This is a genomic window from Flagellimonas chongwuensis (assembly GCF_013376415.1).
GTDB lineage: Bacteria > Bacteroidota > Bacteroidia > Flavobacteriales > Flavobacteriaceae > Flagellimonas > Flagellimonas chongwuensis.
The window spans coordinates 1-115343 of the sequence record NZ_WYET01000005.1 but is presented as its reverse complement, the minus strand read 5'-3'; the positions used below and the strand labels follow the sequence as shown (position 1 = coordinate 115343).

Sequence of the window (115343 nt, the reverse complement as noted above, 5' to 3'; positions counted from 1 at the left end):
CCATCAGTAAGACCCATCCATCCATCCGATTTGATTTTAACGCAGTGGCCAAAGGTTATGCAATAGATAGGCTAGGGGCCATGTTGGATGCCAAAAGTATCGAGAATTACCTCGTTGAAGTAGGGGGCGAAGTGCTGGCCAAGGGTACCAATCTGGATTCAGGGAAACAATGGACGGTCGGTATTGATGACCCTCAGGTAGAAACAGGCCGTGAATTGAAACAAATTGTTTCCTTGGAGGATATGGCGATGGCATCATCCGGTAACTATAGAAAGTTTAGGGTAGACCCCGATACTGGTGAGAAATACGTACATACCATTAATCCAAAAACAGGGTACACGAAAAACTCCAATGTTTTGGCAACAAGTGTGGTGGCCAAGACCTGTGCCGTTGCGGATGCTTATGCAACAACTTTTATGGCGATGGATTTGGAGGAGTCCAAAAAAGTGCTTGATAATCATGATGAGCTGGAGGCATACATCATCTATTTGGATGAAAACGGCGAGACTAAGGAATTTTTTACTTCTGGTTTTGAAGCTCTGGTCAAAAAATGATCATTTCCGAACCAAGGGGATAATTTCGCCTTTCGCCAATCGATATTTTTCAACATCTTCCTTTGGAAGGGTGTTGGTGTAATCCACTTCTTCCACTGTGAAACCTATGCTGCGAAGCTTATCAAAATAGTCCCTGCCATAAATGCGGACATGATCGTATTGACCAAAAATACGGGCACGCTCTTTTTTATCGATAATGGTGTCATCTTCAAAGGTCTTTTCCCTTTTCAGGTCTTGTGGAATTTGAAAGATGCCCCATCCGCCCGGTTTCAGTACACGGTAGAGTTCTTGCATGGCCTTAGTGTCATTCGGGATATGTTCCAGAACATGGTTGCATAAGATGACATCAAAGGAATTATCGGAAAAGGGTAGGTTGCAGATATCCGCCTTTACATCCGCCAAAGGTGAATTGAGGTCGGTAGTGGTGTAATCTAGATTGTCCAACTTTTTGAATCGGTTGTAAAACGCCTGTTCAGGCGCGAAGTGGAGCAATTTTATAGGTTTGCTGAAGAACTCGGTTTCATTCTTTAAATACAGCCACAATAAGCGGTGCCGCTCCAAGGATAGGGTAGAAGGAGAGAGTACGTTCTCCCTGGGACTTTCATATCCGTAGGGAAGAAAACTTTTAAAGCTCTTACCGTCAATCGGGTCGGTGAATTTATTTCCCTTTAGGAAAAAGGCAATCAATGGACGTACCCAATAGCTTAATCGGATAAGTAAAGGCCTAGGAATTAGATTGAGGAAGTATTTAAAAATTTTTGACACGAATCACACGGATTTTCACCAATTGGATTTATAGTATTACTCTTTTGTAGGATAAGCTATCCTCACCAAAATTTACAATTAGCCCCAACTTCAATTTAGAAGCTGCTAGATAGTTTAAGGTCTGTTTTACATGGGCACTGTTGATCTTTTCCACTGCTTTGAGCTCCAATATTATTTTGTCGTCTACTAAAAAGTCAGCGAAATAGTGGTGTTTCAAGATGTTGCTTTTATAGGTGATATTGAATTTAGCTTCTTTTTGATATGGAACACCGCTGGACTTCAGTTCCAATTCCAATGCTTCTCCATAGACTGCTTCACTGAATCCTTTACCAAGTTCGTTATGGATGTCCATGCATAGGCCAATGATGAAGTAGGACTCATTTTTATAAATGATTTGGGACATTTATTTGAATAATTGGTGAAATTCGTGTCAATATAAAAAATACTTACACTAAAGCACCAACTTTTTGCTTCGGAACTCATCCTCTTCATCGCTGGTAATGCCCAAGGCCTCGTAAATATATTGAAACGTGGATAGTAGTTCAGGTTTCCCGTCTACAAGGGCCACATCGTGCTCAAAATGGGCGCTCGGCTTTCCATCCGCAGTAAGTATGGTCCAACCGTCCTTGAGTTGCTTTATTCGCCTGGTGCCCATGTTGATCATGGGTTCTATGGCCACAACGGTTCCATTTACAAATTTTTTGCCACGCCCTCTTTTCCCATAATTGGGCATTTGTGGGTCTTCATGTAGTTCACGGCCCAAACCGTGCCCTACCAATTCGCGCACAACTCCGTAGCCATGGTCCTCGGTATACTTTTGGATAGCATAGGCCACATCGCCCACACGATTGCCCAATGTAAACTCTCGAATTCCCAAGTAAAGTGATTCTTTGGTGACCTTGAGCAATTTTTTGGTTTCTTCGGCTACCTCGCCAACTTCAAAGGTGTACGCATGGTCGCCATGAAAGCCATTTTTAACGGCTCCACAATCCACGGAAACAATATCCCCGTCTTTCAATTCTTCATTGCCGGGTATTCCGTGCACGACTTGCGCATTTGGGCTCCAGTTTAGTGTGTTCGGAAAATCGTACATGCCCAAAAAGCCGGGTACGGCTCCTTGCTCACGGATAAATTCCTCTGCCATTTTATCCAACTTTAATGGATTGGCCCCAGGCTTGATTTCTTTGGCCAACATGCCCAATGTTCTGGATACCACCAAAGCGCTTTCGCGCATCAACTCAATTTCCTCTGCTGTCTTTACTTGAATCATAGCCGCAAAGATAAATTGATTCTATGGATTTTAAAGAATGTTTGCTTAAACCAGTGGTTTTTGTGTCATCAATTCGGGTTGTGGTACACCGATCATTTTAAGTATGGTAGGCGCAATATCTCCCAAAACACCACTCTTCACCTCTTTGATGTCGTTGTCCACCAAAATAAGTGGCACTGGGTTGGTGGTGTGTGCCGTGTTCGGGCTACCATCGGGATTGATCATGGTATCGCAGTTTCCGTGATCGGCAATTACGATGGTGGAATAGCCGTTCTCCAAACCGGCCGTAATCACGTCCTTCGCACATTGGTCAACGGTTTCGCATGCTTTAACAGCTGCTTCCATGACACCGGTGTGACCGACCATATCCGGATTGGCAAAATTGAGGCAGACAAAATCGGCATCCCCTTTTTTAAGTTCAGGGATAATGGCATCACGGATGTCGTAGGCACTCATTTCCGGTTGAAGGTCGTAGGTTGCCACTTTCGGGGAAGGACAAAGGATTCGTTCTTCACCATCAAACGGTTCCTCGCGCCCTCCGTTGAAAAAGAAGGTTACGTGCGGATATTTTTCCGTCTCGGCGATGCGTATTTGCCTTTTTCCATTTTTGGCAAGGGTCTCACCAAGGGTTTCCCTTATGTTTTCTTTGTTGAATATGATTTTGATTCCGTTGAAGGATTCATCATAGTTCGTCATGGTCACATAATACAGGTTCAGTTTGTGCATGTTCTGCTCATGGAAATCCTGTTGGCTCAACGCTTGGGTAAGCTCACGGCCACGGTCTGTCCTAAAATTGAAAAAGATGATTACATCATCATCCTGAATCTTGGCAATCGGAGCGTTGGCAGCATCCGTCATTACCAAAGGTTTGATGAACTCGTCGGTAACGCCTTCATCATAACTTTTTTGCATGGCTTCACCTATATGCTGTGTTTTCTCTCCATCGGAATTTACCAGAACGTCGTAGGCCATTTTAACGCGCTCCCAACGTTTGTCGCGGTCCATGGCATAATATCTTCCGATTACGGTAGCCAACTTGGTCTTTTTGTCAGCGCAATAATTGTCAAGGTCTACCAAAAAGCCTTTTCCACTTTTGGGGTCCACATCACGGCCATCGGTAAATGCATGGACGTAAGAATTTTGCACACCGCTTTCGTCAGCAGCTTTTATGAGTGCTTTTAGGTGGTCTATATGGCTATGTACGCCACCATCGCTCACCAAGCCCAAAAAGTGGACCGGCTTGTTATTGGCCTTGGCGTAGTCAAAGGCGTCTTTGAGTACTGTTTCGTTTTTTAAGGTATCTTCTTTTACGGCTTTGTTGATTTTGGCCAAATCTTGGTAAACGATTCTTCCAGCACCAAGGTTCATGTGTCCTACCTCGCTATTTCCCATTTGTCCTTCAGGCAGACCAACGTTCATTCCGTCGGTGTGAAGGTCGGCATCAGGATATTTGGTGTAAAGTGAATCAATGAATGGTGTATGGGCCTTTTCAATGGCCGAAACTTTTGGGTCTGGGGATTTTCCCCAGCCGTCCAAAATCATAAGAATAACCTTTTTGTTCATAGTAAAATATTGTACCACAAAAATAAAATGTTCTCCTTGGATGCCCTAGCTTTTTGTTAAAATTCTAATTATGAAGTTGTTAATTATTTTATGTTAAAATTGAAGAGTTGTTAAAAATAAGTTATTTAACTGTTAATCGTGTAACATCCTCTGTTCTGGGAAGTCTATTTTTATAACAAGTAAATTCATTAATCAAAAACAATCATCATGAAAAAAACAATTTTCACAGTGGCTGCATTTTCCATGTTGGCCCTAAGCGGCGTTTCTGCCAACGAACTCAAAACAACTGATTTTGGAACAAATTATGAAATGGTAAGCCCCGATGAGCTCAGCACTTTTTGCAAGGCGGTAATGCAGGGCGATGTGGAAGCCGTTAAAAAATTCATTGAACTGGGGGAGGATGTCAACCAAAAATCTTTGGGGAAAGCTCCTATCCATTATGCGGCCCGTTACAATAAGGCCGAGGTCTTAAAAGTGCTCATTGAAAATGGGGCCGACCTAAAAAAGCGCTGTGATGGTGGCATGACTGCCATGAAGTATGCGGAATTGTCCAACGCAACAGAGGCACAAGCCGTGTTGGAAGCTGCTATGAAAAAATAGAAAAGGAGTTTATTCGTCCAATGAAAAAGGCCTCACCAAAATGGATGAGGCCTTTTTTTCATTTCACAAATTTTAGTGTCCTTGCAAAAGAGTGTGTCTCGCGGCTTAGAACTCAAAGCCAGTAAAAGCTCTGTATAAAAATGCATATACAGCCAATAAAAACATGGCGGCACAGAATATTGAGTATCCCTTTAAAAAGAATACAACAAAGCTAGGTTTGCAATCGTCAAATGCCTCTAAATAGAGATCTTTAAAGTGTAATAGTGTTCCCATATGTTCTCTCTTTTTATAGCATAAAAGATCAAGAGAACGTAGGTAGGATTCGGGTTCATTCAAAGATACGGAAATAAGGACAAAGCACTTTTTTAATCGATGAACCGCCGATTCTATCGACCTGAATATTTATCGATGGATTCCTTGATTTTTTCAATCCTGTTCTCGGGGTCGGGGTGGGTGCTCTGGAATTCGGGAACCCGGTTGGGCCCGGCAGCAGCTTTCAGTATTTTCATGACCTCTATCATCTCGTTGGGATCGTAACCGGATTCGATCATGAACAATACGCCAAGATCATCACTCTCCAGTTCGTCGCCCCTGCCATTGGTCAAAAGGGTGTTCTGGCCAATTCCTGCAACTACACTGCCCATGTCGCCGCCTACGGACGCCCCTGTGGCCAAAGTTTGCCAAAAACTGCTTTCGGCAATACGTTCCGCAGAGTGCCTTCCGATTACATGACCTATTTCGTGGCCCAGTACGCCCGCAAGTTGTGCCTCGTTGAGCTGGGAGAACAGCGCATAGGTGATAAATATCTGCCCGCCCGGCAAGGCAAAGGCATTTATGGTGCGGTCGTCCGCCAAAAGATGGAACTCATAGCGATAAGGGGTCTCGCTGGCCACACTGTTCTGGACCAGTTTGTTGCCGACCTTGTCCACTAAATTTTGAAGACGTTCATCGGGGTATAGGCCGCCGTGCTGTTGTGCCATTTCGGGGGCACTTTGTAGCCCAATGGCAATTTCCTGCTCCGCGGTCATGTCGATGTTCTGGGTTCGCCCGGTATAGGGATTTTCTTCTTGGTTGCTGCATCGGCGTATAAAAGCAAATGCCACAATGGCCAAACCGATAAGGATACGTATCCTCCAACTTCCTCTTCTCATGGTGTAGTGTTCTTGTTAGTTGAAGATACGAAAAAACGGTTATAGCAATACTGGGTTGATGTCCAAAATATTATCCTGAAGATAGGTCTTGATAAACCCAGCGGTAAAGTGTTCGCTGCCCATAAATCTTTCTTCTTCCAACAACTTGAGGATATTGAGTTTTCTATAGGCCGTTAGCATGGGAATGGAAATGGGCGCATAGCTGTAGTGCCAAGGTTCGTACTTAAAGCCCCTTCTTCTGGGGTTGTTGGTATAGACAAGATAGAACCCATATTTGGTCGAGTTTTCGTCCAACCAAAGTTTGAAGCCTTCGTAAGGGCCGCCCGCTTCAAATTTTTCGGGGACCAGTACATCGCCCGAAGATTTTGGGAAGCCATCGATAATATCAATGTCGGTTCCCCAATGGTGTCTGCTCGTCCCAGGAATGGTTGAATATTCAATTATTTTTTCAATGGCATCAAAAGGGGACAGGCCCAAATCCTCTGTATAGTTCAGGTATTTGCGTTCCCAAATGCGCTGTTGATGATAGTAATCGCGAAAGCTGGACACCATTTTAATATCAAAACCGGCGGAATAGGCCGCTTTTTTCATTTCCAAAAAGGAGTTGTAGGCTTCTTCCCGTAAATTAATGCCTTCACCAAAAAGTTTTATGTCCGCTTTGCCCATCAGCTCTTCGGTCGAGTATTTGGGGTCGGCGAAATAGGGAAACACGGGTGAAAGGGCACAGGCCATGCCGGATGCCGCGGTATTTTTTAAAAAGCTCCTTCTTTTCATGAAACAAATTTTGCCCCAAGTTAAGAAGTATTTTTAATTACTGCTTTTGAAAAATTCTGGAGGGAAAGACTGATTTTTTACTTATCTAAAAATAGGAAGCCGTTATATTCCAGTCCAAGGTCGTCCAAGGTCACCAGATAAAAATAAACGCCTTCCGGAAGGCCGTTGGCTGGATTGGGAACCATGCTGCCCGTGTTGGCCACGCCCCTGAACTCGTTGGTGTAGTTTATCTTTTCAAAAACCTTTTGTCCGTAGCGGTTAAAAATACGCAAACTGTTGTTCGGCGATTCCTCCATGCCATCGATGACCAAAAAATCGTTGGTGCCGTCTCCGTTCGGGCTCAAAAAATAATTGCCCAAAGTGGGATTGTTCACGGCAAAAGTATCTGTCGGAAGCGGAACCGTACCAAAGGTAATGGCTGCATAATCGTTGGGCACAAAGGTTTCCGAGGTTACAAAACCATTGGTGATATCGCCACTATAAGCGGTGTTCCCGATAACCACCCATTGGTTGGACGATTTGTTCCAGCCCACTACGATAATGGACTCCACCGTGGCATTCGGAATGGTGATCAGGCTGCTTCGGGTGTTCCACGAAATGGTGACCTGAACGGGAGTGTTGCCCTGTAGTATCCAGAATTCCCTATCGGTCACCGTGCCAATGTTGTTTACTTTTTCTTCCACATCAAAAGTTTGGGAAATGGAGGTGGGGGCGGAAGGATTTTCAAAAAAATAGGCACAAATGGCTTGTGGCACCGTACCCTGGGCATTGAACGTCAACGGGCGGAGCTGTTCCGCATCGCCTACCGGGAAGGAGAACACGTTGCGGTTGTTCACCTCGGCAAAGCCGGTTACTTTGGAATCGTCGCTCTCTCCGCCAAAAAAGCCGTCTTCCATAAAGTTTAGGTTGACCGTTGGCGTGTTGGTGGGCGTTAAAAAATCGCCGAGTATAAAATTAACGTTGTTCCGCACCATCAGCGGGATGTCCAAAAACACATTGTTGTCCATCAAGATCTCCGTATCCCAAAAAGTGGGGGGTATGCTCCCTGTGACCGTAATGGGGCGATTGCCATAAAAACCGACCAGCCCAGTGGTTTGGTCAAAGTTGGCATCGTTGATCAAATTGGTATGCAGGCCCACTTGGGCATCGTTGTGCACGGTAAAATTGCCACTGTTGTACAGCCCTTCTTGGGCAAAGGCAACGCTGACCGAAAACAAAAACGCTATGTGGAGGAAGGGTTTCAAGGAATTATAAGTTTGTTACTGTAAAATACCAACTAGAATCTACAGGGGAATAAAGTATATTGTCAACCACCACTGAGTGTGTGTGAGGGTCTACGGTTGTTGGGGTCGTTGGGTCTTGTGTTTCATAGAAATCTGGCATTGGAAAAGGGGCATAGATAGTTACATCAAACCCGTTAATTGTTGGGTTTGATACTTCTATCGTTGTTCCTGGCTGTGGTTGGTTTAAAACAGTTAGTTGAACAATATAATTTACATCACCCGCAGGTCTAGGAGTAGCAAATTGTACAGAATAATTACCAGTACTGGTTCTTGTTACACCCGAACCAGCTGCTGGCAGTGCGACTCCAGATGCATTCACAATTGTTGCGTTATTATTTACTCTGCCGAGAGCTACCACGGGATTTGTAACAGCGACATTAAAATCTTGTCCGGAGGGAGTAACAGTAATTCCATCTCCTTCGGAAACAGTAGGTGTATCTATTAGAATCCAGTTCGTTCCGTCCCATTGCATGAGCTGTCCGTTGGTTGTACCATCCTCAAGTTTTGCACGAGTAACGTTTGCATCTAGAATTTTGTTTGTAGTGACCGCTCCGTCCGCAAGTTCGTCGGTATCTATCCCCCCGTCAAGCACGTCCAAAGTCAAAGGGTCTGCTTGTGTTCCGGTTCCGTTCAGTGCAAGGGACCCGTTTAATGTTGCGTCAGTTACTTCGTTCCCTATAATGCCATCATCTTCGGTGATATCCAGGGATGTTTCATCGACGAGTACCCAGTCGGTTCCATCCCACTGCATGAGCTGTCCGTTGGTTGTTCCGTCCTCAAGTTTTGCACGAGTAACGTTTGCATCTAGAATTTTGTTTGTAGTGACCGCTCCGTCCGCAAGTTCGTCGGTATCTATCCCCCCGTCAAGCACGTCCAAAGTCAAAGGGTCTGCCTGTGTTCCGGTTCCGTTCAGTGCAAGGGACCCGTTTAATGTTGCGTCGGTTACTTCGTTCCCTACAATACCATCCGTTTCTGTGATGTTCAATGCCGATTCATCGATAAGGACCCAGTCGGTTCCGTCCCATTGCATAAGCTGTCCTGTGGTTGTACCATCCTCAAATTTTGCACGAGTAACATTTGCATCTAGTATTTTATTTGTAGTGACCGCACCGTCCGCAAGTTCGTCGGTATCTATTCCCCCGTCAAGCACATCCAAAGTCAAAGGGTCTGCCTGTGTTCCGGTTCCGTTCAGTGCAAGGGACCCGTTTAATGTTGCGTCGGTTACTTCGTTCCCTACAATACCATCTGTTTCTGTGATGTTTAGTAATGTTTCGTCAACAAGAACCCAGTCGGTCCCGTTCCATCGCATGAGCTGTCCGGAAGTTGTTCCGTTGGCTATTTTGTCGAGGGTAACAGCATCATTCGCTATATCCTCTTCAAGTATAGTACCATTCAATATTTTAGTTGAGGTAACCGCATTATTGGCAAGTTCGTTTTCTGTGATTCCAAGTGGAGAAACCCCAAGCGTATATGGGTCACCGGCATCTCCATTTCCAGAACGTGTCAAGGTTCCATCGGTGACATCCACCACTTCATTACCTATAACGCCATCGGCTTCAGAAATCTGTAGGTCGGATTCAAGTGTGTATACCCAATCCGTACCATTCCATATAATAATTTGTCTCGTGTTACTGGCAAGACCATTGAAATGCTCCTCAGGGTTGATTGAGTTGTTCGCATAGTGTTGAGAGTCGATTACTCCTGGTGCTATATCTGATCCTTCAATTGAATTTCTAGGAATATTACTGCTGTCAATTAATCCTACACTAAAGTCATAGTTGTCGCCGTCTTGGGTAATTATAATAGTGCCATCTTCGGTGGAGGTTGTAAAAGAGTCATCCAGCGCCTCACAGATATTGATCCATTCCGTGCCATCGTAGTAGTGCAGGCAGTTTTGGTCCGTATTGTACACCAAGGCACCGCGCAACGGGCTTATGGCGCTCATTTGGGCATCGGTTACTCGGGAGATTACCAAGGCACGCGAGGTACTCTCCAATTCCAGTAGCGAGGCGGGGTTCAAATTCTGGGGGTTATCACCGATTTTTACCTGTGCGGTCAGCGAGTTGATCGCCAATAGGCCTATGATGGTGTAGATTAGTGCAGTTTTCACAGTGTTTGTTTATTTGAGGATTTTCCAAACGTAAAAACAAAACTATACTTATGTTTTAATATCTTTAATAAATACCGTCCAAACACGAAATTCACGGGTGAATGGAACCACCTTTGGTATATTTGTAGGGCACAGAATTAACAAAAGTTTAGAACGGCTTAATTTTTTTTATGCCGTTCATGGACTTTCTTTAACTGATACTAAATACATTCCAATGAAAAATATATACTTGATCGTGTTCTCTTTACTGTTGTCCGGCTATTGCATGGCTCAGGACTCCCGTCAAATGTTGCGGGGAAAGGTGCTTTATAGGAGCTCCAACGTCCCCAACGAGAACGTTATCAATTCCACCAGTGGCCATGCTACTATAACCAACGACAATGGTGAGTTTATGATCGAGGTGATGGAAGGCGACCAATTGGTCTTTACCGCAATTAATTACCAGTTGGAGGTAGTGAAGATCACACCGGAAATATTGGCCAACAACCGTTTGGTGGTAGAGGTGGATGAAAAAGTACAGGAGCTGGACGAAGTAGTGGTGAGCCCGGAAAACCAAGAACGCTTTCTTGAGGTGAAAAACGAGGATTTTAAACAGTTCGATTACGAAATAGATCGTAGCACCGAGGTGGAGAATATCGCCAATTCCCAGATTACACGTGGCATGAAGGATGGACTCAACTTTGTGAACATTTTTAAGGCTCTATTTAAGTCTCAAGATGCCAATGGACAGGAGCGGATTCCGCTAAAAGTGAGCGAAGTGCTCCGACATGTGTACGATGACGAGTTTTTTGTGGTGGATCTAAGGTTGCCACAGGACAAGATAGATGCATTTCTGTTGTATTGTGATGACAAAATACCTTCCCAGACCCTACTCAAAAAAGAAAATGAGTTTCAGTTGATCGATTTTTTGGTGACCCAAAGCAAGGAATTTAGGGCAACGTTAAACGAGGAATGAAAAAGTGCTTACTAGCCTTGCTGATTTTTGCCGCCCAATGGGCTTTTGCCCAAGAAGGTGATGCTAAAATATTGCAGGGAAAAGTTATCAGTGCCGACAAGGATGTTGTGGGGGTTGTAGTTCAAAATGTGACCACTGCCGATGCGGTAATCACCGATTTGGAGGGCAATTTTTCCATTCGGGTAAGGGTAAACGATACCTTGATGTTCTCCGCTGTACATTTTTTAAGAAAATCCCTTCCCGTTACCGAAGCATTGTACCGCTCCAACTTTGTTGAAGTGCCCATGCAGGAATTTGTGAACGAGCTCAAGGAGGTGGTGGTGACCCCCTATAACTTGACAGGAGATCTTACCAAGGACATAGACCGTGTAACCTTGGAAAAGGATGTAAGCGCAGAGGCGTTGAACCTGCCCAATGCCCATAGGCGTATTCCTACCCAGAGCGAGCGTAAATTGCAGGAAGCATCTTCCATGAGCATGACCGCTGGCGGTGGTTTGGGAGGTGCAGGTGGCGGTATGAGCCTCAATCCCATCATCAATGCGATAACAGGGCGCACCAAAATGCTCAAGAATAGGGTGAAGATTGATAAAACCTATGCCCAAACACAGCAGGTGCAAGGGTTTTATGCTGACTCGCTTTTTGTGGCGACCCTAAAGATTCCCATGGAGAAAATAGATGACTTTATGTATTTCTGCGAGGTGGACGAAGCTTTTCAAACAGCCGTGGAACTGGGTGACAAACTTCAAATCTTAGATATTATGATTCAAAAGAGCAGGGCATACCGGGAGAGCAATAATTTGGATTGATTTCTTTTAGGAAACAGGAAACAGGAAACAGGAAACAGGAGACAGGAGACAGGAGACAGGAGACAGGAGACATTTTGTCAAATCTTATATCTAGTTTCTCGCATCTCATATCTTACAAAATAGTTTGGCAGGTAAATTGCAGAAAGATTTCTAAAACTGTAACATTGCTGTGCAATTAAAGCCCAATACCACATGATGACACTAAAAAAAGGAAGGATGGCATTTTTACCTTTGGTAATGTTGTTGTTGCTATCCTTTTCATCCGCCCATAAATATTATGTAAGTGTTACCAATATCGCCTATTCCAAAGATGATAGCGCGTTCCAGATTACCAGTAGGGTCTTTATAGACGACCTCGATAAGTTGCTGAAGGAACGGTATGACATTGAGGCCAAATTGGCCACGCCAAAGGAATCCAAGTTGGCGGACGAGTACATTGAAAAATATTTTAGGACAAAGTTTGCGATAGAACTGGATGGTAAGCCCGTTCAATATAATTTTTTGGGAAAACGCTACGATAACGATATGGTAATCTGTTATCTGGAAATTCCCAAGGTAAAGTTATCGGAAACAAAAAGCATGACCATACAGAACGAAGTGCTTATGGATCTCTTTGATGATCAGCAGAATATAGTGCATGTAAAATGGAACGGAAACAAAAAAAGTTTTATGCTGATCCGTCAGAACAATAAAGGAATGTTAAACTTATGACGTATTCTTAACAATTGGTTAAAATATGTTATTTTTCACCGCTATTAAATCAGATAAAAAAATGAACAGATTCAAGTATTGCTTAGCTTCTGTCTTGTTCCTTTTTGGAGCCGTGGTTATGGCTCAAGAAGAAGGGGACGTAAAAGAAAAGCGGGAGCCCGGTCATTACAACCAAAGTAGATTCAAACAATTGTACGAGGAGTTTTCCACTCCCAACACTTACCGTTCGGCCTCAGGTGCCCCAGGCCCTGATTATTATCAACAGCAGGCGGATTACGTAATGGACATCCAGTTGGATGACAAGAACGCGAAGATCAGTGGGGAAGAAACGATTACGTACCATAACAATTCGCCGGACGATTTGGAATTTCTTTGGGTGCAATTAGATCAAAACGTGCGGGCCAAAGATTCAAAGTCTCCTTTGCGGGACGGAAATGGTGTAAATATCGCCTATACGGCGGACAACTTTGCCCAGACCTATATAAGTGAGCCGTTCGATGGTGGTTTCAATATACAATCGGTTACCGATGCCAGCGGAAAGCCATTGTCGTACACCATCAACCAGACCATGATGAGGATCAATATCCCCGAACCGTTAAAAAGCGGGGAGAAAGTTTCATTCTCTATCAAATGGTGGTACAATATTCCAGACCATACCGTGAATAGAGCACGTTCCGGTTACGAGTATTTTCCAAAAGACGGTAACCGTGCTTATGTAATCGCACAGTTTTTTCCAAGAATGGCCGTTTACAGCGATGTGGAGGGATGGCAGAACCACCAGTTCTGGGGAAGCGGAGAGTTCGCGTTGCCATTTGGTAACTACGAAGTAAACATCACTGTACCTGCAGACCACGTATTGGATGCAACAGGAGAGCTTCAAAACAGAGATGAAGTGTTCTCCAAAGAGATGTTAAAGCGTTACAAGCAGGCCAAAAAATCATACGATAAGCCTGTGATCATTGTAACCCAAGAAGAGGCCGAAGCAGCGGAAAAAGGGTTTTCTACCGACACCAAGACATGGAAGTTCAAAGCAACCAATGTTAGGGATTACGCATTTGCATCGTCCAGAAAATTTGTTTGGGACATGCAGGCCGTTAAAATAGGCAACAAAGATGTAATGGCAGTTTCCCTTTACCCAAAAGAAGGAAACCCACTTTGGGAGGAACTATCCACCAAAGCCGTGGTGCAGACCTTGCAGACCTATTCAAAGCATACTTTTGATTACCCTTACCACAAAGCCATTTCCGTTCACGCAAAGAACCAGGGAATGGAATATCCGATGATTTGCTGGAACTACGGACGTCCGAATGAGGATGGTACATATTCCGACAGGGTAAAATATGGAATGATCAGTGTAATCATCCATGAGGTAGGACACAACTTCTTCCCTATGATCGTTAATTCCGATGAGCGTCAGTGGGGATGGATGGACGAAGGAATCAACACATTTGTCGAATATCTTGCGGAGCAGGAATTTGGTAAAAATTATCCTGAGGTAATAGTGCCCAACAGCGAATACCCATCACGAAGAGGAAAGCCTGCTGACATTGTTCCATACATGGCGGGAGACCAAAGTTTTATTTCTCCTATCATGTCCAACCCGGAAAACGTGTATCAATTGGGTCCTAACGCCTACGGTAAACCGGCAACGGCACTTAATATTTTAAGGGAGACAGTAATGGGAGAGGAATTGTTCGATCATGCTTTCCAAACCTATGCCCAACGCTGGATGTTCAAGCATCCGACCCCAGAGGACTTCTTCCGCACCATGGAAGATGCTTCCGCAGTGGATTTGGATTGGTTCTGGAGAAGCTGGTTCTACACTACCGATTATGTAGATATCGGTGTATCCGGTGTTAAAAAATACTATGTGTCCAACAAGCCTACCAAGGAAATGGAAAAATATATGGCCGATAGGAACCTTACCGAAGCCGACCTACCACCATTGGTATATTTGGCCGAGGAAGATAGTGAGGACTTTGCTCCGGAGCTAAAAGGAAAATCCCCGACCGAGACTTCCAAGAACCTTAAGGAATTTATGATGGACAACATGACCGAAGCCGAAAGGGCCCAGGTAAAGGAGCCAAAGTATTTTTATGAAATCACTTTTGATAAGCCAGGAGGAATACCAATGCCATTGATCGTAGAATACACCTACGCAGATGGAACTACCGAGAACATCACGTATCCGCCAGAAATCTGGAGAAAGAACGATGCCGAGGTAAAACGGGTAATGGCCACCCAAAAGGAATTGGTGGGGATTGTAGTAGATCCAAAATTGGAAACTGCGGATATCGACACCACCAACAACGCTTGGCCTAAGAAAGACGAGAAGTCTGACTTTGATAAATTCAAGGAAAATATCAAAGGAGACAGGTAACATAAAAAACTATGTTAAGAGCCCCGTGATTTCACGGGGCTTTTTTTATTTTGGAATGAAGATCTGATTATATTTGTGCCATGCAATTTCTATTTATCAGTGGAGCCGAGATTTTTTTCATCCTATTTATAGTGGTGATGGTGTTTGGTGCGGACAAGATTCCCGGTATCGCCAAGGGACTAGGGAAAGGAATGCGTCAACTTAAGGACGCAACGGACGATATTAAACGGGAAATACAGAAAAGTGCGGATGATGTGGATACCGATTTCACAAAGAACATCCGTAAGGAAATCGACGATGTAAAGAAGAATGTGAACGAAGTTTCCGGTTCCATCAAAAGAGACCTCAACAAGTAGATTCCTATGTTGGAAAAATTGCTCAAATGGGATAGGGACACTTTTGTTTATCTCAACGCACTGGGCATAGAGGATTACGACGTTTTCTGGTCTACCGTTACCAATATTTCCACTTGGATACCATTATTTATCCTTTTTCTCCTTCTTTTTTACCTGAAGTTTTCCAAAACCGAAGCTTTGTACAAGTTTCTCACCGTGCTGGGCTTGGTGGTTTTTATCACGGCTATTACCCATATCACCAAGGTGTCGGTGGCTAGGCTAAGGCCCAATAATACAGAAGAGATCAACACCCTGATTCGTATTTTGAAAAGTCCAACGGATTATAGCTTTTTCTCTGGCCATGCGTCCAGTTCCTTTTCCATAACCACTTTAGTGTTTCTTTTTTTACGCCATAAGGTAAAGTGGGCAATACTCTTTTTTATCTGGCCCATATTGTTTGCCATGAGCCGTATTTACGTAGGCGTGCATTTCCCCATTGATATTATCGTTGGAATGATAGTCGGGATTTTGTCCGGATTACTTTTCTTCTGGATTTACCAACGATTTATAGCACCCTACTCAACGTCAGTCCGTCTCTAATGGGCAACAATACGGTTTCCACTCTAGGATCTTCCTTTAATTTTTGATTGTATTCGAGCAATACAGCAGTGGCCCTGTCCGATTTCTGTAACGGTTCTACCACTTTTCCGGACCATAGCACATTGTCAGAAAGAATAACACTGCCAGGTCTCGTTTTTTGGATGACAGCTTCAAAGTAGGCATCGTAGTTTACCTTTTGCGCATCAATAAAAATAAGGTCAAAAGTTAGGTCGAGCTCGGGAACAATATCAAGTGCATCCCCGATATGTTGTTTGATTTGAGGGCCAAACCCGCTTCTGTCAAAATACCTGCGCTGCATTTCATGGAGTTCCTCGTTCACCTCAATGGTATGCAGTTCCCCATCTTTTTGAAGCCCTTCCGCCAAACACAAGGCCGAATAGCCCGTGTAGGTGCCAATTTCCAAAATATATTTGGGGTTGATGATCTTGGACAACATACTTAACACCCTTCCTTGAAAATGCCCGGTGATCATTCGGGGCTGCACCACCTTTAAGTGTGTCTCACGGGTGAGTTCCTGCAATAATTTGGGCTCGTCCTCCGAACTGTTGGCAATATAACTCTCCAAAATGGGCGATAGGAAATGCATGATATATTTTTCGCAAAAATATAGAAAAGAACTACATTGACTGCTTGATAAAACAAAAGAACCTCATGACGTTACCAAAGGTAAGCATACGAAAAGCAACATTGGAAGACTTGCCCAAGCTCCTCAACTTTGAACAGGAAATCATAAAGGCAGAGCGCCCTTTTGATGTTACCATAAAAGAAGGACCTATCAGTTATTACGATATTGGAGAAATAATTCAGGATACAAAAGCATGTGTTTTGGTCGCAGAAATAGATGATAGGGTCGTAGCTTCGGGCTACGGTATTCCCAAAAGAGCACGGCATTATCTGGACCATGAGTTTTACGCATACTTAGGTTTTATGTATACCGATGAAAATTTTCGGGGGATGGGAATCAATGCCAAGATTGTAGGCGAGCTTAAACAATGGTCTCAGAACCAAGGTTACAAGGAAATCCGATTGACGGTCTACAATGAAAACTTACCGGCAATCAAGGCTTATGAAAAAGTAGGTTTTAAAAAGCACATCATTGAAATGCGTTTGGAGTAATTTTCTTTTGATTACATTACTGCTACAAATTGTATTTTTGATGAAAACCAGAATAGAATGACATTCGAGAATACGCTTGAATTTGCCAAAAAGTTGGATGCTTCCGATGCTTTGGCTTCCTATAGAAATGAATTCCACTATCCACAAGTCAACGGAAAGGATGTAATCTATTTTACGGGCAACTCACTTGGGCTTCAACCCAAACGTACCCAAAAGTTTGTCGATGAAGTTATGAAGGACTGGCGAGAGCTGGCGGTCGAGGGGCACTTTTATGCTGATAAGCCTTGGTGGGATTATCACGAAAGACTAGCCGAAGGTTTGGGCAAGGTCGTAGGGGCAAAACCCAAGGAAGTTTCGGTGATGAACACACTTACCGTAAACCTTCATTTGTTGATGGTGTCCTTTTATCGGCCCACCGAAAAACGATTCAAGATAATCTGCGAAGAGAAGGCGTTTCCGTCCGACCAATATATGTTGCAAAGTCAGGTAAGGTATCACGGACTGAATCCCGAGGATGCCATAGTAGAAGTGAAAAAACGAGATGGGGAACATGCATGGCGCACTGAGGATATCATCCAAAAAATAAATGAGGTGGGCGATGAGTTGGCTTTGGTGTTGATGGGTGGTGTCAATTATTATAATGGACAAGTATTGGACATGGGAGCGATTACCAAAGCAGGAAAGGGCGTAGGCGCCTATGTTGGCTGGGATTTGGCCCATGGTGTTGGAAACATCAAATTGAACCTACACGATTGGGATGCTGATTTTGCCGCTTGGTGCAGCTATAAATACATGAACAGTGGCCCGGGGAACGCATCGGGAGTCTTTGTGCACGAAAAACACTTGGGCAAGGAGGACATCCCTCGTTTTGAAGGCTGGTGGGGAACCAAAAAAGAGACCCGCTTTTTAATGAAGCCGGAGTTCGACCCTATCGAAACCGCCGATGCATGGCAACTGAGCAATCCCCCTATTTTATCCATAGCACCCTATTTGGCCTCTCTGGAACTATTTAATGAAGTAGGCATGGATGCACTGATCGAAAAACAAAAGACCATTGTGGCCTATCTGGAGTATGTGCTCCACGAGATAGATAAGGAAGTAGAGAGCACATTTGAAATTATTACCCCTGCGGACAGAGGGTGTCAACTCTCCGTGTTTTTGCACGGCGAAGGGAAATCCATTTTTGACTATTTAATGAAAAAAGGTGTGATTACCGATTGGAGGGAGCCGAATGTTATCCGACTGGCACCTGCTCCATTGTACTGTTCGTATGAGGATATGTATCGTTTTGGACAAATCTTAAAAGAGGGTATACAGAGCAAATAAGAACCAATGCACTAAATGAACCGACTAAACACCACCATTAGATGAAATCCCTATGGCTTATTCTGTCCAATCCAAGATATTTTGGAGTGGCATGGGTATTTACCAGTATCAATATTTGGTTTGGAACATGGGCCATTTATATTCCCACCGTAAAGGAAAAACTGGATATAAATAAAGCAGATTTGGGCATAGCCCTGTTCTGCTTGTCGCTGGGGGTTTTCACCATTTTCCCCGTAGCTTCCAAGGTGATCAATAAACTTGGGGTAGGAAGGTCGTCATGGTACGGGGTAATATTTGCCTCCATAACGGCAATGTTGCCGCTAATGGCTCCCAATTATTATATGCTGATGGCAGCTTTGTACCTTTTTGGGGCGAGCAATGGATTTATAGATATCGCCATAAACACTTTGGTCACGGAGATTGAAAAAGAGGATAAACAGAACTTTATGTCCGCGGCCCATGGCTTTTTTAGTCTGGGCGGTATTTTGGTAGGCTTGGGCAGCTTCCTGATTCCTGTGATTGAAAACCCTGTGCTGCACATGGGCATTACCGTTGTGTTGGTTTTTGTCATCAATTTTTTTCTAAAGAAACATTATATCCATGTTGTGGCTGCCCCTGTGGAGAAGGAGCCCTTCAGCATAAAATTGTTCAAGCCGTTGCTTTTGCTGGGCATTATTGGGTTTGTGTCCTTTGGCAGTGAAGGCGCCATTATAGATTGGAGTTCCCTTTACCTAAAGGAAATGACCAAGGCCCCGGAATTGCTTATCGGAGCTGGATTTTTGGCATTTTCCACAACGATGACCTTAGGTCGGTTTCTGGGTGATGGTATCAGCGCAAAAATTGGGCCCATACGAATAGTAGGAGTGGGTGCGCTTATTGCCGCAGTAGGTTTTGTGTTGGTCTTAACGCAAAATACCACATGGTCTATCATCGGCTTTGCTCTTAACGGTCTTGGTTTCTCGGTCATTGTTCCCGAATTGTTTCGTATCGGTGGGAATGTCAAGGGAGTGGATTCTTCCCAAGGTGTTGCTTTTATAGCCGGGTTCGGGTATATCGGATTTTTGTTGGGGCCTGTTATTCTAGGATTTATTGCTGAAAGTGCCTCCCTGAATTATAGTTTTATCTTGCTCCTGTGTATGGCCATCTTGGTTTTTGGGATTACGTTTTTTCTGCGAAGGAGAGGGAAATAGTGTCAATTGTATATGCTCATATTGGAATTGATTAATGTTCTATGGTCATAAGGTATTATTTGGCCGATGGCAGGTCATATGATTTTCTAAGTTATCAGTTTCCGGCTATACCAACTTCTCACATATAGGTGATAGTTATTTTTCCTTTATCAGGGCCTTTAACTTTTCAAGTTGTGTGTCCGATTGCCAAAGTACTTGGCTCATGTCCCTTTCTATTTTTATATCAGGTGTTGTTCCGTAGCCGTCCAAAACCTTTCCATCTTTCTGAAAGGAGACCATTGTACTGATTTTTCCGAACAATTTTGAATTGGGAAGGTCCACCCAATCGCTATTGCCACTAGAACCATCCGTCGTCACTCCAACAATTTTTATATTCGGAATTCCTTTGAAAGCAGAGACGAAAACAGATGCCGCACTGAATGTTTTTTCATTGGCCAAAATATAGACAGGCTTGTTGTAGTAAAGTCCTTGAGCGGATAGTTTATTTCCATTCAACAATCCAAAATAATATTCGCTGTATTTTTCTTTATCCAATTCATAGATGGGCTTGAAATTATTTAAAAACTCCGTTGCCTTTTTCTGTTCCCTGTCATCCAATTCCGAAAAAGAATATAAAAATCGGCTGTGTAGGCTTTCTTTATAATCTTTTGGTAAGGGGAGTGGCCCTCTTTGCTTGACTACATTTACAACATGAATGGAGTCAGGGTGAATCAAATATTTTGCAAATTTATATAGCAAATCCCGTGTTCCTCCACCATTGGCCCTGACATCGATAATTAGGGCTTCACTGTTATTTTGAATGGATTTCATAAATGAATTGACTTTCTCAAAAAGTAGGGGAGCTTCATCCTTACTTACCATTTCCGGTAGTTTGATGTATGCGATGTTGTCGTCCAAACTAAATAGCCCAGCAATATTTTCGGGTTGGTTAAAGTCCTCGTCCTTTATAAAAAGATAGTCCCTTTCAAATTTTTCATCCCATGGTCTTTGCCTTTCTGATTTATCAATTATGGGAAATTCCAGAACAGTGTCTTTTTGAAATGTAGCGTCCGAAAGTGTTACTTCGACTTCTCTCTTAAGTGGTTTGTCCAGTAATATGTAGTTCTTTTGGATATCCCTGATGTCGCGAACCGCTAGTGTAAAATAGGTCTCTTCGGGCGCTTTGACGTCTTCTGGCCGCGTTTTTTGCAAGAATTCATTTATGTCCAGACCATCAATCTTTTTGAGGTACGGAAAATGAGGATTTAGGATTTTCAAGGTTTTATCCTGATCATAATTCAAAACAACAACTTTATAGTTTACAGGTGCGTAAACAAACGGTAAGAATAAGGATTCGTTTAGGCTGTAGCCTCTAATGCCATTTAAAGCGGAATGTCTATCCCCGATTTTGGCCAAAGTGTTGGTGACAAACAAACCAAAATTTTCAAGTCTTGTGGAATCTTTTAACGATGTAAGATAATTTTCAAAATCCTTGTTGAAATCAAAACCGTTCAGATAAGCATAGGAAGACTTTTCATTTAATGTTTTGATCAAAAATTCAACATCTTCCGTTACTTGTTTTTTGGTAAGCCAATTATCCTGTGCTTGTGCATGTACGATAACCAAACAAAATAATGGGATGATTAGGTGTTTAAGTTTCATTTATAGTTTTTGTTTCAAAAATTTCTTTACCCGAAATAGGAAATTAAACGATGGAAAACATCATTTTTAAGCGCTAGGGAGAATTTTGAAAATGCTTTTTGTGAACAAATTATGCCACAAAATCAAAGAAAGCTATTATTCCTTGCTTACCGAAAGCCCAGTGAAATATAAGTTGGTACCACCTTTGGGACGATTGTGCTGCTTCGCTAACTGCAACCCCTGCATCTCTACATAATCTTCCCAAGTAGAGACCAAGTTGGGCTCTTCTTGGTTGGATTTGCGATAGGCCCACTCGCGAATAATATAATCGTCCTTAAAATAGAAATCATATGCATCACCGGGAGTGTAACCACCTTCGTTGGCATACACTATAGTGAGTTTTTGCATAGGTTCTTCGCTAATTGGAGCGGTGGCTTTAGCTGTATGTTCGTAGGTATAATTGCCGGAGTCCCACATTAAATTAAAAGGGGCCATCAACCAATATCTGTCATTGATAAAACCACTATTTGTTTTTAGGGCAATGCTGTCCATGGAATTTCGGTTGTATGTAAGGGTGTCGGGTCCCGAAATGGCCGTTACTGTGTTTTTCTTGGGTTTCCAGTCCCAACTGCGCTCAAAATGCATGGAATCCCTATCTACATTAAAGGTAAATGTGATTTCCTTTACAGCTCCCCAGTTTTCAAAACCATGGGCTTCGGCAATAAGTTCCGGAACCGATTTGTCGGTTTCGGCCGTTTCTTGGGTCTCCTCTTTTTGTTTTGGCTCCGTTTTACAGGATGCGAAAAATAAAATGGCGAACAATCCAACGATGTAATAGGTCTTCATATCTGGTTTTTAACCAAATATAGTGTGAAAATCCGTTATTTTGCGCCCCATTTTAAAAAGCCTGACCAATAAACCTGTTTTTGAAGTGACTTTTTTAAAAAACTTGTTTCTCATACTTATAAGTAACCCCGACAAAGCGTTTTTGGAAAAGGAAGACTTATACGTACATCTTTCTGATGAGGAATTAGTAAAACAGATTGTAGCGGACAATGACCCTATGCTCTTTGGGAAGTTGTATGACCGCTATGTGAAAATGGTCTATAACAAATGTTACGGATTTGCGAAATCAGCGGACGAGGCGGAAGACTTGACCCAGGATGTCTTCCTTCAATTATTTATCAAACTTCGAACCTTTAAGGGAAAATCGAAGTTTTCTACATGGCTATATTCTTTTACCTATAATTTTTGTGTGAACTATGTAAACCGGAACAAGCAACTTAAAATACGGGACAAATCCGTACAGGTAGAAAGTTCGGAATACAAACTTACCGAAGAGGTGCCCGATGAGAGCTTGTTTGAGATGAAAGCCGATAAACTCAAGAAATGCTTGGAAATCATCTCCGCTGAAGAGCGGTCCATTTTATTGTTAAAGTATCAGGATGGAGCCAGTATAAAGGAACTGGTAAACTTATTGGATATAGGGGAGAGCGCAGTGAAAATGCGGCTTAAAAGAGCCAAAGAAAGACTATTGGAAATCTATAATACCCTCGAATAGATGGCAAAGAAACACAAAAACCCATTCAAAGAGCTGGAGGCTTCCTTGCACGAGGCCCCACCGGAAATGAAGCAAAAAGTAATGAACGACATTGCTGCGGCAAAGTTGATCATGGACATGGCTTCATTGTTCTCGATTAATTTGGGCAGTGCTTTGCGTAAGCTTTTCCGAACTATGGGCGACAACTAATCAACTAACAGAACACTATAAATAAACAACAACTATGGAGACTATTAATGAATGGAAAAATGTGACCCTGGAGTCCCTGTCTGGCATGGGCAAAGAAATGGCGCAGGCCTTCCCAAAGATATTGGGCGCTATCATTATTTTAATTTTAGGTTGGATCGTTATCAAAATTGTACTCTTCCTTCTGAAGAAAATCCTTAAACTGGCCAAAGTGGATATGCTCAATGACAAAATCAATGGCATGGACGTCACCGGCAAAGGAGACATCAATGTAGATATCATAAAAATTATTTTGGGGTTTGTTCGGTGGTTCCTGATTTTGGTGTTTTTGATCGTAGCTGCCGATATTTTGGATTGGAAAATCATTTCACAGGAAATAGGTAACCTTTTACATTATCTGCCTAAATTCTTTAGTGCATTGGCACTATTGATGCTCGGTTTCTACATCGGAAACTTTGTGAAGAAGACGGTCAAGCGATTGTTCGATTCACTGGAATTTGGAGGTTCCAATATCGTAAGCAACCTGTTTTTCTATGTAATCGTCATCTTTATGTCCATCACCGCATTGAACCAAGCAGGTGTCGATACCACTATCATCACCAATAATATCACGTTGATTCTGGGTTCTTTCCTATTGGCATTTGCTTTGGGCGTAGGATTGGGGTCCCGAGAAATTGTTGCCGATATCCTTAGGGCATTTTACACCCGAAAAACATATGTGGTAGGTGATAGAATAGTAATAGGGGATGATGAGGGAGTAATTAAATCCATAGAAAACAATAGTTTGACTCTGGAGACAAGGAGTGGGAAGTACGTTATCCCGATCAAGGATGTGGTATCGCAAAAGGTACAGATAAAATCATAATACGGCCATTGTGAAAAACAAGTGCGGTAACTTCCTTGGAATTTGATTATTTTTGAAGTCTTACAACACGTAAAAAATGAGTTCAAAAAAAGGAAAAGTTCAGGAATTGATTCAAGAAAAACTGTTAGACGACCGCAAAGTGTTTTTGTGGGGCCAAGTAGATGATGATTCTGCGAAGCATGTAATCGACCGGTTGCTCTATTTGGATATGTTGAACAATAAAGAGATTCAATTGATCATCAATAGCCCGGGAGGATATGTAACCTCTGGTTTTGCTATTTACGATACTATTAAACAGATTAAAAGTCCCGTATCTACCGTTTGTTCTGGTTTGGCAGCTTCTATGGGCTCCATACTTTTGTCAGTAGGCGAAAAGGGTAGAAGGTTTATCCAACCGCACGCCCGTGTCATGATTCACCAACCAAGTGGTGGTGCAAGGGGTCAGGCTTCCAATATCGAGATTCAGGCAAGGGAAATCATCAAGACCAAGGAACTGGGCGCTAAAATTCTATCGGAGAATTGTGGACAGCCCTATGACAAGGTGATGAAGGACTTTGATCGAGATTATTGGATGAGCGCCGAAGAATCGGTGGAATATGGTATTGTGGATGGCATTTTGTAGATAAGGCCATAACTCTTAAAAGTGAAAAGTCCTTCGCAACTTATTGTGAAGGACTTTTTATATATAGGCGCCGTAGCGGAATATTTTATTTGTTAGATATACGATGAGGTAGCTGCCGACAGATTTTAAAGAATTGTTAAAATCAAAAATCGTTGGGATTTTGTATGATTTTTTCCGCTCGTTTCTTTAATTCAGAAAGTTCCTGCTGACTTTTCTTTTCCAACAAGCTCAACATCATCGACATGCGTTGATTACCTTTAAAATGTGATTTCTTCTCTTCCAAAAAGTTCCAGTACAGTGAATTGAACGGACAGGATTTTTCTCCCGACTTAACTGTATGACTATAGGAACATTCTTTACAATAATTTCCCATCTTATTGATGTAGTTGGCGCTGCTCACATATGGTTTGGTGGCTACAAGGCCCCCATCCGCAAATTGACTCATCCCTCTGGTATTGGTAATTTCTACCCATTCTATGGCGTCGATGTAAACCCCTAAATACCATGCATCAACTTCGTCTGGGTTTACCTGTGTCAGCAAAGCATAGTTTCCAATGATCATCAAACGTTGAATATGGTGGGCGTAGGCATTGTCCAAACTCTGGGCAATGGCATTGTGCAGACAGTTCATTTTTGTTTTTCCCGTCCAGAAGAAGTCGGGTAGGGGATTGTGGTTCTCCAGTTTGTTCAACTTAGCATAGCCGGGCATTTCTTTCCAATATATGCCACGCATATATTCGCGCCAGCCCAATATCTGACGAACAAACCCCTCCACTTGGGAAATATGAATGTCATCTCTATGTTCGTAATAATAATCTACAACTGTGTCAATTACCTCTTTTGGAGAAATCATTTTAGTGTTCATGGCAAAGGACAATCGGGAATGGAACAAATACTTTTCCTGGGTATGCAAAGCATCCTGATAGTCCCCAAAATAGGTCAGCAGTTTCGAGCAGAAAAAATCCAAAAGCGCTGAACATTCCTTGTAAGAAGTAGGCCAAGGAAAGTTTTGGGCATCAATGTTGCCAAAGGTATTTACTTCCGCATTTTTGATTTCTTCCAGCAGCTCGGTTACATCAGTATCAAATGAAAGTTCCTTGGGAATGCTGGGTGATCCATCCCATTTTTTGCGATTGCTCTGGTCAAAATTCCATTTTCCGCCTTCAGGTTGGTCGTTTACCATCAAAATATTATGTTTCTTTCGCATCATCCGATAGAAACTTTCCATTAACAATTGTTTTTTGCCCTTAAAATGATTTTTTAGCTCATCCCGACTGGTATAAAAGTGTTCCGTATCAAAAGCTTCTGATGGAACGGAAATGGCTTCGCAAATTTCTTTTAACTGTTTGTCCAATCGGTATTCGTCTGGCAGTTGATATTCGAATTTTTCGATGTTATGTTTCGAAATGATTTCCTTGATAAGTTTGGACAGTTCTTGGGGATTGTTGTGGTCACCAATTTTAAAGTATTTTACATGGTGTCCTTTATCTTGTAGGGCATTTGAGAAATTCCGCATGGAACGAAAAAACCCAACTACTTTTTGAATGTGATGTTTTACATAATCAGTTTCTTGTCGCATTTCGGCCATAATATATATGTGATCATCATCAACTTGATCTAACCAACTATGGGATAGATTAAGCTGGTCACCGAGTATAAGTCTGAGTGTTTTCATGAATCAAAATAAGGTGGGTTGGAGCCAAAGACTCTGGAATTTTTTGTTTGGGTCGTAGTGTTCTGCTTGTCTTTTGGTATTGAAAGTTCTGTTCCGTGGGTCGTTGCCAACACCACTGTTGTACATCCAATTGCCCCAATTGCTGTGTACATCGTAGTCAATAAGCATAGCTTCAAAATAAGAAGCCCCGATGCGCCAATCCTGTAGCAGGTGTTTGGACCAATAACTTGCCACGTTCTGTCGCCCACGGTTGCTCATCCAACCTGTGTTCTTTAGCTCTATCATATTGGCATTTACAAAATCATCGTCCGTTTCTCCATTGATCCAGTCACTTTTAGCAGCTTCATTGGAGTGCCAGTCATACTCCTTTTGAAGGATACCATCAATTTTAAAAATCTGATTGCCATGTTTTAGGGAAACATATTTGAAGTAATCACGCCATATTAGTTCAAAAATCAACCAGTAGGTATCCTGATTTTTCTGAACCTCAGTTTCAAAGCGCTTTACTTCCCAATAAATCGTACGGGCGGAAATACTGCCATTTGCCAACCATGGTGAAAATTTGGAACTGTAATCCGTGCCTACGAGTCCGTTTCTGGTTTTTTTGTAGTAAGCCAGTTTTTTGGTATCCCAGAAGTAATGTTGCATTCGATGTAGCGCATCGTTTTCACCACCAATAAAAGGGAAGGCCGATCTATGGTCTGTATCAAAAGGAGAAAATCCCAGATCATGTAAACTAGGGAGATTTTTAGGGAGACCTATCCGATTTTCCTTTGGAAATACTTTCGGTTTCTCAAAACAAGGCCTTACCTGAACGTGTTTCTCGCACTTTTTGCGGAAAACCGTAAAAACCTGCGGAATCTGTGAGTAAGAATCAAAAGGAATGTCCTCGGGATGAAAAAGGAACTGGTCGAATGTTTTGCGGAGTGATACGGTCTTAGGTAAACGGTCTTGAACGTTTTGAATCACTTGGTTCTCCTCCGAAGTCCACTCATGCTGAAGAAAAATATGATTGATATTGAACTGCTTCACCAACTCGGGAATTTTGTCTTCAGGTTTTTCATGGAAAACTAGCAAGGTGATGTTGAGTTTTTCTAGATTTTTTTGAAGTTGATGAACAGACTCCAATAAAAACTTAGCCCTGAAACATTCTGTCTTCTTAAAGCCAAATGGGCCTATTTGGTAATTTCTAGGATCAAAAAAGTATACTGCTATCAATCGGTCGGTCTGCGCCGATAGGAGCAAGGCTTCATTATCTTGTACTCTAAGGTTATTTCCAAACCAGATTAGGTTAGTCTTCATACGTGTTTTTATTTTTTCTGCATCGTTCACTGCAATAGATGACATGCTCACAATGCCTGGCCCATTTTTTTCGCCAAGCAAACGGACGTTGGCAGACAGGACAAATTTTTACCGGCAAAAGTGGCTTCTTATGACTCAAGGAAATATGTTGTTTAATAAAAGTAATAAAAAATTAAACAAAATAAAGCTTGTCTCAAGCGAAACCTAGGAATCAGGATAGTTTAACCGTCAAAATGCTTATTTTTACTCTTTTAATCAGAATTCAGCCCATTGGGCATCTATGGCACAGACTCCAAAAAATATAGCCATCATCGGTTCCGGATTGGTGGGTTCCCTTTTAGCAATTTATCTTAGAAAAAATGGACATACGGTTACCGTTTTTGATAGGAGACCGGATATAAGGACTATCAAGTTTTCAGGAAGGTCGATTAACTTGGCAATGAGCAATCGCGGGTGGCGTTCACTCGATGAGGTGGGCATTGGTACAAAAATCAAAGAAATTGCCATTCCATTGGATAAAAGGGCGATACACGTGAACGACAAACCCATGTATTTCCAAAAGTATGGAAAGGATGGAGAAGCTATTTGGTCTATTTCAAGAGGAATACTTAACAAACGAATGATAGATCTTGCGGAAGAAGAAGGTGCAGTTTTCCGATTTAATGAAAAAGTTTGGGACGTTGATTTACCAAGTGCCAAAATTTTTACTGGAGAAACGGAAAAGAGTGAATGGAAGGAATATCAATATGATGTGATTTTTGGTTGTGATGGGGCATTTTCACGCGTTCGTCATAAAATGCAACGTAGGAGCAGGTTCAATTATTCCCAGAATTTCATCGATGTCGGTTACAAGGAGCTTACCATACCAGCAAATGAGGACGGAACTCATAAGTTGGATAAAAATTCATTTCATATTTGGCCCCGCGGTGAGTTTATGCTCATAGCCATGCCCAATGTAGATGGAAGTTTTACTTGTACGCTCTTTTTGCCTTTTGAAGGTGAAGTTTCATTTGAGAGTATCAAGACCGAAGATGATGCCAGAGAATTTTTTAAGACATATTTTCCCAATGTACGCAAGGATATAGAAGACCTTACCAAAGACTTTTTTAATCATCCCACAAGTGCTATGGTGACCATGAAGTGCTATCCTTGGACCTATTGGGATAAGGTGGCCTTGGTAGGTGACTCCGCACATGCCATTGTTCCTTTTTACGGACAAGGGATGAATGCTGGCTTTGAGGATATCTATGTGCTCAACAAATTGATGGAAAAACATGGGGACGATTGGGATACCATTTTTTCTGAGTATCAAGAAGCAAGGAAGCCAAATGCGGACGCCATTGCAGAGCTCAGCTACAGAAACTTTGTGGAGATGAGTAGTAAAACAGCAGACCCAAAGTTCTTGTTGCAGAAAAAAATTGAAAAGCATTTTGCCGCCAAGCATCCGGAAAAATGGGTGCCGGTTTATAGTCGTGTTACTTTTTCCGATAGACCATATGCCGAGGCCTTGGCCATTGGGGATATGCAAGAAGAGGTTATGCAACAGGTGATGCAAATGCCCAACATTGAGGAAAAGTGGGACTCCAAACAAGTGGAGGAAAAAATATTAGTACTTTTAAAAGAGAGTTAAAAGTATTTATACTTATTTATTTCAAAAGAAAAAGCCACCCAAAAAGGTGGCTTTTTTATTGGTTTATTTTAGATAAGCTTAAAGCTTGGCAAAAAGTTTTTCCATTCTTTCTTGCTCTTCTTCAGCTAAAAGTGGGTCTACCAAAATCCTTCCACTGTGCTCATCGGTAATTATTTTTTTGCGGGAAGCAATCTCAACCTGTACCTGAGGTGGAATGGTAAAGAAAGAACCTCCGGAAGCACCACGCTCAACAGGAACCACAGCCAAACCGTTTTTCACATTGTGTCGGATTCTTTTGTAGGCTTTTACTAAACGGTCTTCGATTTTTTCTTCGTACTCCTCTGATTTTTTCAAAAGGGCCTTTTCTTCTTTTTCAGTTTCTGCAAGAATGGCGTCCAATTCACCCTTTTTGTGTTTAAGGTGACCTTCGCGCTCGGACAATTTTTCCTTGGTCTGTGCGATGACCTCTTTTTTCTGCTCAATCTGTGCCTTGAACTCTTTTATGTTCTTTTCGGCCAACTGAATCTCCAACTCTTGGAACTCTACCTCCTTGGTCAATGAATTGAACTCACGGCTGTTCCTAACATTCTTCTGCTGCTCGCTATATTTTTTGATAAGCGCCTTGGACTCGTCGATAAGGTTTTTCTTTGCTGTAATCTCAAAATTAACGGTTTCAACATCCGTTTTTAATTTGTCCAGTCTTGTCTTAAGACCAAGAACTTCGTCTTCCAAGTCCTGTACTTCCAAAGGCAGTTCGCCTCTTAAGTTGCGGATTTCATCCACTCTGGAGTCGATAAGCTGTAAATCGTACAGCGCCCTTAATTTGTCCTCTACAGTGCTTTCTTTCTTATTCGCCATATATTTTATAAATACTTGATGGGATTCGTTATACTCTCCGATAAAGAGACTGCAAAATTAGGAATTTTTTTCGTAAGATAATCAACCAATAAATCTTTTGTAAACTGCTCAGTTTCAAAGTGCCCCAGATCGGCAACTACCAGTTGATCTTCGGCTTGGTAAAAATCGTGATATTTAAGGTCTGCGGTAACATAAATATCGGCACCGGCCTTCTTTGCGGCTCCAATGGCAAACGCCCCACTTCCCCCTAAAACAGCGACTTTTTTGACCTTATTGCCCAATAGTTTAGAATGCCTCACAACAGACGCGTTCATTTGGTCTTTTGCTAAAAGCAGAAACTGTTTTTCGTCCATATCGGTATCAAGTTCGCCTATCATTCCCATGCCTAAATCCTTGTTGGTATTCTCCAAGGTCAATACTTCGTAGGCCACTTCTTCGTAAGGGTGGGCATTAAAAAGTGCTTTTAAAATGTCTTTTTCTTTTTCAAAAGAGAATACCACATTGATTTGTGTTTCTTTTTCGGAGTGTATTTGACCAACTTTTCCAACGGCTGGGTTGGCTCCGTTCTCCGCTTTAAAACTTCCTATTCCATCTAAACTATAGCTACAATTACTATACTTCCCAAGGTTGCCGGCGCCAGCTTTGAACAAAGCTAGTTTTATATTTTCAGCATCAGCGATGGGCGCATATGTGGTCAATTTTTTTATACTCTTGGCTTTTGGAATCAAAATTTCTGGGTTTTTAAGTCCCAAAACTTCACATATTTTGGCATTTACCCCCATTTTACTGTTATCCAATGCAGTGTGCATACTATATATGGCAATATTGTTGGAAACAGCTTTGAGCACCACACGTTCCACGTAGTTGCTGCCTGTCAATTTTTTTAATCCTTTAAAAATAATAGGGTGAAAGCTTACGATAAGGTTACACTTTTTTTCGATGGCCTCGTCGACCACGTTTTCCAAAGTGTCCAGGGTTACCAGAACTCCCTCCACTTTCATGTTGGGGTCGCCCACCAATAAACCTACATTGTCAAAGTCTTCGGCGTGTGCCAAAGGGGCCAGTTCCTCGAGCACTTTTGCTATTTCGTTAACGGTCATTTTAAAAATGTTAATTGGGCTAAAGATAAAATATTATATTTTCGTTCAATGCTTCAATTGCTTCGGAAAATAGCGTTCCCCATTTCATTGATCTACGCCTTGGTGGTGCATGTTCGAAACTTCTTGTTCGATGCAGGTATTTTTTCATCCAAATCGTATGAAACCCCGACTATTTGCGTTGGTAATTTGAGTGTTGGGGGGACTGGAAAAACGCCGATGACGGAATATTTGCTGCGTATTTTGAATAACCGAAAAACTGCGGTGCTGAGTCGCGGATATAAGCGTAAGTCCAAAGGGTTCTATTTGGCAAATGATGCGACTACTGTAATGGAATTTGGTGATGAACCTTATCAGATGCAAAAAAAATTTCCAGAAGTGGCCGTTGCAGTGGACGCGGATAGGCGGAATGGCATCGAGAAATTAGAAAAATTGGTAAACCCAGAAGTTATTGTTTTGGACGATGCATTTCAGCACAGAAAGGTGAAACCAACTTTTTCCATTTTATTGACCACGCATCAAAACTTATATGTAGATGACTGGTATTTGCCCACGGGCAGTCTCCGTGATGCAAAAAAGGAGGCCAAGCGTGCAGATTTGATAATCGTTACAAAATGCCCACAGGATATTGATGACATAGAGAGGAATGCTGTCGAGGAGAAATTAGGTCCTTTAAAACATCAACAGGTGCTATTTGCCAATTTAGCTTACCACGGTTATGTAAGTGATGGCGGAGAAGAGAAAATACCATTGAACGAATTGAAGAGCGGGCAAGTGGCGTTGGTAACAGGAATAGCTTCTCCCGCACCTTTGGTCAGCTATCTTGATGGTGCAGGGATTGATTGTAAACATTTTGAATTTGGTGATCATCATCATTTTAGTGAGAGTGACATTGCGCAATTCAAAGATTACGAACTGATTCTTACTACGGAAAAGGATTTTGTTCGATTAAAGGGTAGGGTGGATAGGCTCTACTTTTTGGAAATTGCCCATAGCTTTTCCGAAAAAGATGAATCTGTACTAAAAAATGCTATTGAGAATTTGTTCTAAATGGAACCTTCCATTTTGCTTCTAAAAATGTTTTCCCCAATTTTTTGATAGAACACTTCAGGTTTAAAAGGTTTGGTGACCACATCGTTACAGCCAGCGTCATAGAAACTGTCCAGACTGTCGTCCAAAGAAATAGCCGTTAGTGCTATAATTGGGATAACCGTATCAAACTTACGGATTTGGCGAGTTGCCTCTTCTCCGCTTATACCGGGCATGTGGATGTCCATTAGAATGGCATCGTAGGTATTATTTTTTGCCATATCAATGGCTTCGTTACCATTGTTGGCAATGTCGCAGGTAATTTCTTTTTTGGTGAGCATTTTTTTTGTGATCACCTGGTTTATTTTGTTGTCCTCTACTATGAGTACATGCAGTCCTTTGAACTGAAATTCATCAAGGTTGAGCTCGAATGCAATTTCATCCCCTTCTTTACTCTCATAATCCAAGTCCATCTCAAAGTAGAAGGAACTACCGTGGTCCAGTTCACTTTCCAGATGAATGGTGCTTCCAAATAGTCCCAAGAGACTTTTTACAATTGTTAGGCCAAGGCCCGTTCCACCGTATTCCCTATTGATTTGAATGGATCCCTGCTCAAAACTTTCGAATATATTTTTTTGTTGGTCTTCCGAAATACCGATTCCGTTATCCCTCACTTCAAAATAAATCTTTACTTGGTCCTCTTCTTTTTTAAGCATTTTGGCTATGACCTCGACCCTACCGTTTTTGGTGAATTTAAGGGCGTTGCCAACCAAATTCATGAAGATTTGTGAAAGTTTGATGGGGTCTCCCATCAACTTTTTCGGAATTGTTGGATCGTAGTCAAGAATAAGTTCCGTTTTTTTCTCGTGGGCATTTTGTTGTAAGGATTCTACAACATCATCCAGCACTTTATGTAGCTTGAACTCGATGTTCAGAGGTTCCAGCTTTTCTGCATCAATTTTATTTATCTGTAGGATATCGTTGATGAAATTGAGCAGGTATTCCCCAGAAAACTTTAAAGATTTTAAGTGCTCTTTTTGGTGTTCGGATGGATTCTCCTCCAATAATAGGTGGGTGAGCCCGGTTACCGCGTACAATGGCGTTCGCAGTTCGTGCGTTACTGTGGACAAGAAGTTGGTTTTCGCCTCCATGGCCGATACTGCTGCATCACGCGCCAATTCCAGCTCTTTGTTCTTTGTGTAGAGCAGGTCATTGGTCTTTAATTTTATTTGGTTGTTTCGGAACAAGGAAACTGCCAATAAAGAGATTATGGTCAAAAAAGCAGAGGTCAGGATGGCAGTGATCTCTGAACGGTTTTTGGATTCGCTCAACTCTTCGTTTTTTGCCTGTAGCTTGTTGAGCTCGTTCATTTGATGTTCAAATCGTACTTTATCTGCCGTATTTGCATCAAGCTTTGCTTTTTCCACATTGAATATGGAATCTTTCATTTTGGAAAGTCCCTTTGCGTACAATAATGACTCTGAGTAGTTACCGTTTGCTTCGTAGATATTGGACAATTGCTCGTAAGCATTTTTGATTTCTTTGGAAAAGCCATGTTTTTCCGCTAGCTCCAGCGCAGCTTTGGAATGGACGATTCCTTCTTCCAAGTCGTTAAGGGTAACGCTTATTTTTGCCAATTGGAGATTGGCCCTGGTTGCCAGATAGGCCCGTTCCTTGTCATCAGAATTGACGATAAGTGCATGAAGGTTCTTTATGGCATCGTTGTATTTTTCTATATTGGTGTAGATATAGGCTTCTTGCAACAGAATATTGTTGGTAAGGTTTCTGTTGTTGCTTAGCTTTCTTGATTCTTCCAGCTGCTTGAGGGCCTGGAAATTGTTTCCTTCGGAATATCTAAGGGATGCATCCAGATATAGGTGAAAGGCTTGCCCAAACGAATAAGAGGTGTCCTTTAATAGTATGCTGGCACGGTCCCAATAAAAAATCGCCGTTTCATAGTCGCCTTCTTCCAAAAAGAGTCTGGCGTATTGGTGATATGTATCCAACAATAGTTTGGAGTCTTCATTCCTTTCTGCAATATTGGCTGCTTGGCTCAGCGTTTCAAGGGCTTTGTCCACATTGTTTTCGTGGCGGTACCTCATAAAATCATTAAAGATTTCCTTGACATTGGATGCTGAATTGCCGTCGTTTTGGGCAATAGTCGTTTGTATGCACAATATTAAGCATAGTAGAAACGGCCATTTAAGACCTGCTCTTTTGTTCAATAAGATTGCGATCAAACGTAATTTTTCTTTATCAGCAAAGCTATTAAATCAATAATTCTGGAACAATATCCAGTTTCATTATCGTACCATCCGATAATCTTTACCATTTTCCCGATTACGGAGGTCATCAATGAATCAAACGTACAAGAGTAACAACTATTGTTTATGTCGATAGAAACAATAGGGTCTTCGGTGTAATTAAGAATTCCTTTAAGGTTGTTTTCCGCTTGCCTTCTAAAGGTAGCATTTATTTTTTCAATCGAGGTTTCTTGTATGACGTTGAAAGTAATATCGGTCAATGACCCGTTTGGCACGGGGACTCGTATACCACATCCACCAATGACATTTGAGAGTCCTGGAAAAATACTGGTCAATGCCTTTGCTGCCCCGGTTGTGGTAGGGATTATGGATTGCCCGGCAGCTCTGGACCTACGAAGGTCTCTGTGGGGACTATCGTGAAGGCTTTGGTCAGAGGTATAGGAATGTACCGTTGTGATGTACGCTTGTTCTATGCCGCACAGTTCGTTGATAACTTTAATCATGGGTGCAGCATTGTTGGTAGTGCAGGACGCGTTGGAGATAATTTGGTCGTCCTTGTCCAGGATTTTCTCGTTTACGCCCAATACCACCATTTTTATAGAGTCGTCCAACGGCGGAACGGAAAGTATTACTTTTTTGGCCCCATTTTTTATGTGTAGGCCCAAATCCGCTCTTGTCTTAAATTTTCCAGTGGATTCGACCACGATATCCACCCCATGGGATTTCCAATCTATTTCTTTTGGATGATTGTGATTGAGTACCGGTATTTTGTTGCCATCAACAAGAATATGTCCATTTTGGTGCGATACATCAAAGGGCAATACACCATGGATACTGTCATATTTTAGCAGATGGGCCAAGGTTTCGGCATTGGCCAAATCGTTTATGGCTACCACATTGATGTTCGGATGGTTGAGCAAAAGTCTAAAAAGGGTTCTACCTATACGACCGAAGCCATTTATACCAACAGTGATGTTTTTCATGATGATGGGGTACCGTACTAGTGTATGTGCTTATGTGCTTTGTAGGATGAACGGACCAAAGCTCCGCTTTCTACATGTCTAAAGCCCATTTCCAGTCCTAATTCCTCGTATTTTTTAAATTGTTCCGGGAGGATAAATTGTTTTACCGGGAGGTGTTTTTTTGAAGGCTGGAGGTACTGCCCAATAGTGATTACATCCACATTCGCTTTTCGTAGGTCTTCCATAGTGGAGATAACTTCGCTCTCTTCTTCGCCCAAACCAAGCATAATGCCCGATTTGGTCCTGTTTGCTCCGTTTTTCTTCAAATAGTCCAATACTTCCAGACTTCTTTCGTATTTGGCTTGTATTCTAACCTCTCGTGTTAGCCTTTTTACGGTTTCCATGTTATGGGAAATCACTTCAGGGGCTACTTTCAATATTCTGTCCAAATGGTTGGAGATGCCCTGAAAATCGGGAATCAAAGTTTCCATTGTTGTTTCTGGATTCATGCGCCTTACGGCTTTTACCGTTTCTGCCCAGATAATGGACCCCATATCTTTTAGGTCATCTCGATCCACAGAGGTAAGCACTGCATGCTTAATGTTCATGATTTTTATGGAGCGAGCCACTTTTTCCGGCTCCGCCCAATCCACAGTTTCCGGGCGTCCTGTTTTTACACCACAGAATCCACAGGAACGGGTACAGATATTTCCTAAAATCATAAATGTAGCGGTACCTTCGCCCCAACATTCACCCATGTTTGGGCAGCTACCGGAGGTGCAAATGGTGTGTAGGTCGTACTTGTCCACAAGCCCCCTGAGCTGGGTATATTTTTTGCCCGTTGGAAGCTTAACCCTTAGCCACTTTGGCTTTCCTTTAGGTGGTATTACGTTTTCTGCTACGCTTGTGCTCATAGAACAAATTTAGAAGTACAAAGATACGAAACTGGGAAAGAAACTATGTGACTTGGAAGAAGTCACTTTTTTTTGATGATTTCTGCCAAAAGTTTTTTGGCACGGAGTAATTTCACCTTTATGTTATTGACGGGTTCATTGAGTTCCTTGGCTATATCGGCATAACTCATTTCTTGAAAATACCGCAGATTGATTACTTTCTGATAGTGCGGTTTCATTTTTTTGATATCCTGCAAGAGGTTGGCCAGATTTTGTTCCGTGATCAAACGGTCCTCTACGGTGGGGGTTTCGTCCAAAACTCTTTTTACCTCGTCTCCGCGGGATTCCATTTCGTTCATTAGACTTCTTTTTCGTTTTCTGAGAAGGTCTACATGAAGGTTTTTGGAGATGGTGATGAGCCAAGTCTTGAACTCGTAGTTTTCGTCGTAGGTATTGATTTTATCGAATGCTTTGGAAAAAGTCCTTATGGTAATGTCCTCGGCATCGTTTTCATTTTTGGTGCGAAGCATTTGAAAACCGTACACATCGTTCCAAAAAGTGTCAACGAGGTTACTAAAGGCAATTTGGTATCCCTCTTTTGCCCTTTGTATAATCTCCTTGATGGAATCGTCGGTTTTTTCCAAATAATAAGGCTTGCCTAAAAATTAATTTTATTGGGTATTCGTAACGGTATCTTTCTTGCAATCTTGTTCTTCCGGTAGTTTTCCGCAAAAACCACAAGCCTCACCGTCCTTGTTCAAAAAAGGACTTTGACTTGCACATGTTCCGGCAAACTCGCCGTTCTTTTTACCCCAGATTTTGATGGCGATTCCTGCAAATGCAAGTGCTAACAATCCAATGGTGACCAATACTAGCTTCATAATCCAACTTTTGTACAAAGGTACAAAATACCTTCTTAAAGGTCGGAATGTTTAAGGTTTCTTTACCGTAAACTCTATTTTATTAGTAATTGATATTGGCTACGATATTGTCTACAGATGGAATATTGTTTCCGCCTTTTGGTTCAATGGTGATATATCCCACAGCATTGTCAGCGTAGGGTAAGGCAAGAAGTTTGTCTTTTTCGTCAAAATCTTTGATGACACCCAAGTTTACCAGTTCTCCATTGACCTCTGCCCACATTTGAAAACATTTGTCTTCGGGAAGTTCCGGAACGTTGCTCACATTAATGTACGACAGTTTTTTAACAGGGTTTATGTATGCAATGGCCTTGAGTTCCTTTGCCTCACGTTCACCCCTTACTTGATATTTCTTGGTTGCGGGATTGTTAAGAACGATAAACTGGTTTCTCATGTCAGCCAATTGGTCCTTCATGTTATCCTCCAAATACTTGATTTGGTTGGTTACGAGGGTGTTTTCTTCCTGTAATGTTTTGTTCTGGTTCCAAAAGAATAGGGAGGAGCCGGCGAAAATCATAATGGCGATACTGGCTGCAACGGCATACCTCATGTACCTTTTGCTTACCATGGTTTCTTTTCGTGCACTGGCAATTATAATGTCCTTTAAGCCTTCCGGGGTTTTCTTGGCATACATGTTGGCAAAGGTCTCCAAGTTTTTCTGGAGCACTTCATAGGTCTCCCGCACATCGGGATACATGGCAATATATCTTTCCGCTTTTTGGGATTCCTCTTTGGTGGTGTCTCCCAAAAGATATTTCTCTAAAATGTCAGACTCTAAAAATATTTTTACTTTTTCTTTCATGACAACAAATTTAAGATTAAGAGCAGGGACATTGTCGTTCCGTAAATCTTTCCAAGTTCCCTAAGTCCTATTTTTAACCGGGATTTTATGGTCCCCAAAGGTATGTCCAATTCATCACTAGCCTCTTGCTGCGTCATTCCTTCAAAAAATAGGGCCTCTAAAACAATTCTGTACTTATCTTCTATTTTGTCCAAGTTTTCTTGGATGTCCAGATGTTCCGGGTTAATGGCCTTCACTCCAACATTATATACGTCTGAAACGTCGATTTGGATTTCCTTATCCGATTTATTGGTTACACTACGTAACTTATCTATGGCCGTGTTTCTTACAATCCTGAACAACCAGGTGAAAAGTTTTGCTTTGGAAGCATCGTAGGTGTCGGCTTTTTTCCAAATTTTTATGAAACTTTCCTGTAGTACATCTTGGGCCAAATCCTCATCTTTTACTACCTTAAAAGCAACACCGAACAAGGTGTCCCCATAATTTTCATAAAGTAAGGAAATAGCTTTGTCGTCTTTTTCCTCAAGGAGTGAAACAATATGTCTCTCGATCAATGTGCTCATTAATGATGCTTTTGGTAAAATTTTTTATGGGGCCAAAATCTAAAATAGGATTTATCTCGTATATAAAACAAAGCTAAGGCAGAAAAAGCTTTTTTGTCTTGTAAATTTTGAATAGAAATAAGGGGTTTCAAAGCCCTGACGACATACATAAATTTGGTTAGTTTGGTTTGGTATAACCCTCGTTATTGACTTCAATGCGGGGGTTATTTTATTATATTAACTTCAGGTTGGATCTTTATCTTAAAGGTTTTTTGCACTTCGTCTTGAATTTTTTTGCTTAGGTCAAGAATCTCTTTGCCAGTGGCACTTCCGTGGTTAACCAACACAAGGGCCTGCTTTTCGTGCACACCTGCGTCACCAAAGCGTTTTCCTTTAAAACCGCATTGTTCCACCAGCCAACCAGCGGGAATCTTAAATTGATTATCGTCCATTTCATAAAAAGGGGCATTCGGATTTTTTTTGGTGAACCTATCAAACGCTTTTTGGGAAATTACCGGATTTTTAAAAAAGCTGCCACTATTGCCTATTTCCTTTGGGTCGGGCAGTTTGTTTCTGCGTATGGCGATGACCGCATCTGAAATATCCCTGATTGTCGGATGTACAATGCCCTTTTCCTTCAATTCGTTCTCAATGGAACCGTAGCCTGTGTGAAGCACATGGTCTTTCTTGGTCAATTTGAGTACTACTGAAGTGATGATATATTTATCCTTTGCCTCATTCTTGAAAATGGAATCCCTATACCCAAACTCGCATGCTTCGTTATCAAAACCCTCTAGCTCCCCGGTTTTGACGTCCATGGCTGCACAACTCACAAAAACATCTTTTAGTTCAACTCCATAAGCGCCAATATTTTGGATGGGTGCCGTGCCAACGTTGCCCGGGATGAGCGAAAGATTCTCGAGTCCGCCAAATCCTTGCTCCAGACTCCACATAACGAGATCGTGCCAATTTTCGCCGGCCATTGCCTTGACCTCTACAAAATTCTCGTTTTCTTCAACAATGGAGATGCCCTTTAGTTTTAGGTGTACCACCAAAGCATCTATATCTTTGGTAAGCAGCATGTTGCTTCCTCCACTAATGATGAACTTTTTGGGGTATGCCTTTAACTCCAATACTTTTTGGAGTTGCACCAGACCGGTTATTTCAACAAAAAACCTTGCCTTAACGTCAATGCCGAAGGTGTTATAATTTTTTAAGGATATGTTTTCCTGTATGTTCATTGGGCGTTGTACTCTCTTAAAGCTTTACCTAATATGTGGACGGCCTTTACAAGTTGCTCTTTTTCCAGCACATAGGCAATTCTAATCTGATTTTTTCCCAAGCCAGGTGTTGCATAAAAACCGGCAGCGGGAGCTACCATCACCGTATTTCCATCTATCTCAAAACTTTCCAACAACCATTGTGCAAAGTGGTCCGCATCCTTAATCGGAAGTTCTGCGACACAATAAAAGGCGCCTTGAGGTGTGGCGACCTTTACACCTTCCAATTTGTTGAGCTCGGTGATTAAAAGGTTTCTTCGTGAAACATATTCGTCGATTACATCATCAAAATAAGATTGTGGGGTTTCCAAAGCGGCTTCACTGGCAATCTGAGCAAAAGTTGGCGGAGATAAACGGGCTTGTGCAAATTTTAGCGCAGTACCGATAACCTCGGTATTTTTTGAAATCATGCAGCCAATACGTGCACCGCACATACTGTATCTTTTGGAAACGGAATCCACGACAATGGCGTGCTCTTCCAATCCCTCTACCTGAAGAATCGAGTAATGTTCCCTGCCATCATAGGTAAATTCGCGGTACACCTCATCGGCCACGAGGAAAAGATTGTATTTTTTAACCAATTCCGCCAACTGATGAATTTCTTCCTTGCTATAAAGATATCCTGTTGGGTTCCCGGGATTACATATGAGTATAGCTTTAGTTTTTTGGGTGATAAGGTCTTCAAACTTGGAAATGGGGGGAAGTGCAAAGTTATTTTCAATAGATGAAGCAATGGGTTTGACCTTAACACCTGCAGCTGTGGCAAAACCATTATAATTTGCATAAAATGGTTCGGGTATGATAATTTCATCATCATTGTCCATAATGGTTCCCAAGGTAAACGATAATGCCTCGGAACCGCCCGTAGTCACTATAATATCTTCAGCATCAACAAAAATGTCCTGTTTTGTATAGTAGTCCGCAATTTTTTTCCGGTACTCCTCGGAGCCTTGGGTCATGCTATACTCAAGAACCTCAATGTTATGGTTGCGAACCGCTTCTAAAGCCACTTTTGGAGTTTTAATATCGGGCTGTCCAATATTAAGGTGTATTACATGGGTTCCTCGTTTTTTGGCGGCCTCTGCGTAGGGCACTAATTTTCGGATGGGTGATGCGGGCATTTGAATCCCTTTCTTTGAAATGCTTGGCATGAACTAAAGTTTTGGCAAAAATGAGAAAACCTAATATCGAAAACAACAAGATTGAACATAAATTAATTGCTATTGGAAATGTTAAAATATGATTGGGTTCAAACCTTATTTTGTATATTTCTTAGTGAAGAGGTGATTATTTTGTGTATGTCGATGAGAAAGGGTTTTATTTTTATGCTTCTTTTAATTGTGCCAATGTTTATTTTGGCGCAGGGTTTTGAATTGCCCGAGGATAAGAAATTCCAGCGAATCAATTTTGAACTCATAAATAACCTCATCATCATTCCTGTGGAGATTAACGGGGTTGAACTGACCTTTATACTCGATTCCGGTGTAAGCAAGCCTATTCTTTTCAATCTATCGGAATCTGATTCCATACCCATCAACAATGTTTCAGAAGTCACCATACGTGGTCTGGGAGATGGTAAGCCTATGAAAGCCTTGAGTTCCAAAAGGAATATATTTAGGTTGGGCAAAGCGATAAATTTTGCTCAGGATCTATATGTGGTGATGGATCGAGGAATCGATTTTTCAACGACATTGGGAATTCCCGTACATGGCATAATGGGCTATGACCTATTCCGTGATTTTATTGTTGAAGTGAACTATAGCGCTAGAAAACTGAAACTGCACAATCCTGAACTTTATACATATAAGGAGAGAAGAAACAGACAGACCATTCCTTTGTTGGTAGAAAAAAGAAAAGCTTATGTTGAGGGAACGGTATTGATGAAGGATACAGCCAATATTAACGTGAAATTGCTTGTAGATACTGGGAGCAGTGATGCACTTTGGTTGTTTCCCGAACCCGAAAAGGGATTGGAAATACCCGAAAAAAATTATGAAGACCATCTGGGAAGAGGGCTGAGCGGCGATATTTTTGGAAAACGGAGTAAAATCAATGGAGTCCAGATAGGTGATTTTAAACTGGATGAAGCCAAGGTAGCTTTTCCTTATAGAGAGTCTTTTCAGGGGATTGATAGCTTGAATGGCCGAAACGGTAGTTTGGGAGGAGAAGTGCTCAAACGTTTCAACATGGTTTTTGATTATGGCAGAGGTCTGGTCACCCTAAAAATGAACGGTAATTTTAATGAACCCTTTCAATATAACTTGGCAGGAATCGATTTGCAACACAATGGTTTAAGATATATCGCTGAGAGTATTGCGGATGTTAATGGGCTTGTCAAGGAAGACAATGGCGATACGTTTGGTAACGTTCAAATTTTGTTGGAGAACAAGACAAGGCTGAGTTTGGTTCCAGAAATAGTGGTGTCCGGTATCCGCGCCGGTAGCCCTGCTGCAGAGGCTGGTTTACGTGAAGGAGATGTTATATTGGCCGTAAACGGGAAAAAAGTCCACAAATACAAGCTACAGGAAATACTTAAAATGATAAATGAACGGGAAGGGAAACGAATCAAAGTTCTTATTGAAAGATATAACACCGACCTGCTCTTCACCTTTGTCCTTAAGAAGATGTTTGACGACGATGATTAAAATAAAAAGCCCCAAAATCAATTGATTTTGGGGCTTTTAAAATATAATTCTCTTCTTCTTACTTAGCTCCAGGACTTTTAACGGTACCTTTTATTTTAAGTACCTTGGTTGGAGTGTCAGCATTTGAGGTTACAGTAATGGCCTTTCTGATGGGGCCAACTCTGTTTGTGTCATATTTTACTTCGATTTTACCCACTTTTCCAGGCATAATCGGCTCTTCTGGCTTTTTGGGGATGGTACATCCACAGCTAGATTTAACATCGCTGATTACCAAAGGAGCATCACCTGTATTGGTAAATTCAAATACACGAACACCATCGCTACCTCTTTCAATTTCTCCGTAATCAATGGTCTCGCTCTTAAATTCGATTTTAGCGGTTTCTTGAGCGTATACCCCTAAGGATAAAAGCCCTATAAACAGCATCAGTACAGTTTTTTTCATCATTTTTGGTTTTTGGGTGAACTTCAAATGTAGATGTTTTGATACCTGCATCCAAAATTCTTTTGTTATAGAATAACGTTACTTATTTTTGTTTCGTATTTCTGAATTGGTCCTAAGCTGAAGAATAGCGTAAAATTAACATTTTGCTTTCCTTTCAAAAAAACCAATCACAGTCTTATTAACAAAAACTATACCGTAAAATGGAAATTCCATCAAAATATGACCCAAAACGGGTTGAAGAGCATTGGTATGCCTACTGGTCGGAGCACGATTATTTTAGTTCCAAACCCGATGAAAGGGAACCGTACACCATAGTAATTCCCCCACCAAACGTTACCGGGGTGCTTCATATGGGGCATATGCTCAACAATACCATTCAAGATGTTCTTATTCGAAGAGCCAGGCTCTTGGGAAAAAATGCGTGTTGGGTGCCGGGAATGGACCACGCTTCTATTGCTACAGAAGCTAAAGTAGTGGCCAAGCTAAAGGCAGATGGTGTCGATAAGTCCAAATTGTCCCGCGATGAGTTTCTTAAACATGCTTGGGATTGGACGAATGAATATGGAGGGGTAATCCTTCAGCAGTTGAAAAAACTGGGCTGTTCCTGCGACTGGGAACGGACTAAATTCACGATGGATGACGATATGTCAGCATCGGTAATAAAAGTTTTTGTCGATTTATATAACAAAGGTTTGATTTACAGGGGATACCGAATGGTAAACTGGGACCCTGAAGCAAAGACCACACTTTCCGATGAAGAAGTTATTTATGAAGAGCGACAAGGGAATCTATATTATCTCTCGTACGCCATTGAAGGTTCAGACGAAAAAGTGACCATAGCCACTACACGTCCAGAGACCATTTTGGGCGATACCGCGATTTGTATCAACCCAAATGATGAAAGATATCATCATTTAAGGGGAAAAAAGGCCATTGTCCCAATTTCTGGCAGGGTTATACCTATTATAGAGGACGAGTATGTCGATGTTGAATTTGGTACAGGTTGCTTAAAAGTTACCCCTGCACATGATGAGAACGATAAAAATCTAGGGGATAAACACGGCCTAGATGTGGTAGATATCTTCAACGAAGATGCGACCCTTAATTCTTTTGGCCTTCATTATGAAGGAAAAGACCGTTTTGTGGTGCGAAAGGAAATTTCCAAAGAATTGGAAGAAAAAGGGTTTTTGGTCAAAACCGAACAACATACCAATAAAGTCGGTACATCTGAAAGGACTAAGGCCGTAATCGAGCCGAGACTTTCGGACCAGTGGTTCTTGAAAATGGAAAACCTGTCAAAACCTGCTTTGGATGGGGTTTTGGAAACCAAGGACGTTAAACTATACCCATCAAAGTTCGATAATACCTATCGCCACTGGATGCTAAACATCCGGGATTGGAACATTTCCCGTCAATTATGGTGGGGGCAACAAATACCAGCCTACTACTACGGCGATGGTAAAGAAGATTTTGTGGTGGCCGAAACTGCCGAAGAAGCATTGGAACTGGCAAAGGCCAAAAAACCGGAACTGCAACTATCGGACTTACGCCAAGACCCGGATGTTCTGGATACTTGGTTCTCCTCCTGGTTATGGCCCATCAGCGTATTTGGAGGAATCTTGGAACCGGAAAACGACGAGGTAAACTATTATTACCCGACCAATGATTTGGTGACCGGACCCGACATTTTGTTCTTCTGGGTGGCCAGAATGATCATAGCCGGTTACGAATACAGGGGGAAACGACCTTTTGAAAATGTATACTTGACTGGATTGGTACGTGACAAGCAACGTCGTAAAATGTCCAAATCCCTTGGGAACTCGCCCGATGCCCTCAAATTGATTGAGGATTTCGGTGCCGACGGCGTTCGAGTGGGGCTATTGTTGAGCTCTGCAGCAGGTAACGATTTATTGTTCGATGAGGCCCTTTGTCAGCAAGGAGCCAACTTCGCCAACAAAATTTGGAATGCCTTCCGATTGGTAAAAGGATGGGAAGTAGCAGATATTCCGCAACCGGAGGCAGCACAAAAAGGAATCGAGTGGTACAAGGCCAAATTCAATCAAACCTTGGTAGAGATTGAGGACCATTTCTCCAAATACCGTATTTCCGATGCGTTGATGGCTACCTATAAATTGGTTTGGGACGATTTCTGTTCTTGGTTATTGGAAATTGTAAAGCCTGAGTATCAAAAACCCATTGACCAAAAAACGTATAATGAGGTATTGGCCCTTTTTGAAGAAAACTTAAAGTTGCTCCACCCATTTATGCCTTTTTTAACGGAGGAAGTTTGGCAGCACATCGCGGAACGTACACCAGAAGATGCGTTGATAGTTTCCCAATGGCCAGAGGTGGTAGAGGTTGATTCAGCTTTGATAGCGGATTTTGATTTTGCTTCGGAAGTGATTTCAGGAATCAGAACCATCAGAAAGGAGAAAAATATCCCTCAAAAAGATGCATTGGAACTTTTTGTGCTGAATGCCGAGGGTGTAGGTTCGGACATGGATGCCATCATTATCAAATTAGGAAACCTCTCAAGACTGGAGACGGTCGATGCTAGTTTGGACGGAGCACTTTCCTTTAGGGTAAAGAGCAACGAATATTTTATCCCGATAAGCGGCGCCATTGATGTTGAGGCGGAAATTGCCAAGATTACAGAGGAACTCAATTACACCAAAGGATTTTTAAAATCCGTTGAAAAAAAATTGAGCAACGAGCGTTTTGTGAATAATGCACCCGAACAAGTGGTGGAAATGGAACGTAAAAAAGCTGCCGATGCCGAAGCCAAAATCGAAACTTTGGAAAAGAGTTTGGCTAGTTTACAATAATAGAATTTTACACGTTGTATTGATTTTAAAGGGAGGTTAACTTCCCTTTTATTTTTCATACTTTGACACAGCAAATAAGACTACAACTCAAATACCCATGAAAAATCTCAATAGAAGAAGTTTTATTCAAAAGACTTCGTTGACCGCAGCCGCAGTATCCATAGTTCCATCGTATTTAAAAGCCAATTCGGAAAGACCATTTTCATCAACTTACATGGGCGGATTTGCGGCTCCTAAATTGGAAAAGGTTCGCGCTGCTTTTATTGGAGTGGGGGCCCGGGGAGGCACACATGCCAAGTTCTTTGCTGCTTTGGAGGGTACTGAAGTAGTTGCTATCTGTGACCTTTATGAAGACTTGGTCAAAGAAAAAACAAAATGGGTAAAAGACGCCGCAGGAGAAAATCGGCATAAAAATATAGCCCAATACTGGGGAGGCGAAGATGAATGGCAAACCATGCTCAAGGAGGTACAGCCGGATATAGTTTTTATTGCCACCAATTGGGCCAACCATGCGCCAATGGCTATCGGAGCCATGGAACACGGCGCCCATGCCTTTATTGAGGTACCCATTGCCACTACCATTCAGGAGATGTGGGATATTGTTGACGCCAGTGAGCGAACCCAAAAACATTGCATGATGTTGGAAAACGTCAACTATAGTCGAGATGAATTGATGTTTCTCAATATGTGCCGCCAAGGTTTGATTGGTGAAATTCTTCATGGAGAGGCAGCCTATATCCACGAATTACGTTGGCAGATGGAAGAGCAGGAGCGGGGAACAGGGTCGTGGCGCACCCATCATTATGCCAACCGTAACGGAAATTTATATCCTACCCATGGATTGGGTCCAGTGGCCCAGTACATGAGTTTGGGTAGAGGAGAAGATACCTTTGGTAGTTTGGTTTCCTTCTCAACGCCATCGAGAGGGCGGGAACTTTATGCTGAAAAAAATTATGTCGCCGACCACAAATGGAACCAGTTGGATTTTAAAGGTGGCGATTTGAATACATCCATCATCAAAACCCATTTTGGAAAAACCATTATGGTGCAATGGGACGAAACCAGTCCAAGACCATATTCCCGGTTGAACTTGGTGCAGGGAACCAAAGGCATTCTGGCAGGGTTTCCGACCCGCGTAGCTCTGGAAGGAGGTGTGGAAGGGCTTACGGAAGACCATCATTCATGGGTTCAGGGCGAGGAATTGGAGAAACTATATGAAAAGTATGACCACCCCTTGTATAAAAGATTGAACGAAGCTGCCAAGGGCAGTGGACATGGGGGCATGGACGGTATCATGGTATATCGCATAGTGGAATGTCTTCAAAAAGGATTGCCTTTGGACCAAAATGTGTACGAAGGTTGCCTTTGGAGCGCCGTTTCCCCATTGAGCGAACGCTCAGTGGCAAGCGCTGGAGCACCTCAGCCGTTCCCCGATTTTACCAGAGGCAACTGGAAGAATACCGAACCGTTGCAAATAATTAGTTAAGTAGACCGTATTAATGATTGAAATAAAAGTACCCGCCCGAATCTGTTTTTATGGGGACCATCAAGATTATTTGGGATTGCCCGTGATTGCTGGGACCATAGACCGTTTTATAAATTTGAGAGCCACTCCCAATACTGATAAAACATATCTTTTAAAGTTGTTGGACCTACGGGAAGAAGCAAAAATTGCTCTGGATGATCATTTAAAAAACGTTCAACCCGATGATTATTTCAGGTCGGTGATGGCTGTGCTAAAAAGGGAAGGCTTTCAGTTGGATCAGGGCTATGATATCGAAATATCGGGTAATATTCCGGTAAATGCGGGGCTGTCCAGTTCCTCTGCCCTTGTGGTGGCATGGATTCGCTTTTTAGTGGCTACGCAAGGAAAATCAGAAGAAATCAGCGATTATCAAATTGGGAGATGGGCCTACGAAGCCGAAGTGTTGTTTTTTGATCAACCCGGTGGATTGATGGATCAATATACCATAGCACAAAAAGGCTTGATTTATATTGATACAAAAAATGGAGAGAGTACTCGTTTAAACGCAGGTCTGGGCAAGTTGCTGGTCGCTGAATCCGGGGTTCCCAAAAAAACCTTGGAAGTTTTAAAAAACGCTAGGGTGTATCAACAACGGGCGGTGGATGCCGTTATAAACGTCCATTCCTCATTTGAACTGGAGCAAGCCAGTGTGTCGGATTACGAAGCATATGTAGATTTGGTGCCTGAGGAGCTGCAGGGATATTGGTATGCGGCTATCCATAACTATCACATTACTTTAGAAGCTAAAAAGGAGCTGTTGAATCCAAACCCCGATATCCAACTTTTGGGCGATTTAATGAACCAGCACCAAATGATTCTTCAAAAAGAAATACAGAATACTCCTTTGGAAATGGCAGCAATGATGGATGCTGCCCGTGATGCGGGTGCCATAGGGACCAAGATAATAGGTTCGGGCGGCGGTGGCTGTATGGTGGCTATGGTTCCAGATGATATGGAAGAAAAAGTAATACAGGCATTTTTGGGCAAAGGTGCGAAAGCGGTGTATGCTGTAGAATTAAAAAGTTGAATATAATGGAGAACACGAGTTTGATCATCATGGTAGGTGGTGCATCATCACGAATGAAAAGGAGTTTAAAACAACGGGATGACCAGGTTATGGACAACATCCCCCATAAAAGTTTGATTCCTGTTGGAAAAAATGGGAGGCCCTTCCTATACTATTTGGTTCAAAATGCGGTGGAAGCGGGATATACGAAATTGTATTTAATCACAAGTCCCGAAAATTCTGCTTTTCAAGATTTAAAAGATCAAGGTGGTTTTCCAAATGGGCTGGAAGTGTTCTTGGCCGTTCAATCGGTACCGGAAGGAAGAACAAAACCATTGGGTACTGCCGACGCTCTCCAACAATGTTTGGACCAGTATCCCGAATTAAAACAGGGCACGTTTACGGTTTGTAACGGCGATAATCTGTACTCCATTGGTGCATTACAAGATTTGAGGGAAGATAGGAAGGCTCCTCATGCACTGATCAGTTACGGCAGTTCAGGTTTCGATTATACCGAGGAGCGTATTGCCAAGTTTGCCGTAATGGATATTTGCGAGGATGGATTTCTACAACAAATTGTTGAAAAACCAGATGTGGCAGATGTTCCTAACTACAAGGATGCATCCGGACAGCTTAGGGTAAGCATGAACATTTTTAGTTTTTCGGGCAGTGGGGTTTATCCGTACATAAAAAACTGCCCCATTGATCCTGTTCGCGACGAAAAGGAATTGCCCAAGGCCGTGGCCGTTTTGGTGGAGGAACAACCGAAAAGCGTACTTTGTATTCCACGCTCAGAACACATTCCTGACCTAACGGATGCAAATGATATTCAGTTATTTAAAAATTTAGAGTAACTTAAAGGCATATAACCCCATTCTTGCATCGAGCAAAATTTTAAATTTTTCTTGATATGGAATCATATGCAACGGCATTGTTATATGCCACTCCTTTTTTTATCGGCCTTGTGTTGATCGAGATTCTATATGGCCGATTTGTAAAAGATCAGAAACATAACCTCATGGATACCGTTAGCAGCCTTAGCTCTGGTCTTACCAATGTGGTCAAGGATTCTCTCGGATTGGTGCTGATTTTGATCAGTTATCCTTTTTTGCTCGAACATTTGGCGCTTATCGAGATCAAGGCTACCTGGTTGGTGTGGGTCGTGGCCTTTATTGCTCTGGACTTTGCAGGGTATTGGAACCATAGGTTAAGTCATCATATCAACTTTTTTTGGAACCAGCACGTGATTCATCATAGCAGTGAGGAGTTCAATTTGGCCTGTGCACTTCGACAGCCTATTTCAAATTTACTAGGCTATTATGCACTTTTATTGATTCCGGCTGCGCTTTTGGGCGTTCCTCACAAGGTGATTGCAGTTTTGGCGCCCATTCATTTATTTGCGCAGTTTTGGTACCACACCCAGCATATTGGTAAGATGGGTTTTTTGGAATATGTTATCGTAACGCCATCGCAGCACAGAGTTCACCATGCCATTAATAAGGAGTATATCGACAAAAACCTTGGACAGATTTTTTGTGTTTGGGATAGGATATTTGGTACTTTTCAGGAGGAACTGGATGAGGTTCCACCGCAATATGGTGTGCTGAAACCGGCAAATACATGGAACCCCATCATCATTAATTTTCAACATTTATGGCGATTGATGCAGGATGCTTGGCGGACCAAAAATTATTGGGATAAATTCAGGATTTGGTTTATGCCCACAGGCTGGCGCCCGGCAGATGTCAAGGAAAAATATCCCATTTCTATAATCAAGAATGTGTTTAATTTTCGAAAATATCAACCCGAGGCATCATCCTCGCTCAAGGCATACTCACTTTTCCAATTGGTGGTTACCACCTTTTTGATGTTGTTTATGTTCTATAGCTATGCGGAAATCGGTTTTGACGGTCTGCTGCTGTTCGGAGCGTTTATTTTTGTCGGAATCTATGGCTACACTACTTTAATGGACCGTAAAATTTATGCAGTTTGGATTGAGGTAATTCGAGGGTTAGGTGGTTTGATCTTGATTTACTTTACCAATGATTGGTTCGGAATCGATACATATGTTTCAGAGGGTAGCTACATAGTGGCCCTTTATTTTTTGGCAACTATTTTCGGCGGAGTTTACTTTACGTATTTTGAAAGGTCGTTGGCCACTTCGGACTTGACCGCTTAGAGCGATTTTAGCTCTTTCTCCACCAATTCCACATATTTCTCCATGGCTTCTTCCCTGCTTATTCTTTTGGCCTGGAAAAGAGCATTTGCCTTAAAGGCATTGATGAGAGGAGTTCTACTTCCTGGATTGTCAAAGTTTTTGTTGGCAATCTTGAAATAGGCATAGAGCTTTAAGAGTAGATCAGCGGGCAAAGGGTCGGTGTAGTCGTTAACAAAGTTAACGGCATCTTCGAATCTTTTATGTAGGTCTTCGTTAATCATCCAATGGTCTTACGGAAGCTATACAGGTGTGTGCTCCAACAACTTTTTGATTGAGCTTAACGGTAATATCGCAGTCCAAAGGAAGTAGCAAATCAACACGGGAACCAAATTTTATGAAGCCTGCATCCTCGCCTTGGGTTACTTGTTCGCCTTCCTCGGCGTAGTTTACAATTCTACGGGCCATGGCGCCAGCAATTTGTCGGTAGCCGATTTCACCAAATTTTGGGGTGTGGAGTATAACGGTGGTACGTTCGTTCTCCGTACTGGATTTTGGGTGCCAGGCCACCAAATATTTCCCGGGATGATATTTGGAGTACGTTACCGTTCCACTGGCGGGATATCTGGTAACGTGTACATTGGTGGGGGACATGAATATGGATACCTGTTTTCTTTTTTCCTTGAAATATTCAGGTTCATCCACTTCTTCAATTACCACGACCTTTCCATCCACGGGTGCCAGAATTTCATCAAAACTGCGGGTGACACGTCTTTTGGGATTCCTGAAAAACTGGAGAATGGCAATGAGAAAAATCAATGCGGCTACCTGAAGCGAAAACCGGGCCCACTCCAAATTAACGTAGTAATGTGCCGCCAGAACGGCTGCCACCACGATACAGAAAGTGATGATGATAATTTTTTGACCCTCTTTATGAAACATAGGAGAAAATATTTAAAATCAAATAAGCAAAAGGCGCAGCGAACACTAGGCTATCCAAACGGTCCCAAATTCCACCATGTCCCGGTAATATGGCTCCACTGTCCTTTACCCCGGCCATTCGTTTGAACTTGGATTCCAATAAATCTCCCAAACTCCCCGCTACAACTATTAAACAGGCCATTGCCATCCACTCGGTAATCGACAACCTTGTTTCGTACCATGATAAAAAGTAAGCGGCCACAAGTGCAAAAATAAGACCTCCTATAGAACCTTCAATGGTTTTTTTTGGAGAAACTGAAGGAAAAAGTTTAGTTCGGCCGAAAGTACGCCCTGTTAAATAGGCAAAAGTATCGTTTACCCAAATCAAAATAAAGATGCCCATGATGAGAAATTGGGCAAAATCATCATGTTTATATGGAATCATGGTCAAAAAAATGCAGCCTCCGCCGATATAAAACAGTCCAATGATAAATTTTTGAAAGCTGCTGAAATTTTTAGGCCTTTTAGAGAACAGGAACATCAGCAATGCCATGTCCACCGTGATGGTGCAGAGCATTAAAAGGTTTATGGCGGTCGAGTCATTGGTAAGGTATATAAAAACCCACCAAAGTGCCAAATAGGCCATAAATATATGGTAGCCCTTTAGGTTTACAATTCGCTTGTACTCATACAGGCATGCTAGTCCAAAGGTCATGAATAAAAAGTCGAAGGCATCCGAACTCAAAAAAACGGCACCCAGTAGAAGTAAAACATAAATTACCCCGGTTATGGAGCGTCTTAAAATTTCTCTCATGTACTTAGAAATCTTCTAGGAGCAAAAGATATACATTTTTCGAGGCACTTCCGTAAGAAAGGAAATCATCTTTGTTTTCCGCCGTAGGCTGAAAGTGTTTTAATGTGGTAATATTGTTAGGAATATTCTTTTGGTAGCGTTCCTTGATAATTTTGAGCGCCTCGCTTATGGAGTCCACCAACTGGCTTGTTGTGGCAAAAACTACCAAATTGGAGGGCAGTTCGTCCAATTTCTTTTCCTTGATTTGATTGGAACAGACCAATATGGAACCGTTATGGGCCACAAGATGCTCACAGGTAGTAAAGAAAATATTGCTTTCCTTGCGATTGTCTGTAAACTGAAGCTTTTCGGAAGCAAACTTTGTTTCCAGTCTCGGATCCAGAGAATAGAATAGTTGATTTTGCCAGTCGTTTTCTGAAATGATGTTTTTAAGCGCTTCGGAAACCTCGGCAAAGTCTTCACAGTAGATGAACTTTCCGCCATTTTTCTTAAAGTAGATGGTAAATTTTTCATCTACGGGAATCTTTAAATCGGGCATATGGTCACCACGGGTTTCCGCAGTTTCCTTGGAAACCTTTTTTCCTCCTCCGAAAAGTTTTTTAAAAACTCCCATTTATGGCATGTGTTCTTTTCTACTGAATCAATATAATGCTTTGATTAGATTTTTTGAATGATTTTATTCTGCGGGCTCTAATTTCTCCTCTTGTTTTTCAAAAGGTCTTTGGCCAAAAATCTTTTCCAAATCGTCCTTAAAGATAACCTCTTTATCCAAAAGTCTTTCAGCCAGTTCGGTGAGCTTGTCCTTGTTGTCCTGCAACAATTTGATGGCCCGCTGATACTGCTCTTCAATCATTTTGGATATTTCTTGGTCAATTTTTTGCGCCGTTTCCTCACTATATGGTTTGGTGAACCCGTATTCGTTCTGTCCCGACGAATCGTAATAGGTAATGTTCCCCAATTGGTCATTAAGTCCATAAATGGTGACCATGGCACGGGCCTGTTTGGTTACTTTTTCCAAATCACTGAGTGCACCGGTGGAAATTCTATCGAACATTACTTTTTCTGCGGCCCTACCTCCCATGGTGGCGCACATTTCATCCAACATCTGTTCTGGACGAACAATCAAGCGCTCTTCGGGCAAGTACCAAGCAGCACCCAACGATTGTCCCCTTGGAACAATGGTAACTTTGACCAATGGTGCGGCATGCTCCAGCATCCAGCTCACCGTAGCGTGCCCAGCTTCGTGGAAAGCGATGGTTTTCTTTTCGTCCGGGGTGATGATCTTATTCTTCTTCTCAAGGCCGCCAACGATTCTATCAACGGCGTCCAAGAAATCCTGCTTGTTGACCGCTTTTTTCTCCTTACGGGCAGCAATAAGTGCAGCTTCATTACAAACGTTGGCTATATCCGCTCCCGAGAAACCTGGTGTTTGCTTGGCCAAAAAGTCCAAATCCAGAGTTTCTGCCGTTTTAATTGGGCGAAGGTGTACTTCGAAAATTTCTTTTCTTTCGTTAAGGTCCGGCAAGTCAACATAAATCTGACGGTCAAAACGTCCGGCACGCATCAAAGCTTTGTCCAGTACATCGGCACGGTTGGTCGCGGCCAATACGATTACGTTAGTATTGGTCCCGAAACCGTCCATTTCTGTCAATAGCTGGTTCAATGTGTTTTCACGTTCGTCATTGGAACCTGTAAAGTTGTTCTTGCCCCTTGCACGTCCAATGGCGTCGATTTCATCAATAAATATAATAGCTGGGGATTTGTCCTTGGCTTGTTTGAACAAATCACGAACCCTAGAAGCTCCCACACCCACGAACATTTCCACAAAGTCGGAACCGGATAGGGAGAAGAAAGGTACTTTTGCCTCACCTGCCACGGCTTTTGCCAAAAGGGTCTTACCTGTTCCTGGAGGTCCTACCAAAAGGGCTCCCTTTGGAATTTTTCCACCAAGAGAGGTGTATTTATCAGGATTTTTAAGGAATTCCACGATTTCTTGAACTTCTTCTTTAGCTCCTTCTAGCCCTGCTACATCTTTAAAAGAAGTGCGGGTATCCGTTTTTTCGTCGAACAATTTGGCCTTGGATTTTCCTATATTGAAAATCTGACCTCCAGCACCTCCACCGGCACCACCTGACATTCTACGCATTAGGTAAATCCAGATGCCTATTATCAAGGCAAATGGCAATAGGGTTAGGAATATCTCCCCTAGAACGTTGGACTCTGTGTCAAACTCAACAATGGTGTCCAAGTTGTTCTCTTTCTTTATTTCGGTGATTTCATTCTGGAAAATCTGTAAATCTCCGTAATCCAAGACATATTGAGGAACCAGACCGCTTGATGGAAGAAGGGGCTTTTCTGCCACTCCTTTGTGCACATCCTTTTTCAGGGCTTCCTCGGTTAAATAAACCTTTGCCTGACGTGTGTTGGTGATGATGACAATTTTGGAGATGTCACCATTGCGTAAAAATTCCTGTAATTCGGAGGTTGTGGTTTTTTCGGTACTTGAAAAACTGCTTCCACCAAAAAATTGGAAGCCAATAATCAATGCGATGACCACACCATATATCCACCACGAGCTAAAACGTGGTTTTTTGGGAGCATTATTCGGGTTGTTTTCTTTTGCCATTTTTTCTTAAGAATTGTAACTGCTTTCCACCATAGTGACTTTGGCATCTCCCCAAAGTCCCTCAATGTCGTAAAATTCCCTAATGTGTTTTTGAAATACATGTACCACAACGTTTACGTAGTCCATCAGCACCCATTCGGCGTTCTCGGAGCCTTCGACATGCCATGGCTTGTCTTGTATGGCCTTGCTCACCTTCTTTTGTACGGAGGATACTATTGCGTTAACATGTGTGTTGGAAGTACCGTTACAGATGATGAAGTAGTCGCAAACTGTATTTTCGATTTCCCTAAGGTCCAGTAGATTTATGTCAACTCCTTTAACGTCTTCTATTCCTTCCAGGATCAAGGCAATCAATTCATCTGCGCTAGCTTTCTTTTTCTGCATTCAAAAAGTTTAGTTTTTACAAAGTTATGTTTTTTTTGTTTTCTTAGCCCTAGTTTTTAACAAATCGTAAAGGCTTGTCATATTGGAAAAACATTTTCAAATACTCAAACTTGATGCCACGGACTCCACAAATCAATATTTAAAAGATTTGTTGCGTTCGGAAAATCCCCCCGATTATACTGCTGTTGTTACTGAAAGACAGTTAAAGGGTAGAGGGCAAATGGGAACTGTGTGGGAATCGGAGGGCGGTAAAAACCTTATGTTTAGTGTGTTGAGGAGATTTGATGCATTGAGTGTCAAACATCAATTTGTGTTAAATATTGCCGTTTCCTTGGCTGTTGTGGATACTTTGGCAGAACGTTCCATACCGGATGTAAAGGTAAAATGGCCCAACGACATTATGTCAGGTTCCAAGAAAATTTGTGGCATTTTGATTGAAAATGTGCTCAAAGGAGACAATGTGGACCGATCAATTATTGGAATTGGCCTGAATGTAAACCAAACTGATTTTACAAATTTAGAAAAGGCTTCTTCGTTAAAACGGATTATGAGCCGCAATTTTGATTTGGACGGGCTTTTATATGAGGTGCTTCACAGACTCCGATATCATATGAGGGATATTGAATCTAAAACAGCGAAACAACTTCTGCCTTCGTATGAGCAGGTGCTTTTTAGGAAGGATAAGCCTTCTACATTTAGCAACCCCCATGGAAATAGGTTCATGGGTTTTATCCGAAGGGTTTCACCAACTGGTAAACTGATTATTGAACTGGAAGACCAGGTTCTCAAAGAATTCGATTTAAAAGAGGTGACCTTGCTCTACTGACCTATTTTGTCCATGTTGTTAGATAATGTACCCATAAAGTTGGTGATGGGTGCTTTGATCATCATGGCCATCATGGCATTGAACTGTCCCTCGAAACTAAGTGCTACTTCACTTTCATTGTCTCCGAGCGATGTAATGTCGGCGGTAAGGGTAAAAGGTAGTTTGTCACTTGCAGCGCCCAGGACCACTTTATCATACGGGTTTTGTTCTTTTAGCCTAAGTACAATTTCGGGCATACCTTTTAGGGCGAATTTGAAGGTGTTCTCGTCCAACACTTCAAACTTGTCTATATTTTCGGGCATTAAAGTTTCAAAGTTTTTGATGTCGGTCAAGAACTCAAATACTTCTTTGTCGCTTTTGGCTACTTTCTTTTTTGAGGCTTCAATGTGCATAGTAAATTATTGTTTCCATTCTTGCGGATTGGATCTCCACTCAAGAAGGGTCTTTAATTGTGATTCTTTGATGTAATTGGTTTCAGAGGCCTGTTCGATCAGGTGCTCGTAATCCGATAGGGTATGGAGTTTAATCCCTTCTTTTTCAAAGTTTTCGGTAGATACAGGAAAACCATACGTGAAGATGGCGATCATTCCTTTTATATCGGCATTTTGCTCCTTGAGGGCCTGTACGGCATTGAGACTACTGTTTCCAGTGCTTATCAAATCCTCTATGACAACCACACTCTGTCCAGCTTCAAAATATCCTTCAATTTGATTTTGTCTGCCATGTTCTTTAGGTTTTGGCCTTACATAAACAAAGGGCAGTCCCAATGCTTCTGCAACCAAGATACCGATACCAATGGCACCTGTGGCCACTCCGGCAATCACATCTGGCTTGCCGTAAAGATTCTCTACTTGCTTGGCAATTTCTTCGCGAACAAAGTTTCTAACCTGTGGGTAGGACAACATTATTCTATTGTCGCAATAAATAGGAGATTTCCAACCTGAGGCCCATGTAAAAGGATTTTCAGGTTCCAACTTAATTGCATTAATTTGTAATAACAGCTCAGCTGTTTTTTTTGCGATTTGCTTATCTAAAACCATTGCGCAAATGTATGAAGTTTTTGTTAATGAGGCTCCACTGATTTTAACAAACGAGCGCCCCCAAGATTCCAATGGAAATTTGTTTTCATTGGATGGTGATTCCATTGTTGAAGCTATAAAGCTTTTGTCCAAAAAAAAGGTTCAAAAGGCATATCTATATCATCCTGATGAGAAGAAGATTCTAAAACTATTTATGCACAAGATTCCAGTGGTGGTTGCTGGCGGAGGATTTGTGATCAATAGAAAAGGGAAAGTGCTTTTTATATATAGGAACGGGAAATGGGATTTGCCCAAGGGCAAGGTAGATAAGGGCGAATCTATTGAAAATGCTGCAATTCGCGAAGTAGAAGAGGAAACGGGCGTGAAGGACCTTGTAATTGATAGGTTTCTCCAGACTACCTACCATATTTTTAAAAGGAACGGGGAATACAGGTTAAAACAAACCCACTGGTTTATTATGTCTACGGATTATACAGGTAAATTAATTCCAGAAAAGTCCGAAGGCATCAAAAAGGTAAAATGGAAAGGTTCCCGAAAGACCAAAAAGGCCTTAAAAAACTCTTATCATAATATAAAAATATTGTTCGAGGATTGGCCTTTTAATTAGGGAGCAGGCCTGCTGCTTCGCTTCCTTTGGCAACTCGGTATATTGGGTACGTCATGTAGGCTTCCTCAAAATGCTCGGAGCGTTCAAAAATCCAATTGAGCTGTGCATACCAGTTATTGGCAAAGTTGAGCTCGGATTCTTTTTTGGTCTCGAATTCCTGTAGCAGCAAAGAATCCTGTTGAAGCATTTTAATGGCCACATCCTCAAAAACGTATGGGGAAAAACCTTCCTTGCGCTGCAAAACGGTATCAAAAAAGTTCCAATTAAAGAATGAATCGGCACCCTGTGGCTCCAATGTTTCCATAAGATATCTTATGCCTGGCTGACGTGTAGATACCAATAGGTCACCTTCTCTAAAATGGATTTTTTTAGTGTGCTTTTTGACTTTGGTATTCGAATGGAGATAGTGTCCTTCGTATGGGGCATTTCGTGTGTCGTAATCCTCAATGGTGTACCCCTCCACCAAAAGTGTGGTGTCTTTTTTGATGGCCGTATATTGAATTTTATTGGCATCCAATCGATCTATTACTCGTTTCCAGCTTTTCTTGACAATATAGGCTGCAGGAACTGTTACTGTATCCGCTGGATAAAAATAATCCTGATAGATGGTCTCTTTGGTAAATGGTTTGTCCCTGTTGTATTTCAATCGTGGAAGTCCAGTAACTTCACTGGTAAGTTGTTCGGCCTCAAATCCCTTAAAGTCAAGGGTGCTCGTTTTTGTGGTGTCCACTTGCCAGTTGAAATAATACTCGGAAAGTTCAAGATTCTTTTCCAAGGTCTCTTTTCGTAATGTTTTAATTTTGTCGTGCTCTTTCTCTACTACCTCTATCAAACTCTGCATTAGGGCATAGGTTCCCTCAACGCGCTGTTTATAGGGTTTCAGCATATGGGTTTCAACCATCAGTCCCAAGGTGCTCCAAAGGGTGGTATAGCCTGTGGAATATCTTGGATGATCCATAAATTGACTGAAGCCCATCTCGGGCGGCACGTTGAAAACATTTACATAAGGCGTAATGTCCCATTCTTTTTCGGCCAAAGAATTTTCAAGATTTGGCATTAGGGTTCTGTGAAGATATTCCCCCATTTCGCCACCTAGCTTGTTATGCTGGGTGAAAAGGTGGGTCAAAGTGTACTGGTAATCGGCCCCATTGCTCACATGGTTGTCTATAAAGACATCTGGTTTTACCATATGGAATATTTGGGCGAAGGTCCGGGCATTTTCGGTATCCATTTTAATGAAATCCCTATTAAGGTCGTAGTTACGTGCGTTGCCTCTGAAACCATACTCCAAGGGGCCGTTCTGGTTTGCCCTGGTTGTGGAATTTCTGTTCAGAGCCCCACCGACGTTATATATGGGTATGGTTACCAATACGGTGTTCTCCGGCATTTTTAGTTTGCCCGTAGCCAGATCACGGTATAGCATCATTGTGGCATCAATGCCATCACTTTCCCCGGGGTGTATGCCATTGTTTATTAAGATGATGGATTTTTCCTTGCGGATATTTTCATAATTAAAATCCCCATCCGGATTAAAGGTTACGGTATGCAGCGGGATTCCACTATCTGTTTTTCCTGTGGTGTGTATGTTTATCTGCGGAAATTCGCGTGCAAGGCCCATGTAATAATCAATGGTTTGCCTGTATGTTGCAGTTTCTAAGCCACCCGAAGCTTCGTAATGTGTTTGGTACGAGGATTTTTCTCCTTGTGTTTCGGACTCACAGGATATCAAAAGGAATACGGCCGCTAAAAAAAATAAATGTTTCAAAATACTTTGGGAACTTTAAGTTGCACTTAATGTTGTGCTTATCAGTGCCAAAAATACAGAATATTATAATTAGGAGGCCATATCCATTAATCCAAGATCGGTTGCCTCGATTTTGAAAATGGGCTTGTTCTTAAAATTGAGTATGTACGGGCACCTGTCCTTAAAATTGCTCCATTTTTGATGGTCCAGTGGGTCTATGGAAGAAGTGATCATGTTAATGATGATATGCTCTTTTAAGTCTAAGGTAATAAGTTCGTCCAAGAAGTCCCATCCATCCATAATGGGCATGTTGATGTCCAGAAATATAACATCGGGAATTGTTTTATTGGATTTATGCCTTTCCAACAGTGCATCATAGGCTTCTTTCCCATTCTGAAATATTTGGACATCGTCACATTTGGTAACGGACTTAAGCATTTTTTTTATACCAAATACTGTTATGGGATCATCGTCCACTATAAAAATACAACTAACTTTCTTCATTAAAATACACATTAAATGTAGTGCCTCTATCAACATCACTTTGCACTGTTATACTTCCGCCCATGGCTTCTATTTGGTTTTTTACAAGGTAGAGACCAAAGCCTTTGGAGTCTTCTTTGTTATGGAATGTCTTGTACATGCCAAAAATTTTGTCGCCGTATTTTTCCAAATCAATCCCAAGACCATTGTCGGATATGCTCAGCAGCACACCTTCTTTTGATTTTACCGCATTGATTATGATCAATGGTTTTCGGTTGGGGCTTCTATATTTTACAGCGTTGGAGATTAGGTTCAGAATAATACTGTCCAGATAGGCAGGTACACATTCTACTTTTATATCTTCGGCTACATGATTGATTATCTGCGAATCGTTCTTGTTCAAAAAGGCGGAGAAATTCTGTAAGACCTTCACAATGTTGTGTTTGAGGAACAAAGGTTTTTTGGTTACCGATGTATTGGTGTTCACATCTACCACTTGATTAAGGTTTTCCAAGGTCTCCAGTAAATTGTCAGATGCTTGCGATAGCATTTTGGTGATTCTTTCCCTCTCTGTTGGGTCGTTTTCTGACTTTAAAAACTCCAACAGCATAGAAAAGTTAGCGGAGTGTGATCGTAGGTTATGGGATACAATATGGGCAAAACCAATTAATTTTTGATTCTGCATCGAGGTTATTTTGATAAGATCTCGCAATTCGCACTCCTTCTTTTTGATGGAGGATATATCCAAGCTCATACCAATAAGACCACACACTTTGCCATCCAGATCAAAATAAGGTATTTTGGAGGTTAGAAAATGGGTTGTTTTGCCATTATGGGTAATAGCCGTCTCTTTGCCAATAATAGGAGTAAGGTGCTTCATGACCTGTATATCCTCTTCCCTGGATATTTTTGCCGTATCCTCGTTATATAAGTCGAAATCATTTTTGCCGATGATTTCCTCCTTACTCTTGTTGATATAATTTGACTCTCCTTTGTTGATCAGTACTTTTCTGGATTCAAGGTCTTTTACATAAACGTTCAACGGTAAGCTATCAACAAGTGTGCTGAGCAATTGTTGGTGCTCCTTGACCTTGTTTTCGGCCATCACCTCGTCATGAATATCTCGTATTGTTCCAAAAACCTTAATGGTATTACCGTTTTCTACATAAGGTTTACCGGTAACCCTGACCCATCGTTCTTCACCGTTAAATGTTATGATCATCAAATTGGTGTCGTAGGATTGCTGGTTTTCTATTGCTTTGTGAAAGAGCATTGAAACCTTGTTTCTGCTGTAGCCCGGTTTGTAAAATTCAATGGCCTCCACTGTGGTAGGCTCAAAACAATCGGGAACTTGATGGATACGTTTGGTTTCCTGGCACCATGTGAGTTTTTGCGTTGCTGTTTCAAATTCCCACCAACCTGTTTTGGATACTTCTACCTTGGTCTCCAAAATGTTCTGCAACCACTCTACTTGTTGCTCTTTTTCCACTTCGGCCGTAATGTTGTCGGTTTGGATTATGGTTCCGATTACGTTTTCTTTCTCGTCGAACCAAGGAGCGAAATGACTTTTGAAATGGCCAGTGCCGTTATGGTTTGATATTTTGTGCCTAAGGGAGAAGGATTTATTTTCCTTTAATTTTTTTTTGAGATCAGGGATGTCTGCATATAATGGAAAAACTTTGATTTGGTGGTCGTTGTTCTGTGGAGGTAATCCGAAGATATCTAGCCAAGAAGAGGAAGCATCTATCAAAATACCTTTTTTGCACAGAAGTGCTGTCGCCTTTGGCAACTGTTTCAATAAGTAAAATTGGTCAACTCTTCTTACTGCTTTCAAAACTCGGGGTTGTTTAAAAAACGTTACTGCTTGCTCAGAAATTTCCGACTAAGCTATAATTATTTGGTCGATACAATGCACATTATGTTGCGAAAGCAATCATTAATGTTGTATCCAAAGGGTTGGCCATGGTTTCTATAAATATAGAAAGAAAGAATTTACTTACAAACTATATTCGATGAACGGAAAGGAGACGGTTATTTTACTACAACGGTCTCTGGCACCAGACCTGTGTAGTCCCCTCCATTTCTGATTACATCCCGAACTATTGATGAGCTGATGTAAGATTTTCCTGAGGATGTCAATAGAAATACCGTTTCAATCTCCGATAACTTTCTATTGGTGTGTGCAATGGCCTTTTCAAACTCGAAATCCGCTGGATTACGTAGTCCTCTAAGAATAAATGAAGCCTCTATTTTTTTGCAAAAGTCCACCGTCATCCCCTTGTAGGTGGTAACTTTGATTTTAGGTTCGTTCTTAAATGCTTCCTCAATAAACTTTACCCTTTCCTCTAAAGTGAACATGTAATTTTTATCGGCATTGATTCCTATGGCGATAACCAATTCATCAAAAAGGGTAACGCCTCTTTTAATTATATCGTAATGCCCTAAAGTAAGAGGGTCAAAGGAACCGGGGAACAATGCGCGTCTCATGTTGTGGTTTAAAGTTTCTTAAAAATACGGTTTCTATCGCAAAGCTTCAACAATGGCGCTATCAAATAGCTCTCCTAAGCTAATTCCTGCCGTATTTGCCTGCTGCGGAAGAAGGCTTTCCTCGGTTAAGCCCGGGGTTGTATTTATTTCAAGAAGGTGTGGCTCATCACCAATAAAAATGAATTCGCTCCTTGTGTATCCTTTAAGTCCTAAGGTCTTATATATAAATTCGGCAAGTTGCCTTACATTGGATTCCTGCTTTTCCGTAATCCTTGCAGGTGTAATCTCTTGTGATTTGCCCAGGTATTTGGCCTCAAAATCAAAAAAATCGTTCTCCGAGATAATTTCGGTGGCAGGGAGAACCTTTACTTCGTTATTGAAAGTAATCACCCCGACCGAAACTTCCGTACCATCCAAAAAGGATTCTATGATGATCTGTGAATCTTCCTTAAACGCACTTTGTATGGCATCTGCCAATGTTTCCTTGTCATATACCTTTGAGACCCCGTAACTGCTTCCTGCTCGGTTAGCCTTTACAAAACAAGGTAGGCCCACTTTATCCACAATGGTATCTTCATCAATGCTTTGGCCCTTGTTTAAAAAGTAGGAAGTGGCACAAGGGACATTGTAGGGCTTTAATGCACTCAATAAATCTCTCTTATTAAAAGTCAATGCAGCTTCATAATGATTGCAAGAGGTATGCGGCAGTCCAAGAAGTTCAAAATACGCTTGCATAAGGCCATCTTCCCCGGGGGTTCCATGAATCGCATTGAAAACGCAATCAAATTCAATCTTTTTGCCATGTATCTCAACACTAAAATCCGACCTTTCTACAAGGTGCTCCTGCTCCAGTTCATCCAGATAATACCACTTATCTTTAGTGATAACAATTCGGTAGGGGTTGTATTTTTCTTTGTCCAAATATTTGTGCACCACGTTTCCACTTTTGATGGAAATATTGTACTCACTGGAATAGCCGCCCATGATGATGGCAATGTTCTTTTTCATTGTCTTGTAAAATAACGCGAAGCCAAAATAAAGAAAAAAGGGTTGGCTTTCCTATATTTGTTCCGATAAGGTGAACTACATGAAAAATTTTCTCAACTTTTTAAAAAGCAAGACTTTTTTGATTCAACTGGGATTGGCTGTTTTGGCTATTCTAGTGTTGGTATTTATATCTCTACAGTGGCTTAAGAGCACCACCAACCATGGTGAGTTTGTTGAGGTACCGGACTTTTCCAAAATGTCGGTTTCGGAAATGAGAAAGGCCGTTGAAGATGCCGGATTAAGATATCAAGTATTGGATTCGTCCGAATATAATCCAGACTATCCCCGTTTTTCCATATTGGACCAGAATCCGCCTGCGGGCAACAAGGTAAAGTCCAACCGTAAAATTTATTTTACGGTCAATCCATCGGGCTATAAAAAGGTAAGTGTGCCGGATATTATCCAAGTTACGCAACGTAATGCCGCCTCAATGTTAAGAGCGGTTGGTTTGGATGTGGAACGTGTTACCTATATCGATGAACTGGGCAAGGACATGGTATACAATATGAAGCACAAGGGAAAATACCTGAAACCCGGAGACAAATTGCCCAAGACTTCAAAAATTGAGCTGATCTGTGGTAACGGAACCATCCCGGGAAGTGCAAGGGTACAGGCAGAATCCAACTAAGATGGATATTTCGGATAATCAAGAAGATTTTTCTCAGGACGAGCTTTCGCAGGACGACCTCTACGAACATCATAGTTTTATTGCGTCCAAAGGGCAAGAGCCATTGCGTGTGGATAAATTCTTGATGAACTTTATTGAGAATGCTACACGTAACAAGATTCAACAGGCAGCCAAAAAAGGACATATCTGGGTGAATGGCTCCATTGTAAAACAGAATTATAAAGTAAAGGCCGGAGATGAGGTAAAGGTAATGTTCGAACATCCGCCTTACGAGTTTTTACTGACCCCAGAGAACATTCCTTTGGATATTGTTTATGAAGATGATGTGCTATTGGTGGTGAACAAACCCGCTGGCATGGTAGTGCATCCCGGGCACGGAAATTACTCGGGAACCTTGATCAATGCCTTGGTCTATCATTTCGAGAACCTGCCAAACAATAGTTCGGACAGGCCTGGACTTGTCCACCGAATTGATAAGGACACTTCTGGCTTGTTGGTGATTGCCAAAACGGAGATTGCCATGACGCATTTGGCCCAACAATTTTTTGAAAAGACCAGTGAACGTGAATATGTGGCCTTGGTCTGGGGCAATGTAGAGGAAGATGAGGGAACCATTGAAGGGCATATAGCCCGAAACCCTAAAAATCGTTTGCAAATGATGGTCTTTCCCGATGGAAGTGATGGCAAAGAAGCAGTGACCCATTACAAGGTCATCGAACGTTTAGGCTATGTTACATTGGTTTCCTGTAAATTGGAAACAGGTAGGACCCATCAAATTCGGGTGCATATGAAATATATTGGACACACCCTGTTCAATGATGAGCGTTATGGCGGCGATAAAATTCTGAAAGGAACAACTTTTACCAAATACAAGCAGTTTGTGGAAAATGCCTTTAAGGCTTTGCCCCGACAAGCTTTGCATGCCAAAACACTTGGTTTTGAGCATCCGGTTACTGGCAAATTTATGCGATTTGATTCCGAACTTCCTGAGGATATGGTGAACGGAATCGAAAAATGGCGAGGGTATGCCAAACATCACGAATCATAGTTTTCTTCAATCTTTAGATTGAAAACACCATTGGAATGCGCTTCCAAAAAACTAAAATCATCGTTATTTTTACAAAAATTAGAAGAAGATGAAAATTGTGATATCTCCTGCAAAGTCGTTGGATTATGAAACCGCTTTGCCCACATCAAAATATACCCAGCCCGAATTTTTGGAACAAGCGAAAAAACTTAATTCCGTACTCAAAAAGAAAAAGCCGAAAGCGTTGATGGATTTAATGTCCATTTCCGATAAGCTCGCGGACCTGAATTGGGAACGCAATCAAAAATTTGATACACCCTTTACTACGGAAAATGCAAGACCTGCAGTGTATGCGTTCAATGGCGATGTGTACCAAGGATTGGATGCCTACACCATTCCAGAGGACAAGCTGGACCGATTGCAGGATACTCTACGAATTTTGTCTGGTCTGTACGGTGTTTTAAAGCCTTTGGATCTAATGCAACCCTATCGATTGGAAATGGGAACGCAGCTTAAAGTAGGCCGCAAAAAGAACCTGTACGAGTTCTGGAAGAAAGACATTGTTACTTTCTTGAACGACGAACTTAAGGATGATGAACTTTTTGTCAACTTGGCAAGCAACGAGTATTTTAATGCGGTTGATACCAAAGCGCTAAAGGTTCCGGTAATTGCCCCGGTCTTCAAGGATTGGAAAAACGATAAATTGAAGATCATCAGCTTTTTTGCCAAAAAAGCCCGTGGTTCCATGGTGCGTTATATTCTGGATTCGGGAGCGAAAACACTGGACGATATCAAGAATTTTGACTACGATGGATATCTCTATAGTGAAGAACACACGGTAAAGAAAAACGAACCCGTTTTCATCCGATAAAAACTTTGGTAAAATCCGAAGTATTATTTAAGTTATAGTCGATAAGGTGCGTTGTTACGATTAAAGTGCGCATGCCTTAAATTGTGATACACTTAAATTTAACCCAGAGGTTACACATTATTCACGACCTTTGAGTGTTTGACTATTTTTTAACACTAACATAAAACAGATACATGCAGCAAACTAAACGGTTAGAAGAGTTTAAAAAATCAGTAACCAATAAATTCAACATCTACAATAGCCTTTTCCTAAGCTTGCCCTACAAGAATGTGGAAAACGTAGGGATACTTATCCCACTTTTGCTAGATCAGTGCGAAAAGGGATTAAAGGCGGGTAAAGATCCCCAAGAAATTTTGGAGGTATTCTTCTCCAACTTCGTGGATATTCAGGACGAGCGGGAACGTTTGGATTTTATGTTCAGGATTGTTCAATATGTGGAGCGTCAAGTGGTACTTTATGATAGTGTGGAAGATTCCGCATTTCCCAAACTACAGGAATACAGTAGTTCTTTGACCATTCCAGATTATTTTGAGTTGGTGAACCGTACCAAAAATTGGGACAAGGTCTCCAAAAAACTTTCCACCTTTAGTGCACGTATTGTATTAACGGCCCACCCAACGCAATTTTACACGCCAGCAGTTCTAGATATTATTGCCGAACTCCGTTCTTTGATTGATGAAGATAGAATTCATGACATTGATGTGACCCTTCAGCAATTGGGTTTAACATCCTTGATCAATGCCAAAAAACCAACGCCTTTGGATGAGGCGAAAAATATCATCTATATTCTTCGTAACACCTATTATGATGCTGTCGGAGAATTGTATCAATATGTAAAGAGCAATATCCGCGACGAGAAGTTCGAGAACTATAACCTGATGAAACTTGGTTTTTGGCCAGGCGGCGACCGTGATGGAAATCCTTTTGTAACGGCAGACATTACCAAACAAGTGGCCGATGAACTACGATTGACCTTGATGAAGTGCTATTACAACGAATTGAAGAATCTTCGTAAAAAACTCACGTTCAAAAGTATGCAGGAGGATATCAATGCGTTGAGTACCAAACTATATCATGCCATGTTCGACCCTACTGCACCAATTTCCTACGAGGAAATTATTGGGCATTTAAGCGATGTGAGGCAGCAATTGGTTGAATATTATCACGAATTGTATTTGGATGAGTTGGACCAGTTTATAGACAAGGTCCATATTTTTAAAACCCATTTTGCCACGTTGGATATCCGTCAAGACCATAGCAAGCATACCTTGGTGGTGGAATCTGTTCTCAAAAAGAACGGTATCATTAAGGAAAGCTTGGACGAGCTCAAAGAAAAAGAGCTGGTGAAGATGTTGTTGGAGAAAGACTTTAAATTAAATCCAAAGGATTTTGATGATGACATTGTGAAGGACACCATTGTCAACATCCAAAACTTGAAAGCCATTCAAGAGAAGAACGGAGAAGATGGTTGCAACCGATATATCATCAGTAACTCGGAGGATATTTTCTCAGTATTGTTCGTTTTCGGATTGTTCAGATGGTGCGGATGGAACGAGAAGGATATCACTTTCGATATTGTTCCGTTGTTCGAAACCATGAAAGGTATGGATGCTTCCGAAGAAGTGATGCAGACTCTGTTCGATATTCCAAAATACAGACAGCATTTAGAACGAAGAAGAGATATACATACCATAATGCTCGGCTTCTCCGACGGAACAAAAGATGGTGGTTACCTAAAAGCGAACTGGTCCATTTTAAAGACCAAGGAAACACTGAGCAAGGTGTGCAAGAAAAATGGTATCGCAGCCATATTTTTTGATGGTAGGGGAGGCCCACCGGCAAGGGGAGGTGGTAAAACCCACAGATTCTATGCGGCTCAGACCAAGGATGTGGCCAACCACGAGATTCAGTTAACCATCCAAGGGCAGACCATTACCAGTACTTATGGCACCAAAGAGCAGTTTATGCACAATTCCGAGCAGTTGTTGACCGCTGGGTTGAGCAATAACCTATTTGGAAAGGAGCTTACCATTTCCGCTTCGCAAAGGAAGTTGATCGAGGAACTTTCCGAACTCAGTTTTGATAAATACGATGCCCTAAAACAGCACGACAAGTTTATCCCGTATTTGGAAAATAGGAGTACGCTAAAATATTATACCAAAGCTAACATAGGAAGTAGGCCCGGTAAACGTGGTAGCGCAAAACAATTGACACTGGCCGATTTGCGTGCTATCTCCTTCGTAGGGTCTTGGAGCCAACTAAAACAGAATGTGCCCGGGTACTTTGGTTTAGGATCGGCCATACAAAAGCTGAAGGAAGAAGGAAGATTGAACGAGGTGAAGAAACTATACAAAGAGGTTCCTTTCTTTAAGGCATTGATGTTGAACAGTATGATGTCCTTGGCGAAGACCAATTTTGATTTGACCAGTTACATGAAAGAAGACCCTGAGTTTGGTGATTTCTGGAAGATTCTTTATGAAGAATATCAATTGTCCAAAAAGATGCTTCTACAGATTTCCGGACTCAAGATTTTGATGGAAGACGAAGCTGTATCGAGGGAATCCGTAAAAATCAGGGAAAAGATTGTATTGCCGCTATTGGTGATTCAACAAAACGCCTTGTATCACATCACGCAAAATTCCGAGTACAAGGAATTGTACGAGAAAATCGTGACCCGCTCCTTGTACGGAAACATTAATGCGAGTAGAAATTCGGCTTAACTATTTTGAATGCTAGTAGTTTAAGGGTTTATTGCAGAGATTCTTTATTTTGGAAACAATATAATCTCGACCAAAAGATTATTCAACAACAAAACAACCTCTTATGAGAAGAATCTTTTGCTATTTGTCAATTGTATTTGTATTCATTTCATTTTCTTGTTCTGAAAATCAAGGAGATGAATTTGAATCAGAGCAACTAGGTAGTTTGGAAGTAAAAGCAGTCTATGAAAGTGGCACAGCCATCCCCGATGTTACGGTTTCCACAGTTCCCAAAACCGTCGAGAAAATAACAAATGAGATGGGGAAAGTTGTTTTCAACGATATACCGGTTGGAAATTATGAGGTTAATTTAACCCCATCATTTTCAGATGTTGGTGTGACAATCCAAGTAGCGGTGAAAGAAAATCAGGTTGAGGTAGTCGAGGCCATAATGGGACCTGACCCAATTTCTGAAACTCCTGTTGACTTTGATATCCTTTTGAACAATATATATAACCAATTAAAAACAGAGTTTTTATTTGATGCCAATGGTTACTCCCACTATTGGGGAGATATAGGAACGAATATAGCTAGAATAAACCCCAATTCGATGGGCAGATTTGGTGATTTGGATCAGTATTATTTTCAACCAAGTGATTATGTAATAAATGAAGTTTGGTCTGAACATTACAGGGTGATTAGACTTACAAATATTGGTTTGGATGAAATAAAAGGGTTGGATCAGGCCTTGGAAGAAGAAGTCGGTGCCGTTAGATTTGAATCTGAGTTTCGTTTTTTACGCGCACTTTTATATTTCAACTTGGTTAAGCTTTACGGAAATCCTATTTTGGTGACTACAGCCGAGTTTAATTCGGATAATGCACCACCACATGTACAGGGTAGAGAAGATGTATTTGATCAAATTGTAGATGACCTAATATTTGCACAGCAGAATTTATCCTCTGGCTTGGCCAAAGAAAGGGCGTCAAAGGAAGCGGCAACAGCCTTGCTTGGAAAAGTGTATCTAACAATGGCTGGCTTTCCGATGTACCAAACAGATAAATATGCCCTTGCCTTAGAAGAATTGGAGAAGATTGTTGGAGGTTATACATTGGAAGAAAACTATGAAGATGTTTTTTCAATTGAGAATGAAAGCACAAACACCGAGGTTATTTTTAGTATCGCTTTTAATGGCTCCGGAAATTATAGTGTGCCTTGGGGACCGCAGGGCATTTCCTTTAATGACCGTTTGTTGCTGGTTCCTAGCTTTATAAACTCGTTTTTTGAGGAAGGTGACGAGCCCGTCGAACCTGTAATTTTCCCTTTGGTGACAGATAATTCAAGGTTTTATCAAAATATTGCTACGTTTTCGTATGCAAATGGAAACATGATGGATGAAACCTTAATGGAAAATTGGCGGCCATATAAATTTATCAAAGAAGTTGAGGAACCTAGTGTGATGAATCAAGAATCTTTTGATTATCCATATTTGAGAATGGCAGACGTGCATCTAATGATTGCTGAGGCCGAAAATATGTTGAATGGTCCTACAACTAAGGCATATAATGCTTTGAATTTGGTACGAAGAAGGGCTTATGGCGATTTGAACCATGATGCTCAAAATGGATTGAGCCAAGAAGAGTTTTCAAATCTTATTTTAAATGAAAGGCGTTTGGAGTTTTGCTTTGAAGGGCAGTTTAAGGACGACCTTATTAGAATGAATGCCTTGGAAGCAGAAATATTAAATTACAATCAAGATTATCCAGAGTTGGCAAGGGACTTTCAAAGCCATGAATATATATGGCCTATACCACAATCTGAAACAAATTTTAACCCGAATGTTGTTCAAAATGAAGGATATTAAATAAAATTTTGGGCTCAAAACTTTTCAAGCATACGCACCCCTATAAACCCTTTTTGTTAGAGGAGGCCTCCAAGTTAATTGTGGGGACCTTGCCTCCCCCTCGCTTTACAACGGGGGAGTTAAAACCTCAGGACGTAGATTTTTGTTATGGAAGTTGCAATGGACAATTGTGGCCCATTTTGGATAGGATATTCGATTTGGGATTAAAATATGAAACCACCCAAGAAGCCGTGGAGCAGCGCAAGCAATTTTTGAGAGAACATAAAATCGGGGTCTGTGATATTGTGGAGAGCGCCGAACGTGAAAAAATTGATGCCTCCGATTTGGGTATGCAAAACGTTGTACTTCGGGATTTGGTCGGTCACTTGAAGAAATATCCCAATATCAAAACACTATTGTTCACTGGCGGAAACAGTAAAAATGGTCCAGAATATTTTTTTAGAAGACAGTTAAAGGAGTATGGGCTAAAACTAAAAGTAGTGTCCAACGAAGTCCCTAGGATTCATCATTTGGAGTTGCCGTTCACCTCAAATGGTGCACAGAAAACAAGAACGGTTAAAACGGTTTCTCTCACGGCTCCTTCTGGTGCTGCAAACCGGGCAGTGGGAAGCTTACAGGCTTATAAAAACCTTAAAAGTGAAAACCCAGATTTCAACACAGTAGATTTTAGGGTAATGCAATACAGCGAATTCTTCTAAATTTTCGATGTACTACTTCAACATTTACGTCCATTTTTACGTTCTACCCGTAGATATATAGATCTATAAACTAAAAATTGAATTATGAAATCAATTAGTAAAATTGTGGGAGTTGTTTTTGCGGTTCTTATGTTCGGGTCTTGTTCCGCGCATAGAAGCGCAGGTAAAAGTGCCACGGCTCCAGGGCAAGTAAAAAAGATTACAGGTGCAAAAAGTGCAAAAGCCTATGCTCCTGGACAACAAAATAAAAAAGGCAATAAGCACTGATTATTGCTCAGCATAACCCCAAAAAAGCCTCGAATTTTCGAGGCTTTTTTTATTTCAGGATATGTTCTGTTATTCTTTATTCCATTTTGGAAGATAGGATGCTATAGAATGTTTTGATTCCATATGCCAATTGACCAATCTTAATATTTTCGTTGGGACTGTGTTGGTTGTTGTCAGGATTGACAACAGGTACAATAAAGGCCGGGATTTTTAATTCATTGATAAAGGGGGCAATAGGTACTGTACCGCCCATAGTTCTAATTTGAATAACTTCCTCTCCAAAACTTTGGTTCAAGGTTTTTACAATGAACTCACCATAAGGGTTGTTCAACTCGGTACGGAAAGCATCCGTAACGCTGCCCTCTTCAACCGTAATTATTTTATTGAACTGCATGCGCTCGTCTTTCGAGGGAACATGGTTCAATACTTTGTATCCTTGCTTGGTAATATGGTCTTTCACCAATTTTTTTAATCGGTTGCCATCACTTTCGACTACCAACCTCAAATCCAGTTCTGCCGTGGCACTTTCGGGAACAATGGTTCGTGCTTTGTCGCCCACCCAGCCCGAACTCAATCCACGAATATTTAGCGAAGGATATTGTAGGGCCTCTTGATAAAAACTGCCCACTTTTTCAGCGGTTTTAAACTGAAGTTTTTCTGCAATGGTCTCATCACTATCAGGAACACTTTTTAATATGGAATCGGTTTTTGGATTGATGGAAATACCGTCATAATAACCAGGAATGATGACCCTTCCTTCGTCATCCTTCATAGTGGCCAATAACTTTGACAATTGAAAACCGGGATTTGGCGCATAATTGCCATAATGACCGCTGTGTTGTGGTTTTATAGGCCCATAGGTCGTCAATGTCAATGTGGTGATGCCACGACATCCATATACAACGGTTGGTTTTTCAGAAGCATGTACCGGCCCGTCCACGATCATTAAAAAATCTGATTCCAATAGTTCCCGATACTGTTTGACCGCTGCGGGCAATGGTCTGCTGCTCTTTTCTTCCTCACTGTCCAAAATTACCTTTAGATTGAATGGGACTTCTTTACCATCGATTTTTAAAAGGTCAATGGCGTTCAAGAGCATAACGATGGGAGATTTATCATCCGAGGTAGACCTGCCGAACAAACGCCAATCATAATTAATGTCATCATCCATTTGATCAAAGGAAACAGTTTCGAACCCTCCATCGGTAGGTTTTTTAAGTACTACTTGATAAGGGTCTGGCTGGTCCCATTTGCTGGGATCCACGGATTGCCCATCAAAATGCATATAAATAAGTACTGTTGGTTTATTGGCGTTCATGGGCATTGCGGCAAAGAACAACGGGAGTCCTTCGGTATCCAAAACCGCAGTATTGAAACCGCGATCTCCAAACTTGCGCTTTAACCACATAATGTTACGGTCAATATCGGCAGCATCCAAGGCATCATTGGGAATGGCGATGAATTCCCGGATTTCGTTGATGGCGTCTGCCACTTGAGATTTTATGGCCACATCGTCTTGTGAAAAAACGGAAAAGGTGAGACAAAGGGAAAGGAGGGACAGCGCTTTTTTCATGGAATGGATCATCTTGGTTTTAAAAGCTGAAATTTAACGAATTTGCTTCACAAAAGCACCAATGTTATCCACTCCGTTAGCTGTTAAATATTTTATGAAAGCTGAACCTATTATAGCTCCTTTTGCGCTCTTTGTCGCTTGATCAAAAGTATCGGAGTTGCTTATTCCAAACCCCACGATTTGAGGGTTTTTCAAGTTCATCTTGGCAATGCGCTCAAAATAGTCCGACTGCTCAGTACCGAAACCTTGTTTTGCACCCGTAGTGCTTGCCGAGCTTACCATGTAAATAAAACCTTCCGAAGCATCATCAATGGCCTTGATACGCTCATCGCTGGTTTGTGGGGTGATCAGGAAAACGTTGATCAGACCATGTTTGTCAAACGTAGTTTTGTATTCTTCCTTGTAGACATCCAATGGTAGATCCGGTAGAATGAGTCCATCAATTCCGATTTCCTCACATCGGGAACAAAATTCTTCAACCCCATATTGAAGCACGGGGTTAAAGTAGCCCATGAGAATCAATGGGATGGAAACCGTTTTGCGGATGTCCTTGAGCTGTTCGAAGAGCAAGGCGGTGTTCATTCCGTTGTTGAGCGCTGCTGTGGAGCTTTCCTGAATGGTAGGGCCATCGGCCAGAGGATCGCTGAAGGGTAATCCGATTTCAATAAGGTCCACACCGCTTTTCTCCAAATCTTGGATGATTTTTACGGTGTCATCCAAATTGGGATAACCTGCTGAAAAGTATATGGAAAGGATTTTTTTGTCCTCCTGTAATTTTTGTTTGATTCTGTTCATAAATCAAGATTTGAGATGTGAGATATGAGAATTGGGACCGGGGCCCTCTATTTGATATCTGTCATCTATAATTTAAAATAATCAATATAATTCTGTAGATCTTTATCGCCGCGGCCAGATAGGTTGACCACCACCACATCGTCGGGATTGAATTTTCTGTCCTCAAAAATGGCCAGTGCATGTGATGACTCAATAGCGGGGATTATCCCTTCCAATTTGCAGAGCTCCAAGCCTGCTTTCATGGCACCATCATCGGTAATGGAAATAAATTCACCTCGGCCCGAAGCATACAAATGGGCGTGCATGGGACCAACCCCCGGGTAGTCCAACCCTGCGGAGATGGAATAGGGCTCGGTAATCTGCCCGTCCCGGGTCTGCATCAGCAAGGTTTTACTGCCATGGATGATCCCTATTTTGCCCAAGGCGGATGTCGCGGCACTTTCTCCGGAGTCAATGCCTTTACCTGCTGCCTCTACCGCGATAATTCCGACCTTGGGAGTGTCCAAATAATGATAAAATGCACCTGCGGCATTGCTGCCACCGCCCACACAGGCGACTACATAATTCGGGTTTTCCCTTCCTTCCTTTTCTTTGAGCTGGCTCTTGATCTCTTGGGATATTACCGATTGAAAACGGGCGACCATCTCCGGATAGGGATGTGGGCCCACTACCGAACCAATAATGTAATGCGTATCAACAGGGTTGTTGATCCAATCACGTATGGCCTCGTTTGTGGCATCTTTTAAAGTCTTACTGCCAGATTTTGCAGGTCTCACCTCTGCGCCCAACATTTTCATACGGGCCACGTTGGGTGCTTGTCGGGCAATATCAATTTCACCCATGTATACCACACACTGTATGCCCATTAAAGCACATACGGTAGCTGTTGCCACTCCATGCTGTCCGGCCCCGGTTTCGGCGATGATCCGGTTCTTTCCCAATTTTTTGGCCATGAGTATTTGCCCAATGGTATTGTTGACCTTGTGCGCTCCGGTGTGGCATAGATCTTCCCTTTTTAGATAGATCTTGGTGTTGTATTTTTCGGAAAGCCGTTTGGCAAAATAGAGCGGGGTGGGACGACCGACATAATCCTTCAGCAATTGATTGAATTCTTCTTTAAATGAAGGTTCTTCCATGATGCTGAGGTAGTTTTGTCGAAGTTCTTCACAATTGGGATAGAGCATCTCCGGGATAAAAGCTCCCCCGAACTCACCATAGTAACCCCGTTCATCGGCATGATAGCTTTTCATTGGTGTTCAGTTTATTAGTTGCGAATGCTGTTTAGCGATTCGATAAATGTTTTTAAATCTTCTATATTCTTGAGCCCTGGTGCCGATTCAAACTTACTGTTCACATCCACCGCATAACAATTCTTTGAGGCCGGACTGCTTAAAAACTCCTGTAAACCTTGGATGGATTCCAATCCGATGCCACCACTTAAAAAGTAGGGCTTTTGGGACGGATACCTTTCAAGAACGGACCAATCAAATGTATAGCCATTGCCGCCAGGTAGTTTCCCCTTGGTATCGAAAAGATAAAAGTCACATACCTCTTCGTAGGGTTCCAATACCCCAAAATCAAAATCATCTTTGATGGAAAACACTTTGATGATGTCCAGATTTCTAGACTGCGCCCGAAATGACGGAAAGCTATTTTTTAATTCTTGACAGTACTCGGCACTTTCCTTCCCATGAAGCTGTATGGCATCCAATTGATATTTGGGCACTTTTTCCAAAACATATCCTTGGTCCGCATCCACGAATACCCCTACTTTTTTGATTTGACTGGGGATTATTGGCATGTCACCGCTACAATAACGGGCCGAGGGTTCCCAAAAGATAAACCCTAAATAATCCGGTTGCAATTCGGCAACTTCGGATGGATTATGGTTCATGCCGCAAATCTTTAGTTTCATTGTTCCAATCTATTTATAAATTCCGCCGCGTTTTTTCCAGGTGCATCAGTTTTCATGAAATTTTCACCGATCAAAAATCCTTGATAGCCAAATTCCTTTAAATCCCTAATAGCCCCAATAGAACTTATGCCGCTTTCAGAAACTTTTACAAATTCATCTGGGATATCCTGGGATAAGGTCCTACTTATATCCAAATCCACTTCGAACGATTTTAGGTTACGGTTGTTGACCCCCAACATGTCCAAACTGGGCATCAATGATTTTTCCAATTCCTCCTTATTGTGTACTTCCAAAAGCACATCCAGTCCCAACCCTTTTGCCAGTTCGGACAGTATTTTTATTTCATCCCTTCTCAAAATTGCCGCAATCAATAAAATAACATCTGCTCCATAGGCTTTGGCTTCCACAATTTGATATTCATCTATGATGAATTCTTTACGTAAGATGGGCATATTGGTAGAGGCCCTTGCCAGCAAAAGATCGTCCAAGGATCCCCCAAAGTATTTGCCGTCCGTTAGTACCGACATGCCACATGCGCCTGCATCTGCATAGCCCTTGGCTACATCTTGTACACTCAAACTTTGATTGATAACGGATTTTGAGGGAGACCGTCTTTTATGTTCCGCAATGATTCCCGAACTGCTTTTGCGCAATACTTCGGCAAGTGAAATGGATGTACGCTCCATCATCACCGAAGCTTCCAATTGGGCCTGTGTGATGAGCGATTTTTTTAAATCGACTTCTATGCGTTTGTCCGCTACTATTTTATCTAAGATGTTCATTTCTTTATTGTGATTGGGAACATGTCGATTTATCTCAAAAAATCTTCCGACTTCACTCGAGATAACACTAGTTCCGACTTAATTCTTGTAATTTTTTCAATGCTGTCAACCCTTTGCCGTTGAGTAATGACTCTTTAGCTTTTTCAAAACCTTCTTTTGGGGTAATGCTTTTTACCGTTGCAATGGCTATTCCTGCATTGGCACAGACCACGTTGTTTTGGGCCTCGGTACCTTTTCCTTGTAAAATATTCATAAATATTTGGGCGGACTCCGCTATGTCATTACCTCCAACAATGTCCTGTTGCGAGACTTTTTCTACGCCAAAATCAATAGGTGCCAGCATAGCTTCGGTATGGTTGGAAATGGTTTTGGTATCACCGGTCAATGATATTTCATCATAGCCGTCCAAGGCATTTAAAATAGTGAATTTCTTATCAGTATTCTGATACAGATACGCATACATTCTGGCTAGTTCCAAATTATAAACCCCTACCATTTGGTTTTTGGGGAATGCTGGATTCACCATGGGCCCCAACATATTAAAGAATGTCTTTACCGCTAATTCCCTTCTGATAGGTGCTACGTTTTTCATGGCTGGGTGGAACAGTGGGGCATGAAGCACGCAAATTCCAGCCTCCTCGATGGTCTTTTTTAGAAAATCAGCATCATTACTGAATTTAATGCCTAGGAATTCCATCACGTTGCTACTTCCACATTTGGATGAAACGCCGTAGTTCCCATGTTTTGTCACGTTTATACCGGCTCCGGCCGTCACAAACGATGCCAACGTTGAAATGTTGAAGGTGTCCTTGCCATCCCCACCAGTTCCGCAAAGGTCAATCGGATCATAATCGGCAAGGTCGACTGCCAAGCAGAGTTCCAATAGGGCATCACGGAAACCCTCAAGCTCTTCTATGGTTACGCTACGCATCATGTAGACCGTTAGGAATGCGGCAATTTGCGAGGTGTTGTAATCCCCGTTGGCAATGTTTACCAAAATTTGTTTGGCCTCTTGCTTGGGGAGAATTTCGTGATTAATAAGTTTATTTAAAGTCGCTTTCATTTCTATTAGTATTTAGATGTGAGTAGTGAGATTTTATCATTTCTCCATACTAGATTCTCGTATCTAGAATCTATCTACTTTCCAACCAATTTTTCAGCATTTGTTTTCCTTCAGGGGTCAATACGGATTCTGGGTGGAACTGTACTGCCGTAACATTATATTCTTTATGTCTGAGCGACATTATTTGTCCATTTTCATCAACTGCCGTAGTTTCTAAAACGTCCGGTAAATTGGTGTCCACTACCCACGAATGATATCTGCCCACTTGGAGCGTTTTTGGCATTCCATTATAAATAGGGTCCTCTTGGATCACAGAAATAGTAGTGTCCACCCCATGATACACTTGGTCAAGGTTGATTAGCGTTCCGCCGAATACCTCACCAATGGCCTGTAGTCCCAAACACACCCCGAACATTTTTTTTGTTGGTGCATACGTTTTGATGATTTCCTTTAAAAGTCCAGCTTCATCTGGAATGCCGGGACCTGGGGAAAGCACAATGTATTCGAATGGTTCTACTTCGTCCAAGGTGAGTTGGTCGTTCCGTTTTACGATTACCTCGCAATCCAAATCTTCTAGATAGTGTACCAAATTGTAGGTGAAACTATCGTAATTGTCAATCATTAAAATCTTTCTTCCCATGGTTAGATCGTTTCGGCAATTTCCAGTGCTTTTTTCAATGCACCCAATTTGTTGTAGGTTTCCTGTAGCTCATCATCCGGATTGGAGGCGGCCACCAGACCAGCTCCTGCTTGGTAATATAATTCGTGGTTTTTGCTGAGGAATGTGCGGATCATGATGGCATGGTTAAAATTACCTTCAAAATCCATGAACCCGATGGCACCACCGTAATATGACCGGCTTGTTTTTTCATATTTCTCGATCAATTGCATGGCCATATGTTTGGGCGCTCCGCTCAAGGTTCCTGCAGGGAAGGTATCAGCGACCACTTTCATGGTGGTGCTTTCCTCTTTCTTTTGCCCGGTTACTTTGGAAACCAAGTGAATTACGTGCGAGAAATACTGCACTTCTCTATAGGTTTCCACATTAACTGTGTTTCCGTTTCGGCTCAAATCGTTTCGGGCCAAATCTACGAGCATTACATGTTCGCTATTTTCTTTTTCGTCCTGAGCCAGTTTTTTTGCCAGTTCGGCATCTTTCTCGTCGTTTCCAGTACGCTTGTATGTTCCGGCTATCGGATGAATTTCGGCTTTACCTTCTTTAACAATAAGTTGCGCTTCCGGTGAGCTACCGAATATTTTAAAGTTCCCGTAATCAAAATAGAAGAGGTAAGGGGAGGGGTTGATGGAGCGAAGTGCCCTATACACATTAAATTCATCACCTTTAAATTTTTGTTTGAACCGTCGGGAAAGGACCAACTGGAATACATCTCCTCGTTTACAATGCTTTTTTGCCAACTCTACTTGTTCCTTGTACTCCTCATCCTTTAAATTGGATTCTGGCTTACCTTCTTTGTTGAAGTTGTAAGATGAAAAGGTGCGTACATTAAAGAGTTGCTCTATTTCATCAACATTGCTCTCGCAATCATAACAATGGGCAAATAGGTATGCCTCGTTCTTAAAATGATTGATGGCAATGATATTTTGGTACACAGCATAGTAAATGTCCGGAATGTCCACAGAATCCTCCTTTTTCGAAATCTTTACGTCTTCAAAATAGCGGACGGCATCGTAGGCCATATATCCGAACAATCCGTTGTAGATGAATTTGAAACCGTTTTGGGTGGTCTCGAACTGTTTGCTGAAATTATGGATGACTTGTGTTACATCCGTCTCTGCAGTAATATCGGTCACTTTTTTAGAGCCATCAGGAAAACTCTCCGTAATGGTTTCGTTCGCCACCTTTATGGATGCAATGGGGTTGCAACAGATATATGAAAAACTGTTGTCGTTGGCGTGGTAATCGCTACTTTCCAGTAGGATGCTGTTCGGGAATTTGTCCCTTACCTTAAGGTAAACGCTCACGGGGGTAATGGTGTCCGCGAGTATTTTTTTGTAATGCGTGGTTAGCGTGTAACTCATTTTGGTACTTATATAAATTAAAAAAGGCCTGTCGTGATGACAAGCCTCTTGTATGGTTATAATGGGGACTTAACTCACGACGTTTGACATAAGTTGTTCCACCACCAGTTATTTGCTATTCTGTTGTTCATTGCCTCAAATATAGGGAGGAATTTTTAACGGCACAACAATGTTTTGTTTAAAATAAAAATCCCGCCCTAGAATTTCTCGGACGGGATTTCCACACACTAAACAGGAGCTGATTACATCTGTAGATCAACTACCAAATCAAACTCGTCATAAATTAATTTGTCCTTGGCTGTTCCAATGATTCCTGATCCGTATTTTACATCGTATTTGGTTCTGTCAACTTTCAATGAAGCAGTTGCTTTATCCCCATACACGGAAACTTCAAAGGTTACAGGCTCGGTAGTACCTTTAATGGTAAGGTCGCCAGTTACGTTGTAAGAATTTTTTCCAGTAGACTTTACTTTAGTGAAAACTAATTTGGCGGTAGGGTGGTTGGCAGTTCCGAAGAAATCATCAGATTTCAAGTGACCATCCAACTGACCTTTGTAATCACCTTCCAAATCGGTTGTGTTGATGCTGGTCATATCTACAACAAACTCTCCGCCTACCAACTTTTCACCATCAAATTCCAAAGCACCGGATTTAAGGCTGATGGTACCTTCGTGCGAACCTCCGACTTTGTAACCTTTCCAGGTTACTTGGCTTTCAGAAGTTTTTACTTCTTTGGTTTCTTTAACCGGGTTTGCATTTGCTGAGGTACCTAATACGGTTACCAACGTTAAGCTTAGAATTGTCTTTTTCATGATTGTTTTAATTTCTGTTTTTAATTGTTAAGGGTTCAATATTATATTAGGGTAAATAATTCTTCTGTTGATTTTCTAACCTTGGCGTAGTGTTGGGTTTCGTCCTTTTCGGAACGGTATCCTATGGCCAATACTACTGCAGCGTTGAGGTTTTTATCCTCAAGCCCCAAAATTTCATTGTATTTTTCGGATTCAAAACCTTCCATGGGACAGGTGTCAATTTTTAATTCCGCAGCGGCCTGCATCAAATTACCGAAGGCAATGTAAGCCTGTTTAGCTGTCCAACTATCTTTGGTTTCGAGAGGCAGGTCTATCAACTTGGACTTCATAAAATCGGCATATCCCCTCAATCCTTCTTCAGGGATATTTCTGGTTTGGCTCACATTGGCCACGTAATCATCGACCAATTCTTCACCAAAGTCCGTTGCATTTGCAAAAACGATTATATGCGATGCATCCGTAATTTGAGACTGATTCCAAGATGCCGGTTTTAACTGCTCTTTTGTTTCTTGATTTGAAATTACCAATATATGATAAGGTTGTAATCCATACGAAGAGGCGCTCAGGCGTGTTGCCTCTATCAGGGTTTCCAGGTCTTCGTCCGATACCTTTTTCGTGGCGTCAAATTTTTTGGTGGCGTAGCGCCAAGTTCTATGTTCAATTACTGTACTCATGCTTTATTTAAAATTTATCTAATAAGTCATTTAGTTTCTCTAAATCGTTCTGATTGAAATTCTTGTAAATCGTTTTGTGCGCTTCAAGTAATGCTTCGTCCATCTGTTCCAAAGCCTTGAGGCCGTCATCCGTAATCATAATCTCAACTTTTCTTCGATTGGATGGGCATACACAACGGTTTACAAGCCCCTTGTTCAAAAGCTTATCCACCAATCTTGTTGTATTGCTCATTTTGGTGACCATTCTTTCATTTAGCGTGGATAGATTGGCGGGTTTGCCTTGTTGTCCGCGTAAAATGCGCAGCACATTGAATTGTTGTAGGGATACCTCAAAAGGTTTAAGCGCAGAATGCATAACTTCAATAATCTTGTTATGAACCAACTGCATATGAATCAGAGTCCTGGGTTCCAATGGAATCTTTTTTGAGGTTTTTATAATTTCTTCAACATTCATGTACAAACAATATTTGTATATACAAATGTATGTTGATTTGGACATTGAATCCAAATTTCTGATAGATAAATTTTTGTTAAAGACTGGAATATGGCATGGGTAGTGCGTATTTTTAAGTTGTAAAATTCAGGTAATGAACAGGTTATTGTTGATTTCGTTGGTGATGTCAATTGTTTTCGGGTGCGCTGAAAAGAAGAAAGCGGATAGTGGTAAATCCGAGATTGTTGAGAATGAAATGGTTGCGAAGGATGGTGATGGGCAGAATGATATTCCCTTTCCCATATATGATTTTGATGGTTTTGAACCATTGCTACATAATAATGATGGCAAAACCTATGTTATAAATTTCTGGGCCACTTGGTGCAAACCTTGTTTAGAGGAGATGCCACATTTTGAGCGAATCAATTCGGAATATGATGGGAAAAATGTAGAAGTGGTTTTGGTGAGTTTGGATATGCCCAATATGTGGAAGAGCCGTTTGGAACCCTATGTGATGAAAAATAAAATACAATCCCAAGTGGTGATATTGGACGATCCCAAACAGAATGATTGGATACCCAAAGTCTCAGAGGAGTGGGGCGGTGGTATTCCAGCTACCTTAATATATAATAAGGACAAACGAACTTTTTACGAGCGTGGGTTCACGTACGAGGAACTTAATAATGAGTTGAAAACATTTATAAACTGATGTGCTATGAAAAAAATCAGAATTTTAGGATGGTCTGCTTTGCTATTGATTTTTGTGGCATCTTTTGCCGTGGGATTCAAAGTGGCGGCCGAACATAATTTGGATGATGGGTACGAAATTGGTGATTTGGCCGATGATTTCGAATTAAAAAATGTAGATGGGACCATGGTGTCCTTGTCGGATTATGAAAGCGCCAAAGGCTTTTTGGTAATCTTCACCTGTAATACTTGTCCCTATGCCCAAGCCTATGAGGATAGGGTAATTGCACTGGATGCCAAATACAAACCACAGGGTGTACCTGTAATTGCCATTAATCCGAACGATCCAAGCGTTAAATCAGGTGATAGTTTTGCTAAAATGATAGAGCGTGCCGATAAAAAAGGTTTCACTTTTCCGTACCTCTTGGACGAGGGCCAAAAAGTCTATCCGAAATATGGCGCTACGCGCACCCCGCACGTTTTTCTTTTGGAGAAAACGGCTATAGGGAATGTAGTAAGGTATATAGGAGCTATTGACGACAATTATCAGAATGCATCACAGGTAGAAAAACCCTTCGTGGAAAATGCGGTTAATGCAATGTTGGCAGGAAATGAAATCAATCCAAAAACAACGAAAGCCATTGGATGTGGTATTAAATAAACTATCTCCACATAAAGAATTTATAAATCCGAAGCATTATTACTTCGGATTTTTATTTTTGTATCAATCTAAATAGAAAAATAATGTCAGATCTATCACAAGAAGAATGGGCGGAACAATTGGAAAACGACAACAACGCCTTTATTTTGGATGTACGAACTCCCGAAGAAGTTGAAGAAGGATATATTCCAGGTTCCACGAACATCGATATTTATTTGGGACAAGAATTTGTCGATGAATTGGAAAAACTGGACAAGTCCAAAAACTATTATGTTTATTGTAGATCGGGAAACCGAAGCGGTCAGGCCTGTGCCATAATGAACAGCCTCGGGTTCGAAAATGCTTATAACCTGGAAGGCGGTTTTATGAACTGGGACGGCGATGTAGAAGAGTAAATCTCCATTTATCCCAAATCAATGCGAGAAGACCTACTTTATTTTATTTGGAAGCACAACAAGCTTCCAACGGAAAACCTGCGTACGGGTAACGGTGAACCTATTCAGGTTAAGGCTCTGGGAACCCAAAACAGTTTGGCCGGCCCGGACTTTTTCAATGCCAAGGTCGAAATCGACGGGCAGCTCTGGGCCGGGAACGTGGAAATGCACATCAAATCCTCCGATTGGTATGTGCACCATCACGAAACGGATGAAAATTATAACAATGTCATTCTCCACGTAGTCTGGGAGGATGACATTGCTGTTTTTAGGAAAGATGGTTCTCAAATTCCTGCCTTGGAAGTGAAGCATTACGTGTCTGGCAAGTTGTTGGAAGGTTATCGGAACTTAATGGACAATTCCCGAATAAATTTTATCAACTGCGAAAAGGATTTGAGGTCAGTAGACTCCTTTTTGGTGGAAAACTGGTTACATCGATTATATATTGAGCGGCTTGAACATAAATCCGAGTTGATATTTAACCTTTTACAGTCCTCTAAAAATGATTGGGAAGCAGTGTTGTTTATACTCTTGGCCAAGAATTTTGGTTCCAAGGTAAATGGGCAATATTTTTTAGACCGTGCGCGACGGTTGGATTTTTCAATCGTCAGAAAAACTGTCAACGAGCCCTTACAGTTGGAAGCTTTGCTTTTTGGTCAATTTGGTCTTTTGAACGTGGAAGAATGTTCCGATTCCTATTTTTTGCAACTTCAAAAGGAATATAACTACCTCGTCCATAAATTTGATTTGAACGAGCCATCATCAAAACCTGATTTCTTTGGATTACGCCCAATGAATTTTCCAACCGTTCGAGTCTCGCAATTGGTCAACCTGTATTTGAAAAACCACAATCTCTTTTCCAGATTGATGGAATTGAACCCTTTGGAATCTATTTATCAAATGTTTGAAATTGGTGCTGGAAAATATTGGGAAGACCATTATACCTTTGGTAAGGCTTCTAAAAAGAGTACAAAAAAACTGTCCAAAAAGTTTATCGACCTTGTTGTCATCAATACGTTGGTGCCCATCAAATTCTGTTATGCCAAACATACTGGGAGGGATTGGAACGATGAGTTGATTTCATTAATGTCCCAATTGGGGGGAGAGGACAATTCCATTATCAAAAATTTTGACAAAATGGGACCGAAAACTCAAAATGCATTGGAGAGTCAAGCAAAATTGGAATTATATACAAATTACTGCGTTAAAAATAAATGCATGCAATGCGTGATTGGTGCACAATTATTAAATAGAAATACATAATTTTGGCTATGTCTTTGTTCTATAACACCCTTTATTACTTTCAAAAAAGAGGCTTTGAGGTTTGTGGCCGAATTGCGGAGCGGTTGGGCATACGGGCACGGGTGGTGCGTACCAGCTTTATTTATTTAACCTTTGTTACCTTGGGTTTTGGCTTTGCGCTATACCTATTTATAGCCTTTTGGCTCCGGATTAAAGACTTGATTTATACCAAAAGAACATCCGTATTTGATTTGTAGACATGATTAGACTGATGCGCTCCAAAATAGTATTGGCCCTATCCTTAATGGTGGTGGTGTTGCTGTTCGGGGTGGTCGGTTACAAAATGCTGTCCGACTTTACTTGGATAGAGGCTATTTATATGACCATTATCACCGTAACCACTGTTGGTTTTTCGGAGGTGAGGCCGTTGGATGCCAACGCAAAGATTTTTACCGTATTTTTAATTGTTACCAGTGTATTTATCTTTGGTTTTGCCATTTCGGTGGTTACCGAGTACATTTTGGGAAGAAACTCACTGGAACTGCTAAAAAAGAAAAGAGTGAAGAAACAGATAGATGACCTAACAAACCATGTTGTGGTCTGTGGCTTCGGCAGGAACGGCATGCAGGCCGCAGAAAAATTGATAGCTTACAATAAACCTTTTGTGGTTATCGAGAAAGACAAAGAGATCATTGAGCGCCATGAAGAGGAGATTTTATTTGTAGAGGGCGATGCCAATGAGGATGATGTACTACTGCAAGCTGGAATAGATAGAGCGCAGTATTTGATCACTGCTGTTCCGGACGACTCGGCCAACCTGTTTATTGTGCTTTCCGCACGCCAACTCAATAAGAACCTATTTATTATAAGTAGGGCTTCGCAAATCACTTCCGTGAAAAAATTGGAATTTGCGGGGGCCAATAAGGTCATTATGCCCGATAAGATAGGGGGGGACCATATGGCCTCTTTGGTGGTAATGCCCGATTTGATCACATTTCTAGATCAGCTTTCCATAGAAGGGGAGCATACTACAAACCTGGAAGAGGTGAGTATAGAGGATTTTACCAATCAAATGGACTGTCATTCCCTTCGCGATTTAGATCTTCGAAGAAAGACAGGCTGTACAATAATAGGTTACATTGACCCCAACGGAACCTACGTAATTAACCCTGAGGCCGACTTGGTCTTGCAACCAAAAAGTAAGGTGATTGTATTGGGAAGACCTGAGCAAATACGGAAATTAAATCAAATGTTTCAGATTGGTTAGTTAAAAAAACTTAAAATTTGATAGCGTTGATTTTTTTTTGGATATTGTTGCCTTTATCATACCAAAAACTAACTAATCTCAATATATGAAGTATTTTCTTTTTCTATTGTCTTTTTGTGCATTGACCACTGGTTTTTCACAGGAATTGACTGTAGTAGGTAAGACCTACAATGTTTCCAATAATATTAATGATGGAGCCATAGAGCTTGAAGTTGATGGGGGGACGGAGCCCTACACCTACAAGTGGAGCAATCAGGAAACACCACTTACATCCAAATCTGCAAAGGGATTGGTGGAAGGTATACCTTATAGTGTAACGGTAACCGATGCAGCAGGTAATTCCGTTACCAAAGAATTTAAGGTAGAGACAGAATCGATAACAGAAGTTTTTAATGGAACCATGACCCCGGCAGTAAGTGCATTGGGGTCTGTTCTTTTTTGGGACCCTTTTGCCGCCATCGGGATCTACGATCCGGTCGCCTATGCCGATGTAAAGTTGATAGGCATACCCGATTGGAGCAACGAGACCCAAGATAAGTTCATCTTAAAACAGTGGCTCAAGGGAGATAAGGCCAGTGTTAAGGCAGGTGAAGATATCGCTGTCATCACCAGTGATAAGCGCGGTGATATTACAATTAAATCTTCTGCAAAAGGTAAATTGCAGCACAAGGTCAAAGAAGGAAATGTAATTTATAACTCTGAAAACCAAGAACATGTAATTGAGCAGGGAGCTCATTATTTTGCCGAGGTGGAATATGATGAACCTATTGCAATGATTCATCCCAATGGTGACCCTATAATAAAAGGTATACCATTTATTGTAATCTGGTTGGTATTGGGCGCACTGTTCTTTACGATTAGAATGGGCTTCATCAACATTCGTGGGTTTAGACATTCCATTGATTTGGCCAAAGGAAAATATGATGACCCGGATGCTCCGGGGCAAGTTACTCACTTTCAAGCATTGGCCACTGCAGTTTCCGGTACTGTTGGTCTTGGAAATATTGCAGGTGTTGCTGTAGCAGTATCGTTAGGAGGTGCCGGAGCTACTTTCTGGATGATAGTTTGTGGTCTTTTGGGTATGTCGTCCAAGTTTGTGGAGTGCACCCTTGGGGTAAAATATCGTGATATTCTTCCTGATGGCCGTGTGTTCGGTGGACCTATGAATTACCTCCGTTATGGTCTGGAAAAAAGAAACCTAAAAGGTTTTGGTAAAGTGTTGGCAGGTGTATTTGCCGTACTTGCCGTTGGAGCCTCATTTGGCGGTGGAAATATGTTCCAGGCCAACCAGTCCTTTGAGCAATTAGCAGGGCAGTTCCCTGTTTTGGCAGGAAATGGTTTTTGGTTTGGGGTAGTTACGGCTATATTGGTAGGTGTAGTTATCATTGGAGGTATTAGTAGTATTGCCAAAGTAACAGGTAAGATTGTGCCGATTATGGCATCCATATATATAGTGGCGGCCTTGGCGGTCATTATAATGAATATACAAAATATTGGCCCGGCATTCTCTGCCATTGTTGATGGTGCATTTAGCCCTTCAGCACTTAAGGGGGGTATTCTCGGGGTCTTGGTCATTGGTTTCCAACGTGCGGCCTTTTCGAATGAAGCTGGGGTAGGTTCTGCTGCCATTGCGCACAGTGCCGCAAAGACTAACCACCCACCATCCGAAGGTTTTGTTGCCTTGCTGGAACCGTTTATTGATACGGTAGTGGTGTGTACCCTTACTGCTTTGGTGTTGATTTTTACAGGAATGCACGAGGTAGAAGGAATGGCTGGAGCCCAGTTGACGTCCGATGCTTTTGGTAGCCAGATATCTTGGTTTCCTTACATCTTGGCCTTGGCAGTATTCCTTTTTGCATTCTCAACTATGATTTCATGGTCTTACTATGGAATGAGAGCTTGGACCTATCTTTTTGGTAAGAGCAAACGTTCGGAAATGATTTATAAAATGTTGTTTTTGGTTTTCGTGGTCGTAGGTGCTTCTGTAAGTTTGGGGGCTGTACTGGACTTTTCTGATATGATGATCTTGGCTATGTCCTTCCCGAATATCATTGGACTTTATATTATGTCCGGTGAGGTACGTAAAGATTTGGATGGATACTTGTCAAAATTGAAAGCTGGACAGCTCTTTAAAAAATTGAAGGGCTAAAAGCAGCATCTTTATAATATGAAAAGACAATCCCACTTCAGGTTCAACAAACAGGAACGAAGTGGGATTTTCTTTTTGTTGTTGATAGTGGTCGTGCTTCAGTGTGGGTATTACTATGTGAAGGCAAATCCATCCAATTTAAAAAGTGATTTTGCCCTCAATGCTGTCGAGCAAACCAAGATAGACAGTCTTAAAAAGGAGCGATTTGATAAGTCCCAAAAAATATATCCCTTCAATCCAAATTATTTAACCGATTATAAGGGGTATCAATTAGGGTTATCTTCAGTCGAGCTTGATAGGTTGTTTGCATTTAGGGAAAAAGGAAAATATGTTAATTCAGACAAGGAGTTTCAATCGGTTACGCAAGTATCAGACTCATTGTTGAATGTAATCTCGCCCTACTTTCAATTTCCCGATTGGGCTGGAAAAAGTCAGACGGTAAAAAGGACAACTTCACACCCTGCGAACGAAACCAATATCAAAGACTTGAATACTGCTACCGTTGAGGAATTGAGACAAGTATACGGCATTGGAGCAACTCTGTCAGAAAGAATCATAAAGTTTAGAGACAGGCTGGGCGGCTTTTTGGTGAACGAACAATTGTATGATGTTTACGGGCTTGAACCAAACGTAGTGGATAAAGCGTTGCTCAAGTTCCAAGTGGTTGAAATACCTGTGGTAGCTAAAATAAATGTGAATACCGCCAATGCAAAAGAGTTGTCCCGATTGGTCTACATAAATAGTTCGTTGGCATCCAACATTGTGGAATATAGAGATAAAAATGGTTTATTTGCATCTTTACAGGAATTGAGTCAAGTGGACGGGTTTCCTACAGAAAAGCTAGATAGAATAGCTTTATATTTGTCTTTATAAAATAGGTGCTATGAACGAAATGTACTTCACGGAAGAGCATAACTTATTCCGCGAAAGTTTGAAGGATTTTTTACAGAAAGAAGTTGTTCCCCATATTGAGGAATGGGAAGAATCCGGTAAAATCGATAAATCCATATGGCCCAAGTTCGGTGAAATGGGCTTTTTTGGATTGATGACTCCCGAAGCATATTCTGGTCTAGGTCTGGACCTTTTTTACACAGTAATTTTTCTGGAAGAATTGCAAAAGATTAATTCGGGAGGTTTTGCTGCCGCCATGTGGGCGCACCAGTACCTTGCGATGACCTATTTGAACAAATTAGCCAATGATGAGCAGAAAAAAGCTTATCTGGAACCAAGTGTGCTTGGTAACAAAATTGGCTGTTTAGGAGTGTCAGAGCCCTTTGGGGGTAGTGATGTGGCCGCTATGCGTACCACTGCCGAAAAGAAGGGAGATACATATATTGTAAACGGTTCCAAGACATTTATTACCAATGGTGTTTATGGGGATTACATTATATTGGCGGCCAAAACGGATAAGGATGCAGGTCATAAGGGTATCAGTATGTTCGTGGTGGATAGGTATGCGAAGGGTGTTACCGCCAGTAAACTGAATAAGTTGGGTTGGCGAGCTTCGGATACAGCAGAGCTGGCCTTTGATAATGTTGAGGTCCCTGCATCCAATTTGTTGGGTGTGGAGAACGAGGGCTTTGGGTATATTATGGAAGCCTTTGCTTTAGAGCGCTTGGTGATGGGTATAAATGCCCATGCACGTGCGGAGTATGCCTTGGATTATGCGTTGCAATATATGTCCGAACGAGAGGCGTTTGGTAGGAGCATTGACCAATTTCAGGCATTGCGCCACCGATTGGTGGACCTGTATTCAGATATGTTGGTTTGCAAGCAGTTCAATTATGCTACTGTAGCACAAATGGAAAAAGGGGTCTATGTGGTTAAGGAAGCTACAATTTCCAAATTAAAATCCACTAAAATGGCCGATGAGGTCATTTATAACTGTTTGCAGTTTTTGGGCGGCTATGGATATATAGAAGACTATCCCATGGCACGCTTGATGCGTGATAGTAGATTGGGGCCGATTGGCGGGGGGACCTCCGAGATATTAAAGGAAATTTTGGCGAAGATCATTGTGGATAAGAAGGAGTACAAAAAGCGCTCATAACAGCCTTTTTCAAAAAAATAAAATATTTCTTTACCCATTGAATATCATTTGTATATTTGCAGACCAAAATTTTAAAGAAAGGAGGTTGTAGCCCATGTTAATTATACCAGTAAAAGAAGGAGAAAACATCGATAGAGCTTTAAAGCGTTTCAAACGTAAGTTCGACAGAACAGGTACTATGCGTCAGTTAAGATCAAGACAGCAGTTCACCAAGCCTTCTGTAGAGCGTAGAGCGCAAATTCAAAAAGCACAGTACATTCAAGGTCTTAGGGACCAAGAAGAAGTATAGGCTATCGCTTTTACAAAATATATCAATCCCGTTCCAATATTGGAACGGGATTTTTCGTTTTATACCTAGGTGCATCCTAAATTGCTACCTTTGGTATATGTCCGTTTCAGCTTTTATATCCTATTTAAGGTTGGAGAAGAACTACTCCGAACATACCATAAAGGCATATCAAAAGGATATTGAATCCTTTGCTCAATTCTGCAAAGAACATCATGAGGAAGACGATATTATAGGAATCTCCTATCCAATGATCAGAAATTGGATAGTTGAGCTATCCGACCAGGGTGTATCCAACAGGTCCATCAATAGAAAAATATCTTCTCTGCAGGCCTATTATAAATTTTTATTGAAGATTGGTGATATATCTGTTTCACCTTTGGTAAAGCACAGGGCGCTCAAAACAAGCAAAAAAGTAGAGGTGCCTTTTTCCGAGAATGAAATGGAGGTGATTCTATCTGAAATTCCATTTGCCGATGATTTTGAGGGCGAACGGGACAAATTGATCATAGAATTATTGTACACCACCGGAATGCGCAGAGCGGAATTGGTAAACTTGAAAATCAATGATGTCGACTTTTCATCACAGGTTATCAAAGTGCTGGGCAAGCGGAACAAGGAGCGCGTCATTCCCATAATACCATCTGCCATAGAGCAAATCAAAAACTATTTGTCCAAGCGTTCGGAGCTTGAAAATGTGACGGATTCTTCTTTCCTAATATTAACAAAAGAAGGTCTTAAAATTTATGAAACACTTGTTTATCGAACCATAAATAAGTATTTTAGTTTAGTGTCCCCTAAGGTGAAAAAGAGCCCCCACATATTAAGGCACACCTTTGCAACACACTTGCTGAACAGGGGAGCGGATTTAAATTCCGTAAAGGAATTGCTGGGTCATTCCAGTTTGGCATCAACACAAGTGTATACGCACAATAGTATTGCCGAACTGAAAAAAGTACATCAAAAGGCCCATCCAAGAAACAAGAAATAAAATTCTTGTATTGTTTAACTTCACTGTCTTTGACAGTACTAAAACTTCGTCTTATGAAAGTAAACGCACAATCGGTAAATTTTACAGCTGATGGTAAACTCATCGACTTCGTCCAAAAAAGAATGGATAAGTTGGAATTGTTTTATGACAAGGTCATCGAATCGGATGTTTATTTAAAAGTGGAAAACACAAGTGCAAAGGAGAATAAGATCGTGGAAATCATGGTGTTCGTCCCCCGTGACAAAATCATGGTGAAAAAGCAATGTAAGTCTTTTGAGGAGGCTGTGGATTCTGCCTGTAGTTCCTTGGAAAGACAGTTGGTTAAGAAGAAGGAGAAGTTAAGGGCGAATGCTTGATGAAAATTTTTCAAATTTTATTTTGAATTAAAATATAAATATATACATTTGCAGTCCGTTAGAAATAGCGGGCTTTTTTAGTGAGAAAAAAGCGGTGAAATGCCGATATAGCTCAGCTGGCTAGAGCAGCTGATTTGTAATCAGCAGGTCGTGGGTTCGAGTCCCTCTATCGGCTCGTAAGTTACTGAAAATAAGGCGGGGGGATACTCAAGCGGCCAACGAGGACAGACTGTAAATCTGTTGGTTTTTACCTTCGCAGGTTCGAATCCTGCTCCCCCCACAAAGATTGTTCGTCGGAACAATCGGGATAGAAGGTTTTTTGAAATATTGGAATCTTTGGACGAAAGTCCAGAAAAAAATGCGGGAGTAGCTCAGTTGGTAGAGCGTCAGCCTTCCAAGCTGAATGTCGCCGGTTCGAACCCGGTCTCCCGCTCCATATAAACTTGAATCTTTTAGATGCAAGTAGAAAAGGTTGAAGTTTTGACGAGCTAAGCTTGTAACTTTAAACTCTAAACCTGATAACCCATAGGCCGGTGTAGCTCAGGGGTAGAGCGTTTCCTTGGTAAGGAAGAGGTCACGGGTTCAATTCCCGTCATTGGCTCAAAACGATTTGTACACTAATATAAACTAAGATTAAAATTATTTTAAAATGGCAAAGGAAACTTTTGATCGTTCCAAACCCCACTTAAATATTGGTACCATTGGACACGTGGATCACGGTAAAACAACATTGACTGCTGCTATTACCACTGTATTGGCGAACGCTGGTTTGTCTGAGCTTAGAAGCTTTGACTCCATCGATAACGCGCCAGAAGAAAAAGAGAGAGGTATTACTATCAACACTTCGCACGTTGAGTACCAAACTGCTAACCGTCACTACGCTCACGTTGACTGTCCTGGTCACGCGGATTACGTAAAGAACATGGTTACAGGTGCTGCTCAGATGGACGGTGCTATTTTGGTGGTTGCTGCAACTGATGGTCCTATGCCACAGACTCGTGAGCACATCCTTTTGGGTCGTCAGGTAGGTATTCCACGTATTGTTGTTTTCTTGAACAAAGTTGACATGGTGGATGATGAGGAGCTATTGGAGCTTGTTGAAATGGAAGTAAGAGAATTGCTTTCTTTCTACGAGTACGATGGTGACAACGGACCTGTAATCTCTGGTTCTGCACTTGGTGCTTTGAACGGTGAGCAAAAATGGGTTGATACTGTAATGGAGTTGATGGAGGCTGTTGATAGCTGGATTGAGGAGCCAACTCGTGAGGTTGATAAAGACTTCCTTATGCCAATCGAAGATGTATTCACTATTACTGGTCGTGGTACTGTTGCTACTGGTCGTATTGAAACAGGTGTTGCCAACACTGGTGATGCTGTAGATATCATTGGTATGGGTGCTGAGAAATTGTCTTCTACCATTACTGGTGTTGAGATGTTCCGTAAAATTTTGGATAGAGGTGAAGCTGGAGATAACGTTGGTCTTCTTTTGAGAGGTATCGAGAAATCCGATATTAAAAGAGGTATGGTAATCTGTAAGCCAGGTTCTGTTAAACCACACGCTAAATTCAAAGCTGAGGTTTATATCTTGAAAAAAGAAGAAGGTGGACGTCACACTCCATTCCACAACAACTACCGTCCACAGTTCTACGTTCGTACAACTGACGTAACAGGTAACATTAACCTTCCTGATGGAGTTGAAATGGTAATGCCAGGTGATAACTTGACAATTACTGTGGATTTGATTCAGCCAATCGCATTGAGCGTTGGTCTACGTTTCGCTATCCGTGAAGGTGGTAGAACAGTAGGTGCTGGTCAGGTTACTGAGATTCTAGATTAATTTCAGAATATATATAAAATTGCACTCAAGGGTGTTCCGATTTATTCGGGATACCTTTCAGTGTAATTATAAACGGGTGTAGCTCAGTTGGTAGAGCACTGGTCTCCAAAACCAGGTGTCGGGAGTTCGAGTCTCTCCTCCCGTGCTAGCAAAATACTTTAAAATTATGGTCACTTACATAAAGGAATCATTTGAGGAGTTAAGGAACAACGTAACATGGTTGGAAAGAAGTAAAGCTTCTAATTTAATGGTTATTGTAGCGGTTTTTTCCATCTTGTTTGCTTTGGCGACATGGGGTGTGGATTCCTTGTTCAGTAAGCTGATCACGTTGTATTTTGAAAAATTAATAGGATAAAGGTCGGTCGATATGTCTGAGGTTCTGGAGAAGAAATGGTATGTAGTTAGAGCGGTCAGTGGTCAAGAGAACAAGATCAAGGGCTATATTGAAAGCGAGGTAGAGCGCGCCGGATTCGGTGACTACCTTGAGGAAGTTCTAGTACCTACCGAAAAAGTTGTTCAGATCAGAAACGGAAAAAAAATCAACAAAGAACGTGTTTACTTTCCGGGATATATCATGATCAAGGCCAATCTTGGTGGAGAAATGGTTCACATTATCCGTTCCATAACCAATGTAATTGGTTTCTTGGGAGAGGTTAAAGGTGGTGATCCAGTTCCGTTGAGGAAATCGGAAGTTAACCGTATGCTTGGTAAAGTAGATGAGTTGGCTGTGAATACAGATAACGTTTCCATCCCATTTGTGTTGGGTGAAACGGTAAAGGTTATCGATGGACCTTTCAATGGTTTTAATGGAACTGTTGAAAAAATCAACGAAGAAAAGCGTAAGCTGGAAGTTATGGTGAAGATTTTTGGTAGAAAAACTCCACTGGAACTAAGCTATATGCAAGTAGAAAAAGTATAATTAGATGTTAGTATCTAGATGTGGGAGTTGAGACGATTTTACCTTTCGATTTCTCAAATCTAGTATCTAAAATCTCAAGACTATAAATAGAGCTGTTACATATATAAAGCTGTGTTGCTTCCAATTGACACACTTTGAATTTAATTAGAAACAATGGCAAAAGAAGTAGATAAGGTAGTTAAATTACAAGTTAGGGGAGGTGCTGCGAACCCATCGCCACCGGTTGGACCCGCCTTAGGTGCTGCTGGTGTTAACATCATGGAGTTCTGTAAGCAGTTTAATGCTCGTACGCAGGACAAACAAGGTAAGGTATTACCTGTTGTTATCACCGTTTACAAAGACAAATCTTTCGAGTTTGTTGTAAAAACACCACCTGCGGCAGTTCAATTGATGGAAGTGGCTAAGATTAAGAAAGGATCTGGCGAACCTAACAGGGTTAAGAATGGTTCAGTAACCTGGGATCAAGTAAAAGCGATCGCCGAAGATAAAATGGTGGATCTAAATGCTTTTACCGTGGAGTCTGCAATGAGTATGGTTGCAGGTACTGCAAGATCTATGGGTCTGAAAATAGCAGGACAAAGACCTTTTTAAAATCTGAAAGCAAGTAAGAAATGGCAAGATTGACTAAAAAGCAAAAAGAGGCTCAAGCCAAGATAGATAAGAATAAACTCTATTCTTTGGAAGAAGCATCAGCTTTAGTAAAAGAAATAACCAATGTAAAATTTGATGCTTCCATTGATTTGGCGGTTCGTTTGGGTGTGGATCCAAGAAAGGCCAATCAAATGGTGCGTGGCGTTGTAACCCTTCCTCATGGAACTGGTAAGGACGTTAAAGTTTTGGCATTGGTGACTCCAGACAAAGAAGCAGAAGCTAAAGAAGCAGGTGCGGACTTTGTTGGGTTGGACGAATATTTGGATAAGATCAAAAATGGTTGGACAGATGTTGATGTTATCATCACTATGCCAAGCGTTATGGGTAAACTTGGTCCATTAGGACGAGTTTTGGGACCGAGAGGTTTGATGCCCAATCCAAAGACCGGAACAGTAACTATGGATGTGGCAAAAGCCGTTTCCGATGTTAAGGCCGGTAAAATAGACTTTAAAGTGGACAAAACAGGTATTGTGCACGCAGCTATCGGAAAAGCATCTTTCTCTGCAGATAAAATTGCAGGAAATGCTAGGGAATTGATCGACACATTGATCAAATTGAAGCCTTCCGCAGCTAAAGGTGTGTACATGAAGAGTATTTACTTGTCCAGTACTATGAGTCCTAGTGTTCAATTAGATCCAAAAGCAGTTCAATAAACTGGTAGTTCAATTTTTATAACTATGACAAGAGAAGAAAAAGCAACGGTAATAAAAGACTTGACTGCACAGTTGGCTGATAATCCAAACATTTATTTGGCGGATATATCGGGATTGAATGCCGTGGACACCTCTAACTTAAGAAGAGCGTGTTTCAAGGCGAACATTAAGCTTGCGGTCGTTAAGAACACATTGCTTGCAAAAGCAATGGAAGCTTCTGATAAGGAATTCGGTGAACTTCCTGAAGTTTTGAAAGGCAACACATCTTTGATGTTGTCCGAAACAGGAAATGCACCTGCGAAACTTATCAAGAACTTTAGAAAAAAATCAGATAAACCATTGTTGAAAGGTGCCTTTATTGAAGAGGCAGTGTATATCGGCGATAACAATCTTGATGCACTTGTTAATATCAAGTCCAAAGAAGAAGTTATCGGAGATATCATCGGATTGTTGCAATCCCCAGCCAAAAACGTTATTTCTGGACTTAAGTCTGGTGGTGGTAAATTGGCAGGTATCCTTAAGACTTTGTCTGAAAAAGAATAATTCGCGCACAATAAACTAAGTATATTTTTAAACATTTTTATTAAACGATAGAAAAATGGCAGATTTAAAAGATTTTGCAGAACAGTTGGTAAACCTTACAGTAAAAGAGGTAAATGAGTTGGCCGACATTTTAAAAGAAGAATATGGTATCGAGCCTGCTGCTGCTGCAGTAGCTGTTGCTGGCGGTGCTGCTGCTGGTGGTGATGCTGAAGCTGCTGAGGAAAAATCAGAATTTGATGTAGTACTTACTGCTGCTGGTGGATCTAAATTGGCAGTTGTTAAATTGGTGAAAGAATTGACAGGTCTTGGTCTTAAAGAGGCTAAGGATATTGTTGATAGCGCACCAAAAGCTGTTAAAGAAGGTATTTCTAAAGACGAAGCAGAAGGTATCAAAAAATCATTGGAAGAAGCTGGAGCAGAAGTTGAGCTTAAATAATCGCTTTTCCCATTAGAACTTGGTTAAGGTCTTTCCATTTTTGGTTAGACCTTAGCCTATTTATATAAGGAGTGTATAAAGCCGTACACCAACCCACTTAGTAATCACGATCAAAATTTGTCCATAGATGTTCACAAACACTATTGAAAGAGTTAATTTCGCATCCGCTAAGAACATACCGGAATACCCGGATTTCTTGGACATTCAGATAAAATCGTTCCAAGACTTTTTCCAGCTTGAAACTAAATCTGACGAAAGAGGAAACGAAGGTCTCTACAACACCTTCATGGAGAATTTTCCAATCACCGATACCAGAAATCAGTTTGTACTTGAGTTTTTGGATTACTTCATAGATCCACCAAGATACTCCATCCAAGAATGTATCGAGCGTGGACTTACCTATAGCGTACCGTTAAAGGCACGTCTAAAATTATACTGTACCGATCCAGAGCACGAAGATTTTGAAACCATTGTACAGGACGTGTATTTGGGGACCATCCCTTACATGACCCCAAGTGGTACTTTCGTTATCAACGGAGCGGAACGTGTTGTAGTATCCCAGTTGCACAGATCTCCAGGAGTTTTCTTTGGACAATCTTTCCACGCAAACGGGACAAAATTGTATTCGGCAAGGGTGATTCCTTTCAAAGGCTCCTGGATCGAATTCGCCACCGATATCAACTCGGTGATGTATGCCTACATTGATAGGAAGAAAAAATTACCGGTAACCACTTTGTTCCGTGCCATCGGCTTCGAAAGGGACAAGGACATTTTGGAAATCTTCGACCTTTCGGAAGAAGTAAAGGTTTCCAAATCCGGACTTAAAAAAGTATTGGGCCGTAAATTGGCCGCTAGGGTGTTGAACACATGGCATGAGGATTTCGTGGACGAGGATACAGGTGAAGTGGTTTCCATCGAAAGAAACGAAATTGTACTTGATCGTGATACAGTTTTGGAAAAAGAGCATATCGATGAGATCATTGATGCCGATGTGAAGACCATTTTGCTTCACAAGGAAAACAATGCGCAATCCGATTACGCCATTATCCATAACACCTTGCAAAAGGATCCTACCAACTCTGAAAAAGAAGCGGTAGAGCATATCTATAGACAGTTACGTAATGCCGAGCCACCAGATGAGGAAACGGCTCGTGGTATTATCGATAAATTGTTCTTCTCCGACCAACGTTACAACTTAGGTGAAGTAGGTCGTTACAGAATGAACAAAAAATTGGGATTGGATATCGGAATGGACAAACAAGTGTTGACCAAGGAAGATATCATTACCATTATTAAATATTTGATCGAGTTGATCAACTCCAAAGCGGAGATTGATGATATTGATCACTTGTCCAACCGTCGTGTTAGAACCGTTGGGGAACAATTGTCCCAGCAGTTCGGCGTAGGTTTGGCACGTATGGCCCGTACCATCCGTGAGCGTATGAACGTTCGTGACAACGAAGTGTTTACCCCGATAGATTTGATCAACGCAAAGACATTGTCTTCCGTGATCAACTCATTCTTCGGAACCAACCAGTTGTCCCAGTTCATGGACCAGACCAACCCGTTGGCCGAGATTACACACAAAAGAAGATTGTCCGCACTAGGGCCAGGTGGTCTTTCTCGTGAAAGAGCCGGTTTCGAGGTGCGTGACGTTCATTATACGCACTACGGAAGATTGTGTCCAATCGAGACACCTGAAGGTCCGAACATTGGTTTGATATCTTCATTGTCCGTATTTGCCAAAGTGAACAATATGGGCTTCTTGGAAACTCCTTACCGTAAAGTAGAGGATGGTAAAGTGGATACCAAAAACCACATTTACCTAAGTGCAGAGGAAGAGGAAGGAATGAAGATTGCCCAAGCCAACATTCCATTAGCGGATGACGGTACCATTGAAAGGGAAAAGGTAATTGCCCGTGAAGAAGGTGATTTCCCGGTTGTGGATCCAACGGAAGTAAAATATACCGACGTTGCACCGAACCAAATCGCTTCCATTTCCGCATCGTTGATTCCGTTCTTGGAGCACGATGATGCGAACCGTGCGTTGATGGGATCTAACATGATGCGTCAAGCAGTTCCATTGTTGCGTCCAGATTCTCCGATTGTGGGAACAGGTCTGGAAAGACAGGTAGCTACCGATTCCCGAGTATTGATTAATGCAGAGGGAGATGGAGTTGTGGAATATGTGGATGCACAGAAAATTACCATTAAGTATGATAGAACCGATGAAGAGCGATTGGTAAGCTTTGACGAGGATTCTAAAACGTACCAATTGGTGAAGTTTAGAAAAACAAACCAAGGAACCAGTATCAACTTGAAGCCTATCGTAAGAAAAGGTGACAAGGTGAAAAAAGGTCAGGTACTTTGTGAAGGATACGCTACCGAAAAAGGTGAATTGGCCTTGGGTAGAAACATGAAGGTTGCCTTTATGCCTTGGAAAGGATACAACTTTGAGGATGCGATAGTAATCTCTGAAAAAGTGGTACGCGAGGATATCTTTACCTCTATCCACGTAGATGAGTACTCTCTTGAAGTAAGGGACACCAAATTGGGTGCTGAGGAATTGACAAACGATATTCCAAACGTATCCGAAGAGGCAACCAAGGACTTGGACGAGTACGGTATGATCCGTATCGGTGCCGAAGTAAAACCTGGTGATATCTTGATCGGTAAGATTACTCCTAAAGGAGAATCCGACCCAACTCCAGAAGAAAAACTGTTGCGTGCCATCTTTGGTGATAAGGCAGGTGACGTTAAGGATGCTTCATTGAAAGCTTCACCATCCTTGAGAGGTGTTGTAATCGACAAGAAATTGTTCTCCCGTTCCATCAAGGACAAGAGAAAGCGTTCTGAAGATAAAGAGGCCATTTCAAGATTGGAGATGGACTACGAAGTGAAGTTCCAACAACTAAAAGATGAATTGATCGAGAAGTTGTTCGGATTGATCAGTGGAAAAACATCGCAAGGTGTAATCAACGATTTGGGTGAAGAAGTACTTCCAAAAGGAAAGAAATACACCATCAAAATGTTGAACGCTGTTGACGATTTCGCTCACTTGGTAGGTGGTAGCTGGACAACGGATGACGATACCAATGCATTGGTGGCCGATTTGTTGCACAACTACAAAATCAAATTGAACGATATTCAAGGTAACCTGAGAAGGGACAAGTTTACCATCTCCGTTGGGGATGAGCTTCCTGCAGGTATCATGAAGTTGGCCAAAGTTTACATCGCCAAAAAGCGTAAGCTTAAAGTAGGTGATAAAATGGCAGGTCGTCACGGTAACAAAGGTATTGTTGCCCGTATCGTTCGTCAAGAAGATATGCCGTTCTTGGAAGACGGAACCCCAGTGGATATCGTATTGAACCCACTTGGTGTACCTTCAAGGATGAACATTGGTCAGATCTACGAAACCGTATTGGGATGGGCCGGATTAAAGTTGGGTCAAAAATATGCGACTCCAATTTTTGATGGTGCCTCATTGGACGAAATCAACAAGATTACCGATGATGCAGGTGTACCAAGATTCGGACACACCTACCTATATGATGGTGGAACAGGTCAGCGTTTCGATCAACGTGCAACCGTTGGTGTCATCTACATGTTGAAACTAGGTCACATGGTAGACGATAAGATGCACGCAAGGTCTATTGGACCATACTCTTTGATCACGCAGCAACCATTGGGTGGTAAAGCTCAGTTTGGTGGTCAGCGTTTTGGAGAGATGGAAGTATGGGCATTGGAAGCCTACGGAGCATCATCTACCCTTAGGGAGATATTGACCGTTAAGTCGGATGACGTGATCGGTAGGGCCAAGACCTATGAGACCATCGTAAAAGGTGAGACCATGCCAGAACCTGGATTGCCAGAATCTTTCAACGTATTGATGCACGAACTTAAAGGTTTGGGCTTGGATATCCGTTTGGAAGAGTAGAACACTATATTACATTAATTATATCATCACCATATTGTTATGGCTAGAATAAAAGATAATAACGCACAAAAAAGGTTCAATAAAATTTCCATCGGATTGGCCTCTCCCGAGTCCATCTTGGCAGAGTCCCGTGGAGAAGTGTTGAAGCCTGAAACCATTAACTATAGAACGCACAAACCAGAGCGTGATGGATTGTTCTGCGAGCGTATTTTTGGTCCTGTAAAGGATTATGAGTGTGCCTGTGGTAAATACAAGAGAATCCGTTACCGCGGAATCGTTTGTGATCGTTGTGGTGTTGAAGTGACGGAGAAGAAAGTACGTAGAGACCGTGTAGGGCACATTAACCTTGTGGTTCCCGTAGCACACATTTGGTACTTCCGTTCGTTGCCAAACAAAATAGGTTACCTTTTGGGATTGCCGTCCAAAAAACTGGATATGATCATATACTACGAAAGGTATGTGGTTATTCAGCCAGGTATTGCCAAAGGTCCAGAAGGTGAAGAAATCCAGAAAATGGATTTCTTGACCGAGGAGGAATACTTGAACATATTGGAATCTATTCCTACCGAGAACCAATACTTGGAGGATACCGATCCAAACAAGTTCATTGCCAAAATGGGTGCCGAGTGTTTGATTGACATTTTGTCCAGAATCGATTTGGAACAATTGTCATACGAACTTCGCCACAAGGCAAATACAGAGACTTCAAAACAGCGTAAGACCGAAGCCTTGAAGCGTCTTCAAGTAGTGGAGGCTTTGCGTGAGTCGCAAGGGAACAGGGAGAACAACCCTGAGTGGATGATCATGAAGGTGATTCCTGTGATCCCACCAGAATTGCGTCCGTTGGTGCCATTGGACGGTGGTCGTTTTGCGACTTCCGATTTGAACGACCTTTACCGTAGGGTAATCATCCGTAACAACCGTTTGAAGCGTTTGATGGAAATCAAGGCACCTGAAGTGATCTTGAGGAACGAAAAGCGTATGCTTCAAGAAGCGGTGGATTCCCTTTTCGATAACACAAGAAAAGCATCTGCGGTAAAAACAGAATCAAACAGACCATTAAAATCCCTTTCCGATTCCTTGAAAGGTAAGCAAGGTCGTTTCCGTCAAAACCTTTTGGGTAAACGTGTGGATTACTCCGCTCGTTCCGTAATCGTCGTTGGACCGGAATTGAAATTGTACGAATGTGGTCTTCCAAAAGATATGGCGGCCGAGCTATACAAGCCTTTCATCATCCGTAAGTTGATTGAAAGAGGTATTGTAAAGACCGTTAAATCTGCGAAAAAGATTATAGACAAGAAAGAGCCCGTAGTATGGGATATTCTTGAAAACGTCCTTAAAGGACACCCTGTATTGTTGAACCGTGCCCCCACATTGCACAGATTGGGTATACAAGCGTTCCAGCCAAAACTTATCGAGGGTAAGGCGATTCGTTTGCACCCATTGGCATGTACCGCATTTAACGCGGATTTTGATGGGGATCAGATGGCAGTTCACTTGCCATTGGGACCAGAGGCCATTTTGGAAGCTCAATTATTGATGTTGGCTTCACAGAACATCCTTAACCCAGCGAACGGTTCTCCGATTACCGTACCATCTCAGGATATGGTCTTGGGATTGTACTATATGACCAAGCATAAGAAATCTACTCCAGAAGAGCCTGTATTGGGTGAAGGGTTGACCTTCTATTCTTCTGAAGAGGTAGAAATAGCCTTCAACGAGAGAAAAGTTTCGCTTAACGCCGGAATCAAGGTTAGAGCAAAAGACTTTAACGAAGAAGGTGAGTTGGTCTATCAAATCATTGAAACTACTGTAGGTCGTGTATTGTTCAACACTGAAGTGCCAGAGCAAGCAGGATTCATCAACCAAGTATTGAACAAGAAGGCCCTTAGAAATATTATCGGGGACATTCTTGCGGTAACCGATGTGCCTACAACGGCTGATTTCTTGGATAAAATCAAGGCCATGGGATACGATTTCGCCTTTAAAGGTGGTCTATCATTCAGTTTAGGTGATATTATCATTCCTGCTGAAAAGCAGGATATGATCGGTGAGGCAAACGAGCAGGTCGATGGTATTATGATGAACTATAACATGGGTCTTATCACCAACAACGAGCGTTACAACCAGGTAATCGACGTTTGGACCTCTACCAACGCTATGTTGACCGAATTGGCGATGAAACGAATCCGTGAGGACAAACAAGGGTTCAACTCTGTGTATATGATGTTGGATTCCGGTGCAAGGGGTTCCAAAGAGCAGATTCGTCAGTTGACCGGTATGCGTGGTTTGATGGCCAAGCCTAAAAAATCTACTGCAGGTGGTGGTGAAATTATCGAAAACCCGATTCTTTCCAACTTTAAGGAAGGTCTATCGATTTTGGAATACTTTATCTCTACCCACGGTGCGCGTAAAGGTCTTGCGGATACCGCTTTGAAAACGGCGGATGCGGGTTACTTGACTCGACGTTTGGTGGATGTTTCTCAAGATGTTATCGTGAATAGCGAAGATTGTGAAACCTTGAGAGGTATCGAAGTAGAGCCATTGAAGAAAAATGAGGAGATTGTTGAAAGCCTAGGTGAGAGAATCTTGGGTAGGGTATCGTTGCACGATGTGTACAACCCATTGACCGAAGAGCTTGTACTGAGAGCAGGACAGGAAATCAACGAGGCTGATGTTAGAAGGGTAGAGGCAGCTCCAATCGAAAAGGTAGAAGTAAGGTCTCCGTTAACATGTGAGGCTGCACAAGGTATCTGTGCCAAATGTTATGGGCGTAACCTTGCTACCAATAAAATGGTACAAAGAGGTGAGGCTGTTGGTGTTGTTGCCGCACAGTCCATCGGTGAGCCTGGTACACAGTTGACATTGCGTACTTTCCACGTAGGGGGTATTGCAGGTAACATATCCGAGGATAACAAATTGGAGTCCAAATTTGATGGTGTTGCCGAAATCGAGGACTTGCGAGTTGTTGAAGGTGAAGGAAGCGATGGTAAAAAAACCAACATTGTTATCTCCAGAACTTCTGAAGTTAAGATTGTAGATCAGAAAACAGGAATCACTTTAAGTACAAATAATATTCCTTATGGTTCTCAATTGTTCATTAAGGACGGTGAGAAGATTACCAAGGGAACTGTGATTTGTGAATGGGATCCATATAACGGTGTAATCGTTTCGGAGTTCTCTGGACAGATTGCTTACGAGAATATTGAGCAAGGTGTTACTTATCAGGTTGAAATCGATGAACAAACCGGTTTCCAAGAAAAAGTAATTTCCGAGTCCAGAAACAAGAAACTGATACCCACTTTATTGATTCAGAACAGTAAAGGTGAAACACTAAGGTCGTACAACCTGCCAGTAGGTTCTCACTTGATGATCAATGATGGTGACAAGGTGAAGGAAGGTAAGATTTTGGTTAAAATCCCACGTAAATCTGCCAAGGCAGGGGATATTACCGGAGGTCTTCCAAGGGTGACCGAGCTTTTCGAAGCGCGTAACCCATCCAACCCAGCTGTTGTATCGGAGATTGACGGTGTAGTTTCCTTCGGTAAGATCAAGCGTGGTAACCGTGAGATTATCATCGAGTCCAAGACAGGCGATATCAAGAAGTACTTGGTCAAATTGTCCAACCAGATATTGGTACAGGAGAATGACTACGTACGTGCGGGTATGCCATTGTCCGATGGTTCTATTACACCGGAAGACATCTTGGCGATCAAAGGGCCATCAGCAGTGCAACAGTACTTGGTGAACGAGGTACAAGAAGTATACCGTTTGCAGGGTGTGAAGATCAACGATAAGCACTTTGAGGTTGTTGTAAGACAAATGATGCGTAAAGTAAAAATCCAAGATCCGGGAGATACCATCTTCTTGGAGAACCAATTGGCGCACAAAGATGACTTTATCAACGAGAACGACGAGATTTTCGGTAAAAAAGTTGTTGAGGACGCCGGTGATTCAGAAAGGTTGAAGCCAGGACAGATTGTGACGATACGTGAACTAAGGGACGAAAACTCAATTCTTAGAAGAGAGGATAAGACTTTGGTGTCTGCCAGAGATGCTGTAGCAGCTACTGCTACCCCAATCTTGCAAGGTATTACAAGAGCTTCGTTGCAGACAAAATCATTTATCTCTGCAGCATCGTTCCAAGAAACAACCAAAGTATTGAACGAAGCCGCTGTAAGTGGTAAAGTCGATACCTTGGAAGGATTGAAAGAAAACGTAATTGTTGGACATAAAATTCCTGCCGGTACCGGTATGAGGGATTATGATAGCATCATTGTAGGTTCCAAAGAGGAGTACGATGAGATTATGGCCCGAAAAGAGGAATTTAAATTCTAAATAAAATAAACCCTGGCTTTAGGTCGGGGTTTTTCTTTTTAAGACAAGTATTTATGGCCGAAGAAAAGAAAAATCAGAAACAGATAAATATTGAGTTGGACGAGAAAACGGCGGAAGGAACTTATTCCAATCTTGCCATCATCAACCACTCCGTCTCTGAATTTGTAGTGGACTTTATTAGCTTGATGCCGGGTGCTCCAAAAGCCAAGGTAAAAAGTAGAATAATATTGACTCCACAACATGCCAAAAAATTGCTCAAGGCATTGAATGATAACGTTAGCCGCTTTGAACAGGCGCACGGAACAATTCAAGACTACGAGCAACCAGCGATTCCACTAAATTTTGGACCCACTGGTGAAGCATAAAAAAAGGCCCTGAAATATTTCAGGGCCTTTTTTTATTTCAACCATCCCTTTTGAATTCCTTTTTTTGAAAAGAATATCAGGTAAATCCCAATAATTATAACAATCAACGGCATTGTATAGGTAGATGGTCCAAAAGCCTCTACGGCATTTGATATGAACAGCCAGTGGATAAACTGTGCGACAGCAGCAATCAGTGAGATAACAAAAAATGTTCTGGCCCACTTCTTACGCAGTAAAAGCCCGATGCAAGCCAATGCGCCTGAAAAAACCGCAATAGCAAAAGCGGCCGTTGCCCAAGCCGGGATGCCTTCAAAAGCTGTTCGTTGTGCTTGGTCCATAGCTTCTAATAGAGCTACTTGATTAAATGCTTGATTGAGATAGTTCATAACGCCTACCAAATTCCATAAAAGAGCTATTACGCTCACCACCCAGAACCAAACAGGTGGTTTTTCCGAAGTAGTCATAATCTGATTATTTAATTGGTTACATTAATCAATGTACGAAAAAAACAGATTCGAACTGTGTAATCAATTAATAATCAATTGTGTAAATGATTTGGCTTAGGGGGTTACTCAAATTCCGAAGTATAGTGCAATTTCACCGAAGGATACTTTTGCTGTGTCATTTGAAGTGAAAACGGAGAATCTGCCAAAAATACCAACTGACCTTTTTTGTCTGTGGCCAAAAACTTTTGCTTTACCCTTTTAAATTCTTGAAACTCTTCGTTTTTTTCATCTTTAGGCTCTACCCAACAGGCTTTGTGCACGGGGAAATTTTCGTAGGTACACTTGGCCCCATATTCATGCTCAAGTCGATATTGAATTACCTCGTATTGCAACGCACCCACAGTTCCGATGATTTTTCGGCCGTTTAACTCCAAGGTGAACAATTGGGCAACCCCTTCGTCCATTAACTGGTCGATACCTTTGTACAATTGCTTCGCTTTCATGGGGTCCGCATTGTTGATATATCTGAAATGTTCCGGTGAGAAACTTGGAATTCCCTTGTAATGCAGCTCTTCACCGCTGGTCAACGTGTCCCCTATTTTAAAGTTCCCAGTATCATGAAGCCCTACAATGTCACCGGGATAGGAAATATCTACGATTTCTTTTTTCTCGGCAAAAAAAGCATTGGGACTGGAAAATTTAAGCTTTTTACCTTGACGTACATGCAAGTAAGGGGTGTTTCGTTCGAAAGTACCGGATACTATCTTTACAAAGGCAAGACGGTCACGGTGCTTAGGATCCATATTGGCATGTATCTTAAATACAAAACCCGAGAAGTCCTTTTCGTTGGCCTTTACCAAACGTTCTTCGGCTTTCTTTGGCCTTGGGGAAGGAGCGATGTTCACAAAGCAATCCAGTAGTTCCCGAACTCCAAAATTGTTCAGAGCAGAGCCAAAAAATACCGGCTGCAATTCGCCTTTCAAATAGGCATCTTGGTCAAAATCGGGATAAACTCCTTCTACCAACTCTAAATTACCTCGTAGTTCATCAGCAGCATTTGTACCAATCAATTTCTCAAGTTCAGGATTGTCCAAGTTATCAAAGGCAATCGTCTCCTCGATATTCTTTTTGCTATTGCCGCTAAACAGGTTAATGTTTTTCTCGTAAATGTTATAGATACCCTTAAAATCGTATCCCATTCCAATGGGGAAACTCAGCGGGGTTACCGTTAAGCCCAACTTTTGTTCTACCTCATCCAAAAGGTCGAATGCATCTTTACCTTCGCGGTCCAATTTGTTGATGAAAACAATCATGGGGATGTTGCGCATACGGCAAACCTCTACCAATTTCTCTGTCTGTTCCTCGACACCTTTGGCTACATCGATTACAACGATAACGCTGTCAACAGCGGTCAAAGTTCGGAAGGTATCCTCGGCAAAATCCTTGTGTCCAGGGGTATCTAGAATATTTATTTTTTTGTCCTTATAAATAAAGGCCAGTACAGAAGTTGCAACAGAAATTCCCCTTTGGCGTTCGATTTCCATAAAATCACTGGTGGCGGATTTTTTGATTTTATTACTTTTTACCGCACCGGCTTCTTGAATGGCACCACCGAACAACAAAAGTTTTTCGGTCAGTGTAGTTTTACCTGCATCGGGGTGGGAGATAATGCCAAAAGTTCTACGTTTCGCTATTTCCTTTTCAAAATCCATCAACAAAAATTTCGGCAAAAATACGGGATTTAAATCTTTTGCCACTCATTTTTAGAATGATTAGGCATTGTTAATATCATTGGAAAAAAATCAAAGATTTTAAGCTTCTAGATCCAAAAAGAAAAGTATTTTTCGCCCGCTTTTGAAACACTGACCGGTTCACTCAGCACTTATCTGTTTACTTAGAGTGCAGATAAGGTAACTTAATGATAAGGAAATTGCCTTTTATCGATTAAAATAGGAGGTGAAACACAAATGGGCTAATTATGTGACCTGTTTATATCAATATGTGTCGAAAGGGCAGAGTTATTGAAGTAACTAAGAAAACCCCAATTTTCTTACAATTACAGGATTATACTTACAAGCGCCATGGTGATTAGTTGACCAAAACTATCATTTATGGAGAACTTTACTTTTGTGAGACTAAAGAAGCATTTAGTCCTTAAATCCACCACTATTTTGTGGTGTTTAGTTTTTGGATTTACCTCATCTTTTGGTTTTGCCCCTTTACATAATCATGATTTGGATGTTGTAACCAAGACCACATCATATTCTGATGTTCCTTTTTCGGATATTTCCAACTTATGGAATCCGTTGGCGAATGCGTTGTCGGCACAGGATTGTGACGGCGATGGTGTTACATGTGAACAGGAGAAAAAAGATGGTACTGATTATAATGACCCTTGTGATTTTATTTTGGAACACCAAGACTGTGCTCCTTCAGATGCATGGAAGAAGGACGACTGTGACGGTGATGGTGTAACTAACGGAAAGGAAAAAGAGGACGGAACGGACCCATTGGATCCTTGCGATTTTATATTGGCGCATCAGAATTGCTCTATTACCGATGCATGGAAGAAGGACGACTGTGATGGGGATGGTGTGAGTAATGGACAAGAGAAAGAGGATGGAACGGACCCATTGGATCCTTGCGATTTTATATTGGAACACCAAGATTGTTCCATTTCCGATGCATGGAAAAAGGACGACTGTGATGGCGATGGTGTAAGCAATGGAAAAGAAAAAGAGGATGGTACGGACCCATTGGATCCTTGTGATTTTGTATTGGAACACCAAGATTGTTCTCCTTCAGAAGCATGGAAAAAGGATGATTGTGATGGAGATGGTGTGAGTAATGGACAAGAGAAAGAGGATGGAACGGACCCATTGGATCCTTGTGATTTTGTATTGGAACACCAGGATTGCTCACCATCCGAAGAATGGAAGAAAGCAGATTGTGATGGAGATGGCGTTACCAATGAAGACGAAAAGAAAGATGGTACAGATCCTCTAGATCCTTGTGATTACAACCCTGAGAGTGTTACTTTACCACAAACCAGCGATTATCTGAAAGCCGACTGTGATGGTGATGGGGTTACCAACGAAGATGAAAAGGAGGATGGTACCGACCCATTGGATGCATGTGATTTTCTTATTGAAAGTCAAACAGTAGCTCCTGACTCCGCATGGAACAGTTCAGATTGTGATGGCGATGGCGTTACAAACGAAGATGAGAAGAAAGATGGTACGGACCCATTGGACCCCTGCGATTATAGACCAGAAAGCGTGACATTACCACAGACAGCGGATTGGGATGCATTGGATTGTGATGGCGATGGTAACCCAAATGAAACTGACCCGGACCCATTGAAGGCCAATGCCAATGATGATTATGGTTCTACCCCTGCCTTGACAGAGGTGGCAATTAATATTCTGGAAAATGATGACTACCTGCCAAACAATGCCGCTAACAATGTAGGTGAGACCAGTCTATCGCAAATTGGTGGTGATGCCGAGGGAACTATAAGTTTCAATAACGATACGGGCTTCGTAAACTATACACCAACACTCTCTGAGTCGAATTCAACGGTTACGATAGTTTATCAAGTTTGTAATGTGTTGCTGGACCCTAACGTTTGTGCATCCGCAACCATATATATAGAGGTTGGGTCAAACACTATTGATGCGGTTGATGATACTTATTCTGCTACATTGGGTGAAGATGAAGTAATCGACGGTAGCGATGTACTTTTAAATGATACCTTGAACGGTTCATCTATCACACTTGCTGATGTAATTCTGACTTCCACGCCAACAGACGAACTTAGGGTCAACGACGATGGAAGCGTAAGTGTGCTTCCCGGTACCCAAGAAGGGGTCTACACCATAACTTATACGATTTGTGATATCATGGACGTAGATAATTGCGATACCGCAACCGTAACGGTAACTGTGACCGAAGGAATGGGTGGTAACGTAATAGATGCCGTAGATGATACCTATTCTGCTACATTGGGTGAAGATGAAGTAATCGACGGTAGCGATGTACTTTTAAATGATACCTTGAACGGTTCATCTATCACACTTGCTGATGTACTTCTGACTTCCACGCCAACAGACGAACTTAGGGTCAACGACGATGGAAGCGTAAGTGTGCTTCCCGGTACCCAAGAAGGGGTCTACACCATAACTTATACGATTTGTGATATCATGGACGTAGATAATTGCGATACCGCAACCGTAACGGTAACCGTGACCGAAGGAATGGGTGGTAACGTAATAGATGCCGTAGATGATACCTATACTGCAACATTTGGTGAAGATGAGGCGATTGACGGTAGCGATGTGCTTTTAAATGATACCTTGAACAGTTTACCTGTTACTCTGGCCGATGTACTTCTGACTTCCACGCCAACAGAGGAACTTAGAGTGAACGACGATGGAAGTGTAAGCGTACTTCCCGGTACACAGGAAGGAACTTACACCATAACTTATACCATTTGTGATATCATGGATGTAGATAATTGTGATACCGCAACAGTTACTGTAGAAGTAATACAGGGAGAAGACAATGTAATCGATGCTGTAGATGATAATTACAATGCAAGTACCTCGGGAGGAGTTATTGCAGGTAGCGATGTGTTGTTGAATGATACCCTGAATGACGAGTTTGTATCGTTGAACGATGTAATATTGACCTCTACACCAACCAACCAACTTATGATAAATGATAATGGTACCGTTACGGTGGCAACAGGCACCCAACCAGGTACCTATACCATTGAATACACCATCTGCGAAGTAGGCAATCCTGATAATTGTGATACGGCAACGGTTACTGTAGAAGTGGAGGCCATAGAGGTAAATCAAATGTTGACACCGAATGGAGATTTAAAAAATGACTTTTTGTTCATCAGAGGGGTCGAATACATCAAATCAAGTACAATAAAGATTTTCAATCGCTGGGGGACTGAGGTATTCGTGGGCAACGACTACGATAATGTCAGCAATGTGTTCGACGGACGGGTTCGCGGTAAATCAGCACTTAGTGTAAACGATTATCTTCCAGCTGGAGTTTATTTCTACATATTTAATTACGAGACCGAACAAGGAAGTTTCACGGACTCAGAATACATTTACTTGAGCAGATAACAATATTGGATAGCATGATAAAGAAACATTTTTTAACCACCTTATTGTTCATTGGAGTCTTGTCCACGGGTCTATTTGCTCAGCAAGATGCCCAGTACACACAATACATGTACAATACCTTGAGTGTAAACCCAGCCTACGCAGGATCTAGAGGACAGCTTAGTTTTGCAGGCCTCTACCGTTCGCAATGGGTAGGTTTGGACGGAGCTCCGGAAACCTTTACGCTAAATCTTCATTCGCCCATAAGGAACAGTAGATTGGGATATGGCATTTCCATAGTAAACGATAATATTGGAGATGGTGTGGTGCAAGAGACCTATTTGGATGCCGTGGTATCCTATACCATCGATGTATCAATGGACGCCAAATTATCGTTTGGATTAAAAGCCGGAGGAAACATGTTGAATTTGGATTTTAATGGATTAAGGAATTTTGACCAAGAGGTTGTCAATCAAAATAATATCGACAATAAATTTACTCCAAATTTTGGTTTGGGAGTGTATTACCACACCGATAAATTTTATGCCGGGGTTTCAGCGCCCAACGTGCTTGAATCAGAATATTTTGATAACGACAATTCTGGTGAGGGCGTCAACTTTTTGTCAGCAGAACGTATGAACATCTATCTTATAACAGGATATGTTTTTGATATTGGACCAGACCTGCAATTTAAACCAGCTCTGCTTACAAAAGCCGTGAGTGGGGCGCCATTACAGGTAGATCTATCCGCGAGCTTCTTGTTTGCGGAAAAGTTCAGTTTTGGAGCAGCCTATCGCTGGGATGCTGCCGTAAGTGGATTGGTAGGCTTTCAGGTAACCGACCAGATAATGTTGGGATTGGCCTATGATCGCGAAGTGACCGAGTTGGGCGGGACACAGTTCAACGATGGGTCTTTTGAAGTGTTCCTGAGGCTGGAATTGTTGAAATCCTTCCAGAGAACCATATCACCAAGATTCTTTTAATATAGTTTATAATGCCGAAAAGAATACTCATATTATTGATCATCGTTTGCGGATTTTGGACAAAAGTAACCGCCCAGCAGGATAGTATTCCCGATAAGCAAATAAAAAGGGTTATGGAAAGGGCCGATGAGCGGTACAACCAATATTCCTTTAGCCCTGCAATTGATATTTATAAAAAAGTGTTGGATAAAGGTTACACTTCGCCCGATTTGTTGAAAAGACTGGGAAATTCCTACTATTTTAACGCCAAGTACCAAGAAGCGGCGGATACTTATGCAAAGCTCAACACTACATATCCCGATGAAATGTCCGTTGAAGATGTTTTCCGATATGCACAGAGTTTGAAATCAATCGGGAATTATGATCAAGCTTCCCGGGTTATGGAATCTTTTAGGCAGATGACTTCCACCATGTCCAGTTATGATGAGGATTACATGACAAAAATTGAGAAAAACTCAGGTCGGTACACGGTTAAAACATTCCCCTATAACAGTAAATACTCGGATTTTGCCGCCTCCTACTACGAAAAAGGACTCATTTTTGCTTCTGACCGCGACACAGGAAACTTTGCAAGATATCGGCATACTTGGAATGCGAGGGACTTTTTGGATTTATACAAAGTAAACGCAGATAGTGTTTCCGATAATAATGTGGTAAAGTTGGGAGGAGATGTCAATACCCGATTGCACGAGTCTACATCTGTGATATCCAAAGATGGCACAACCATGTACTTTACTAGGAACAATTTTTTCGATGGCCGAAAAAAGAAGGACGAAGAAGGAATTATCAGGCTAAAGATCTATAGCGCAGAAAATATAGATGGAGAATGGCTTAATATTACGGAACTTCCTTTTAACAGTGATTCCTACTCAGTGGCCCACCCGATGTTGAGCCCAGATGGCAAAAAACTCTACTTTGTTTCCGATATGCCGGGAAGTTTGGGCGAGTCGGATATTTTTGTGACGGAGATTATTGGAGATGGTACTTACGGGCCAATCAAAAACTTGGGAAGCAACATCAACACTATAGCTCGTGAAACCTTTCCTTTTATTACTAAGGATGGAGTGCTCTATTTTTCTTCAGATGGTCACCAAGGATTGGGCGGATTGGATGTTTTTGCAACAAAAATAACGTACAACGATTATACCCAACCGGTGGTTAATGTTGGAAAACCTGTCAATACACCAAAGGACGATTTTTCATTCATTTTCGATTCAGATGATAAAACCGGGTATTTTGCATCCAACAGGGATGGGGGCATGGGAGATGACGACATATATGAGTTTGTGGAAAATGAACCATTGGTGTTGGATTGTATTCAAGAAATTACAGGAACTGTAAGAGATCGTATTTCCAACGAAGTTTTGGCAGGAGCAACCGTTAAGATTATAGATGAAGAAAACAACGAAGTGTCATCCACCATAACAGATTCCGATGGGAACTATATACTCATGTTGGATTGTTCCAAAGGAAACTTTGTGAGGGCATCAAGGGATGGATACGTGCCCTCGGAAGAATATTTGCCTATTTCCGATGGAAAACCACGTATTGTTGATTTTTACTTAGAGCGAGATTTGGTAACGGGAGGTTTTGGTGATGACTTGGCAAAACTATTACAGTTGAGTACCATTTACTTCGATTTGAATAAATACAACATCAGACCGGATGCTGAAATAGAAATTCAAAAGGTTATCGTGGCCATGGAAAAATATCCAAGTCTTAAGATTAAGGTCAATTCACACACCGATAGTAGGGGAGTGGATGCCTACAACCTTTGGTTGTCCCAAAAAAGAGCGGAATCTACTGTGGATTATATGATTTCAAAAGGAATCGCCGCAGATAGGCTCCAAGGCGAAGGTTACGGGGAGACCCGCTTGGTGAATGATTGCGCCAATGGTGTACAATGTACCGAAGAACAACATCAATTAAATAGAAGGTCAGAGTTCATTATTTTTGAATGATCCTTTTTTAAGTCAATAGCGATAAATATAAAAGCGGCTCCAAAATGGAGCCGCTTTTTGTTTGAATGGTATATCATTTCACCTCTCTCCTTCTTATAATTCATTGTGAATACAATGTAGGATTTGACCTACGCAAATACCTGTCCACTTTTGGGTTTATCGACGAACAGTCTTAAAAAAAACCCAAAAAAATATTGAGGTAACCTCAGGATTTGTGAACTATACAGTTCTATTTCATTGGTTCACAACAATTATTTTTCAACCCTAAAAGCGAGGGTAATTTTGTATGTGGTTTAATTCGGTGAGATGGATCATGTAATGACCGACTGACCAAAATAGTATAAAATCAACAAACTACAGTAATACAATTTTCATTAATAGTAACCTCATGAAAAAGAGCATTCTAGCCCTATTGTTCCTCCTTTTTACAGGAATTGCCTTTTCACAGACAACCGTTACCCTTCAGGACCAATGCAACTGTGAAGTCCTTAAAGGTACCGATGTTTCCAGTCCAGGAGCCACCAGTCCATCTGGTGCTGATTTGGGAGACATTTACGTAAACACCAATACTGGCACCATTTATTTTTGGGACGGAGATTCTTGGGAGTTGACTTCATCGGACAATCAGCAGTTAACAGGTTTTAATTTTGATGATGTTACTAATATTTTGTCACTTTCCTTAGAAGACGGAGGAAATGTAAATGTTGATTTAAGTAGTTTAAAAGATATTTTCACAGATTCAAATACGACCGTAACCTCATTTGATATTGATGGAACAAACACCAATTTGGTAATAACCGATTCTGATGCTAATACCTTTTCAGTGGCATTGGCTGATTTGGCAGCTTTGATAGATACCAACACCGATGATCAGGCGCTGAGCCTTAGCGGCAACACCCTGACCTTGGAGAACGGCGGCACCGTAGACCTTGGTGCATATCTCGATAATACGGACAATCAAGCGATCACCGCATTCAGTCTGGACAATACCACGAACGAACTGACCCTTACCCTAGAGGACGGCGGTACCGAGATTGTCGACTTCAGCACGGTACTGGCGGCGGCCGGAACAGATGATCAGGCCTTGAGCCTTAGCGGCAACACCCTGACCCTGGAGAACGGCGGCACCGTTGACCTTGGTGCATATCTCGATAATACGGACGACCAAACGATAACGGCATTCAGTCTGGACAATACCACGAACGAACTGACCTTGACCCTGGAGGACGGCGGTACCGAGATTGTCGACTTCAGCACGGTACTGGCGGCGGCCGGGACCGATGATCAGGCCTTGAGCCTTAGCGGCAACACCCTGACCCTGGAGAACGGCGGCACCATAGACCTTGTGGCATATCTCGATAATACGGACGACCAAACGATCACTGCATTCAGTCTGGACAATACCACGAACGAACTGACCTTGACCCTGGAGGACGGCGGTACACAAACTGTCGACTTCAGCACGGTACTGGCGGCGGCCGGGACAGATGACCAGAACCTGACCTTGAGCGGGAACAACCTTTCCATCGAGGACGGAAACTTTGTGGACCTGTCCGGTTACATGGACAACACGGACGATCAGGCATTGAGCCTTAGCGGCAACACCCTGACCCTGGAGAACGGCGGCACCGTAGACCTTGGTGCCTATCTCGATAATACGGACGACCAAACTATAATAGCATTCAGTCTGGA

At 41.8% G+C, this 115343-nt stretch carries 111 protein-coding genes and 5 tRNA genes (1 of these 116 running past the window's edge); 63 read left to right on the top strand and 53 right to left on the bottom strand.

Annotation, left to right across the window (positions count from 1 at the left end; genetic code table 11):
* Positions 1 to 554 carry the 3' portion of an FAD:protein FMN transferase gene (locus tag GUA46_RS12760; protein ID WP_176620825.1) on the top strand. Its footprint begins 454 nt before the window's first position, so only the last 554 of its 1008 coding nucleotides appear in the window; the start codon falls outside the window, past its left edge; the stop codon is at positions 552 to 554.
* Here the strand turns inward: GUA46_RS12760 and GUA46_RS12755 are convergent, their stop codons facing one another.
* Genes GUA46_RS12755 through gpmI form a run of 4 tightly spaced genes read right to left on the bottom strand, consistent with a single transcriptional unit; the run spans position 555 to position 4152 of the window.
* The gene (locus GUA46_RS12755) at positions 555 to 1319 is read right to left on the bottom strand and encodes a class I SAM-dependent methyltransferase (protein WP_176620824.1); all 765 of its coding nucleotides are present in this window, start codon (positions 1317 to 1319) and stop codon (positions 555 to 557) included.
* A gap of 28 nt (positions 1320 to 1347) precedes the next feature.
* Positions 1348 to 1722 (bottom strand): GxxExxY protein, encoded by a 375-nt coding sequence (locus tag GUA46_RS12750; protein WP_176620823.1) that lies wholly within the window; start codon positions 1720 to 1722, stop codon positions 1348 to 1350.
* A gap of 48 nt (positions 1723 to 1770) precedes the next feature.
* Positions 1771 to 2589, bottom strand: coding sequence for a type I methionyl aminopeptidase (gene map, locus GUA46_RS12745; protein ID WP_176620822.1), 819 nt, complete (start codon positions 2587 to 2589; stop codon positions 1771 to 1773).
* Between the two features lie 45 nt (positions 2590 to 2634).
* Positions 2635 to 4152: a 2,3-bisphosphoglycerate-independent phosphoglycerate mutase gene (gene gpmI / locus GUA46_RS12740; RefSeq protein ID WP_176620821.1), complete on the bottom strand. Its 1518-nt coding sequence runs from the start codon at positions 4150 to 4152 to the stop codon at positions 2635 to 2637.
* A 207-nt stretch (positions 4153 to 4359) separates the two neighbouring features.
* On the opposite strand from gpmI, the gene GUA46_RS12735 reads away from it, so the two are divergent.
* Complete coding sequence (locus GUA46_RS12735; RefSeq protein ID WP_176620820.1) at positions 4360 to 4752, top strand: ankyrin repeat domain-containing protein; 393 nt, start codon at positions 4360 to 4362, stop codon at positions 4750 to 4752.
* A 105-nt stretch (positions 4753 to 4857) separates the two neighbouring features.
* On the opposite strand, the gene GUA46_RS16950 is transcribed toward GUA46_RS12735, so the two are convergent.
* The 5 genes from GUA46_RS16950 to GUA46_RS12715 all read right to left on the bottom strand — a co-directional run bounded on the left by GUA46_RS16950 (position 4858) and on the right by GUA46_RS12715 (position 10070).
* Positions 4858 to 5025 carry a DUF6747 family protein gene (locus GUA46_RS16950; RefSeq protein ID WP_313789992.1) on the bottom strand — a complete coding sequence of 56 codons (168 nt, stop codon included), beginning with the start codon at positions 5023 to 5025 and terminating at the stop codon, positions 4858 to 4860.
* Between the two features lie 113 nt (positions 5026 to 5138).
* Entirely contained in the window at positions 5139 to 5903 is a 765-nt protein-coding gene (locus GUA46_RS12730; protein ID WP_176620819.1) for a M48 family metalloprotease, read from the bottom strand.
* Between the two features lie 39 nt (positions 5904 to 5942).
* Positions 5943 to 6677: a M15 family metallopeptidase gene (locus tag GUA46_RS12725; protein ID WP_176620818.1), complete on the bottom strand. Its 735-nt coding sequence runs from the start codon at positions 6675 to 6677 to the stop codon at positions 5943 to 5945.
* 77 nt (positions 6678 to 6754) lie between these two features.
* Positions 6755 to 7921: a gliding motility-associated C-terminal domain-containing protein gene (locus tag GUA46_RS12720; protein ID WP_176620817.1), complete on the bottom strand. Its 1167-nt coding sequence runs from the start codon at positions 7919 to 7921 to the stop codon at positions 6755 to 6757.
* A 4-nt stretch (positions 7922 to 7925) separates the two neighbouring features.
* Positions 7926 to 10070, bottom strand: a complete 2145-nt coding sequence (locus GUA46_RS12715) for a hypothetical protein (RefSeq protein WP_176620816.1) — start codon at positions 10068 to 10070, stop codon at positions 7926 to 7928.
* Between the two features lie 214 nt (positions 10071 to 10284).
* Here GUA46_RS12715 and GUA46_RS12710 point away from each other — a divergent pair, with 214 nt between their 5' ends.
* From GUA46_RS12710 to GUA46_RS12685, 6 genes are all read left to right on the top strand, one after another.
* Complete coding sequence (locus GUA46_RS12710; protein WP_108247204.1) at positions 10285 to 11025, top strand: carboxypeptidase-like regulatory domain-containing protein; 741 nt, start codon at positions 10285 to 10287, stop codon at positions 11023 to 11025.
* Positions 11022 to 11831: a hypothetical protein gene (locus tag GUA46_RS12705; protein WP_176620815.1), complete on the top strand. Its 810-nt coding sequence runs from the start codon at positions 11022 to 11024 to the stop codon at positions 11829 to 11831. Before GUA46_RS12710 ends, GUA46_RS12705 begins: the two co-directional genes overlap by 4 nt.
* Positions 11832 to 12023: 192 nt before the next feature.
* A complete protein-coding gene (locus GUA46_RS12700; protein WP_176620814.1) occupies positions 12024 to 12542 on the top strand; it encodes a DUF6702 family protein in 519 nt (172 codons plus the stop codon).
* Positions 12543 to 12603: 61 nt separating this feature from the next.
* On the top strand, positions 12604 to 14922 hold the full coding sequence (locus GUA46_RS12695; RefSeq protein ID WP_176620813.1) for a M1 family metallopeptidase: 2319 nt from the start codon (positions 12604 to 12606) through the stop codon (positions 14920 to 14922).
* Positions 14923 to 15002: 80 nt separating this feature from the next.
* Positions 15003 to 15278 carry a Sec-independent protein translocase subunit TatA/TatB gene (locus GUA46_RS12690; RefSeq protein WP_108247198.1) on the top strand — a complete coding sequence of 92 codons (276 nt, stop codon included), beginning with the start codon at positions 15003 to 15005 and terminating at the stop codon, positions 15276 to 15278.
* A gap of 6 nt (positions 15279 to 15284) precedes the next feature.
* A complete protein-coding gene (locus GUA46_RS12685; protein WP_176620812.1) occupies positions 15285 to 15857 on the top strand; it encodes a phosphatase PAP2 family protein in 573 nt (190 codons plus the stop codon).
* On the opposite strand, the gene GUA46_RS12680 is transcribed toward GUA46_RS12685, so the two are convergent.
* The gene (locus GUA46_RS12680) at positions 15823 to 16464 is read right to left on the bottom strand and encodes an O-methyltransferase (protein WP_176620811.1); all 642 of its coding nucleotides are present in this window, start codon (positions 16462 to 16464) and stop codon (positions 15823 to 15825) included. The two genes, GUA46_RS12685 and GUA46_RS12680, sit on opposite strands and share 35 nt — an antisense overlap.
* 65 nt (positions 16465 to 16529) lie before the next feature.
* On the opposite strand from GUA46_RS12680, the gene GUA46_RS12675 reads away from it, so the two are divergent.
* The 3 genes from GUA46_RS12675 to GUA46_RS12665 are packed head-to-tail and all read left to right on the top strand — an operon-like array spanning position 16530 to position 19510.
* Entirely contained in the window at positions 16530 to 16994 is a 465-nt protein-coding gene (locus GUA46_RS12675; protein WP_176620810.1) for a GNAT family N-acetyltransferase, read from the top strand.
* Positions 16995 to 17051: 57 nt separating this feature from the next.
* Positions 17052 to 18320, top strand: a complete 1269-nt coding sequence (kynU, locus tag GUA46_RS12670; RefSeq protein ID WP_176620809.1) for a kynureninase — start codon at positions 17052 to 17054, stop codon at positions 18318 to 18320.
* 41 nt (positions 18321 to 18361) lie between these two features.
* Positions 18362 to 19510 carry an MFS transporter gene (locus GUA46_RS12665; protein WP_176620808.1) on the top strand — a complete coding sequence of 383 codons (1149 nt, stop codon included), beginning with the start codon at positions 18362 to 18364 and terminating at the stop codon, positions 19508 to 19510.
* Positions 19511 to 19645: 135 nt separating this feature from the next.
* On the opposite strand, the gene GUA46_RS12660 is transcribed toward GUA46_RS12665, so the two are convergent.
* Together GUA46_RS12660 and GUA46_RS12655 are read right to left on the bottom strand one after the other, a co-directional pair.
* Entirely contained in the window at positions 19646 to 21151 is a 1506-nt protein-coding gene (locus GUA46_RS12660) for a S41 family peptidase (protein ID WP_176620807.1), read from the bottom strand.
* 135 nt (positions 21152 to 21286) lie between these two features.
* A complete protein-coding gene (locus GUA46_RS12655; RefSeq protein ID WP_176620806.1) occupies positions 21287 to 21976 on the bottom strand; it encodes a hypothetical protein in 690 nt (229 codons plus the stop codon).
* Between the two features lie 85 nt (positions 21977 to 22061).
* Here GUA46_RS12655 and GUA46_RS12650 point away from each other — a divergent pair, with 85 nt between their 5' ends.
* The 4 genes from GUA46_RS12650 to GUA46_RS12635 all read left to right on the top strand — a co-directional run bounded on the left by GUA46_RS12650 (position 22062) and on the right by GUA46_RS12635 (position 24364).
* Positions 22062 to 22691: an RNA polymerase sigma factor gene (locus GUA46_RS12650; protein ID WP_176620831.1), complete on the top strand. Its 630-nt coding sequence runs from the start codon at positions 22062 to 22064 to the stop codon at positions 22689 to 22691.
* Entirely contained in the window at positions 22692 to 22880 is a 189-nt protein-coding gene (locus tag GUA46_RS12645) for a hypothetical protein (protein ID WP_108247190.1), read from the top strand.
* Positions 22881 to 22914: 34 nt separating this feature from the next.
* On the top strand, positions 22915 to 23742 hold the full coding sequence (locus tag GUA46_RS12640) for a mechanosensitive ion channel family protein (RefSeq protein ID WP_108247189.1): 828 nt from the start codon (positions 22915 to 22917) through the stop codon (positions 23740 to 23742).
* Positions 23743 to 23818: 76 nt separating this feature from the next.
* Positions 23819 to 24364 carry a ClpP family protease gene (locus GUA46_RS12635; protein WP_108247188.1) on the top strand — a complete coding sequence of 182 codons (546 nt, stop codon included), beginning with the start codon at positions 23819 to 23821 and terminating at the stop codon, positions 24362 to 24364.
* A 142-nt stretch (positions 24365 to 24506) separates the two neighbouring features.
* Here the strand turns inward: GUA46_RS12635 and GUA46_RS12630 are convergent, their stop codons facing one another.
* From GUA46_RS12630 to GUA46_RS12620, 3 genes are read right to left on the bottom strand one after another with little or no spacing between them, the layout of a single operon-like run.
* Positions 24507 to 26039 (bottom strand): cryptochrome/photolyase family protein, encoded by a 1533-nt coding sequence (locus GUA46_RS12630; protein WP_108247187.1) that lies wholly within the window; start codon positions 26037 to 26039, stop codon positions 24507 to 24509.
* Positions 26040 to 26042: 3 nt separating this feature from the next.
* Complete coding sequence (locus GUA46_RS12625; protein WP_176620805.1) at positions 26043 to 27341, bottom strand: DASH family cryptochrome; 1299 nt, start codon at positions 27339 to 27341, stop codon at positions 26043 to 26045.
* Positions 27331 to 27459 carry a DUF2256 domain-containing protein gene (locus tag GUA46_RS12620; protein ID WP_417943009.1) on the bottom strand — a complete coding sequence of 43 codons (129 nt, stop codon included), beginning with the start codon at positions 27457 to 27459 and terminating at the stop codon, positions 27331 to 27333. Before GUA46_RS12620 ends, GUA46_RS12625 begins: the two co-directional genes overlap by 11 nt.
* A 162-nt stretch (positions 27460 to 27621) precedes the next feature.
* Here GUA46_RS12620 and GUA46_RS12615 point away from each other — a divergent pair, with 162 nt between their 5' ends.
* Positions 27622 to 28971 (top strand): FAD-dependent oxidoreductase, encoded by a 1350-nt coding sequence (locus GUA46_RS12615; RefSeq protein WP_176620803.1) that lies wholly within the window; start codon positions 27622 to 27624, stop codon positions 28969 to 28971.
* Between the two features lie 78 nt (positions 28972 to 29049).
* On the opposite strand, the gene GUA46_RS12610 is transcribed toward GUA46_RS12615, so the two are convergent.
* Entirely contained in the window at positions 29050 to 29829 is a 780-nt protein-coding gene (locus tag GUA46_RS12610) for a zinc ribbon domain-containing protein (RefSeq protein ID WP_176620802.1), read from the bottom strand.
* A gap of 5 nt (positions 29830 to 29834) precedes the next feature.
* Positions 29835 to 30929: a Nif3-like dinuclear metal center hexameric protein gene (locus GUA46_RS12605; protein ID WP_176620801.1), complete on the bottom strand. Its 1095-nt coding sequence runs from the start codon at positions 30927 to 30929 to the stop codon at positions 29835 to 29837.
* 48 nt (positions 30930 to 30977) lie between these two features.
* Here GUA46_RS12605 and lpxK point away from each other — a divergent pair, with 48 nt between their 5' ends.
* Entirely contained in the window at positions 30978 to 31976 is a 999-nt protein-coding gene (gene lpxK, locus GUA46_RS12600; protein ID WP_176620800.1) for a tetraacyldisaccharide 4'-kinase, read from the top strand.
* On the opposite strand, the gene GUA46_RS12595 is transcribed toward lpxK, so the two are convergent.
* From GUA46_RS12595 to GUA46_RS12555, 9 genes are all read right to left on the bottom strand, one after another.
* Entirely contained in the window at positions 31973 to 34195 is a 2223-nt protein-coding gene (locus tag GUA46_RS12595; protein WP_108247180.1) for an ATP-binding protein, read from the bottom strand. The genes lpxK and GUA46_RS12595 overlap by 4 nt on opposite strands.
* On the bottom strand, positions 34192 to 35202 hold the full coding sequence (gap, locus tag GUA46_RS12590) for a type I glyceraldehyde-3-phosphate dehydrogenase (RefSeq protein ID WP_176620799.1): 1011 nt from the start codon (positions 35200 to 35202) through the stop codon (positions 34192 to 34194). The genes GUA46_RS12595 and gap overlap by 4 nt, the downstream gene beginning before the upstream one ends.
* A gap of 17 nt (positions 35203 to 35219) precedes the next feature.
* A complete protein-coding gene (gene lipA / locus GUA46_RS12585) occupies positions 35220 to 36095 on the bottom strand; it encodes a lipoyl synthase (protein WP_176620798.1) in 876 nt (291 codons plus the stop codon).
* Positions 36096 to 36157: 62 nt separating this feature from the next.
* Positions 36158 to 36718 carry an RNA polymerase sigma factor gene (locus GUA46_RS12580; protein WP_176620797.1) on the bottom strand — a complete coding sequence of 187 codons (561 nt, stop codon included), beginning with the start codon at positions 36716 to 36718 and terminating at the stop codon, positions 36158 to 36160.
* A 27-nt stretch (positions 36719 to 36745) separates the two neighbouring features.
* Positions 36746 to 36955 (bottom strand): membrane or secreted protein, encoded by a 210-nt coding sequence (locus tag GUA46_RS12575; protein WP_108247176.1) that lies wholly within the window; start codon positions 36953 to 36955, stop codon positions 36746 to 36748.
* A gap of 82 nt (positions 36956 to 37037) precedes the next feature.
* Positions 37038 to 37796, bottom strand: coding sequence for an anti-sigma factor (locus tag GUA46_RS12570; RefSeq protein ID WP_108247175.1), 759 nt, complete (start codon positions 37794 to 37796; stop codon positions 37038 to 37040).
* Positions 37793 to 38359: an RNA polymerase sigma factor gene (locus GUA46_RS12565; protein ID WP_108247174.1), complete on the bottom strand. Its 567-nt coding sequence runs from the start codon at positions 38357 to 38359 to the stop codon at positions 37793 to 37795. The genes GUA46_RS12570 and GUA46_RS12565 overlap by 4 nt, the downstream gene beginning before the upstream one ends.
* A 203-nt stretch (positions 38360 to 38562) precedes the next feature.
* On the bottom strand, positions 38563 to 39579 hold the full coding sequence (gene murB / locus GUA46_RS12560; RefSeq protein WP_176620796.1) for a UDP-N-acetylmuramate dehydrogenase: 1017 nt from the start codon (positions 39577 to 39579) through the stop codon (positions 38563 to 38565).
* Complete coding sequence (locus GUA46_RS12555) at positions 39576 to 40769, bottom strand: pyridoxal phosphate-dependent aminotransferase (RefSeq protein WP_176620795.1); 1194 nt, start codon at positions 40767 to 40769, stop codon at positions 39576 to 39578. The genes murB and GUA46_RS12555 overlap by 4 nt, the downstream gene beginning before the upstream one ends.
* Before the next feature lie 195 nt (positions 40770 to 40964).
* On the opposite strand from GUA46_RS12555, the gene GUA46_RS12550 reads away from it, so the two are divergent.
* On the top strand, positions 40965 to 42263 hold the full coding sequence (locus GUA46_RS12550) for a PDZ domain-containing protein (RefSeq protein ID WP_229418505.1): 1299 nt from the start codon (positions 40965 to 40967) through the stop codon (positions 42261 to 42263).
* Positions 42264 to 42321: 58 nt separating this feature from the next.
* Here GUA46_RS12550 and GUA46_RS12545 read toward each other — a convergent pair whose 3' ends face one another.
* Complete coding sequence (locus GUA46_RS12545; protein WP_108247201.1) at positions 42322 to 42708, bottom strand: DUF1573 domain-containing protein; 387 nt, start codon at positions 42706 to 42708, stop codon at positions 42322 to 42324.
* A 197-nt stretch (positions 42709 to 42905) separates the two neighbouring features.
* Here GUA46_RS12545 and GUA46_RS12540 point away from each other — a divergent pair, with 197 nt between their 5' ends.
* The 5 genes from GUA46_RS12540 to GUA46_RS12520 all read left to right on the top strand — a co-directional run bounded on the left by GUA46_RS12540 (position 42906) and on the right by GUA46_RS12520 (position 50240).
* Positions 42906 to 45530: a valine--tRNA ligase gene (locus GUA46_RS12540; RefSeq protein ID WP_176620794.1), complete on the top strand. Its 2625-nt coding sequence runs from the start codon at positions 42906 to 42908 to the stop codon at positions 45528 to 45530.
* A 97-nt stretch (positions 45531 to 45627) separates the two neighbouring features.
* The gene (locus GUA46_RS12535; RefSeq protein WP_176620793.1) at positions 45628 to 47016 is read left to right on the top strand and encodes a Gfo/Idh/MocA family protein; all 1389 of its coding nucleotides are present in this window, start codon (positions 45628 to 45630) and stop codon (positions 47014 to 47016) included.
* 13 nt (positions 47017 to 47029) lie between these two features.
* The gene (locus GUA46_RS12530) at positions 47030 to 48082 is read left to right on the top strand and encodes a GHMP family kinase ATP-binding protein (RefSeq protein WP_176620792.1); all 1053 of its coding nucleotides are present in this window, start codon (positions 47030 to 47032) and stop codon (positions 48080 to 48082) included.
* A gap of 5 nt (positions 48083 to 48087) precedes the next feature.
* The gene (locus GUA46_RS12525; RefSeq protein WP_176620791.1) at positions 48088 to 48915 is read left to right on the top strand and encodes a sugar phosphate nucleotidyltransferase; all 828 of its coding nucleotides are present in this window, start codon (positions 48088 to 48090) and stop codon (positions 48913 to 48915) included.
* A 56-nt stretch (positions 48916 to 48971) separates the two neighbouring features.
* Entirely contained in the window at positions 48972 to 50240 is a 1269-nt protein-coding gene (locus tag GUA46_RS12520; RefSeq protein ID WP_176620790.1) for a sterol desaturase family protein, read from the top strand.
* Here GUA46_RS12520 and GUA46_RS12515 read toward each other — a convergent pair.
* The 6 genes from GUA46_RS12515 to rsfS all read right to left on the bottom strand — a co-directional run bounded on the left by GUA46_RS12515 (position 50237) and on the right by rsfS (position 54961).
* Positions 50237 to 50500, bottom strand: a complete 264-nt coding sequence (locus GUA46_RS12515; protein WP_176620789.1) for an acyl-CoA-binding protein — start codon at positions 50498 to 50500, stop codon at positions 50237 to 50239. The two genes, GUA46_RS12520 and GUA46_RS12515, sit on opposite strands and share 4 nt — an antisense overlap.
* Positions 50493 to 51158 carry a phosphatidylserine decarboxylase family protein gene (locus tag GUA46_RS12510; protein ID WP_108247164.1) on the bottom strand — a complete coding sequence of 222 codons (666 nt, stop codon included), beginning with the start codon at positions 51156 to 51158 and terminating at the stop codon, positions 50493 to 50495. Before GUA46_RS12510 ends, GUA46_RS12515 begins: the two co-directional genes overlap by 8 nt.
* On the bottom strand, positions 51148 to 51951 hold the full coding sequence (locus GUA46_RS12505; protein ID WP_176620788.1) for a phosphatidate cytidylyltransferase: 804 nt from the start codon (positions 51949 to 51951) through the stop codon (positions 51148 to 51150). The genes GUA46_RS12510 and GUA46_RS12505 overlap by 11 nt, the downstream gene beginning before the upstream one ends.
* Before the next feature lie 4 nt (positions 51952 to 51955).
* Positions 51956 to 52564, bottom strand: coding sequence for an LUD domain-containing protein (locus GUA46_RS12500; protein WP_176620787.1), 609 nt, complete (start codon positions 52562 to 52564; stop codon positions 51956 to 51958).
* A 63-nt stretch (positions 52565 to 52627) separates the two neighbouring features.
* Positions 52628 to 54577 (bottom strand): ATP-dependent zinc metalloprotease FtsH, encoded by a 1950-nt coding sequence (gene ftsH / locus GUA46_RS12495; RefSeq protein ID WP_176620786.1) that lies wholly within the window; start codon positions 54575 to 54577, stop codon positions 52628 to 52630.
* 6 nt (positions 54578 to 54583) lie between these two features.
* Positions 54584 to 54961, bottom strand: a complete 378-nt coding sequence (gene rsfS / locus GUA46_RS12490; protein WP_108247160.1) for a ribosome silencing factor — start codon at positions 54959 to 54961, stop codon at positions 54584 to 54586.
* A gap of 82 nt (positions 54962 to 55043) precedes the next feature.
* Here rsfS and GUA46_RS12485 point away from each other — a divergent pair, with 82 nt between their 5' ends.
* A complete protein-coding gene (locus GUA46_RS12485) occupies positions 55044 to 55787 on the top strand; it encodes a biotin--[acetyl-CoA-carboxylase] ligase (protein WP_108247159.1) in 744 nt (247 codons plus the stop codon).
* Here the strand turns inward: GUA46_RS12485 and GUA46_RS12480 are convergent.
* Together GUA46_RS12480 and pyrE are read right to left on the bottom strand one after the other, a co-directional pair.
* Positions 55781 to 56179, bottom strand: coding sequence for an orotate phosphoribosyltransferase (locus GUA46_RS12480; RefSeq protein WP_108247158.1), 399 nt, complete (start codon positions 56177 to 56179; stop codon positions 55781 to 55783). The genes GUA46_RS12485 and GUA46_RS12480 overlap by 7 nt on opposite strands.
* Positions 56180 to 56185: 6 nt before the next feature.
* Positions 56186 to 56827, bottom strand: coding sequence for an orotate phosphoribosyltransferase (gene pyrE / locus GUA46_RS12475; protein ID WP_176620785.1), 642 nt, complete (start codon positions 56825 to 56827; stop codon positions 56186 to 56188).
* 7 nt (positions 56828 to 56834) lie between these two features.
* On the opposite strand from pyrE, the gene GUA46_RS12470 reads away from it, so the two are divergent.
* Entirely contained in the window at positions 56835 to 57434 is a 600-nt protein-coding gene (locus GUA46_RS12470; protein WP_176620784.1) for an NUDIX hydrolase, read from the top strand.
* Here GUA46_RS12470 and GUA46_RS12465 read toward each other — a convergent pair.
* The 5 genes from GUA46_RS12465 to GUA46_RS12445 all read right to left on the bottom strand — a co-directional run bounded on the left by GUA46_RS12465 (position 57427) and on the right by GUA46_RS12445 (position 63156).
* A complete protein-coding gene (locus tag GUA46_RS12465) occupies positions 57427 to 59199 on the bottom strand; it encodes a M14 family metallopeptidase (RefSeq protein WP_176620783.1) in 1773 nt (590 codons plus the stop codon). The two genes, GUA46_RS12470 and GUA46_RS12465, sit on opposite strands and share 8 nt — an antisense overlap.
* 69 nt (positions 59200 to 59268) lie before the next feature.
* Positions 59269 to 59682, bottom strand: coding sequence for a response regulator (locus GUA46_RS12460; RefSeq protein WP_229418504.1), 414 nt, complete (start codon positions 59680 to 59682; stop codon positions 59269 to 59271).
* The gene (locus GUA46_RS12455; protein WP_176620782.1) at positions 59669 to 61495 is read right to left on the bottom strand and encodes a PAS domain-containing sensor histidine kinase; all 1827 of its coding nucleotides are present in this window, start codon (positions 61493 to 61495) and stop codon (positions 59669 to 59671) included. The genes GUA46_RS12460 and GUA46_RS12455 overlap by 14 nt, the downstream gene beginning before the upstream one ends.
* 197 nt (positions 61496 to 61692) lie before the next feature.
* A complete protein-coding gene (gene coaD, locus GUA46_RS12450; RefSeq protein ID WP_176620781.1) occupies positions 61693 to 62148 on the bottom strand; it encodes a pantetheine-phosphate adenylyltransferase in 456 nt (151 codons plus the stop codon).
* A gap of 33 nt (positions 62149 to 62181) precedes the next feature.
* Positions 62182 to 63156 carry a D-alanine--D-alanine ligase gene (locus GUA46_RS12445; protein WP_176620780.1) on the bottom strand — a complete coding sequence of 325 codons (975 nt, stop codon included), beginning with the start codon at positions 63154 to 63156 and terminating at the stop codon, positions 62182 to 62184.
* A 79-nt stretch (positions 63157 to 63235) separates the two neighbouring features.
* On the opposite strand from GUA46_RS12445, the gene GUA46_RS12440 reads away from it, so the two are divergent.
* From GUA46_RS12440 to GUA46_RS12410, 7 genes are all read left to right on the top strand, one after another.
* Complete coding sequence (locus GUA46_RS12440) at positions 63236 to 63823, top strand: PASTA domain-containing protein (RefSeq protein ID WP_176620779.1); 588 nt, start codon at positions 63236 to 63238, stop codon at positions 63821 to 63823.
* 1 nt (position 63824) lies between these two features.
* Positions 63825 to 64871, top strand: coding sequence for an RluA family pseudouridine synthase (locus GUA46_RS12435; protein ID WP_176620778.1), 1047 nt, complete (start codon positions 63825 to 63827; stop codon positions 64869 to 64871).
* Positions 64872 to 64959: 88 nt separating this feature from the next.
* On the top strand, positions 64960 to 65721 hold the full coding sequence (gene yaaA, locus GUA46_RS12430) for a peroxide stress protein YaaA (protein ID WP_176620777.1): 762 nt from the start codon (positions 64960 to 64962) through the stop codon (positions 65719 to 65721).
* A gap of 173 nt (positions 65722 to 65894) precedes the next feature.
* The gene (locus GUA46_RS12425) at positions 65895 to 68441 is read left to right on the top strand and encodes a phosphoenolpyruvate carboxylase (RefSeq protein WP_176620776.1); all 2547 of its coding nucleotides are present in this window, start codon (positions 65895 to 65897) and stop codon (positions 68439 to 68441) included.
* A 103-nt stretch (positions 68442 to 68544) separates the two neighbouring features.
* A complete protein-coding gene (locus tag GUA46_RS12420; protein ID WP_176620775.1) occupies positions 68545 to 70284 on the top strand; it encodes a RagB/SusD family nutrient uptake outer membrane protein in 1740 nt (579 codons plus the stop codon).
* 8 nt (positions 70285 to 70292) lie between these two features.
* Positions 70293 to 70982, top strand: coding sequence for a uracil-DNA glycosylase family protein (locus GUA46_RS12415; RefSeq protein ID WP_176620774.1), 690 nt, complete (start codon positions 70293 to 70295; stop codon positions 70980 to 70982).
* Between the two features lie 84 nt (positions 70983 to 71066).
* The gene (locus tag GUA46_RS12410; protein ID WP_108247144.1) at positions 71067 to 71249 is read left to right on the top strand and encodes a hypothetical protein; all 183 of its coding nucleotides are present in this window, start codon (positions 71067 to 71069) and stop codon (positions 71247 to 71249) included.
* Positions 71250 to 71325: 76 nt separating this feature from the next.
* On the opposite strand, the gene GUA46_RS12405 is transcribed toward GUA46_RS12410, so the two are convergent.
* The 11 genes from GUA46_RS12405 to GUA46_RS12355 all read right to left on the bottom strand — a co-directional run bounded on the left by GUA46_RS12405 (position 71326) and on the right by GUA46_RS12355 (position 81357).
* Complete coding sequence (locus GUA46_RS12405; protein WP_176620773.1) at positions 71326 to 72822, bottom strand: M20/M25/M40 family metallo-hydrolase; 1497 nt, start codon at positions 72820 to 72822, stop codon at positions 71326 to 71328.
* 33 nt (positions 72823 to 72855) lie between these two features.
* On the bottom strand, positions 72856 to 73617 hold the full coding sequence (trpA, locus tag GUA46_RS12400; protein WP_176620772.1) for a tryptophan synthase subunit alpha: 762 nt from the start codon (positions 73615 to 73617) through the stop codon (positions 72856 to 72858).
* Positions 73618 to 73682: 65 nt separating this feature from the next.
* The gene (gene trpB / locus GUA46_RS12395; protein ID WP_176620771.1) at positions 73683 to 74867 is read right to left on the bottom strand and encodes a tryptophan synthase subunit beta; all 1185 of its coding nucleotides are present in this window, start codon (positions 74865 to 74867) and stop codon (positions 73683 to 73685) included.
* A 14-nt stretch (positions 74868 to 74881) separates the two neighbouring features.
* On the bottom strand, positions 74882 to 75532 hold the full coding sequence (locus GUA46_RS12390) for a phosphoribosylanthranilate isomerase (protein ID WP_176620770.1): 651 nt from the start codon (positions 75530 to 75532) through the stop codon (positions 74882 to 74884).
* Entirely contained in the window at positions 75529 to 76314 is a 786-nt protein-coding gene (gene trpC / locus GUA46_RS12385; protein ID WP_176620769.1) for an indole-3-glycerol phosphate synthase TrpC, read from the bottom strand. Before trpC ends, GUA46_RS12390 begins: the two co-directional genes overlap by 4 nt.
* A gap of 67 nt (positions 76315 to 76381) precedes the next feature.
* Positions 76382 to 77377, bottom strand: a complete 996-nt coding sequence (gene trpD, locus GUA46_RS12380; RefSeq protein ID WP_176620768.1) for an anthranilate phosphoribosyltransferase — start codon at positions 77375 to 77377, stop codon at positions 76382 to 76384.
* Positions 77378 to 77447: 70 nt separating this feature from the next.
* Positions 77448 to 78017 carry an anthranilate synthase component II gene (locus GUA46_RS12375; protein WP_176620767.1) on the bottom strand — a complete coding sequence of 190 codons (570 nt, stop codon included), beginning with the start codon at positions 78015 to 78017 and terminating at the stop codon, positions 77448 to 77450.
* A 2-nt stretch (positions 78018 to 78019) separates the two neighbouring features.
* Positions 78020 to 79417, bottom strand: coding sequence for an anthranilate synthase component I family protein (locus GUA46_RS12370; protein ID WP_108247136.1), 1398 nt, complete (start codon positions 79415 to 79417; stop codon positions 78020 to 78022).
* Positions 79418 to 79659: 242 nt separating this feature from the next.
* Positions 79660 to 80229 carry a YceI family protein gene (locus GUA46_RS12365; RefSeq protein WP_176620766.1) on the bottom strand — a complete coding sequence of 190 codons (570 nt, stop codon included), beginning with the start codon at positions 80227 to 80229 and terminating at the stop codon, positions 79660 to 79662.
* A gap of 41 nt (positions 80230 to 80270) precedes the next feature.
* Positions 80271 to 80903, bottom strand: coding sequence for an NAD(P)H-dependent oxidoreductase (locus GUA46_RS12360; protein ID WP_108247134.1), 633 nt, complete (start codon positions 80901 to 80903; stop codon positions 80271 to 80273).
* Between the two features lie 7 nt (positions 80904 to 80910).
* On the bottom strand, positions 80911 to 81357 hold the full coding sequence (locus tag GUA46_RS12355) for a MarR family winged helix-turn-helix transcriptional regulator (RefSeq protein ID WP_176620765.1): 447 nt from the start codon (positions 81355 to 81357) through the stop codon (positions 80911 to 80913).
* 133 nt (positions 81358 to 81490) lie between these two features.
* On the opposite strand from GUA46_RS12355, the gene GUA46_RS12350 reads away from it, so the two are divergent.
* From GUA46_RS12350 to GUA46_RS12220, 27 genes are all read left to right on the top strand, one after another.
* Positions 81491 to 82045: a TlpA family protein disulfide reductase gene (locus GUA46_RS12350; protein ID WP_176620764.1), complete on the top strand. Its 555-nt coding sequence runs from the start codon at positions 81491 to 81493 to the stop codon at positions 82043 to 82045.
* 6 nt (positions 82046 to 82051) lie between these two features.
* Positions 82052 to 82684, top strand: coding sequence for a thioredoxin family protein (locus GUA46_RS12345; protein WP_176620763.1), 633 nt, complete (start codon positions 82052 to 82054; stop codon positions 82682 to 82684).
* 83 nt (positions 82685 to 82767) lie between these two features.
* A complete protein-coding gene (locus GUA46_RS12340) occupies positions 82768 to 83079 on the top strand; it encodes a rhodanese-like domain-containing protein (protein WP_108247130.1) in 312 nt (103 codons plus the stop codon).
* A 21-nt stretch (positions 83080 to 83100) separates the two neighbouring features.
* The gene (locus GUA46_RS12335; protein WP_176620762.1) at positions 83101 to 84381 is read left to right on the top strand and encodes a DUF2851 family protein; all 1281 of its coding nucleotides are present in this window, start codon (positions 83101 to 83103) and stop codon (positions 84379 to 84381) included.
* 8 nt (positions 84382 to 84389) lie between these two features.
* The gene (locus GUA46_RS12330; RefSeq protein WP_100817497.1) at positions 84390 to 84617 is read left to right on the top strand and encodes a PspC domain-containing protein; all 228 of its coding nucleotides are present in this window, start codon (positions 84390 to 84392) and stop codon (positions 84615 to 84617) included.
* A 2-nt stretch (positions 84618 to 84619) separates the two neighbouring features.
* Positions 84620 to 85627 (top strand): potassium channel family protein, encoded by a 1008-nt coding sequence (locus tag GUA46_RS12325; RefSeq protein ID WP_108247128.1) that lies wholly within the window; start codon positions 84620 to 84622, stop codon positions 85625 to 85627.
* An 85-nt stretch (positions 85628 to 85712) separates the two neighbouring features.
* On the top strand, positions 85713 to 87776 hold the full coding sequence (locus GUA46_RS12320) for an amino acid carrier protein (RefSeq protein WP_176620761.1): 2064 nt from the start codon (positions 85713 to 85715) through the stop codon (positions 87774 to 87776).
* An 18-nt stretch (positions 87777 to 87794) separates the two neighbouring features.
* Positions 87795 to 88649, top strand: a complete 855-nt coding sequence (locus tag GUA46_RS12315; RefSeq protein WP_176620760.1) for a ComEA family DNA-binding protein — start codon at positions 87795 to 87797, stop codon at positions 88647 to 88649.
* Between the two features lie 10 nt (positions 88650 to 88659).
* A complete protein-coding gene (locus tag GUA46_RS12310; protein ID WP_176620759.1) occupies positions 88660 to 89826 on the top strand; it encodes an acyl-CoA dehydrogenase family protein in 1167 nt (388 codons plus the stop codon).
* Positions 89827 to 89920: 94 nt separating this feature from the next.
* A complete protein-coding gene (gene rpsU, locus GUA46_RS12305) occupies positions 89921 to 90115 on the top strand; it encodes a 30S ribosomal protein S21 (RefSeq protein ID WP_090299076.1) in 195 nt (64 codons plus the stop codon).
* Between the two features lie 97 nt (positions 90116 to 90212).
* Positions 90213 to 91103 (top strand): tyrosine-type recombinase/integrase, encoded by an 891-nt coding sequence (locus tag GUA46_RS12300; protein ID WP_176620758.1) that lies wholly within the window; start codon positions 90213 to 90215, stop codon positions 91101 to 91103.
* A 53-nt stretch (positions 91104 to 91156) separates the two neighbouring features.
* Positions 91157 to 91459, top strand: a complete 303-nt coding sequence (gene hpf, locus GUA46_RS12295; RefSeq protein WP_108247123.1) for a ribosome hibernation-promoting factor, HPF/YfiA family — start codon at positions 91157 to 91159, stop codon at positions 91457 to 91459.
* Between the two features lie 101 nt (positions 91460 to 91560).
* Positions 91561 to 91634: transfer RNA gene (locus GUA46_RS12290), tRNA-Thr, on the top strand.
* Positions 91635 to 91656: 22 nt separating this feature from the next.
* Positions 91657 to 91739: transfer RNA gene (locus GUA46_RS12285), tRNA-Tyr, on the top strand.
* An 80-nt stretch (positions 91740 to 91819) separates the two neighbouring features.
* A tRNA-Gly gene (locus GUA46_RS12280) sits at positions 91820 to 91895 on the top strand.
* 93 nt (positions 91896 to 91988) lie between these two features.
* Positions 91989 to 92060: transfer RNA gene (locus tag GUA46_RS12275), tRNA-Thr, on the top strand.
* A 48-nt stretch (positions 92061 to 92108) separates the two neighbouring features.
* Positions 92109 to 93296, top strand: coding sequence for an elongation factor Tu (gene tuf, locus GUA46_RS12270; protein ID WP_108247122.1), 1188 nt, complete (start codon positions 92109 to 92111; stop codon positions 93294 to 93296).
* A 72-nt stretch (positions 93297 to 93368) separates the two neighbouring features.
* Positions 93369 to 93441: transfer RNA gene (locus GUA46_RS12265), tRNA-Trp, on the top strand.
* A 21-nt stretch (positions 93442 to 93462) separates the two neighbouring features.
* Positions 93463 to 93651, top strand: a complete 189-nt coding sequence (secE, locus tag GUA46_RS12260; RefSeq protein ID WP_108247121.1) for a preprotein translocase subunit SecE — start codon at positions 93463 to 93465, stop codon at positions 93649 to 93651.
* Between the two features lie 12 nt (positions 93652 to 93663).
* The gene (gene nusG, locus GUA46_RS12255; protein ID WP_108247120.1) at positions 93664 to 94215 is read left to right on the top strand and encodes a transcription termination/antitermination protein NusG; all 552 of its coding nucleotides are present in this window, start codon (positions 93664 to 93666) and stop codon (positions 94213 to 94215) included.
* Positions 94216 to 94368: 153 nt separating this feature from the next.
* Positions 94369 to 94806 carry a 50S ribosomal protein L11 gene (rplK, locus tag GUA46_RS12250; protein WP_108247119.1) on the top strand — a complete coding sequence of 146 codons (438 nt, stop codon included), beginning with the start codon at positions 94369 to 94371 and terminating at the stop codon, positions 94804 to 94806.
* 20 nt (positions 94807 to 94826) lie between these two features.
* Positions 94827 to 95519 (top strand): 50S ribosomal protein L1, encoded by a 693-nt coding sequence (gene rplA, locus GUA46_RS12245; RefSeq protein WP_108247118.1) that lies wholly within the window; start codon positions 94827 to 94829, stop codon positions 95517 to 95519.
* Between the two features lie 24 nt (positions 95520 to 95543).
* Positions 95544 to 96062: a 50S ribosomal protein L10 gene (rplJ, locus tag GUA46_RS12240; RefSeq protein ID WP_108247117.1), complete on the top strand. Its 519-nt coding sequence runs from the start codon at positions 95544 to 95546 to the stop codon at positions 96060 to 96062.
* A gap of 55 nt (positions 96063 to 96117) precedes the next feature.
* Complete coding sequence (gene rplL / locus GUA46_RS12235) at positions 96118 to 96498, top strand: 50S ribosomal protein L7/L12 (RefSeq protein WP_108247116.1); 381 nt, start codon at positions 96118 to 96120, stop codon at positions 96496 to 96498.
* 127 nt (positions 96499 to 96625) lie between these two features.
* Complete coding sequence (gene rpoB, locus GUA46_RS12230) at positions 96626 to 100435, top strand: DNA-directed RNA polymerase subunit beta (protein WP_176620757.1); 3810 nt, start codon at positions 96626 to 96628, stop codon at positions 100433 to 100435.
* Between the two features lie 39 nt (positions 100436 to 100474).
* Positions 100475 to 104773, top strand: a complete 4299-nt coding sequence (gene rpoC / locus GUA46_RS12225; protein WP_176620756.1) for a DNA-directed RNA polymerase subunit beta' — start codon at positions 100475 to 100477, stop codon at positions 104771 to 104773.
* A gap of 53 nt (positions 104774 to 104826) precedes the next feature.
* Entirely contained in the window at positions 104827 to 105138 is a 312-nt protein-coding gene (locus tag GUA46_RS12220; protein ID WP_108247113.1) for a DUF3467 domain-containing protein, read from the top strand.
* A 32-nt stretch (positions 105139 to 105170) separates the two neighbouring features.
* On the opposite strand, the gene GUA46_RS12215 is transcribed toward GUA46_RS12220, so the two are convergent.
* The gene (locus GUA46_RS12215) at positions 105171 to 105602 is read right to left on the bottom strand and encodes a hypothetical protein (RefSeq protein WP_108247112.1); all 432 of its coding nucleotides are present in this window, start codon (positions 105600 to 105602) and stop codon (positions 105171 to 105173) included.
* 104 nt (positions 105603 to 105706) lie between these two features.
* On the bottom strand, positions 105707 to 107296 hold the full coding sequence (locus GUA46_RS12210) for a peptide chain release factor 3 (protein ID WP_108247111.1): 1590 nt from the start codon (positions 107294 to 107296) through the stop codon (positions 105707 to 105709).
* Between the two features lie 399 nt (positions 107297 to 107695).
* Between GUA46_RS12210 and GUA46_RS12205 the strand changes: the two genes are divergently transcribed.
* From GUA46_RS12205 to GUA46_RS12190, 4 genes are all read left to right on the top strand, one after another.
* Entirely contained in the window at positions 107696 to 110728 is a 3033-nt protein-coding gene (locus tag GUA46_RS12205) for a gliding motility-associated C-terminal domain-containing protein (RefSeq protein ID WP_176620755.1), read from the top strand.
* A 14-nt stretch (positions 110729 to 110742) separates the two neighbouring features.
* Positions 110743 to 111690, top strand: coding sequence for a PorP/SprF family type IX secretion system membrane protein (locus tag GUA46_RS12200; protein WP_108247283.1), 948 nt, complete (start codon positions 110743 to 110745; stop codon positions 111688 to 111690).
* A gap of 11 nt (positions 111691 to 111701) precedes the next feature.
* Positions 111702 to 113651 (top strand): OmpA family protein, encoded by a 1950-nt coding sequence (locus GUA46_RS12195; protein ID WP_176620754.1) that lies wholly within the window; start codon positions 111702 to 111704, stop codon positions 113649 to 113651.
* Positions 113652 to 114039: 388 nt separating this feature from the next.
* The coding region (locus GUA46_RS12190; protein ID WP_176620753.1) for an autotransporter outer membrane beta-barrel domain-containing protein at positions 114040 to 115343 on the top strand (1304 nt) is incomplete at its 3' end.

What these genes read in the sequence shown, in the direction of transcription:
- GUA46_RS12625 (WP_176620805.1), bottom strand. Translation starts at nt 27,341, where the DNA reads ATGAAGACTAACCTAATCTGGTTTGGAAATAACCTTAGAGTACAAGAT.
- coaD (WP_176620781.1), bottom strand. Translation starts at nt 62,148, where the DNA reads ATGAGACGCGCATTGTTCCCCGGTTCCTTTGACCCTCTTACTTTAGGG.
- GUA46_RS12435 (WP_176620778.1), top strand. Translation starts at nt 63,825, where the DNA reads ATGGATATTTCGGATAATCAAGAAGATTTTTCTCAGGACGAGCTTTCG.
- murB (WP_176620796.1), bottom strand. Translation starts at nt 39,579, where the DNA reads ATGAACATACAGGAAAACATATCCTTAAAAAATTATAACACCTTCGGC.
- GUA46_RS12730 (WP_176620819.1), bottom strand. Translation starts at nt 5,903, where the DNA reads ATGAGAAGAGGAAGTTGGAGGATACGTATCCTTATCGGTTTGGCCATT.
- GUA46_RS12210 (WP_108247111.1), bottom strand. Translation starts at nt 107,296, where the DNA reads ATGGATTTTGAAAAGGAAATAGCGAAACGTAGAACTTTTGGCATTATC.
- GUA46_RS12550 (WP_229418505.1), top strand. Translation starts at nt 40,965, where the DNA reads ATGTTTATTTTGGCGCAGGGTTTTGAATTGCCCGAGGATAAGAAATTC.
- GUA46_RS12215 (WP_108247112.1), bottom strand. Translation starts at nt 105,602, where the DNA reads ATGACTACTTCGGAAAAACCACCTGTTTGGTTCTGGGTGGTGAGCGTA.
- trpA (WP_176620772.1), bottom strand. Translation starts at nt 73,617, where the DNA reads ATGAACAGAATCAAACAAAAATTACAGGAGGACAAAAAAATCCTTTCC.
- GUA46_RS12345 (WP_176620763.1), top strand. Translation starts at nt 82,052, where the DNA reads ATGAAAAAAATCAGAATTTTAGGATGGTCTGCTTTGCTATTGATTTTT.
- GUA46_RS12405 (WP_176620773.1), bottom strand. Translation starts at nt 72,822, where the DNA reads ATGAAAAAAGCGCTGTCCCTCCTTTCCCTTTGTCTCACCTTTTCCGTT.
- GUA46_RS12515 (WP_176620789.1), bottom strand. Translation starts at nt 50,500, where the DNA reads ATGATTAACGAAGACCTACATAAAAGATTCGAAGATGCCGTTAACTTT.
- secE (WP_108247121.1), top strand. Translation starts at nt 93,463, where the DNA reads ATGGTCACTTACATAAAGGAATCATTTGAGGAGTTAAGGAACAACGTA.
- GUA46_RS12660 (WP_176620807.1), bottom strand. Translation starts at nt 21,151, where the DNA reads ATGAAACTTAAACACCTAATCATCCCATTATTTTGTTTGGTTATCGTA.
- GUA46_RS12525 (WP_176620791.1), top strand. Translation starts at nt 48,088, where the DNA reads ATGGAGAACACGAGTTTGATCATCATGGTAGGTGGTGCATCATCACGA.
- lpxK (WP_176620800.1), top strand. Translation starts at nt 30,978, where the DNA reads ATGCTTCAATTGCTTCGGAAAATAGCGTTCCCCATTTCATTGATCTAC.
- GUA46_RS12640 (WP_108247189.1), top strand. Translation starts at nt 22,915, where the DNA reads ATGGAGACTATTAATGAATGGAAAAATGTGACCCTGGAGTCCCTGTCT.
- GUA46_RS12610 (WP_176620802.1), bottom strand. Translation starts at nt 29,829, where the DNA reads ATGGCGAATAAGAAAGAAAGCACTGTAGAGGACAAATTAAGGGCGCTG.
- GUA46_RS12205 (WP_176620755.1), top strand. Translation starts at nt 107,696, where the DNA reads ATGGAGAACTTTACTTTTGTGAGACTAAAGAAGCATTTAGTCCTTAAA.
- rplA (WP_108247118.1), top strand. Translation starts at nt 94,827, where the DNA reads ATGGCAAGATTGACTAAAAAGCAAAAAGAGGCTCAAGCCAAGATAGAT.
- ftsH (WP_176620786.1), bottom strand. Translation starts at nt 54,577, where the DNA reads ATGGCAAAAGAAAACAACCCGAATAATGCTCCCAAAAAACCACGTTTT.
- GUA46_RS12320 (WP_176620761.1), top strand. Translation starts at nt 85,713, where the DNA reads ATGAAGTATTTTCTTTTTCTATTGTCTTTTTGTGCATTGACCACTGGT.
- trpD (WP_176620768.1), bottom strand. Translation starts at nt 77,377, where the DNA reads ATGAAAGCGACTTTAAATAAACTTATTAATCACGAAATTCTCCCCAAG.
- GUA46_RS12300 (WP_176620758.1), top strand. Translation starts at nt 90,213, where the DNA reads ATGTCCGTTTCAGCTTTTATATCCTATTTAAGGTTGGAGAAGAACTAC.
- nusG (WP_108247120.1), top strand. Translation starts at nt 93,664, where the DNA reads ATGTCTGAGGTTCTGGAGAAGAAATGGTATGTAGTTAGAGCGGTCAGT.
- GUA46_RS12535 (WP_176620793.1), top strand. Translation starts at nt 45,628, where the DNA reads ATGAAAAATCTCAATAGAAGAAGTTTTATTCAAAAGACTTCGTTGACC.
- GUA46_RS12530 (WP_176620792.1), top strand. Translation starts at nt 47,030, where the DNA reads ATGATTGAAATAAAAGTACCCGCCCGAATCTGTTTTTATGGGGACCAT.
- GUA46_RS12470 (WP_176620784.1), top strand. Translation starts at nt 56,835, where the DNA reads ATGTATGAAGTTTTTGTTAATGAGGCTCCACTGATTTTAACAAACGAG.
- GUA46_RS12630 (WP_108247187.1), bottom strand. Translation starts at nt 26,039, where the DNA reads ATGAAAACACTCAGACTTATACTCGGTGACCAGCTTAATCTATCCCAT.
- GUA46_RS12390 (WP_176620770.1), bottom strand. Translation starts at nt 75,532, where the DNA reads ATGAAACTAAAGATTTGCGGCATGAACCATAATCCATCCGAAGTTGCC.
- rpsU (WP_090299076.1), top strand. Translation starts at nt 89,921, where the DNA reads ATGTTAATTATACCAGTAAAAGAAGGAGAAAACATCGATAGAGCTTTA.
- GUA46_RS12350 (WP_176620764.1), top strand. Translation starts at nt 81,491, where the DNA reads ATGAACAGGTTATTGTTGATTTCGTTGGTGATGTCAATTGTTTTCGGG.
- GUA46_RS12685 (WP_176620812.1), top strand. Translation starts at nt 15,285, where the DNA reads ATGTTGGAAAAATTGCTCAAATGGGATAGGGACACTTTTGTTTATCTC.
- rsfS (WP_108247160.1), bottom strand. Translation starts at nt 54,961, where the DNA reads ATGCAGAAAAAGAAAGCTAGCGCAGATGAATTGATTGCCTTGATCCTG.
- gpmI (WP_176620821.1), bottom strand. Translation starts at nt 4,152, where the DNA reads ATGAACAAAAAGGTTATTCTTATGATTTTGGACGGCTGGGGAAAATCC.
- kynU (WP_176620809.1), top strand. Translation starts at nt 17,052, where the DNA reads ATGACATTCGAGAATACGCTTGAATTTGCCAAAAAGTTGGATGCTTCC.
- GUA46_RS12735 (WP_176620820.1), top strand. Translation starts at nt 4,360, where the DNA reads ATGAAAAAAACAATTTTCACAGTGGCTGCATTTTCCATGTTGGCCCTA.
- GUA46_RS12605 (WP_176620801.1), bottom strand. Translation starts at nt 30,929, where the DNA reads ATGACCGTTAACGAAATAGCAAAAGTGCTCGAGGAACTGGCCCCTTTG.
- GUA46_RS12480 (WP_108247158.1), bottom strand. Translation starts at nt 56,179, where the DNA reads ATGCACATTGAAGCCTCAAAAAAGAAAGTAGCCAAAAGCGACAAAGAA.
- GUA46_RS12360 (WP_108247134.1), bottom strand. Translation starts at nt 80,903, where the DNA reads ATGAGTACAGTAATTGAACATAGAACTTGGCGCTACGCCACCAAAAAA.
- GUA46_RS12750 (WP_176620823.1), bottom strand. Translation starts at nt 1,722, where the DNA reads ATGTCCCAAATCATTTATAAAAATGAGTCCTACTTCATCATTGGCCTA.
- GUA46_RS12420 (WP_176620775.1), top strand. Translation starts at nt 68,545, where the DNA reads ATGAGAAGAATCTTTTGCTATTTGTCAATTGTATTTGTATTCATTTCA.
- GUA46_RS12555 (WP_176620795.1), bottom strand. Translation starts at nt 40,769, where the DNA reads ATGCCAAGCATTTCAAAGAAAGGGATTCAAATGCCCGCATCACCCATC.
- hpf (WP_108247123.1), top strand. Translation starts at nt 91,157, where the DNA reads ATGAAAGTAAACGCACAATCGGTAAATTTTACAGCTGATGGTAAACTC.
- GUA46_RS12700 (WP_176620814.1), top strand. Translation starts at nt 12,024, where the DNA reads ATGATGACACTAAAAAAAGGAAGGATGGCATTTTTACCTTTGGTAATG.
- GUA46_RS12200 (WP_108247283.1), top strand. Translation starts at nt 110,743, where the DNA reads ATGATAAAGAAACATTTTTTAACCACCTTATTGTTCATTGGAGTCTTG.
- GUA46_RS12375 (WP_176620767.1), bottom strand. Translation starts at nt 78,017, where the DNA reads ATGGGAAGAAAGATTTTAATGATTGACAATTACGATAGTTTCACCTAC.
- GUA46_RS12710 (WP_108247204.1), top strand. Translation starts at nt 10,285, where the DNA reads ATGAAAAATATATACTTGATCGTGTTCTCTTTACTGTTGTCCGGCTAT.
- GUA46_RS12355 (WP_176620765.1), bottom strand. Translation starts at nt 81,357, where the DNA reads ATGAATGTTGAAGAAATTATAAAAACCTCAAAAAAGATTCCATTGGAA.
- GUA46_RS12440 (WP_176620779.1), top strand. Translation starts at nt 63,236, where the DNA reads ATGAAAAATTTTCTCAACTTTTTAAAAAGCAAGACTTTTTTGATTCAA.
- GUA46_RS12425 (WP_176620776.1), top strand. Translation starts at nt 65,895, where the DNA reads ATGCAGCAAACTAAACGGTTAGAAGAGTTTAAAAAATCAGTAACCAAT.
- lipA (WP_176620798.1), bottom strand. Translation starts at nt 36,095, where the DNA reads ATGAGCACAAGCGTAGCAGAAAACGTAATACCACCTAAAGGAAAGCCA.
- GUA46_RS12310 (WP_176620759.1), top strand. Translation starts at nt 88,660, where the DNA reads ATGAACGAAATGTACTTCACGGAAGAGCATAACTTATTCCGCGAAAGT.
- GUA46_RS12645 (WP_108247190.1), top strand. Translation starts at nt 22,692, where the DNA reads ATGGCAAAGAAACACAAAAACCCATTCAAAGAGCTGGAGGCTTCCTTG.
- GUA46_RS12615 (WP_176620803.1), top strand. Translation starts at nt 27,622, where the DNA reads ATGGCACAGACTCCAAAAAATATAGCCATCATCGGTTCCGGATTGGTG.
- tuf (WP_108247122.1), top strand. Translation starts at nt 92,109, where the DNA reads ATGGCAAAGGAAACTTTTGATCGTTCCAAACCCCACTTAAATATTGGT.
- GUA46_RS12340 (WP_108247130.1), top strand. Translation starts at nt 82,768, where the DNA reads ATGTCAGATCTATCACAAGAAGAATGGGCGGAACAATTGGAAAACGAC.
- GUA46_RS12220 (WP_108247113.1), top strand. Translation starts at nt 104,827, where the DNA reads ATGGCCGAAGAAAAGAAAAATCAGAAACAGATAAATATTGAGTTGGAC.
- GUA46_RS12460 (WP_229418504.1), bottom strand. Translation starts at nt 59,682, where the DNA reads ATGAAGAAAGTTAGTTGTATTTTTATAGTGGACGATGATCCCATAACA.
- GUA46_RS12695 (WP_176620813.1), top strand. Translation starts at nt 12,604, where the DNA reads ATGAACAGATTCAAGTATTGCTTAGCTTCTGTCTTGTTCCTTTTTGGA.
- GUA46_RS12500 (WP_176620787.1), bottom strand. Translation starts at nt 52,564, where the DNA reads ATGGGAGTTTTTAAAAAACTTTTCGGAGGAGGAAAAAAGGTTTCCAAG.
- GUA46_RS16950 (WP_313789992.1), bottom strand. Translation starts at nt 5,025, where the DNA reads ATGGGAACACTATTACACTTTAAAGATCTCTATTTAGAGGCATTTGAC.
- pyrE (WP_176620785.1), bottom strand. Translation starts at nt 56,827, where the DNA reads ATGGTTTTAGATAAGCAAATCGCAAAAAAAACAGCTGAGCTGTTATTA.
- GUA46_RS12365 (WP_176620766.1), bottom strand. Translation starts at nt 80,229, where the DNA reads ATGAAAAAGACAATTCTAAGCTTAACGTTGGTAACCGTATTAGGTACC.
- GUA46_RS12540 (WP_176620794.1), top strand. Translation starts at nt 42,906, where the DNA reads ATGGAAATTCCATCAAAATATGACCCAAAACGGGTTGAAGAGCATTGG.
- GUA46_RS12335 (WP_176620762.1), top strand. Translation starts at nt 83,101, where the DNA reads ATGCGAGAAGACCTACTTTATTTTATTTGGAAGCACAACAAGCTTCCA.
- yaaA (WP_176620777.1), top strand. Translation starts at nt 64,960, where the DNA reads ATGAAAATTGTGATATCTCCTGCAAAGTCGTTGGATTATGAAACCGCT.
- rpoC (WP_176620756.1), top strand. Translation starts at nt 100,475, where the DNA reads ATGGCTAGAATAAAAGATAATAACGCACAAAAAAGGTTCAATAAAATT.
- GUA46_RS12680 (WP_176620811.1), bottom strand. Translation starts at nt 16,464, where the DNA reads ATGCATTTCCTATCGCCCATTTTGGAGAGTTATATTGCCAACAGTTCG.
- rpoB (WP_176620757.1), top strand. Translation starts at nt 96,626, where the DNA reads ATGTTCACAAACACTATTGAAAGAGTTAATTTCGCATCCGCTAAGAAC.
- trpC (WP_176620769.1), bottom strand. Translation starts at nt 76,314, where the DNA reads ATGAACATCTTAGATAAAATAGTAGCGGACAAACGCATAGAAGTCGAT.
- GUA46_RS12575 (WP_108247176.1), bottom strand. Translation starts at nt 36,955, where the DNA reads ATGAAGCTAGTATTGGTCACCATTGGATTGTTAGCACTTGCATTTGCA.
- GUA46_RS12330 (WP_100817497.1), top strand. Translation starts at nt 84,390, where the DNA reads ATGTCTTTGTTCTATAACACCCTTTATTACTTTCAAAAAAGAGGCTTT.
- GUA46_RS12325 (WP_108247128.1), top strand. Translation starts at nt 84,620, where the DNA reads ATGATTAGACTGATGCGCTCCAAAATAGTATTGGCCCTATCCTTAATG.
- GUA46_RS12505 (WP_176620788.1), bottom strand. Translation starts at nt 51,951, where the DNA reads ATGAGAGAAATTTTAAGACGCTCCATAACCGGGGTAATTTATGTTTTA.
- GUA46_RS12410 (WP_108247144.1), top strand. Translation starts at nt 71,067, where the DNA reads ATGAAATCAATTAGTAAAATTGTGGGAGTTGTTTTTGCGGTTCTTATG.
- rplJ (WP_108247117.1), top strand. Translation starts at nt 95,544, where the DNA reads ATGACAAGAGAAGAAAAAGCAACGGTAATAAAAGACTTGACTGCACAG.
- GUA46_RS12635 (WP_108247188.1), top strand. Translation starts at nt 23,819, where the DNA reads ATGAGTTCAAAAAAAGGAAAAGTTCAGGAATTGATTCAAGAAAAACTG.
- GUA46_RS12195 (WP_176620754.1), top strand. Translation starts at nt 111,702, where the DNA reads ATGCCGAAAAGAATACTCATATTATTGATCATCGTTTGCGGATTTTGG.
- GUA46_RS12315 (WP_176620760.1), top strand. Translation starts at nt 87,795, where the DNA reads ATGAAAAGACAATCCCACTTCAGGTTCAACAAACAGGAACGAAGTGGG.
- GUA46_RS12655 (WP_176620806.1), bottom strand. Translation starts at nt 21,976, where the DNA reads ATGAAGACCTATTACATCGTTGGATTGTTCGCCATTTTATTTTTCGCA.
- map (WP_176620822.1), bottom strand. Translation starts at nt 2,589, where the DNA reads ATGATTCAAGTAAAGACAGCAGAGGAAATTGAGTTGATGCGCGAAAGC.
- gap (WP_176620799.1), bottom strand. Translation starts at nt 35,202, where the DNA reads ATGAAAAACATCACTGTTGGTATAAATGGCTTCGGTCGTATAGGTAGA.
- GUA46_RS12370 (WP_108247136.1), bottom strand. Translation starts at nt 79,417, where the DNA reads ATGAGTTACACGCTAACCACGCATTACAAAAAAATACTCGCGGACACC.
- GUA46_RS12705 (WP_176620815.1), top strand. Translation starts at nt 11,022, where the DNA reads ATGAAAAAGTGCTTACTAGCCTTGCTGATTTTTGCCGCCCAATGGGCT.
- GUA46_RS12445 (WP_176620780.1), bottom strand. Translation starts at nt 63,156, where the DNA reads ATGAAAAAGAACATTGCCATCATCATGGGCGGCTATTCCAGTGAGTAC.
- GUA46_RS12545 (WP_108247201.1), bottom strand. Translation starts at nt 42,708, where the DNA reads ATGATGAAAAAAACTGTACTGATGCTGTTTATAGGGCTTTTATCCTTA.
- GUA46_RS12570 (WP_108247175.1), bottom strand. Translation starts at nt 37,796, where the DNA reads ATGAAAGAAAAAGTAAAAATATTTTTAGAGTCTGACATTTTAGAGAAA.
- GUA46_RS12665 (WP_176620808.1), top strand. Translation starts at nt 18,362, where the DNA reads ATGAAATCCCTATGGCTTATTCTGTCCAATCCAAGATATTTTGGAGTG.
- rplL (WP_108247116.1), top strand. Translation starts at nt 96,118, where the DNA reads ATGGCAGATTTAAAAGATTTTGCAGAACAGTTGGTAAACCTTACAGTA.
- GUA46_RS12675 (WP_176620810.1), top strand. Translation starts at nt 16,530, where the DNA reads ATGACGTTACCAAAGGTAAGCATACGAAAAGCAACATTGGAAGACTTG.
- GUA46_RS12690 (WP_108247198.1), top strand. Translation starts at nt 15,003, where the DNA reads ATGCAATTTCTATTTATCAGTGGAGCCGAGATTTTTTTCATCCTATTT.
- rplK (WP_108247119.1), top strand. Translation starts at nt 94,369, where the DNA reads ATGGCAAAAGAAGTAGATAAGGTAGTTAAATTACAAGTTAGGGGAGGT.
- GUA46_RS12510 (WP_108247164.1), bottom strand. Translation starts at nt 51,158, where the DNA reads ATGTTTCATAAAGAGGGTCAAAAAATTATCATCATCACTTTCTGTATC.
- GUA46_RS12725 (WP_176620818.1), bottom strand. Translation starts at nt 6,677, where the DNA reads ATGAAAAGAAGGAGCTTTTTAAAAAATACCGCGGCATCCGGCATGGCC.
- GUA46_RS12565 (WP_108247174.1), bottom strand. Translation starts at nt 38,359, where the DNA reads ATGAGCACATTGATCGAGAGACATATTGTTTCACTCCTTGAGGAAAAA.
- trpB (WP_176620771.1), bottom strand. Translation starts at nt 74,867, where the DNA reads ATGAAAAGCTATCATGCCGATGAACGGGGTTACTATGGTGAGTTCGGG.
- GUA46_RS12520 (WP_176620790.1), top strand. Translation starts at nt 48,972, where the DNA reads ATGGAATCATATGCAACGGCATTGTTATATGCCACTCCTTTTTTTATC.